This window comes from Pseudomonadota bacterium, from assembly GCA_016711215.1.
Classification (GTDB): Bacteria; Myxococcota_A; Polyangia.
Window position 1 is genome coordinate 487,672 of sequence record JADJTL010000001.1, and the last position, 115,343, is coordinate 603,014.

The following is a 115,343-nucleotide window of genomic DNA, read 5'->3' on the forward strand; positions in this document are numbered from 1 at the left end:
CTCCACGGGCAGGCGCTCGCTGCCGCTGAAGCGCGCGTCGACGAGGTCATAGCCTGCCACGGCCAGATCCTCGTAGCCGTCGAAGTAGCGCGCGTGGTCCCGGACGAAGCCGTAGAGGTCGGCGTAATGCTCCGCCCTGCCGTAATAGCGTGGCCCGCTGACGGTGAAGATATCCCACGGCACCTGGGTCAGCCCACCCGTCGCATAGGAGGTCGCGATCCCCTTGCGCGCCAGCGCTACCAGCTCCGGGCAGTCATCCCAGTCCGTCATGCCCGCCGCGGCGCAGCTCGCGCTCTGCGCCGCGCAGTGCGCGGCGCAGAGCGCCGACAGTCGATCTTTGCGCGGCAGGGGCAGCGTCAACAGCTGCCGTCGGCCCAGCGCCCGCGCGGCGGCGATGCGCTCGCGGTAGGTGTGCGGTCCGAGGTCGGCGGTCAGGGTCAGCTCTGCCATGCCGAAGTCGAAGGCCGACGCGTAGTGGAGACTCCAGTCGCTGAGGTTGCCAGAGAAGGGCACGAGGCGTCCGGCGAAGGCATTGACATGCGCCTTGAGCTCGACGAGGAGTCGGCGCGCGGCCTCGAGCTGGAAATTGCGGAACTCGCCGCGGAGCACCGCCGGGATCTTGGCCGGATCCGATCCCGCTGCGACCGCGCGCCTGCGATAGCTGAACCAAGAGGGGCCGAGCAGGTCGTCGCCGCCGTCGAAGTGCACCGCCGCCGGGGTCGCGGCGCCTTGCCAGTGCGCCAAGAACGTCGGCGCCCCGGCGGTCTCGCCGTTGGGCAGCACGGCGCCGGTTGGCACCACCCAGTCGGGCCCGACGCGCGCGGGCCAAAGCGGCACAGCGGCGCCCTCCGCCGCCGTGATCGAGTCCGCCCGCAGCCAGACGCGCAGGTGGTCCGCGGCGTCGGCGAGTTGATCCGGCGGGCGCGCGCTTGCCGAGGGCACCGGGATGCCGTAACGCGCGCCGAGGTAGGCCTCGATCGCGCCTCGCTCGCTCGCGTCGAGCTCGCGGTCGAAGATGATCAGCTCGGCCAGATCGCCAGCGGGGGGCGGCCCTACCGCAGGTTGCAGCGGAACCGACAGATGGCCGCCGTTGCCGAAGGCGCTGAGCACGGCCACGCCGGGCGCCGTGCGTAGGCCCACGCTGGCGCCGTTGAAGAAGGCGCCGATCGTGCCCGCGTCTTGGCCGGTCCCGCCGTTGGCGCGTCCGTCATGGGTGAAGGTGCTGACGCCCGCTTGCTCTGCTGCCTCCGCCGGCAGGCTCCAACTGAGCTTGTCCTCTACCGTGTCGTAGAAGAAGGCGGTGCGGGTCAGATAGAGCCGCGCGCTCGAGCTGCCCGCGCCGTTGCGTGCGTTGCCGCCGACGCCGAACCAGCCCGAGCGCGATCGGCTGACGTAGAACACGGTGAAGGCCGACCCGGCGAGAAAGACCTGGGCGAGCTCGTTGGTGAACGAGGCCGCCACGCTCGCCCGTGTCACCGCCGTCTGGCCGCTCTCCCAGAGATGGCGGTGGAACTTCCACTGGCATTCCTTGCAGAAGCAGCCGGCGTTGACGTTGTTGGGGTTGCCGTAGGCGGCGCCAGCGGCGGGCGTCCAGCTCAAAGCGCTGACGTTCAGCGCCGGATCGTCGAACTGCAAGCCGTCTGCACCGCGCGAAATCCAGACCTCTGCGGCGGCGAAGAGCCCGGCGCGAAACTCCGGACGATTGGCGCAGCCCCAGGCTGCCGTCGGCGTCCAGGTCATCCACGGAGCGGTGATCGGGGCGCCGTTCAGGTCGAGCATCCGCCCCTGCGTTCCCGTGGTGCTGTTGACGCTGCCACCGACAAAGAGACCGGCGGCCTGCGCGCCCGCGAGATAGTCTGGGGCGTTCTTGTAGATCCACTCCAGGCGGGTGGCGTGGAAGGCCTGAGCCTGGGCCAGCGCCTCGGCGGGCCGGCCGAGCGTGCGAAGGCTGACGTCGCTGGCGTTGGGGCTCCCCGCGACCAGGGGTAAAGGCGCGGGCTGCTGCCAAAGCATCGGCGCGTCGCAGAGGGAGGCGCCTTGGTCGAGCGCGACGGCGCCCCCGTCCGCGCAGGCCCCGCAACCTCCGTCGCAGGCCTTCGAAGCGCAGGCGCTGGCGTCGCAGCGCGGCAGGCAGCGTCGCCCCCCGTCGTCGGTGGCGGGCGCCATCGCCTCCTGGCACGCCGGCAGCGGGCATGCCAGCAGCAACACGAGCGCGGGGATCAAGGTGGCCGGCGTCGTCAGCATCAGCTCAGCGCCTTTCGGTGGCGTAGAAGAAGCGCTCGAGCTGCAAGGCCAGAGGGGGCAGGGTCGCGCCGTAGAGGATTGCGCGCCGCAGCCGGTAGGGGTGCTCGTAGGGCCCATTGGCGCCGAAGACGGTGGTGCAGGCCGAGCGATAGCCGGCGGAGGCGACCGCGCTGATGACCGCGGCGTTGAAGTCGCCTGTCCGCCCATTGGGGTAGGCGAAGAGGTCCACGGGGCGGCCGAGCTGCTCTTCGAGCTCGGTCTTGCTGCCGCGCAGCTCTTGCTGCAGCTCCGCCTCCGTGCAGCGCGAAAGGATCGGATGCGAGACCGTGTGCGCGCCGGCGTGGAAGCCTGCGGCATCCATCTCGCGCAGCTGGTCCCAGGTCACCATCTCGTCGTGCAGCCCACTGAAGTCGGTCACCTCGAGGGTGCTGGCGAGGTCGTGCAGCCACGCCTCCCGCTCGTCTCCGCCGAGCAGCTTGAGCCGCTCGCTGAGGTCGCAGTAGGTGGCGATCCGCTCGGGCGTCGAGCTCAACCGCAGCGCGACGCCGCGCAGGGGCGCGACCGCCTCGTGCGGGGTCTGCGCCAAGATCGCGGCGAGCCGTGAAAACCAGAGCGGTTGGTGCTTGCCAATGGCGCCCGTGGTGATGAAGACGGTGGCGGGTAGGCCATGTCGGCGCAAGACGGGCAGCGCCAAGCCGTAGCTGTCCGCATAGCCGTCGTCGAAGGTCAGGGCGACCATCCGGGCTGGCAGGCGACCGCGGGCCACCGTGCTCACCAGCTCACCCAGGGGCACGACCTCGTAGTGCCGCCGGAGGTGCGCGCAGAGCTGGTCGAAGAGCGCGACCGGCATGCAGTGCTGGAACGAGTCCACGTCGTCCGTGATGCGGTGGAAGAGCAGAATCAACGCGCCGCGCTGCAGCCGACGCAGCAGTCGCAGCTGCTTTAGCGCGCTATCTGCCGGCGCGGCGGCGCGGCGCCAAAGACCGAGCATCCCCGTGGCATGGGGCGCGCCGAGCAGTCGTTGCTTATCGACCCAACGTAGGCGCATCCCCGTCGTCACCCCTCAACGTCCCTCAACGGCGCGCTCCGCCGCCCAACGCCGCCGACCCAGCGAGCAGCGCGAAGAGTCGATGCCGCGTCCCCTCGAGCGCCTCCCATGATTGTGCGCAGGCGCCGGCATTGGGGAAGAGGCCGCGGGCCAGCTCGAGCGCCTGTTTTCGATCGCGGCGGGCGAGGAGCACCAGATACTCATGGTCCTCGATGCCCTCGCGGAGCATCTTCGCACGAATGGACGCCACCGGGATGTGGGTCCGCCCGCCAATGCGCGCGGGCGTCCCCGGATAGAAGAGGGTGCCGTCGCCGTTGCCCGAGAACTTGCAGAGCCCCTCAGGCTGCCACGCGCTGGAGAGCTGCTCCGTCGCGCTGAAATAGAGCTCACCGCTCAGGCCCTCGATGAAGGCGAGCCAGGCAAAGGCGCGGTTCTGTACCGCCGAGCTGTCGATCACGCGCGTCGGCCAGCCGCTGTCGGCGAGCTCGGGCGAGGGTTCGCCGCACTCGCCGCAGCCATGCGACATGCAGGATTGGTAGCTCCATAGCTCGCGGCCCGGTTGCGCCGCGAGCCAGGCGCGGTAGTCGGCGCGGTGCGCCGCGTCGCCGCTCCCGGGACGCGGGTCGAGGTAGTTGATGACAGGAACAAAGATGTCGACGAGCTCGGCCACACCATGCCTCCGCGCGGCGCCAAGTGCCGCGGTCAGCGCGAGGCGCGCGCGGGGAGCGAAGCGGCGCAGAGGCAGCGCGGCCTGGCGAAACGCGACCCAGTCCTGCTGCGTTTCGGCATCCGGCTCGTCGACGGGGAAGTAGAACAACCGGTCGAGGAAGCCCTGCGCGCGCGCGAGCGCGATCCAGGGCCCGAGCCGCTGCGGCTCGGCGTCGAGGCGAATGGCGGTCAGTCGCGCGCCCGCCAGCCGCGTCGGCCCCCGCCCGTCGATCAGCGGCTGCAGCCAGCGCTGGAAGGGGCCCGCGCTGCTGCCGAAGGGGGGCTGGAAGGCGACGTCCGAGATGCTGAAGCGGTGGTCGAGCGCCGCCGTCAGGTAGCGCGCCCGCAGCTCGCAGGCCGGCGTCTCATTCCACTCGACCGAACACGAGGGCGTGCCCGTATGCGCCATGCACGGCTCCGCGAAGTCCATGCCGAAGGCCGTGCGCAGCGTCGCCGTCGACGGAAGCGTGAAGGCCCCGACCGAGAGCTCGAGCGCAAGGGGGTCGCTCGCGCCAGCGGTGGTCGGGCCGCCGCCCAGGTGCCGCAGCAGCAAGCTGCCGCGGTAGCGGCCAGGCGGCGTGTTCGGTGGCACGAAGACGTCGACCCAGATCGCCCGTGACTCGTGCGCGGGCACCTCGAAGGGAAAGGCGTTGCGCCGTTCGCCCGTGTAGGCGTCGACATCGGGGATCAGCGCGTCGGGCCACCGCCCCGTGGCTCCCTCACGATTCGAGGGCGTTTGGACGTCGTAGTAGGCGACGCGAAAGAAGGTGAGGTGTCGCCGATCGATGATGTGGCCGCGCGGGCCCTTCAGCGCGGCGCCATGCGTCAGCGCGACCGCGCGCAGGGGCTGGTCCCCGGCGATGACGACGATCTGGAACGGCTCGAACTCGTTGCGCCCCGCCTCGAGCCTCGCGCCCGGCTGGAGCGCCGGACGATCGTGGGGGCGTACCTTCAGCGTCGCCGAGACGACGCCGTAGCTGTGGCCTCCTCGGCTCGGGGGCAGGCCCTGCGCGGCGGCGGCGCGCGCCCTCGCTCTCGCCGGCGCCGCGCCTTGGGTCGTCCGCTTCGTCAGCGATGGTGCGAGCGCGGCGCTCGTGTCGGAGCTGGCCGTGCGCGCCGCGCGGCTGGTGGCGCGCGGCATGCCGCCTGGTGGCACGCAGCCGCCCGCAGCGATCAGCGCGCCGACGAGCGCGCGGAAGGCCGCGCAGGCCGAGATGCGGCCGAGGGCCAGGGGAGGAACGTAGGCCTGCCGGCGGGCAGCGTCGTTGCGTTGGGCCACCTCAGCGCTGCCCGCGTCGCGTGGCGTGGGCGCGACGCCGCCGAACCCGGCGCGTCCACAGGAGCAGCAAGCCGAGCAGCAAGGACGGAGCGCTGCCCCCACCGCCGACGGCGCAGGCGCTGCGCGCGCTGAGCCCATCGTCAGCGTCGCCGCTCGGATCCTCGCCCGCGCTTCCCCCGTCGCGCCCGTTGGGGACCGTCACCGAGGCGCCGCCGCTGCCGCCGCTGCCGCCACTCGCCGGAGGCGCCATGCCGGCGATCAGCGCGTAGAGCTGCGCCCTGGCCGCTTCGAGCCGCGCCGGGGGCTGCGCCGTCTCGTAGGGGTGCGGGAAGAGCGTGCGCGCCACCTTGAGGGCCTCGAGGCGATTCAGCCGCCCCGCGAGCACCAGGTATTCGTAGTCCTCCATCCCTTCCCGCAGCAGCTTCAGGCGAATCGATTCGACTGGGATGTCGGTCTTGCCGCCGATGCGCGCCGGGGTGCCCGGATAGAAGAGCGTGCCGTCGCCCGACCCAGAGTACTTGCATTGGCCGTTGCGCGCCCAGGCCGTGCCGAGCTGCTCGACGGTCTCGAAGTAGAGCTCGGCGCCAAGCTCGTGCGTGAAGGCGATCCAGGCGAAGGCGCGATTCTGGATCGCCGAGCCGTCGATCACCCGCAGCGGCCAGCCGCGCTCGCCCTCGTTCGGCGAGGGTGTCCCGCACTCCCCGCAGCCATGCGACTGACACGACTGGTAGGACCAGAGCTCATGCTTCGGATCGGCGACGAGCCAGGCCGCGTAGCTCGCGCGCTGGTTGCCGTCATAGGGCGTGCCGGCGTTCGGTCGCTCCTCGAGGAAGTTGATCACCGGGACGAAGATGTCGACATGCTGGGCGACCCCGTTGGCGGTGGCCTCGCGCAGCGTCGCGGTGAGAATGGTCCTGGCGGCCGGGTCTGCGGCATGGAGGGCGCGAGCGCGCGCGGCGAAGCGGCTCCACTCGCCTTTCCCGTGGGGCTCGTCGACCGGATAGTAGAACAGGCGATCGGCGAAGCCCTTGCGGCGGGCGTAGCCGAGCCAGGTCGCGAAGTCGTCGCCGCCGAGGCGGATCGTCGTCAGGCGGGCGCCGCGCAGCCGGGTCCGCCCGGTGCCCAGCACCAGGGGCAGCATCAGCTCGTCGAAGGGGGCGATGCTGCCGCCGGTGGGTGGCTGAAAGAAGGGATCGTGGATCGTGAAGCGATGGTCGAGCGCGCAGCGGACGTAGCGCTCGCGCAGCTCGAGGGCCTTGCGCTCGTTCCAGCGCGAATCGCACGACTCGGTGCCGGTGTGCGCCATGCACGGCTGATCGAAGTCCATCGCGAAGGCGGAGCGCAGCGAGGCCGTCGAGGGGAGGGTGAACTCCCCCACCTGCAGGGCGATCGGCAGCGTGCCGACCGCCGCGCCCTTCACCGTCACCGTCAGCTCGCCGGTGTAGCGTCCAGCCGCGGCGGTGGCGGGGACGAAGACGTCGACCCAGACGCTGCGGCTCTCGCCCGCGGGCAGGCGAAACGGAAAGGCGTTGCGGCGCTCGCCGACCAAGGGGTCGAGGTCGGGAATCAACGGATCTGGCCAGCGTCCAGCGCCGCCCTCGGTGTTGGACGCGGTCCCGACCTCGTAGTAGTCGGCGCGGTAGAGCGTGACGCTATCGCTGGGTAGCGTGGCCCCGCCGGGGCCGGTGAGCGGGCTCGAGATCCGCGCGCCGAGGCCATCGACGCTGCCGCCGCGGGCGGTGAAGACCACCTGGAAGGCTTCGAATTCATTGCGCCCGGCGAAGAGCTGCGCACCGCTTTGCACCGCCGGACGCTCGGTCGGGCGCACCTTGAGGTTGGGGGTGACGACGCCGAAGTTCAGCTCGGCCGCGCCAGCGGTCGACGCCAGCCCCGCGAGCAGGCCGAGCACGGGCAGCGCGAGCGCGGCGACGCTGGAGCCCGGCCTGAACATCCTCCACCTCCGTGGTCCCGCGATCGGCGGCGCGGCGGCCGCTCAGGTGTAGCACATGCGAGGAGCTGCGGACTTCAGCGCTCATCAGCGCTCGTCGGCGCTCATCAGCGCTAGTTCGAGGCCATCCACATCCGCGTGATCACGAAGAGGCCACCGGTGAGCCCGAGGGTCAGGCCGCCGATGGCGAGCCAGTCGCGCGCGCCCAGCGGCATGCGCCAGGTTGGATCATGCGCCTTGATCGCCCGATAGAGGCTGCCGCAGAGGGCGATGAAGGTCCACGGCATGTATCGGTAGGTCAGCGAGAGAAAGAACGCGCCGACCATCGTCGAGCCGAAGGCGGCCAAGGTCGCGAGCGCCCAGGCGCGCACCTCGGGCTGATCCGGATAGCGCAGATAAGCGACGATCGGGATCTTGCAGGAAACATAGAGCAGCCCGACCCAGAGGAGCATGCCGACGATGCCCAGCTCGGCGACCGTCAATACGAAGGAATTGTGCGCGGTCAGGTAGTGGTGCTCGGTGAACTGGTCGAAGCCGACGCCGAAGAAGGGGTGGTAGCGGAACATGTTCATGCCCTCCCACCAGCACTCCATGCGCTCGATCGAGGACGCGTCGGCGTCCGCGCGGTTGCTGAGCACCAGGTACATCAGCGGGATGGTCAGCAGGCCCAGCGCCGCCACGCCCTTCAGGCGAAAGCGGCGAATGACGTAGACGCTGAGCGCGGCTCCGACGCCCATCAGGCCGCCGCGCGAGCGGGTTAAAACCACGCAGAGCAGGATCAGCGCGCCCCCGATCAGGCCGCCGAGCCAGCGGCCGGCGCTCGGTCGCACGGTGATCAGCGCGATGATCAGCGGCAGCACGGAGGCGATCACGCTCGCCAGCTCGTTGGGATCCTGCAGCGTGCCGCGGTAGCGCACGCGATCGGAGATCGTCGTCGTGCCGAGCAGCCCGACGTGCTCGCAGACGTACTCCTTGCCCGGATCGGCGCCCTGCCGGAGGCAGTCGGAGGCAGTGCGGCAGCTCCGACCGTCAGGTGCGCCGCTGACGATCGCCAGGTTGACGTCGGGCTCCGCAGCGACGCAGCCGAGGGGTGCGAAGTGCTGATGCACGCCAACCGCGGCCAGGAACACGGCCAGTCCGACGAGGAGACGTGCCATCGCATCGAAGGCGCGCAGCGACTGCAGTCCATGCGAGATCAAAAAGTACCAGGTGAAGAGGATCGCCAGGTCGAGCAGCGCCACCGGCGGGTCGGGGTGGCGGAGGGCAGCGCTCAGGGCTGCCCAGGCGAAGAAGAGCAGGGCCCAGGCGAGCTGCGGCGTCGGTTCGGGTCGCACCAGGCGCAGGCGGAGGTCGATGACCATGCCGAAGACGGCCAGCGCCGTGAAGATATAGAGCAGGGGAAGCTGCTGCAGCAGCTCGAAGACCTCGTGCGGTCGCACGAAGAAAAAGAAGACCAGCGAGACAATGCCAGGGAAGGAGAACATCGGCGCGGGCTGCTGGGGTCCGTGGCGCGAGCGGGACCTGGCTCGCGGCGCCGCCCCGATCCTCGGCGCTAGGGCTTCTTCAACGCTAGGGCCTCTTCAAGAGGTCGCGGATCTCGGTCAGCAATTGCTGGTCTGCGGTCAGCGGCGGAGGACCCGCGGGGGCGCTTTTCTCCTCCTGCTTGGTACGCATCGCCCAGCCAAGGAACTTGACGATGAAGAGGTAGAGCGCGAAGGCCACGATGATGAAGTTCACGATCTCGCCGAGGAAGAGCCCGTAGGGCACCTCCTTCGCGCCAATCACGAGCTTCCAGCCGAGGTAGCCCTGCTCGCCGGGCATCACCAGGCCCACCAAGGGCATGATGATGTGCTTGACGAGCGAGCTGACGATGGCGCCGAACGCGCCGCCGATGATCACCCCGACGGCCAGGTCGATGACGTTGCCCTTGAGGGCGAACTTCTTGAACTCCTGCAGCAGGGACGACACCGATTGAGCGGCGGCAGCGGCTGAGGGCTTGTCGTTTGCGGCCATCGTGGAACCTCCGACGTCGGGGCGCGTGAATGCGTGCACCTAAGCTGAGCCAACCTATACCCTGATCGCGCTCCGCTGACCAGCCGCTGACCAGCCGCTGAGCGTCGCTGCGGCGACGTTGCCGGCGGGCCGCCCCCTCCAGCCCCCAGAGCAGGGCGGTCGGCGCGGCGGCTTGCCCAAGCGCGCTGATGGCGGCATAACGAGGCACCATGCGGGGCCTGCACACGGTCGCGGCGTACATCCGCTCCAAGCATCCCGAGCGCTGGCTGGCAGCCTACCTGCGGCAACGCCTCTGCGCCTGGCGCGAGCGCCTTCCCGCGCACGGTGAGCGGCACCTGCTGGTGGCGGTCTGCGACCACTTCGAGCCGCTATGGGCCGCCGACGACGCCTGGGCCGCCGTGCCCGACGAGGTCGGGGCGGCGCGCGTGAAGGCGTGGCATGAGGGGTTGCCTCGCCTCGCCGCGGGCTATCGCGACAGCGAGGGCCGGGCCCCGCGGCATACCTTCTTCTTCCCCGCGGAGCAGTATCGGCCGCAGTTCCTCCAGAGCCTGGCCGACCTCGCCCGCGCGGGACTAGGCGAGGTGGAGCTGCACCTGCATCACGACGGTGATACGGCGGCGGGCCTGCGGCGCGTGATCGCCGCGGCCTTGAAGCGCTTCGCGACGCATGGGCACCTGGCGCGCGCGCCCGACGGTCGCCCGCGCTACGCCTTCATCCACGGCGATTGGGCGCTGGCGAACGCCCGCGAGGACGGCCGGCGCTGCGGCGTCGACGACGAGCTCGCGGTGCTGGCTGAGACCGGCTGCTATGCGGACTTCACCTTTCCGGCGGCACCCGATGAGTGCCAGCCGCCGATCTGCAATCAGATCTACTGGCCCACCGGCGACCTGACACGGCGTCGCGCGCATCACTTCGGCGAGCGCGCGCGCGTTGGGCGCTGGCACGAGGATCGGCCGCTCTTGATTCAGGGGCCGCTGGCGCTCGCGCTGCGGGCCAGGCGCATGCCCCTGCAGCTCGACAACGCGGACTTGACGCATGCCTTTGTCGCGACACCGGCGCGCGTCCGCACCTGGGTCGCGCAGCACGTCCACGTCGCGGGCCGGCCCGAGTGGGTCTTCGTCAAGCTCCACACCCACGGTGCACCCGAGGATACGTCGGCGTCCCTGCTCGGCGAGGGCGGCCATGCGCTGCACCGGGCGCTGTCCGCGGCGGGGCAGGGTAGGGGCGCCTGGCGCCTGCACTACGTCACCGCCCGCGAGATGTTCAACCTCGCGCGCGCGGCGATGGAGGGCTGCAGAGGCAATCCAGCGCGCTACCGTGACCACGTGCTCGCGCCGCCACCCGTGGTCGCCAGAACGGGCTGCTAAGCCGGCATCGCGCTCTCTCGCTCCGATGCTCGCGGTAGAATCGTGCAAAACCTGGACGTCCCGCAGGAGACGCCTGAGGTGTCCGCCAAACGACCACAGGAGGCTCTAACTCGCTTCGCCGGGAGCGCGCGCGGAGCAGAGCGGCTCGCCCTCAAGCGAAAGTCCCGGAGACCCGGTGGGCGCGGGAGCGTCGCGGCTCGCGAAGCGCGTGCGTCAACGGCCGAGCACGGCCAGCAGAACGCCGGCGGCGATTGCCGAACCGAGCACGCCGGCCACATTGGGTCCCATGGCGTGCATCAAGAGGTAGTTCTGCGGGTTGGATTCCTGGCCGACATTGTGCGCGACGCGGGCGGCCATCGGCACCGCGGAGACGCCGGCGGCGCCGATCAACGGATTGACGCGGCCCCCGGTCAGCCAGCAGAGCAGCTTGCCGAAGAGCATCCCGCCCGCCGTCGCCACCCCGAAGGCGATAATGCCCAGCGCGAGGATCTTGAGGGTATCCCAGCGCAGAAAGACCTCAGCGCCCATCGTCATGCCGACGCAGGTGCCGAGGAAGAAGGTCACGATATTGATCAACTCGTTCTGCGCCATGTTGGTCAGCCGATCGACCACGGCGCTCTCGCGCAGCAGGTTACCGCCCATCAGCATCGCGATCAGCGGTGCGGCCGGTGGCACGATCAGCACGCCAATGAGCGTCACCAGCAGCGGGAAGACGATGCGCAGGGTGCGCGAGACGGGCTCCCCTGGCGGCATGACGATCGCGCGTTCGCGCGCGTTCGTGAGGGCGCGCATGATCGGCGGCTGGATCATCGGGACGAGGGCCATATACGAGTAGGCCGAGACGGCGATCGGTCCGAGGAGATGGGGCGCCAACTTCAGCGCCAGGTAGATGGCGGTCGGCCCATCCGCCCCGCCGATGATGCCGATCGCGCCGGCTTCGCGCAGATCGAAGCCGAGGGCGGTCGCCGCCGTCAGAGCGGTGAAGACCCCGAGCTGGGCGGCGGCGCCGAGCAGGAAGGTCTTGGGGTTGGAGAGCAGCGGCCCGAAGTCCGTCATGGCCCCGATGCCGAGAAAGATCAGTGGCGGGAAGAGCTCGAGCTCGATGCCCTGGGAGAGGTAATAGAACAGGCCCCCGGGCGTCGAGCCCTCCGGCGGCGTCAGCAGACCGCTTCCGGGAAGATTGGCGAGAAAGGCACCCAGCCCGATTGGCAGCAGCAGCAGAGGCTCGAAGCCCCTGCGAATCGCCAGGTAGATCAAGAGCGAGGCGATGGCCAGCATCGCCACATGGCCGCCGGTCAGCGACCAGAACCCCATGGCACCGAGAAATCTCTCGAGGTGGGTGGACACAGCCCTACTCCTACTCGAAGCGCAGCAGGACCTGGCCGGTTTCGACGCGGTCGCCGACCTTGACCTCGATCGCCGCGACGACCCCTGCGCTTGGCGCCGCGATATTGGTTCGCATCTTCATCGCCTCGACGATCGCGAGCACGTCGTTTTCCTGAACTGGCTGCCCGACGCGCACGGGGATCTCGAGGAGGATGCCGTTGATCGGCGCCGTGACGGTCCTGTCTTGTGGCGTGTTGACGCGCGGCCGCGTCGGCAAAGGGGTGGTGACCGGGCTGACATAACTATCGATCGTGTGTCGACTCGCGGGCCCGATCGCCCCGAATGATGGTGGGGCCGCCGCCTCGTCGTCCTCGACGACCTCCACCTCCACCTCGTAGCGTCGGCCGTTGACCGTGATGTGCAGCCTTTTCACGTCTACCCCTTCCTTCTGTTGATGGCGCGCGAGGCCATGATCGTCAGTCGGCCCGCGCTCGCCCAGGGATTGCTGGCGCTGGGGCCGAGCAATTGCACGGCGCGGACGGTCACCCGCCGCTGCAGCGCGACGCTTGCCGCGGCAGCCAGCACCACGATGAGCGCCTCTTCTTCTTCGTCTTCGGGCTGCTCGCGATCGCCTAAGTGCGCCGCAGGGTTCGCTGCGGCGGCGAGCTCGGCGGCGCGGCGCGTGCGCCAGCGCGTCAGCCGTCGGTCGAGGGCGCTGAGCGCGGCGAAGACGGTGGCCAGCAGCAGCAGCGCGGCGAAGACCCCGCCCATGCCCACGAGCAAGAGCCAAAACGACTCAATCAAGGCGTCTGTGCGATCTGTCAGCATGACTCTGCAGCGCTCCCGGCGCGATCGGCCAATGTACCTTCCCGTGTACCTTGCGGCCCGGGCGTGCGCCCACTGCGCGGTGACGCCAGCGCAGGCGTGACGGATCGCGCGACTACCTCTCGCATAGTCCACGCACGATATTCAACCCTGGCGTTGTCCGGGGCGAGTCCTTGACGGGCGCCTTCGCGATCAGCCCCGCCTCCTGGCGTCAGGCCGGGGGAAGGCTGGCGAGGTCGATCACGAAGCGGTAGCGGACGTCACCGCGCAGCATGCGCTCATAGGCCTCGTTGATCTGCTGGATGGGAATCACCTCGACCTCCGAGACGAGGTGGTGCTCAGCGCAGAAGTCGAGCATGCGTTGGGTCTCGGCGACGCCGCCGATCAGCGAGCCCGCCAGGCGTCGATTGCCGCCGATCAGCGAAAAGGCGCGCACGGGAGCCGGTTCGGGCGGCACGCCGACGAGGACCATCGTCCCGTGCGGGCGCAGCAGGCCGAGATAGGGGTTGAGGTCATGCGGCGCCGAAACCGTATCGAGCAGCAGGTCGAGCGTGCTGGCGAGCCGCTGGAAAGTGGTCGCGTCCTGGGTCGACTCGAAGGCGTGGGCGCCCAGGCGCCGCGCGTCGGCGGCCTTGCTCCGCGAGGTGCTCAGCACCGTGACCTCGGCGCCCATCGCCGCCGCGAGCTTGAGCGCCATGTGACCGAGCCCGCCCATGCCGACCACGCCGACGCGGTCGCCGGGCTTGCAGTTCCATTGCCGCAGGGGCGAGTAGGTGGTGATCCCGGCGCAGAGCAGCGGCGCAGCACCCGCCGGGTCGAGACCGGCGGGGATCTTCAGCACGAAGCGCTCGTCGACGACGACCGAGCGCGAATAGCCGCCGTAGGTGGGCGTGCGGCGATCCATCTCCGTGCTGTTGTAGGTGAAGGCGGGGCCTTGCTGGCAGAACTGCTCGAGGTCGTGGCTGCACGGCTCGCAGCTCCGGCACGAATCGACCATGCAGCCGACGCCCGCCAGGTCGCCCGCGGCGAAGTCCTTGACCTCCGCGCCGACCTGCCGGACGCGTCCGATGATCTCGTGGCCCGGCACCATCGGGAAGCGGGCGCCGCTCCATTCGTCGCGGGCCTGATGGATGTCGGAGTGGCAGACGCCGCAGAAGAGGACGTCGATCAGCACATCGTGCGCCCGTGGCTCACGACGCTCGACAGTGAAGGGCGCGAGGGGGCTGCGGGCCAGGTGGGCCGCATAGGCGGGCGTCTTGAACATCGTTTCTCCTCTTGCTGCGGTCTCCCGCAGGTCTCGGCCTTCCCCTGCGTTGGCGACCGCGCCACCTCGGTGCGGCCGTGGCACCCGCAGGCCTGCGGCGCCTACTGGCGGCGGTCCAGCGGGTCAGCGGCACCGCCCTCGGGAGGTGGGGTCGGACGCTCGCCCGGGAGCACGCTCTGCCACGGCGCTGGGTCGCTCGGATTGAGCCGCTCGCGCGGCTGCAGCGTCGGCGTTCGCTCGGCTGGGTAGCGGAAGGTGGCGGAGACCAACGCGAGGTGTCGGCTGATCGCCGGCAACGCCAACGCTCCGCCCAGCGGGCTCTGGTAGCTGAACTGATAGCGCAGCGACCACTCCATCCAGGTGTCCATGCGCCAGAGCAGCGCTGCGTCGGCGAGCAGCAGCTCGACGCGGGTCGAGCCGATCGTCCCCCGCGCCAGATCGACGACCTGACCGTGCTCGTAGCCGACGCTCGCCTCGAGCAGCCAACGCGGGGCCTCGGTGCTCGAGGCGGCCAGCGGTATCCGGCCGCGGAGGCGCGCATCCTCGATCAGAAAGGTGTCGGCGAGGAACAGGTTCTGCCGCACGGTGTGGCCGACGCTCAGCTCGGCCTCGCTCTCGTTGGTGGCGTAGCGCAGCGCGGCAAACGCCGCGGGATGAAAGAGCTGAGCGCTCGCGTCGTCGGCCGCGGCCGCCCGCAAGACGCCGAGGCGTAGCTCACCTCGCCAGTCGGGGTCGAACTCGTAGGCGCCGGTGGCGAAGAGGAGCGTGACCATCAGGTGCGTCGCCGGGATCTGCGGCGGGGTTTCCTCAGCCGGCTGATCGGGATCGGCTGGCGCCGGGTCGTAGGCCAAGGTGGCCGTGTACTCCTGCGCCAACCTGGCGCCGAGCTGGACCCTGTCCCAGCTACGGGTCAGGGCGAGTCCTGCCTCGGCCGTCAGGGTCGCGGGCTGGGTCGGGGTGTCCTGCGGCAGAAAGGCGTTCGCGCGCAGGCTCTGCTCCAGCGTCCAGGGCGCGGCAAAATCGACGAACCAGGCCTGCGCGGCCTCGAAGCTCAAGAACTGATCACGGCCCGACCGATAGGCCGCGGGGACGCCGGCCGAGGCGGCGCTGAGCAGCGTCAGCGTGTTCTGCCGCCCGTAGGAGACATTGGCATTGAGCAGCAGGCGCTGACGCTCGCCGAGCTCGAAGAACGAGAGCCAATCGGCGCGGTGCGCATAGGCGTTTACGACGCTCTCGTTGAAAAAGAGCATGGCCAGGAAGTGGTAGCCGAGCTGGTGCGCCATGCGAGCGTCGCCGAGCGCCAGCAGCAGCCCCGGCTCGACCTCGGCAAATCCGTCACCCTGGGCGGTGCGCGCTCCCGGATCGTCGCTCGAACGCGGGCTGAGGTCGACGTTATCGGTCATCCCGATGCCGACACGCCCGGTCGAGAGCAGGCGCGCTCGCGCGTCCACGGCCGGCGCGCGGCCCAGCGCCATCGCCCCGAGGAGCAGCGAGAGTAGCAGTGATCCCGCCCGGTTCACGCGGGCACGATAGCATAGTCGCTGCGGTCGCGTGACCCAGCCCCGGTTCGCCGCGTCAGCTTCCACTGTCGACGCCCGCAGCAAGATCGCGGCGGCTGCAGCGCGCTGCCGAATCGCTGATACGATGGCGCCATGGCCCTGCCCGGACTGTTTGAGAGGCTCTTATCGCTCGGCTCGCTGGCGTTGCCGATCGACGCGGAACCCGAGGTTGCCGCAGCCTGCCTCAGCATCGCACGCCGGTTGAAGCGCAGCGGCAGGCACGCGATCGGCCTCTGGCCCTGTGACGGAACCGTGGCCGTGCCGCCCTTGGCGCTGCGCTTGGGTGCGGCGCTGGTGCACCTGACGCGGGCCAACGTCGCGGTGATCGACGCCAACGTTCGCTATCCCGCCTTCGCTGCCGAGGGCGCCGGGGGACCGGCTGCCCCTTCCGAGCCGGACGACGCGGGGGAGGCCCAGCGCGCTATCTTTGTCGAGCGCTGGATCGGGCCGTCGCTGGCGCTCTTGATACCGCCGCATGCGGGCGAACCGGGCGCCGGGGTGCGGCAGCTTCAGCTTTTGCTCAACGCGCAGTGGCGCAGCTTCACCTATCTGCTGGTTGACCTCAGCGGCTTCGATCGCTTCGGTGATCACCTGAATGCGGCCGCGTTGCTCGACGGCGTGGCGCTGGTGGCGCGGGCCGGCCGCTCCAGCGAGGCCGAGCTGATCCGGATGCGCGACGAGCTGCCGCCGCACCTCAACCTCGGCGTCGTGCTGACCGGCTGAGGCGCTAGCGCCCCAGCAACACGCTGCCTAGCACCTTCGCACCGGCGAGCTGCTCGAGGGCGCGCCCGAGGGCCCGCGCGTTCGAGCGGCGCGCGAGCAGCGTGAAGAGCACCCCGTCGGCAAGCTCCTGCAGGAGGTTCACGTCGGCGGTCCCGAGCACCGGTGGGGCATCGAGCACCAGATAGTCGTAGCCGACTTGCTTCAGCTCGCCGATCGCCTGCGCCAGGGCGGGCTCGTCGATGGTCCTCGGCTGCGTGAAGTTCGTGTGGTCGACGGCCAGCACGTGGAGCCAGGGGGAGGTCACCTCCGCCACTTGCCAGGGCTCCCCGTAGGGATGCTGCTGGTGGTCGCTGATCTGCTGTGCGACGCAGCGCGGCGGCGTGATGCCGAGCCTGCGAGCCAGTCCAGGTCGTCGGAGGTTCGCCTCCAGCAGCAACACCCGCGCCCGACCGCATTCGGCGAGCGAGAGCGCCAGGTTGATCGCGCAGGTGGTCTTGCCCTCGCGCGCCTCGGCGCTGGTGACCACGATCACCCGCGGGTCGCCCCGCTCCGCTAGGCGATAGCGAAGGACGCGGAAGCTCGCCGCCTGCGGCGACTCAGGGTCGGTCGCCACGCAGAGCAAGGGGTCGCGGCGCCGCAGCTCGGTCGGGGTCGCGACGATCGAGGTGACGAGCGCGCGGCCGACGGCGCTCGCTTCGCCTCTTCGCTCGGGGGTGCCGCGCGCGGCGGCCATCAGCGTGCGCCTGAAGTGCTCGGGCTCGGTGGGCGTGAAGGGCGCGATGGCCTGGGCGGTGGTGCTCGGCGCTGCCACGACGGGTGCGAGCGCGGCATGCGCGGGCGACGTCAGGGCCGCGGCGCTCGCTGGCGGCAGCGCGCTGCCCACGGCTGGCGTCGGCCGACCGCCTGGGGGGCGGCCAAAGGGATCCGGCGCGCGGGCGCCGGAGGCCTGGGCGGGGAGAATCATGCTCTCGAAGTCGAAGGGAGCGCTGGTCAAGGGGGCCCCTGGTGGCCGCGGCGTCGGGCGCGCGCCGGTCGGCGCCGCGACGCGCTCGGTTGGCCGCGTGGGCAGCGGCCGCCTGCCCCCAGCGCCGACGGCGCCCTTATTCAATGGGTCATCCACAGTGTCTACTCTTCGCGCAGCGCGCGGCCCGAGAACCGCGGAACCTCGACCAACACCGCCAGTGCCCCGCCGCGCTCGACGTCCGTCCGATCGTAGATGCGCTCGTCGATCGAGCCGAGCGCCAACATCAGCAGGAGGCCCAGCAGCAGCGCCACCGCCGCGCCACCCGCGAGCACGGCCGATCTCCCGACGCCGGATGGGTTGGCCGGCAGGAAGGGCGGGTCGATGATGCGAAGCTGCGAGGCCTGCCCGGTCAGCTCGGAGGTCGCCTCGATCGAGGCCCGAAACTGCTGCCCCTCGAGGCGCAGGTAGCGCTCGCGCGCGTCGCGCACCTGGCGATTGAGGCCGTTCCACTCGGTCTCCAGCGCGACGATGCGATCGGCCTTGCTCTCGCCGCTGTGGGCCGCACCCAGATCAGCGGCGGAGGGGGCGCCGCGCGCCGCTCTGCCTGCCGATTGGCGCTCGATGCTCGCCAACTCCGTCCTCAGCGTCTCGCGATCGACGGAGGTGGTGGGCCTGCGCACGGCGGCTGAGGCTGCCAGCGTTCGGCGCACGCGGTCGACGCGCCCTTCGGCGGCGCGAAGCCGCTGTTTGGCCGCGACGACATCGGGATGGCGCTCGGTGAACTCGGACTGCGCGCGGGCCAGGTTGCTGCGCGCCTCGCGGAGCTCTTCGTCAGCGCCGTCCTTGGCGGCGAGCAGCTCGGGGTCGGGCGGCAGGCGGACGACCTTGCTGCCGAGGTCGAGCTGACTGCGCAGGCGATCGGCCTGGCGCCTGAGGGCGAGCACCGAGGCGTCACCGCGGCGCGCCGCGGCCTGCTGCCGCACCTGGGCGGCCCGGACAGACGCGCCGGGATCAAGCGCTGTCCTGCCCGAGACTTGCTCCTGCGCGAACTCGGGATGGTCCGCCAAAAACTGCGCGAGCGAGTGCTCGCGCTCTTGGAGCTCGCGCTGAAGTCGGTTGGTCTCGACCTCGAGGAAGCTCTGGGTCGCGTTGACCTGCTCGCTGCGCAGCCGCAGCTCCTCCTCGATCAGCGACTCGGCCAGGTCGCGCGTGACGCGCTGAGTGAGCGCCGCGCTCGGTCCCTTAAAGGCGATGTGAAAGGTGTCGCCGCCGCCGACGCGATACTCGATCGCCCTCCGGAACCGGTCGACAGCCTCGACGTAGCCGCGGCGCTGCACGACCGTCGGGTAGAGCCCATGGCGCTTGATTAGGCGCTCGAGCCGCGGCCGGGCAATCAGCAGCTCGCGCATGCGCAGGCCGACGTCGTTTGACGGCCCATCGACCGTGGCCTCGGGCCCACCGAGGTAGCTGGCCCGAATGATCTGGCGGTAGAGGATGACCGTCTCGGAGACGTAGATGCGGGGTTTGAGCAACGCGATCGCCGCCGCAACGCCGATCCCGACCAGGCTCAGCACTAAGCCCTTCCCGAGGTGCCGGCTGCTGCGGCGCAGCAGCAACGCCAGCTGGTAGAGCTGATCGCCGGCACCATGGATGCGATCCTGATCGGCTTGGCTCATCCTTCCCTCAACCTGCGCCGGTGATGCTACTGTCCTTGCGGTGGCCATGCAACTGGCCGCCGGGCCCGCTGAACGGCGAGATTTGAATGCTCAGGAGTGTGAGGATCGTCAAGCGTGTGCTCGACGTCGTCGGGGCGGGCGCCGGCCTGCTGCTCACGGCGCCGCTCTTCCCGCTCCTGGCCCTGGCGATCCGCCTCGACAGTCCGGGTCCCGTGTTTTACCGCCAGCGTCGCGCCGGGCGCCTGCGGGACGACCTTGACGCTTCGCGCCCGCCTGGCTCGGACCCAAGCTTCGAAGAATTCGACATGTTCAAGTTCCGCAGCATGGTCGTGGATGCTGAGCGGAAGACGGGGGCGATCCTCGCCACTGCCGATGATGCGCGCATCACGCGCGTTGGTCGCCTGCTCCGCCGCTATCGCCTCGACGAGCTACCGCAGTTCTGGAACGTCCTGCGCGGTGAGATGAGCCTGGTGGGACCGCGTCCGGAGAGACCCGAGCTCGTCGTCAACCTCGCGCTCGCCATTCCTTTCTTCGAGGAGCGGATGCGTGACATCAAGCCGGGGATCACGGGCTATGCACAGGTGTCGCTCGGCTACAGCGGCCGACCGCTGCGCGACAGCGCCCTGCTCGGGCAGCTCCAGCAGCTCGTCAATCCCTACGGTCTCGATTACGGCGGCGACGAGGTCGAGGTCGAGGCCGACGACATGCGCGTCAAGCTGCTCTACGACCTGCCCTATGTCGCCGCCATGGAGCGCTTCAGCAGCTGGGCGGCGCTGGAGCTGCTGATTCTCCTGCGCACGCCGCTGGTGATGCTGCGGGGCGTGGGTCGCTGAGTCTGCACGCCCCACGCCGGCCTCGACCCTCGCCCGCGGTCCAGCGCGCGCGGAGCAATTTCCGTGGCAAGCGCCGGGCGAATGCCATAGGGTCACCGCTCCCAGTCCGAACGCTGGTGCCAATTGTCGGCGGCTCCCTGGCCGCCCGAGGAGGCTGCCGTGTTGCAGACCCGTTGCTCACTGACCTTGGGGAGGCGACTGCTTGGAGGCGGGGCGCTGCTCGCGCTGGCTTCGCTCTCCGTCGCGGGCTGCTCGGATAGCAGCGACAGCAGCCAGGACGGCGGCCGGCGGCGCGACGGGGGCATGGACGCGGCGCGGGGGCGCGACAGCGCCGTGGTCGCGCGCGACAGCCGGGCGGCAGACGCGCAGGTGGTGCGACGGGACGCCGGCGGCGATGCCGCTCCGGTCGTCGTGGCCTGCGCGCTCGATCCGCGCCGGCAGGGCGTTCGCTGCGGCGAGAGCTGCGTCGACAGCGCTGGCGATCCCAGCCACTGCGGTGGGTGTGGCCGGCCCTGCGCGGGCGGCAAGGCCTGTGTCGGCGGCCTTTGCCAGGACCGCTGCCCGCCCGAGCTGAGCTTCTGCGGCGGGCGTTGCCTCGACCTAGCCAACGATCCCAAGAACTGCGGCGCTTGCGGCGCGGTCTGCGCGGCGACGCAGGCCTGCCTGGTGGGAACCTCGGGATCCGCCTGTGGCTGTCCTGAGGGCACGACCAATTGCGGCAGCGGTGAGAGCCCGCTCTGCGTCGACCTGAGCCGCAATCCCGCGCACTGCGGCGCGTGCAATACGGCTTGCCAGGGCGGCACGCCGCTGTGCACGCCTGCCGAGGCCGGCGCCTCGGTCTGCTCGAACCAATGCGCCGCAGGGCTGCAGAGCTGCAGCGGGAGCTGCGTCGAGCTGGCCAGCGATCGCAACAACTGCGGCGCCTGCGCGAACAAGTGCGCGGCCGACCAGGTCTGCACGACGGGGCAATGCGCCTGTCCCGCTGAGGCGCCCAATACCTGCAACGGGCGCTGTGTCTCGCGCGCCGAGGACGAGGCCAACTGTGGCCAGTGTGGCCGTGTCTGTATCGGCGGCAAGGTCTGTAGCAACAGCAACTGCGTGTGTCCGGCGGGCCTCGACGCCAACCCCGACGGGAGCTGCGTCGACCGCAGCGCCGACGACGCCAACTGCGGCGAGCCCGGCGCTGTCTGCCCCAACAACACGCAATGCCTCGGGGCACCTGTCGTTGCCCTTCAGGCCTCGAGGCCTGCGACGGGCGCTGCATCGACATCAATAGCGATGGGGCGCATTGCGGGCGCTGCGGCGCACCCTGCGCGCCCGGCTCGGTCTGTGTCGGCGGAAGCTGCCTGCTGGGTGGTGGGGCGCTCTGCGTCGATGGCCCGCAGTTTTGTCCGGGCACCTGCGATACGTCGCCGTGTCCGGGGGGCTGCGTCCAGCTGCAGACGAACCCGACCAATTGCGGAACCTGCGGCACGCGCTGCGCGCCGCGGGAGGTCTGCCAGGGGGGCCAGTGCAGCTGTGCCGAAGGCAAGGCGCGCTGCGCGGGTGCGGCCGGCTGCCTGGACCTGCAGAGCGATGCGCAGCACTGCGGTGCCTGCAGCACGGCCTGCCAGGCCGGGCAGGTTTGCGTCGACGGCCAGTGCCGGGCGGACTGCGGGTCGGGCGGGCGGATGTGCGGCGGGCGCTGCGTCGACCCGCAGGCGGACGCGCGGCATTGCGGCGCCTGCGGCACGACCTGTGGCCCCGATGAGCGCTGCCTCGGGGGAGAGTGCGTGCTGCGTTGTGAGGAGACCCGCAACAGCTTCTTCTGCCTCGATGCCTGCTACGACGGTGATACGAGCCCGCTGCATTGCGGTCCGAGCTGCGGTGAGACCACGCAGTGCACGGCCAAGCAGGCGTGCGTGGCTAGCCTCTGTGTCTGCGGCGAGGGGCTCAGCGAGTGCCCGGCCGACTCCGGCCGCTGCGTCAACGTCAACAGCGACCCGCGCTTCTGCGGCGACTGCGACACGCCCTGCGACACGGGCCAGGCCTGCACGAATGGCGAGTGCGTCAACCCCTGATGCAGCACCCGCTGAGGTACGTCACCCGCTGACGCGCCGCGCCTCCTCCTGAGCTAGCGGATCGCAAGGGCTACGCCCCTCGCCTCCTGAAGCCGCCCCTAATCCGGGAGCCCGAACGACGGCCTTGGCCGGCACGCCCGCTGACCAGCGCGGAACGAACCACCTCCGAGCCGGTTCGCGGCAACTGCGATCCTGTCGTGGCAGAGGAGCTTCATTGGGCCGCGGCCAGCGGTCGGCGGGGCGCCGCGGCAGAGGCACGTGTTGGTAAAACATCTTGGCGCAGCGGGCGAGCGGCGACCGCGGAACAACCAGCGAGGTGGCACCGTCAGGGCCGCCCCAGCGGACCGATCAGGTCGCGTGCTGGGAGTGGTTTGAGGGTGGCGATCGGCGAAGCAGGTCGGCCACGCGCGGGCGGTGCCGCGGCCCTCGAAGGGGGCAGCGAGCAGCCCGTGCCTTTCGCGGTGCTCGCGCCTCATTTCTGGGGGACGGTGTGCTCAGCCCGACCTTGTGGTGGGTGACGGCGAGCGGACCGCCGGCTCGTCGGCGCTGCGCTCCACGGTTCCCGGGCGCCCAGCTCGCGGCCCCCAGGGCCGCCCCTCTGATTTTCAACACACCGGCGAGGAGGCGGACGAGGCACCCCTGCACGCTGCGCTAACTGCCCTGCGCTACGGCCTGGCTCAAGAGCTGGAGCCAAGCCCCAGCACGATGGGTCGAGCCTCCGCTCGGCCGCGTCGACCGCGTCCAAGACCATCGCGCGCGCTATTGCCGTGCCCGGGAAAACGACCTGCGACCTTCGTCGGTGGCCGCCGTCGTCGGTCTTCAGATCACCGACCTGCAGGGCCAATGACAGGCAAGAAGGACCCGCTTGATCTATCCGCTCGGTTCTCTATTGCGGGGCCGACGCTCGGGTCTCCGCGTGGCTGGCGGGCGACCGATTCGCCGGGGAAGGGGCCAACTGCGGTTCCTGGAGTGCCAGCCGCATCAGCAGCAGAGGACTCTCGGGATCGATGGGGAAGGGGGCCGGGGTACTTGTGGCTTGGTCCGCGTGCGCGCTAGCGGGCGCGAATTGCCCGAAGCCAAGCTTGCGATACAGTCCAAGTGCGGCCTCATTCGTGCCCCGGACATGGAGGTAGAGGCTCTCAGCTCCGAGCTTCTGAGCCTCGCGTATTCCGCTTTCGACCAGCAGCTCGCCGAGGCCTCTACGCTGCAGCGCTGGGTGGACGGAAACAGAGGCCAGGTAGGAGAAGGGCGGAACGGTGCCGCGCGCTAACGTGTGCAGCAGGAGCATCTCACCGATGATCTGCTCGACTCGGATCCCTCGAGCTGGGTGGCCCGCCAGATGCCGAAGCACACGCGCGCTTGAGGTGTCAGCTTCGACGCGTGCGCCCCACTCGGGTTGGCCCTTGAAGAGCGACTGATGGAGGCTGTGGACTGCTTCCACGTCGGCAGCGCTCGACGGACGTCCAAGGCGGTAGAGGCCGCGGCCCCTTGCAGGGCGGACGATGCGGCTCCGTGGGAGGACCTTTCCACCCCAACGGGTCGCCTCCCCGCCCGTGGCGGCCGTCAGCAGCGGATGTGCGGTCGACGTGCCGCGCGTCGACAGCAGGACGACGGTGGTGCACAGCACGAGCTTGGTGAAGTATCGAAGCACTAGGTAGCGTCTCCAGTCGGTTTCGGCGCGGCTGCTACCGGCTTTTGCAGCCCATGGTCCCCGCCAGCTGTCTCAGTGAAGTCCGTCAAGGTGCCTTCGGCCAGGAGGTGCCAGGAGGGTGGGCCTTGCTTTCGTCGCGCCGCTGCGCGCTCCGAGACCTCCCACCGCGCCGGCCCGAGGCCCGCGACGTAATACCAGAGAATGCGCAGGGTCGGCGCCTTGTCTCTGCGTTCTGCGGGCAATTCCCGGTTGCCATTGAGTCCACCACGAGACCGCGGCGGGCAAGTGGCCACACAGCGCCTCAGCTCCTCGACGACGATCGCAGGTGCCGTCGGCGGGGCTCCCTGCCGCCCGCGATTCCTGCCCGCGCGCAACGCACTTGCCGGGATTGCGACCGGCTGCCGGTGCTTGGTGACGCGACACTCCGAGAGGAGGCTGAGCCTGGCAGGATCGGCGGGATCCGGTACCTCGAAGCTCCAACTGGCTGTCCGCGACAGCCTGCGCGGAAGGGTCACCGGGCCGAGCTCGGCGCTGCAGTCAACCGCATCTTGGTGGATTCCGGCGGCCGAAATCGGAGTGAGCGTGATGTGTGGAGGAACCGTCTCGAGCTGTTGGAGAATTCGGTTCGCTCGAGGCCGGAGCGACTGCGCCGACTGCAACACTGAGGCAACCATGGTCCCGCTCTTCGCGCCTGGGATGAGCTGCTCGACCCGGAGGAGAACCTCCCGCGCTTCGGCCGGCTGCTCGGAGCCGTCACGCCCGAAGCGTCGAACCGTGTACCTGAGTTCTCTGCCGGGGAGGAGCGGGTAATAGGGGTGTTGGTCGGCGCCTGTGCTCACGGCCGGCAGGTGCGCCCGGTCGGCAGCCGTCGCGGACGGTGGTGGGCAGCAGACGACGAGGAGCATCCCGACAGCGATGCCCATGGGGCGCACCGGGCGCCAACGGGCGCTCATCGATGGGTCGCGCGCGTCCCCTGGGCCATGGCGGCCAAGGCTGACGTCGATTGTCTCATCAGCGATCAAGGGCGACTCGAGGGTTCTTCACGGGCGACCGAAGGACGCGGCCAGCGTGACCACGCAGCCGCGCATCTGGCAAGACCCGCACCAATATATGGATGTCCTGCGAGTGTGTTCTTCTTCACATATGCGCGGAAAATCATTGCCGCCCGTCAATGGGTCGTCAAGCGCTCCGCGAGCAGCGTCTCGACCTCGACCAGCGCGCGGGTGAAGCTCTCTATTCCCTCGGCGAGCTTGGTCGTGGCCATCCGATCGGCCTCGTGCATCTTGTTGAACATCCCGTGATCCATGGGAATCTTCTCGACAGGCGTGCTGCGAGCCTGGGCCGGATCGAGCTTGCGGGGCAGCTCACCGCTGCGGCTCGCCAGCTCCTTCAGCAGGCTGGGCGCGATCGTCAGCAGGTCGCAGCCGGCGAGCTCGCAGATCTCGCCGCTGTTACGAAAGCTCGCGCCCATAATCTCGGTTTCGTACTCGAAGTGCTTGAGGTATCCGAAAATGCGAGAGACCGAGAGCACGCCGGGATCTTCCTCGGGCGGGTAGCTCTCGCGTCCGGTCTCCTGCTTATGCCAGTCGAGAATCCGGCCGACAAAGGGCGAGATCAGGGTCACCCCCGCCTCGGCGCAGGCGATCGCCTGGTGCAGCCCGAAGAGCAGCGTCAGGTTGCAGTGGATGCCCTCGCGCTCGAGCGCTTCGGCGGCGCGAATGCCCTCCCAGGTCGCCGCGATCTTGATCAGCACCCGCTCGCGGCCGATGCCCGCGGCCTCGTATTGGGCGATCAACCCGCGGGCTCGGTGCGCTGTTGCCGCGGCGTCGAACGAGAGGCGCGCGTCGACCTCGGTCGAGACGCGACCGGGTATCAACCCGAGAATCCGCACGCCGAACTCTACCGCCAGGCGATCGATCGCCCACGCGACGAGGGCCGTGGCTGGGGCGGCTGCCCCGCCTCACGGCGCGCCCAGCGTAGCGCCTCATCGACGACCTCGGCGTAGGCGGGCATGCGCGCGGCCTGTCCGATCAACGTCGGGTTGGTGGTCGCATCGCGTGGCTGATGCTGCTCGATCGCGCGGAGGTCGCCGGTGTCGGCGACGACGACCGAGAGCTGACGGAGTTGCTCGAGGAGCGTCGGAGCCATCACCATCACCTCCCTGTCGTCGCAGCGCCGTCGGCCGCCCCATTCTCTGCGGCCGCGCGAAGCTGCCGAAGGTGGTCGATCAATGCGCGGGTCGAGCCATCGTGCGCGCTCGCTGCCGCCGCTCCCTGCAGCTCGGGTAGAATCGCGCTCGCGAGCTGCTTGCCCAGCTCGACCCCCCACTGGTCGAAGCTGAAGACGTTCCAGATCACCCCCTGCGCGAAGATCTTGTGCTCGTAGAGGGCGATCAGCCGCCCAAGTGTCCGTGGCGTCAGGCGGGGGAAGATCAGCGTGCTGGTCGGCCGGTTGCCGGCGAAGACCTTATGCGGCAGCAGCCGCGCGATTTCCGCCTCGTCGAGGCCCGAGCTGGTCAGCTCCCTGCGCGCCTCCTCCGCCGTCTTGCCCCGCATCAGCGCCTCGGCCTGCGCCAGGCCGTTGGCGAGCAGCATGGCGTGGTGCTCGCCGAGCGGATGCTGTGATAGCGCGGGCATGATGAAGTCGGCCGGGACGAGGCGCGTGCCCTGGTGCAGGAGCTGATAGAAGGCGTGCTGGCCGTTGGTCCCTGGCTCGCCCCAGATCACCGGGCCGCTCGTGTAGTCGTTGATCGGCAGGCCCTCACGGTCGACGCTCTTGCCGTTGCTCTCCATGTCGCCCTGCTGCAGGTAGGCCGGGAAGCGGTGCAGGGACTGGTCGTAGGGCAGGACGGCGTGCGTCTCCGCGCCGAAGAAGTTGTGGTACCAGACGCCCAGCAGGGCCATCAGCACCGGGAGGTTGTCGGCGAAGGGCGCGCCGCGGAAGTGCTCGTCGATGTCGTGGGCCCCGGCGAGCAGCGCTTCGAAGTGGTCCATCCCGACATAGACCGCGATCGACAGGCCAATCGCCGACCACAGCGAATAGCGCCCGCCGACCCAGTCCCAAAAGGTGAACATGTTGGCCGGATCGATGCCGAAGGCTGCGACCTCGCGGGCGTTGGTGGAGATCGCGACGAAATGCCGCGCCACGGCGGCCGCGCTGCCGAGCCGCTCGACCAGCCACGCGCGCGCGCTGCGGGCGTTGGCGAGCGTCTCCTGGGTCGTGAAGGTCTTCGAGGCGACGATGAAGAGGGTGGTCTGCGGGTCGAGGCGCCGCAGCGTCTCGGCGATGTGCGTGCCGTCGACGTTGGAGACGAAGTGTGCGCGCAGGCGCGGATGCCCGTAGGGGCGCAGCGCCTCGCAGACCATCAGCGGCCCGAGGTCGGAGCCGCCGATGCCGAGGTTGACGACGTCGGTGATCGCCTCGCCCCCGTGACCGCGCCAACTGCCGTCGCGCACCTGGTCGCTGAAGGCGCGCATCGCCGCCAGCACCGCGTTGACGCCAGGCATCACATCCTCGCCGTCGACCCGGATCGGCCGATTGCTGCGGTTGCGCAGCGCGACGTGCAGCACGGCGCGGTCCTCGGTGCGGTTGATCTTCGCGCCGGCGAACATCGCCTCGATCGCCGAAGCGAGCTCCGCCTGCTCCGCGAGCTGAACGAGCAGCTCCAGCGTCCGCGCCGTGATGCGGTGCTTCGAGAAGTCGAAGAGCAGGTCGTCGAGCTGGCGCGAAAAGCGTGCTGCCCGACCGGGGTCGTCGGAGAAGAGGGTGCGCAGATGCACGTCGCGCAGCTCGTCGTGGTGTGCTCGCAGGGCCTGCCAGGCGGGCAGAGCGGTCGGTCTAGGCACGGGACGCTACCTCACTTGCAAGGGAGGGGCAGCATAGTCATCCGCGCGCCGTCCGTCGAGAGGTCCGGCGACAGAGGTCTGCGCGATCGTGTGCGCGCGATCGTCGCGCGCGCCGGGATCATGGACAGCGTGCTGCCGGCTCGTTACGCTCCGTGGCCCAGCATGGCGCAAGGGGAGGCATCATCGTCGTGGACGCCGTGTTTGACGCCAAGAAGCTCGACGATGCGCAGCTCGCGGCCTTCGATCAGGACTACATGGACGCTGAGACCTGGGGCTACGTGCGGGTCAACGTCGATCGCGACTTCCCCGCCGGCGACTTCCGCTTCCTCGATGTCGGCGGCGGCAACGGCAAGTTCGCCGACCGACTGCTGGCCCAATACCCGCGCTGCAGCGGGACGGTGCTCGAGCCCTCGGAGCTGCTGCTCGGCAAGAATCAGGCGCACGAGCGCAAGCGCCTGGTCTGCGCCGCGGTCGAAGGCGCAGCCGGCCAGCTCGACGGCCCCTTCGACCTGATCTGCCTCAACCTGCTGCTGCACCACCTCGTGACGCGAACCTACCGCGGCACCCAGGCCAATATGCGGACGACGCTGCGCCTCTGCCGCGGCTGGCTCAGTCCGCGGGGACGGGTCTCGATCTTCGAGAACATCTATAACGGGCGCTGGATCGACAGCCTCCCCAGCCGCGCGATCTTCCTGCTCACGTCCTCGCGGCGCTTCGCCCCGCTGGCGGGCCGCTTGGGCGCCAACACCGCTGGGGTCGGGGTTTGCTTCCAGTCCTCGCGCCAGTGGAAGCATCTGCTGCGCGACGCTGGGCTGCGGGTGATCCAATACGCCGAGGACAGCCCCTGGGACCCGCCCTGGTATCAGCAGGCGCTGCTGCAGATCGACGAGATCCGCACGGGCCATCTCTGGTGCAAGGCGGTCTGAGCGTCGGGCTCGGCGCCGCGCTTCGCCGCGCTAGGCCGGCGGGAGACGATAGCGCTGCTCCAGCGCGCGGATCTTTTCCAGTCGCCGGTGGTAGCGTTCCTCGTCGATGTAGCGCGCGCCGATGAAGGCCTGCGCCAGCTCGCGCGCGAGGAGCTGGCCGATCACCAGACCGCCCAGCACGAGCATGTTCATGTCGTCGTGCTCGACGCCCTGGTGCGCCGAGTAGATGTCGTGGCAGAGCCCGGCGCGGATGCCCGCGATCTTGTTCGCCGCCACCGCCCCGCCCACGCCGCTGCCGCAGATCATCAGCCCGCGCTCGGCGGAGCCATCCTTGATCCGCGCGGCCACCAGCGCCGCGTAGTCGGGATAATCCACCGCTTCGGCGCCATGCGTGCCGACGTCGATCAGCGCGTGGCCCTGCTCGCGCAGGAAGCGCAAGAGATCGGTCTTCAGCGGATAGCCGGCGTGATCGGAGCCAATGACGAGGCGCACGCGCTACTCCCTTGAGCTGGTCGCAGGCGCCGCCTGGCGCAGCAGCTCCCACAGTGGATGTCCCTGGTAGCCCAACTCGGCCAGCTGCGCCAGCAGCGATCGCGCTGCGGCCGGGCGCCCCTCGCGGCGGGCGAGCTCGACCCGTAGCGCGAGGAGGTGGAGGTCGTCGCCGAAGAGCGTCCTGGCGACACCCAGCACCTCGCGCGTCGCGCGCTCCTCGCCGAGCCGAGCGTGGGTGGTGGCAAGATAGCTCAGCAGCGCCGCCGAGGCCGGCAGCCGGGGCAGGGCGCCTGCGAGCAGCGTCCGGGCGCGAAGGGTCGCGACGCGATCGATCGGCGCGAGCGGCCGCAGCAGCGGCGGTGGCCCGCCGTGCGCACGTAGCAGCAGGAAGCCCTCGAGGGCTCGCGCGAAGGCCGGCGCGTCCTGCCGCAGACGGGCGCGTGTGGCCAGGTCGGGGAGCGGGGCCTCGGGCGCCAGCAGGTCGTCGAAGTCGAGCGCGGCGGCGACACCCCGGAGCGCCTCGCGCTCGGCGAGCGGGGCCGTCCGCCCGGCGTCCCGCGCGTAGAGGGCGAAGCGCCCATCGAAGAAGACCGGAAGCCAGCCGCCGAGCCCGCGGAGGTGCCCTCCAAGCGGGCCGAAGCGGCCGTCGCCGAGATCGAGCAGGACCAGGTCGAAGGCGAGCCGCGCGGCCTCGGCCTCGAAGGCGTCGGGCCTGGGCAGCAAGCTGTAAAGGTAGCGGCGCAGCAGCGGCGCTCCAAGGTTGTTGCGCGGATCGATGTAGAGCTGCACGCGCGGCCCCACGGTCCAGAGCAGATACGCGCCGGCGTTGTAGGGGTTGAAGAGCCGCGCGCCTGTTGGCGCATGGGTGGCGAGGTAGCGCGCGGCCGCGCGCGGGGTGTCGCTGCGCGCGCGGATGGGCGGGGCCGGGTTGCGGCGGCGCTCCACTGTGGTTGGCAGGAGGATTCCAAGCGCCAGCGCCGCGAGGGCGAGGCTGACCCGGCGGAGCGCGCGCGACGGGTTCGCGGGCCAGCGCGCGCTGAAGGCGCGCTGCACGTTGGCAGCGAGGTCCGGGACGACGAGCAGACCGAGCAGCGCCACGAAGCGCTGTGAGGCGTGGGCCAGGGCCAGGCCGCAGCCGACGCGCAGCAGGCCCCCGAGCCCGCGGCGATTCGTGCGCGGCAAAAAGCTGAGAAGGGCGAGGAGCCCCAGCAGGTGCAGGGGCAGGAGGCGCAGTCCCGAGGCGACCTCAGCCGGTGGGCGCCACTCGAGCAGCGCGCCGCGGTAGATCGACGCGCCCGTCAGGTGCTCGAGGAGCTGGGCGTAGACGCGCGGGCCCTGGGGCCCGAGCAGCGCCAGCAGCGGCTGAGCGGCCAAGAGCCAGCCGAGGCGTTGGGCTGCGGGGCGATCGCGCTGCTCGCCCCACCTGGCCTCGAGCCAGGCGGCGCCGGTGAGCAGCCAGCCGAGAATGAAGGAGCTATGGAGATTGGCCCAGAGCAGCGCCAGGAGCCCCAGCGCGGCCAGTCGTCGGCGGCTGCGTCCGGCGCCTTGCAGCAAGAGCAGGGCGAGCGGAATCAGCCAGTGCGCATGGAGCGCATTGCGCGCGGTGAGCGTCTCGGCAGCCGCGGGCAGGGCGAGCAGCAGCAGCGTCGCCGCGAGCAGCGGGTGCGCGCCGCGCGCGACGGTCGCGAAGAGCGCGAGGGTCCAGCCGAGGCTGGCGAGCGTCAGCGCCAAGGCGACCACGGCGCGCTCGCCGCCGGCGCGCTCGGCCGCGTACCAGCCGAGATCGCCGAGCCACTCCGGGTTGCTCCAGGGATGCTGCGGGCGCGTGAAGGTGAAGGGATCGGTGGTGGGCACCTGGGCGGTCGTCGCGATCAGGCGGCCGATGGCGAGGCGGGCATAGGTGTCGCGATCGCTCAGATCCCATGGGGCACTGAGCACGACGGCCGCGATGACCAGCACGGCGGCAAGAGCAGTGGTGCGGGCGGAGCCAGGCGGCATCGGCCGCATGGTATCGTTGCCGGCCCCCGGCGCGAAGTGGCTGGACCAGGGAGCAGGCTCAGGCCTGCTCTCGAGGGCGGGGCGACGAAGGACAAGACGATGCGGTGTCGTTGCGCGAGGAGAGCTGTGCTGGGCCTCCTGGGTGTGCTTGCGGGGCTGCTGATCTTGGCCGCGGGGCTCTTCTATTGGGCCAGCGCGGGCACGCTGGCGGCCGGTGAAAGGGAGGGGGAGGTCGTCGACTTCGGCGGCCCCGGCGACGCGTCCACGCGGGCGGGCGAGGCGGCCGCGCGGGACGGAGCGCTGAGGGTGCTGACCTGGAACCTCGCCTGGGCCCGCGGCACCGACCCCGACCCGGGCCACAATCCGCCCGTCGCGCGCGCGACCTACGAGGACCACCTGCGGCGGATGGGGGCGCTGATTCGCGCCCGCGGCGCCGATATCGTGCTGCTGCAGGAGGTCGACTTCGGATCCGGACGCAGCCACGGCCTCGATGAGCTCGCCGCGCTGGCCCGGGCCAGCGGCCTGCGCTACGGGGCGCGCGCCCTGAGCTGGCGCGCGCGCTACGTCCCCTATCCCTACTGGCCCTTGCGTGAGCACTACGGCCGCATGCTCTCGGGCGGCGCTGTGCTCAGTCGCTTTCCGATCGTCACCAATCGCGTGCTGCTGCACGCCAAGCCCGCGGCTCAACCCTGGTGGTATCGACCCTTCTACCTCTCACGCTACACGCAGCTCGTGCAGCTGCGCGACGGCCAGCAGCGCCTGTGGGTGGTCAACAATCACCTCGAGGCCTTCGACCCCGCGAACCGTGGGGCGCAGGCACAGCTCGTCTTGCGGGTCGTCACCGAGCTGGCCGACCGCCTGCGCGACGTCGCCGACGAGCGACTGCTGCTGGTCGGCGGTGACCTCAACAGCGTGCCGCCCGAGGCCCGGCGGCGTGCGGGCTTCCCCGACGCCCCCGAAGACGACTACACGCGTGATGACACCCTCGTCACGCTGCGCCGGCTGCCGGGGCTCGTCGAGGTGGCACCCCCCGAAGCCTACGTCGCGGACGAGCCGCGCCACTTCACCTTTCCCACCCTCGCGCCCACGCGACGGCTCGACTACCTCTTCGTCGATCTCCGCCTGCCGATCGTCGACTACGAAATGGTCCACACGGGGGCCTTCTCCGACCACCTGCCCGTGGTCGCGACCTTGGGTTCCAGCCGGCCCTAGGGCGTTAGCGTTGCTCAGTGCGAGTCGCGCGCGGTCGCTGGCCGGCTAGGCGGAGAGCAACGCTAGCGCGAGGTCGTTGACGTTGGTCCCGGTGGCGCCGCCGCGCAGCAGCGCCCCGGCGGCGTCGAGCGCTCGGTAGCTGTCGTTATCATCGAGGCAGGCGGGGGCGTCGAGGCCGCGCGCGCTCAGCTCCGCTAGCGTCATGCCGTCGACGATCGCTCCAGCGGCGTCGGTCGGCCCATCGACGCCGTCACTCGCCGCTGCGGCGATCACCACCCCCTGCACGCCCGAGAGGCCCAGCGCCGCGGCGAGGGCCAGCTCCTGATTGCGCCCGCCACGTCCTCGGCCGCGCACCAGCACGATCGTCTCCCCGCCGGCGATCAGGGCCAAGGGCTGCCGCTCGGCCTTCCCCTCGCCCATGCGGGCGCGCGCAGTTGCCGCCCATGCGGCGCCCGCGCTGCGCGCCTCGCCGCCCAGCGTCGTGGTCAGCACCTCGGCCCGATAGCCGAGCCGCGCTGCAGCGCGCGCCGCCGCCTCGCAAAGCAGGCCGACGCTGCCGATCACCTGCAGCGCTACATGGTCGACTTGTTTGGGCGTCTCTGTCGCGAGCGCCTCGCGGGCAGAGGGCGAGAGCGCGATGCCGTAATGGGCGACGATCCGCTGCGCGTCGGCGCTGGTCGTGGCATCCGCGGCGAGCGGTCCGCCGCCGATCGTATCCAGCCGATCGCCGACCACGTCGGAGAGGATCAGCGCCAGCGCCGGCTGCGGGGCGAAGCATGCGGCGAGGCGGCCGCCCTTCAGCGCAGAGAGGTGCTTGCGCACGGTGTTGATCGCGACGATGTCCGCAGCGCAGTGCAAGAGGCGCCGTTGGATCTCTACCAGCTCGTCTAGCGAGACGCCTGGCAGGGGCCGCTCGAGCAACGCGGAGCTTCCGCCCGAGAGCAAGAAGAGCAGCAGCTCGTCGTCCGCGCGCTCGGCGAGCAGGCGTAGCAGGGCGTCGGCAGCAGCGAGGCTGCTGGCATCCGGCAGCGGATGGGCGGCCTCGTGGAGCCCGAGGGGCGGTAGCGCGCCGCGGGCATGGCCGGGCGGCGCAATCACGAGTCCGGCATGCAGGCGCGGGCCGAGCGCGGCGCGCGCCGCCGCGGCCATCGTCCAGGCCGCCTTGCCACAAGCGACCAGGCGCACCTTGCTCGCGCTCGGCAGCAGCGCCAGGGCGCGTTCGACCGCCGGGCCCGGAAGCGCAGCCTGGATCGCCTCGGCGATGATGCGCGCCGCGTCGTCTCGGAGTCGCTCGAGGGAGGCCGGTCGTGGCGTGCTGGCTGCGGCCGCCCAGGGGCCCCCTTCGTTCAAGGCCGGCGCGCCGCAGGCCGTGCGGCCGCGAAGACCTCTGAGAGGTTGAAGCGCAGGAGCCCCCGCGCGCTGCCGAAGCGGCCGAGCACGCGGTCGATGCCCGAGTACTCCAGCCGCGGGCGGTCGTCGGTGATCAGCGCGGCGCCGCGCGCGTAGCGGCGCACGCCCTCGGGGTCCAACACGATCGCGGCCCGCAAACGCTCGGCGCTCAGCCCCAGCTCGAGCAAGGCCTGGGGTGCGTGGGGCAGACGGGCGTCCAAGCGCGCCAGCTCGAGGGGCTGGCGCGCCCCGAGGGCGATGCCGGTCCAGTCTCCCGGCATGATGAAGAGGTAGGTCGCCGGGAAGACGGCCTGCAGGGTGGCGAGGATCTGCCGCCCATCCTGCGGTGCCAGCAGGTGCAGCGGCACCCACTGCGCGATCAGCCCCTTGGCGCTCAGGCGCCGTGCTGCTAGCTCGTAGTATTCGCGGCTGTAGAGATTCACGGCGCCGGCGAAGTGCGGCGGCATCGGCTCGAGGGTGATCACGTCGTAGCGCTGCCTGCTGCGCTGCAGAAAGGTGCGCCCGTCCGCGAGGTGCACCCGCGGCATCAGGGTCGCGTTGGCTGGGGTGAAATGCGGGCTGCAGGCCAGCACGTCGGGATTGATCTCCGCCACGTCGAGCGCGACGCCGCGCCAGCTCGCGGCCGCGCGCGCCGTCGCCCCCGTGCCGAGGCAGATCACCAGCGCCCGCCGCGGGCGCGGATGGAGCAGCAGCGGAAGGTGCCCCATCATTCGCATGTAGCCCGTGCCGGGACCATCAGCGGCGGTGCCGAAGCCGTCGAGCACCAGCGCGCGCTGCCTGGTCACGACATGCTGCAGCACCATGGTGGTGGCAGCCTCGCCCTCGCGGTAGCAGAGCACCCGTTGCTGTTGCTCCCGCCCCACAAGATGCGACGGCACCGGCGTGCCGACGCCGAGCTGGGCTCCGACGCGCGGCGGCCAGGCGAGCACGACGCCGACCAGCGTGATGCCGAGGGCGACCGCGGCGACTGGCCAACGCCGCTCGCGCGCGACGAGCCAGGCGCCGACGAGGCCCTGGACCGCGGCGACGGCCAGCAACGCCCCGCGCGCGCCGACCAGCGGCAAGAGCAGAAAGCCTGTGACCAGCGATCCGCCCAGCCCGCCGAGGGTGTTGATCCAGTAGGCGCCGCCGAAGGTCGCGGCAGCGCGACCCGAGCAAACGAGGCTGCGCGCCGCCAGCGGAAACACCATGCCCCAGACCACGGCCGGTGCGCCCAGAAGCGCGCTCGCGAGGCCGCTGAAGGTCAGGAGGCGCATGCCGAAGCGAACGTCGCGCCCGCGGATCAGCTCGACCAGCTCTGGGGTCAGCACGACAAGCGGCACCAGCACCATCGCGAGCAGGGCCGAGAGCGCGGTTGCGACGCCGAGCGGGGTGGTGGTGGCCGAAGCCGTCTTCGGCGTCAGGGCGGCGCCGAGCGCGAGACCGGCCAGAAACGCGGCGAGGATGATCGTGAACGCGAACGCGGTGCCGAGAAAGCCCTGCAGCAGTAGCCGCGTGAAGACGATCTCGTAGCTCAACGTGGCGAAGCCCGAGACGAAGAGCGCCAGCGCGGCCGGCGCGGCGGGCCAAGCGCGGGCCTCGCGCGGCAGCGCGGCGACGGGACGGTCGAGCGCGATCGCTGTGAGCCCGACCAGCAGCTCGAGGGCCGCAGCGACGCAGGCGCTGGCCCAGAAGCCGAGCGCCCCGATCAGCAGAAACCCGGCGGCCAGAGCCCCGAGGACGGCCCCGAGCGTATTGGCCGCATAGAGTGGGCTGACGGCCTGGCGCGTGCGCTCGGGGTCGCGCTGGGCGCGATCGACATAGGCCAAGATCGTCGGCAGCGTGGCGCCCATCAACGCGGTGGGCAGCAAGAGCAGCAGCAGCGCAAGCGTGGCGACGGCGCCGTAGGGCAGCCGCTCGTGCAGGCGGGGCAGCCAGGGGGCCGCGGCCGTCACACCCAAGGCCGTCGCTGCCGCCCCGAGCTCGAGCCAGCCGAAGAGCCGCAGCGGCCGCGCCACGCGGTCTCCGATGCGCCCGATCAGCCAAGCACCCAACGCCAGCCCGAGCATGAAGGTGCCGAGGACGAGCGCGATCGCCCGCGACGTACTGCCGAGCACCAGCGTGAGCTGGCGCGACCAGACCACCTGATAGATCAACGACGCGGCGCCGGTCAGCGTCAGCAGCGGCGCGAGCAAACGCAGGCGGACCATCGCTCCTCCAAGGCTCGCGAGGCGCCGCGGGGCGGGCCCTCGAGGACCGGGCTGATAGCGGCTGTCGCTAGGCCTAAAATCGAAGCCTTGCACTGTTAGCACGCGCCTGGGTTGGGCCGCCATGCGCGCCCCGGAAGCGCGCCGCGTGCTATTGGGTCAGCGGCGCGAGGACCCTGCGGGTTTCGCCGTCCAAGAGCACCTGCAGCGAGTTTCCGCCGAGCTCCTGGAAGGCCTTGAGGGCCACCGAAACACCCCGCCCGATGGCGCTCACGCGAGGGTCGAGCAGGAGCGCGTCGGCGCTGCCGATGGCCATGAGCGCCTCCTTGATGGCGCTCGGGCGATCGAGCGGATGCGCGCGCAGGGTCGCGGCAAGGATCGGCTCGATTGCGCTCGCGAGCTCGCAGTGGGTGCCCTCGCCGCGAAGGATCGTCCCCTCGGCGGCGACGCCACCGACAAAGGGCGCCAGCGCCCTGGCCGCCGCTCGCGCGGCGTCGTTGAGGCTGAGGCCAAACATCGCTCGTGAGAACTGGGCGAAGTCCTCGCGCTCCTGGCTCGAGAGCGTGACCGCGAGGCCATGGTCCAGGACCTGAATCGGGAGGTCGGCGCCGGGGCTGAGCTCGCCGAGGAGGTTGGAGGGATGCAGGTCGCAATGAATCGACGAGTCGCCGCTGGCGCTGGCGTGGCCCCAGGGCGCAAAGAAGACCTGAAGGAGGCGCGAGGCCGTCGCGGAGCGCCGTGCCACGGGAAGGTCCGTCAGATGCACGCCGGGCGCCCAGCTCATCAGCTGCCCGCCGTCCCAGGACGCAAAGAGCTCGGGCACCTTCGCCCACGGGAGCTTCGCCGCCGCATAGGCCTCGCGCGCGAGCTGCATGGCGCGCTGGTCCTCGCTTCCCCGCGCCTCGCCCTCGAGGAAGCCGATGCTCTGCTCGATCACCCAGCGCGTCTTCGCCGACGAGCCGAGGGTGTGCATCGCCACCGCGAAGTCGGCGCGATCGCGCGCGATCAGGCGTGCCATCTCGGCGTGCCGCAGCTTCAGCGCGAGCGGTGGTCCCTCAGCTGGCGTGATCTTGTAGACCGTGGCGATCGAGGCCGTGGCGTGGCGTTCAACTGCTGCGGAGCTGTCGACGCCGTGCTCGGCGAGCAGGGCCCGAAGCTCGCCGAGGTTGTGCGGGCGCCCGAGGGCCGGGGCGTTATGGCGGTAGTCGCGGAGCAGCGTTCGGAGCAGCGGATCCGTACCGCGGCGCCTTTCGGCCGCTGCCTGGAGCACCTTGGCCAGCACCGGCGACTGGAGCCCGGCGACCAACGCACGCAGGGGCAGGTCCAGCCCCGCGCCGCGCGTCGCCTCGGCAGCGACGCGGTCGATCGCGTCGCCGTCGAAGGCGCGCACCCGTCGCAGGCAAAACTCGATCACGACATCGCGGGTCTCCAGCGCGGCCCGCCCTCGACCGGCGAACGCTCGCGGCGGGAAGACCTGGTCGAGCACCTGCCGGGCGGCAAGCACGTGGGGTGGCTCGGTGCCGGTGAGCGCGGCCACGAGGCCCAGCGCCTGCAGCCCGGTCTTTACGGCTCTTGAGGGGAGTGGAAAGAAGGGAGCCGCGCGGGCCTCAGAGACCAGCACAAGACAAGCCACGGCTAGCCCAAGGGCCGCGCAGCCCCCGCCGAGAGGGCGGCGGCGCCCGCCGCCACGAAGCAGCGACCGATAATTCATCCGCCAGCGAAGCTCCAGCCCCCGCCCCGCCACACCCGCTCCTACTGAACCGGCAGCTGTCTCGCTAGCGCTTGCTGCAAGACCAGCGCCGCCACCCGCTGACGGCCGCTGGGCTTCTTCGCCTCATGCGCCCATGCTGCCTGGAGGGTCGCAGCATGGGCATGGTCGCCCTCGCCTCGAAGTTGATGGACCAGGCGGGAAAGCTGGCTTTCGTCGCGCCGGCGGCGGGGGAACTTCCCGCCCGAGCGCTTGGCAGCTTCGCCATGCCCTTTGCGGTGCGCTGAGCGTGGCCGAGGGGCAGCGCGGCGAGGCCCGTCTTTAGGCGCATGGCGCGGCCGAAGGGCCGCCGATGCCTCACCGTTAGAGGGCGGCTGGAGAGCGATCGATTGCGCTGCTGCAGGCACGCGCGGGGGGCCTGATCTCGCCCGCGCTGCGCTGCCCGAGGCGACCGTCGCATTTCGGGCGTTGCGGTCAGCAGGCGAATGGGCCGCACTGCCTCGTCGCGCAGCCGCCGTCCGAGCCACGGGCAGCACGACGATAGTGGCGACGCCGACCAAGGTCGTCGCCGAGATGAAGGCTTTCAGCCGCGAAGGGCGCCGGGACTTGTGCACGGAGTCTGAGGTCATCGGGGGGCTTCGTTCAGCTTTGTGTCTGCCATCGCTATCTTGCTCTGCGTGCAAACAAGTTCAGGGCCGACGGCCGGGAGGTCCCCCCTCGTTTCCGCCGTTGGAGGCGTGTGGGCTGCTGAGGATACAATCGAAGCAGGGCTACAGCGCCGGGCGTGGGCCGGGCGATTTCCACGCCCGTTTCAACCATGCGGAATAACTCACGGAGGGCGCCGGTGGCCGGGCTGACGGGTTTTTCGCTGGTGGCAGCCAGGTGGAATCCCTCAGCCCCTGCGCACCAGAGAGCCGCGAGGTCGGGGGGCGGCGCTGGCTCAGACCGTCGGCCGGCAGAAGCTACGCGCCGCTCATACTGCAAGTGGACGACGCGCGCTGGCGAAACGGACGGCCGGTCACTTCCGATGCCTTTGAGGGGGTCTTCGAGGGGGTACTCATGCACGATGAGGTTCGGGCCGTACGCGAACAGAGCGAGGACACGATGCTCAGTCCCGTCGGATTTTGGATGCTCAGTCCCCTCGGATTTTGGGTCGAAAAGCACACGCTTGAGGATTCCCGCGACCTCTGGGTTCCTCAAGAACACGTCCAGGGTTGCCAGCCGCGTCCGCGCTGTTGTCGAAGCCGGCGCTTCCTGCGAACCCAGGGTTCTCGCGAGAGCATCGGTGGCATCGGCAGTGAGATCGGCCGAATCCGTCCGCTGGCGCACCGCATCCCCGACGACCGTCGGCGCTTGGAGGAGATCGAACTGGGCGGCCGAGGCCTGCTGGCTACCGGCAAGCGCGGTGGTGGCGAGCAGCGAGGCAATCAATCCCGTCTTGCACCTGAACATCATGAAAGCACTCCTTGAACCGGACCGCTGGACATCTACTGCCCGCAGCCATTCATCTTCCCGCAGCCCCTTTGGCCAAGCGTTCCGCGCCACCCAGGCGGCGGAGGTTGGTTCGCGAAGTGGCATGTACAAGCAATTCAAGTGCCGGAGTCGCAGGCCCCTTAAGTGATTGATTCCACGACCAGGTTAAGGACACATCAGGGAACTCAGGGTGGCTGGAAAGGGAGCGCTCTTCGATTCTCGAAGACGGCTGGATCTGGATGACCCACGCCGCGGGGGTGACTGACAGCCAGAGCCGGGCGTCGCCGCCAAGGCCTTTGCGCTGAGCGTGCGGGATCACGTGACGGAGTCGCCCCTTGGTCGCTAGGGCGAAGGATCTAGAGGCGCTGGGGCCGGGTCCGTCGCGCCGTGGGTCTCTAGCAGCGCGTGGCCCTTGCCTGCCTGCTTGACGCGATACATGAGGGAATCCGCCGCATGCAGGGCGAGCTCTAGCGTGGCAGGGGCCGCCAGGAAGGCGATCGCGCCGATGCTCGCCGTGATCGGCCACTGGTGCTCCTTCATCGCCTCGCTGAGCAGCGCCTCGATTTGCCCGAGCACGGGTCGCGCGGCCTCCAAGGTCCGCAACCAGCAGCGCGATGAGGCCGAAGGAGAGGGACTGGGTGAGTGAGTTGAAGAGGAAGAGGTCGGGCCCCCCAGCCCGCTCCGGAGAGCGACATCGCCGCCGCCCACAGCACGGTGCTGAGCCCCGCGAGGACCAGACCGGCCGCGCGCGACACCTTCAACGCGCCGAGGGCGATCGGAAGGTAGTAGAGCGGAAAGACCCGCGCTTCGAAGCCGGTCGCATAGTCGATGGCGCCGACCAGGACGACGAGGAGGCTGCAGACGACCGCCGTGCCGATGGCGCGCGTCGGCGTTGCCGCCTCGTCCTTGCCCCTCGGCGGTCTAGCCTTTGGATTCTCCCAGGTCGCAGCCAGCCGCGCGTCGTCGCCCATCAGGGTCCAGTGACGGGAGTCAAACGATCTCACCGAAGGGAGACCAACCGGCGCCAGATCGGCGCCAGATCGGCGCCAGCCACGGCACGCCGAGCGGCGCGCAACCGCGGGGCGCGCGCGTGTGCTCAGTACACCGTCAGGTCGTTCGTCGCGCGGATACAGCGACTGAACGCCGGGGCGTCGCTCCAGGCGCAGGAGCCGCCCTCGCCGAAGGGGCCGCACTCGGCCAGTCGCCTGCAGCGGGTGTCCGGCATCCACTCGCAGGTGCTGACGAGGTCGGGTCGGTCGGAGCAGAGCTGCCCGCCGCAGCCGCCGACATAGCACTTCGTTGGGGGCGGGGGCGCGCACTCGCCAATGCTGGCGATGCGAACGTCGGCGCTCCCTGCCTCGCAGGCGTTGCCGTAGGTCTTGCCGTCGCTGCCACAGACCGGCTGCCAGACCGCCGGGCAGAGGTCGGGCTGGCGCCGGACGCAGCGCGGCTCGCCGCAGGGCATCGGCGGGCAGGGCGCGCGGATACACATGACCTCGCAGAGCGGCGCTGGGCTCAGCTCACAGGCCGGATCGAGCGCGCAGGCCCGCGCATCGCGCGTCTCGCAGCGCGGGGCGGGTCTGGGCGTCGGCCCCGGTACGGGCACTGGAGCTGGGTCAGGCACTGGAATTGGGCCGGGCGCGGGGCGTGGCGCCGGCTCACGGTTGGCGCAGGTGATCGTACACTGGCCACCGAGTCGCGCCGAGAGCTCGGCGAGTCGGTCGCGGCTCGCCATGGCGGCGATCAGCTCCCGCTGCTCCGGTTGCTCCCGCAGAGCGAGCGCCATATTGGCGAAGGGCGTGGCCCCTTCCCTTCCGGCGGTGACCACGCAGGCCACCTCGAGCTGGCACGCGCCATCCATCACGCAGTCGATGGGGCCATGATCGTCGCAGCGGGCCTGCTGCTGGCAAGCTGGGATCGGGCGACCCTCGCTATCGCGGCCGCGATCGGCATCCTCGTGGGCTGCGATTCGGCGCAGAGGGGAGGTCTCGGGCGGCGAGATTTCCTGGTTGAAGACCTCCGGGTCCCTGCCGTCGGCGGGGTCGCCGCAGGCGGCGATGGAGAGTAGGGCCACGGCGCCGAGCGCCGACAGCGTCGATGGGCAGACCCAGCGAAGCCTCATCATGCTAGTCCTCCTTGGTCTGTGAGTGCGTAGGACCCCCGTCGGGGTCGTTGTGTAGCGGTCGTTGCCGTCGAGGTTGTTACTGGCGACCCCACGGGCTGCTTCGACGGAGGCGCTGCATGGATCGGGCCGTCCCGATGGGCGCCGCCTCGGGGGATCAGAGACGGTCCTTCCGGGCTGGGATCGCTCGCCGCGCTCGCCTCTCAAGTGCCTGAAATGGCGTTATACGACTGTGTCCCTTGGGGCGCAGCGCTGCGCCAGACGCGCCAGACGGCAAGCCGCGCGAGCAGTCTCCCATCGCCCGCGGGCGGAGCGCTCCTCGGGTCGACGGTCACCAGCAGGAGGTGGAGGTGCCGGGACAAGAGCCCCCAGGCAGCGCCTGGCTGGAGCGGCACCCGGCGCGATCAGGGGGCCGTCGACGACCCCCTCGCGTTCACGCCTCGCTTGGCGGAGGTACCGGCAGCTCTGCCACCGCCGTGGTCTGCCACTTCTGTCCCTCTTCGACGAGCATGATCGGGATCCCGTCGCAGATGGGATACTTCATCCCCGAGTCGGCGCAGACCAGCCAGCAGCCGTGGACCAGCTCGAGCCGGCCGGGGTCGTCACCCTTGTCGGTGTAGTGCACGGCGACCGGGCAGCGCAGGATCTCGAGCAAGGCGGCGTCAACCGGGGCATCGGTGCTCTGTTCAGCCATGGGACTCCTCTCGTCGCGCTCAAGCGGTGAGCGTGGTCGTGGCGGCCTTGGTCACGCTGAAACAGACCCGCTCGCCGCCCGCCTCGATCGCGGCCTCGATCGCGGCGCCCGCGGCCGCCGGCTCGGCGGCACCCTCGGTGAGCAGCGGATCGTGCTGCAGGCTGAGGCATAGTAGCTCGGCGGCGAGAAAGCCGCTCCACTCCCTCAACACGGCCGTCAGCTCGGGCCCGCTCGCGTTCCAGCGCAGGTGGATCCGGTCCTCGATCTCGAGGCCGCTCTCCTTGCGCAGCAGCTGGAGGCGTCGCAGCAGGTCACGCATCAGGCCCTCGCGTCGCAGCGCCTCGCTGATCGTCGTCTCGAAGGCGACCCAGCTGCCGTGCTCCTCGAGCACGCTCAGCTCCGGCGGGGCCTCGGTCTGCAGCTCGACCTCGGCGCGAGCCAGCTCGACGCGCTCGCCACCGACCACGAGCTCGAGGCTCTCGCTCCCAGCGCGCCAGGCGGCGATCAGGCGCTCCGCGTCGGCCGCGATCGCCGCCGCCACCGCCTTCATCTTCGGGCCGAGCCGGCTGCCCAGCAGCTTGAAGTTCGGCTTGATGCGGTAGAGCAGGGGGCTCGGACTGCCGGGCGCCAGGATCTCGACCCGCTTGACGTTGAGATCGTCGCGCAGCATCGCCGCGAAGCGTTCGGCGGCCTGCTGCTCACCCGCGTCCTTGGGGCCGATGCGCAGCAGCGCCAGGGGCTGCCGCACCTTGAGCTTCTTCGCCTCGCGCGCGGCCAGCGCCAGGCTGTTGAGGCGCTTGATCGCCCGCATCGCGTCGGTCAGCGGCTGGTCCACGCGGGTCGCATCGGCTGTCGGGTAGGCGGTGTGGTGGATGCTGGCGGGGGCGTCCTCGTCGATGGCGCGCACGAGGTTCTGGTAGATCGCCTCGCTCAGGAAGGGCAGCAGCGGGGCCACCAGGCCGGTGACGCCGCGCAGGCACTCGCCGAGCGTCTGCAGCGCCGCGCGCAGGTCCGCCCGGTCGTCCGACTTCCAGAAGCGGCGGCGGTTGTGGCGAATGTACCAGCCCGAGAGGTCGTCGACGAAGGCGGCGATCGCGCGCGCCGCAGTGCGATGATCGTAGGCCTCGAGGGCCAGGCGGCAGCTCGTGATCGTCGTTTGCAGCTCGCTCAAGATCCAGCGATCGAAATCCGGCAGCGCAGCGAAGGCGATCGCCTCGACGGTGGCCGGTTCGGCCTCGAGGCGCGCGTAGTTGACGTAGAAGCCGTAGGTGTTCCACAGCGTGTTGAGGAAGCCGCCGCGCACCTCGCGCAAGGCGCCGTAGCCGAAGTTGAGGTTGGCCGTCGGCTCGTGCTGGGCGAAGAGCCAGCGCATCGCCTCGGCGCCAGCCTGGTCGGCCGCCTCGTCGAACCAGATCGCGTTGCCCTTCGACTTATGCATCTCCTCGCCGTGCTCGTCGCGCATCAGCGCGTGGCCGAGCAGGGTGCGGAAGGGGGCCACGCCCTCGATCATCGCGCTCATCGCCAGCATCGCGTAGAACCAGTTGCGAAACTGGCCCGGGAACGACTCGAGGACCAGGTCGGCAGGAAACCACTCGCGCCAGTAGTCGCGGTCGCGGTCGTAGCCCAGGGTCGAGTAGGGCACGATCCCGGCGTCGAGCCAGGGGTTGCCGACGTCCGCCACGCGCTGCGCCGTGCCCCCGCAATGCGGGCAGGCGATCTTGACGCCGTCGATCCAGGGCCGGTGCGGCGTGTGACCCTCGAACGCGTCCCAGCCGGCGATGGCGCGCTGCTTCAACTCCTCACGCCCGCCGATCACCTCGAAGCGCTGGCACTGCTCGCAGACCCAGATCGGCAGCGCGAGGCCCCAGAAGCGCTTCTTCGAGATCATCCAGTCGCGCATGTTCGAGAGCCACTCGAGCTCCCGCTCGCGGCCCCAACTCGGCACCCACTTCACCTGCTCGACGACGGCCTTGATCTCGTCGCGCCAGCCCATGTCGATGTACCACTCGTCGACGAGGCGAAAGACCAGCTCATCACCCGTGCGCCAGCAATGCGGATAGACATGGGGGTAGCGCTCCGTGGCGAGCAACAGGCCCTTGCGCCGCAGGTCCTCGACGATCCACTCGACCGTCTCGGCCGCCGTCGCATGCTTGCCGGTGAGCCAGCCGAAGCCCTCGAGGAAGCAGGCGGCCTCGTCGAGCGGCGCCAACATCGGCAGGCACAGCTGCTTGCCCAGCGCGTGGTCGACGTCACCGCAACCCGGCGCGGTGTGGACGATCCCCGTGCCCTCGCCGGCGACGACGACCGGCTGGCCGTGCGAGTCCCGACCGCCGTCGATCACGCGATGCGCCTCGCGCGCGCTCTGCGTCACGCCCCGGGCGGCGAAGGGGAAGCCCCCCGCCAGGCTCTGCGCCGGCAGCTCGTCGAAGGGGCCGTCGTAGGCCAGGCCGACCAGCTCGGCCCCCTTTACCGTGCCCTCGAGCGTGTAGCCGCCGCGCTCGTTGAAGAGCTGCGCGAGGGTCTTCAGCTTGGGGACGCCGGCGACCCACTCCTTCTGCTCGCGGAACTGCCGGTCGAGGCGGGCGAAGGTCAGGTTCTCGGCGGCGCAGTAGTAGAGCTCGCCGCTACGCTGATCGCGCAGCTTGGCGTAGTCCAGCTCGGCGTTGACCGCGGCGGCGACGTTGCAGGTCAGCGTCCAGGGCGTCGTGGTCCAGATCAGCAGGTTCTCGCCCGGGCGGTCGCGCAGCGGAAAGCGGACGAAGAGCGCCGTATGCGCCACGAGCTTGCGCCCCTCGATCACCTCCATCTGCGAGTAGGCCGAACCCGAGCGACCCGACCACGGCATCACGTCGCTGCCGCGATAGATCTTGCCGCGGGCGTGGCAGCGCTTGAGAAACGACCAGATCGCGAAGTTGTTGTCCTCCGACATCGTGAAGTAGGACTGCTCCCAGTCCATCCACATGCCGAGGCGAATCGACTGCTCGGTCTGGACCGCCGAGTACTTGCGCACGCGGGCCTGGCAGGCCTCGACGAAGCGCGCGACGCCGAAGGCCTCGACGTCATGCTTCGAGCTCAGGCCATGCTCCTTCTCGACCTCGATCTCGACCCAGAGGCCCTGGCAGTCGAAGCCGTTCTGGTAGCGCAGGCGACGCCCGTTCATCGCCCAGTAGCGCTGGTAGACGTCCTTCAGCGTGCGGCCCCAGGCGTGGTGCACGCCCATCGGGTTATTCGCGGTGATCGGGCCGTCGAGGAAGGAGTAGGGCGGTCGGCCGCGCTGCTGCACGACGAGCTGACCAAAGGCGTCGGACTCGCGCCAGAGCGTCAAGACCTCGCGCTCGAGCGCGGGCAGATCGAACCAGGCCTCGACCTTGCGGTGGCCGGAGCCGGGCGCGATGCGTACGGCTGGGGTCGGCGGCTGCGCGCTGGCGCCGGGGGTCGGTTCTGTCGGGGGGCTGTCGTCTCGGGTCATCGCTATCGTCCCGCGCCTGCGCTCAAGCGGGCGGCTGCCAGGCGCGCAGCTGGTCGTCGAGGAAGGCTGGCAGCTGATCCTGGGCGACCCTCTGCTGCCGCATCGAGTCGCGCTCGCGAACCGTGACCGTGCCGTCGGTCAGGGTCTGCCCGTCGACCGTCAAGCAGAAGGGCGTGCCGACCTCGTCCATGCGGCGGTAGCGGCGACCGATCGCGCCCTTGTCGTCATAGGAGCAGTGGTAGCGCTCGCGCAGCGCCTGGTTGATGCGCTGGGCGATCTCGGGCATGCCCTCCTTCTTGACGAGCGGGAAGATCCCGACCGTGAGGGGCGCCAGCCGCGGGCTGAGGGCGAGCACCACGCGCTCTTCGCCCTCGACCTGCTCCTCGCGATAGGCCTCGCAGAGCAGCATCAGGATCGTGCGGTCGAGGCCGGCGGAGGTCTCGACGACATAGGGGATGTAGCTCTCCTTGGTCTCGGGGTCGAAGTACTCGAGCTTCTTGCCCGAGTACTTCGCGTGATTGCGCAGGTCGAAGTCGGTCCGCGAGTGGATGCCTTCGATCTCCTGCCATCCCATGGGGAACTCGTATTGGACGTCGACCGCGGCGTCCGCGTAATGCGCGAGCTTCTCGTGGACGTGGAAGCGCAGCCGCTGCGGGCGGACGCCGTTGTCGATATGCCACTGCCGCCGCTCGTCGCGCCAGCGCTCGTAGGCCGCCATATGCGTCCCGGGCTTGAGGAAGTACTGCAGCTCCATCTGCTCGAACTCGCGCATGCGAAAGACGAACTGACGGGCGACGATCTCGTTGCGGAAGGCCTTGCCGACCTGCGCGATACCGAAGGGGATGCTCTGGCGCGCGACCTCGCGCACGTAGTTGAAGTTGACGAAGATGCCCTGCGCCGTCTCCGGGCGCAGGAAGATCTCGGTGGCGTCGGCGCCGACGGCGCCCACCCGCGTCGAGAACATCAGATTGAACTGACGGACCTCGGTCCAGTCACAGCTGCCGGAGGACGGTGAGCGGATCTGCTCGTCGAGGATCAACCGGTGCAGCGCGGCGCAGGGCTCCGCGTCGTGCAAGGCGGCGACGAAGCGCTGATGCACGGCCTCGGCGCGCTCGCTCTGCCCCTTGTGGCGCAGCGCCGCGATGTACTCCTCGATCAGCTGGTCGGCGCGGTAACGCGCCTTGGAGACCTTGTCGTCGATCAGCGGATCGTTGAAGGCGTCGACGTGCCCCGACGCCTTCCAGACCGTCGGGTGCATCAGGATCGCCGCGTCGAGCCCCTCGATGTTGTCGTGGCCGCGCGTCATCGCCTGCCACCAGCGCTCGCGCACATTGCGCTTCAGTTCGACACCCAGCGGCCCGTAGTCGTAGACGGCGCCCAGCCCGCCGTAGATCTCCGAGGACTGGACAATGAAGCCCCGCCGCTTGCAGAGCGAGATGATGGTGTCTAAGGGGGCGCTGCTCATCGTTGCGGTCCTCGGTAGCCGGGCGGTCGGTGGCTGTGTGGCGCCGCTGGTGCGCCGCGCGATGGGCATGCCAGAAATCGCGCGACGGAGCAAGCCTCGGGCGGCCTGCTGCACCCCGGTCGGTCGGCGTGGTAGCGTCCAGGCCGCCTGGCAGTAAGGGCGCACAGAGCGCACCTGGGAGTAGGAGCTGGCATGTACGTGATCCAGGTCGCCGCCGAGATCGCCCCGGTGGCCAAGGTGGGGGGGCTCGCCGACGTCGTCTTCGGCCTGACGCGGGAGCTCGAGGCCAGGGGCCACGACGTCGAGGTCATCCTGCCGAAGTACGACTGCATGTGGTACGACCAGATCTGGGGCTTGCACCGCGTCTTCGACGATTTATGGGTGCCCTGGTACGGCGGCGCGATCCACGCGTCGGTGTATTTTGGCTGGGTCCACGGTCGCAAGTGCTTCTTCATCGAGCCCCACTCGGCGGATAACTTCTTCAACCGCGGGACCTTCTACGGCTGCAAGGACGACCTGCTGCGCTTTGTCTTCTTCAGCCGGGCCGCCCTCGAGTTCCTCTACAAGTCCGGCAAGCGGCCCGACGTGATCCATTGCCACGACTGGCAGACGGGCCTCGTGCCGGTGCTGCTCTTCGAGATCTACCAGTCGATCGGCATGCCGAATCAGCGCGTCTGCTACACGATGCATAACCTCCGCCACCAGGGCGTGGGTGGCGGCGAGCTGTTGTGGGCCACGCGCCTCGGTCGTCCAGAGTACTACTTCCACCACGACCGCCTGCGCGATAATACGCACGTCAATGCGCTCAATCTGATGAAGGGCGGCCTGGTCTACGCCAACTTCGCGACCACGGTCTCACCGCATCACGCCTGGGAGGTGCGCCATACGGAGCAGGGCTACGGTCTGCAGGCGAGCCTCAATGTCCATCAGGCCAAGTTCGGCGGGGTGCTCAACGGCTGCGACTACGACGTCTGGAATCCGGAGAAGGACTGGCACCTCGCGCGGCACTACGGCGCGGCCTCGATCGAGGATAAGTATCTCAACAAGGAGGCGCTGCGTGAGCGGCTCTGGTTGCGCAAGGGCTGGCGGCCGATCGTCGCCTACGTCGGGCGGCTGGACGCGCAGAAGGGCGTGGCGCTGATTCGCCACGGCATCCACTTCGCGCTGCAGCTCGGCGCGCAGTTCGTGCTGCTCGGCTCGAGTCCCGACGCGGCGATCAATCGCGAGTTCTGGGAGCTCAAGCGCCAGCTCGACAGCAACCCCGACGTGCATCTCGAGTTGGCCTACAGCGATCAGCTGGCCCATATGATCTACGCTGGCGCCGACCTGGTGCTCGTGCCGAGCATCTACGAGCCCTGTGGACTGACGCAGATGATGGCCCTGCGCTACGGGGCCGTGCCGATCGTGCGCGCGGTGGGCGGGCTGGCCGACACGGTCTTCGACCGCGACTTCGGCAGGAAGCCGCCCGGGGAGCGCAACGGCTACGTCTTCGACCATCCCGACGCCGCGGGGCTCGAGTCGGCGATGCGGCGCGCGATCGGGCTCTGGTTCGACTACCCGGCCGACTTCCGGCAGTTGATGGTCCAGGGCATGTGCTACGACTACTCCTGGAACTACCCTGGCCAGCACTACGTCAACATCTACGAGCATATTCGCGCCAAGTAGCGTCGCTTCTTTCGCGCCCACTGCACTGGAGATCGAGCGTCATGACCGACCTGCCCGAATACGTCGACGGACTGCCAAACCTCTGTGGAGCCGAGTCGGAGGTGCAGCGCATCATCGACGAGCACGCCGGGCGACCCGTCTTCCTGCCTGAGAGCGGGATCGACTTCCGGCAGGTGCGAAGCGCCTTCGCGGTCGCGCTGCACATGCACCAGCCCTTGGTCCCCGCGGGCGGTGCTGAGCTGCGAAGCGCGGCGATGATTGGCAACCTGCAGTACATGCGCGACCACCCACAGCTCGGCGACAACCACAACGAGGGCGTCTTCGCCTGGTGCTACCGTCGCATGGGCGAGTTCGTGCCGCAGCTGGTGCACGAGGGTCAGCAGCCGCGAGTGATGCTGGAGTATTCGGGGGAGCTGCTGCATGGCCTGCGGCAGATGGGTCGCCACGACATCCTCGACGCGCTCAAGACGATCACCTGCAACCCACGCTATCGCCGCTGCGTCGAGTGGCTCGGTGCGCCCTGGGGGCATGCGGTCGCGCCGTCGACGCCGGTGCAGGACTTCCGCCTGCACGTGCAGGCGTGGCAGCAGCACTTCCTCGCGCTCTTCGGCGCTGAGGCGCTCGGGCGGCTGCGGGGCTTCTCGCCCTCCGAAATGGCGCTCCCCAACCATCCGGACACGGCCTACGCCTTCGTCCGGACCCTGCTCGACCATGGCTACCAGTGGGTGCTGGTGCATGAGCACGCGATCGAGCGGCCCGAGCAGGGGGGGATGCCCGAGGATCGACACCTGCCCCACCGGCTCGTCTGTCGCAATTCCGCCGGTGAGACGGCAGAGATCATCGCCATCATCAAGACGCAGGGCAGCGACACCAAGCTGATCGGCCAGATGCAGCCCTACTACGAGGCCAAGGGGCTGGGCCGCCGGCCGCTCGGCGCGGCCCACGTTCCGCCGCTGGTGACGCAGATCGCCGACGGCGAGAACGGCGGCGTGATGATGAATGAGTTCCCAGGTAAGTATTTCGAGGTGATGCGCGAGTGCTCGGCCTCCGAGGTGCCGGCCCTCAACGTGACGGAGTACCTCGAGTACCTCTTCTCGCTCGGCCTGACGGCTGCCGACTTTCCGCCGGTACAGCCAGTGCGCCAGGCGCGCATCTGGGAGCGCTTCACCGCGGGGGGTGGTCCGGAGCGCCTGGCGCTGGCCCTCGACGACCTGCGCCGCGAGGACGCGCATTTTCATGTGGACGGCGGGAGCTGGACCAACGACCGCTCCTGGGTGCGCGGCTATGAGAACGTGCTCGGTCCGATGGAGCAGCTCAGCGCGGCCTTCAGCGAGAAGGTCTTGGCCAAGCGCGTGCCGACGGACGAGTACCGCTACCGCAACGCGCTCTTTCATCTGCTGATCTCGCAGACGAGCTGCTATCGCTATTGGGGCCAGGGGATCTGGACCGACTACGCGCGCGAGATCTGCCGGCGCGGCAGCGAGATCCTGCAGTACGACTTCTGAGCGGCAGGCAGGGCCGCTGACCGCGCCGAGCGAGCGTCTCGGCGCGGCCTCAGGCGCTTACTTCTCCTCGAACTCCGCGTCGATGACGCCGCTCTCCTTCGCCGCATGAGGTCCGGCGTCGGCCGAGGCTCCGTTGCCGGCGCTTGGCGGGGCGCCGCCGGCGCCACCGGCCGCGCTGGCGGCCTGGTACATCGCCTCGGCCATCTTATGGGACGCCTGCTCGAGCTCGGCCAGCGCCGCCTTCATCGCCTCGGCATCGTCTCCCGCCAGCGCCTTGCGGCCGCGCTCGATGGCGCCCTCGACCGTGCTGCGCTGCTCGGCCGGGATCTTCTCGCGGCTCTCGCTGATCAGCTTCTCGGTGCTGTAGACCATGCTATCGAGCCTGTTGCGCGTCTCGATCGTCTCCTTCTTGCGGCGATCCTCCGACTCGTGCGACTCGGCCTCATTGACCATCCGCTTGATTTCGTCCTCGTTGAGCCCGCTCGACGCCTCGATGCGGATCTGGTTCTTCTTGCCGGTAGCCTTGTCCGCCGCGGAGACATGCAGAATCCCGTTGGCATCGATGTCGAACGCGACCTCGATCTGCGGGGTACCGCGCGGTGCCGGCGGGAGCCCGTCGAGGTGGAAGCGACCGAGCGACTTGTTGTCGCGGCTCATCGGTCGTTCACCCTGGGTGACGTGCACCTCGACCGAGGGTTGGCTGTCGGCGGCCGTGGAGAAGACCTCGCTCTTCTTGGTCGGGATCGTCGTGTTACGCGGGATCAGCACCGTATGGACGCCGCCCAGCGTCTCGATACCGAGACTGAGCGGGGTCACGTCGAGCAGCAGGATGTCCTTGACGTCCCCGGCCAGCACACCAGCCTGAACGGCTGCGCCGAGGGCAACCACCTCGTCGGGATTGACGCCCTTATGCGGCTCCTTGCCGAAGAACTCGCGGACGCGCTGCTGCACCAGCGGGATGCGCGTCGAGCCGCCGACGAGCACGACCTCGTCGATATCCTTCGGGGTCTTGTTGGCGTCGGCGAGCGCCTTGCGCGAGGGTTCGATCGTGCGATCGACGATCGCGGCGATCATGCGCTCGAATTGCGCGCGTGAGAGCTTCTTCAGCAGATGCTTCGGCCCGGTGGCGTCGGCGGTGAGGAAGGGCAGGTTGATCTCCGTCTCCTGAACGGAGCTGAGCTCGATCTTGGCCTTCTCCGCCGCCTCCTTCAGCCGCTGCAGGACCATCTTATCCTTCGAGAGGTCGATGCCCTGCTCCTTGCGGAACTCGTCGATCAGCCACTCCATCACCAGGCTGTCGATGTCGTCGCCGCCAAGGTGCGTGTCGCCGTTGGTGCTGACCACCTGCACGACGTTCTCGCCGACCTCGAGCACCGAGATGTCGAAGGTGCCACCGCCGAAGTCGTAGACGGCGATCAGCTCATCCTTCTTCTTGTCGAGGCCGTAGGCCAGCGCCGCCGCCGTCGGCTCATTGACGATGCGCTTGACCTCGAGCCCGGCGATTCGTCCGGCGTCCTTGGTGGCCTGCCGCTGGGAGTCGTTGAAGTAGGCCGGGACCGTGATCACGGCCTCCGTGACCTCGTGCCCGAGGTAGTCCTCGGCCGCGCGCTTCAGCTTCTGGAGCACCTTGGCCGAGACCTCCGGCGGCGAGAGGTGCTTGCCCTTGATCTCGACCTGGGGGTCACCATTGCTGGCGCGCACGACCTGGTAGGGGACGCGCTTGATCTCGTTCTCCATCTCGGTGAAGCGCATGCCCATGAAGCGCTTGATCGACGAGACGGTGTTCTCTGGGTTGGTGATCGCCTGGCGGCGGGCGATCTGCCCGACCAGGACGTCGCCCTTGTCGTCCCAGGCGACGACCGAGGGGGTCAGTCGGCCGCCCTCTTCGTTGGTGATGACCTTGGGCTCGTTGCCTTCCATCACGGCCACCACTGAGTTGGTGGTGCCGAGGTCGATTCCGATCATTCTTCCCATGACGTCAGCCTCCCGCGAGCAGTGAGAACGGAGTTCCGGAGAACTACAAAGCGTGGTTATCCCAGACGCAGGCGGCAACTTAAGCCGCGAGGCGAGGCTGTCAAGGTGTGGTATTCCGGCGCGGGTCGCAAGAAAGCGACGGAGGCTCAGGTCGTGCTGGGCGGGGTGCTCGCTGGCGGCGCCGGCTCGGCCTCGGCCTCACGTCCGCCGCTGCCCTCGCCGCGTCGGCGCGTGCTGCTGCCCCCGGCCTTCTTGGCGCCGCCGCCCTGCAGCAGCGGCAGGATCTCGTCGACCCGCTTGATCAGCCGGATGTCGAGCTCCTTCAGCGCCTGCTCCGGTACGTCGGCGAGGTCCTTCTCGTTACGCTCGGGCAGGTAGACCGTCTTGATGCCGGCGCGGTGGGCGGCGAGGATCTTCTCTTTGATGCCGCCGACGGGCAGCACGGTGCCGCGCAGGGTGATCTCGCCGGTCAGCGCGACGTCCGGCGGGGCGCCGACGCCCTTCAGCAGCGACGCCAGGGCGAGGAAGAGCGTCACGCCCGCGGAGGGACCATCCTTGGGAATCGCGCCTGCCGGGATGTGGACGTGAATGTCGTGCTTCTCGAAGAAGTTCTCGTCGACGCCGAGCTCCTTGGTCCGCGAGCGGATGTAGCTCAGCGCCGCCTGGGCTGACTCCTTCATCACCTCCCCGAGCTGACCGGTCAGCACGAGGTTGCCCTTGCCGGGCATCCGGGTCGCCTCGACGAAGATGATGTCGCCCCCGACAGGGGTCCAGGCCAGTCCGGTGGAGACGCCCGGGTCGGCCGTGCGCATCGCCACTTCGCTGATGAACTTTTGCGGGCCGAGATACTCGGGGAGCCCCTCCGGCGTGATCGCCGGCAGGACCCCCTCGACTTTGCCTTCCGCGACCTTGACGGCGCAGCCGCGCACGACGTTAGCGATCTCGCGCTCGAGGTTACGGACGCCCGCCTCGCGCGTGTAGGAGTCGATGATGTCGCCCACGGCCTCGGGTGTCAGCTTGAGCTGCGCGTCGCTCAGACCATGCTCCTCGAGCTGCTTGGGCACGAGGAAGCTGCGCGCGATCGCCAGCTTGTCCGCGCGCGTATAGCCGGGCAGCTCGAGGATCTCGAGTCGGTCGCGCAGCGCCGGCGGTACGGGATCGAGGATGTTGGCGGTGGCGATGAACATCACGCGCGAGAGGTCGAAGTGGACCTCGAGGTAGTGGTCCGAGAAGGCGTTATTCTGCTCGGGGTCGAGGACCTCGAGCAGCGCAGCCGCGGGATCGCCGCGGAAGTCGTGACCGAGCTTGTCGATCTCGTCGAGCATGAAGACGGGGTTGTTGGTGCTCGCCTTCTTCATGCTCTGAATCACGCGGCCCGGCAGCGAGCCGACGTAGGTGCGGCGGTGACCGCGAATCTCGGCCTCGTCACGCACGCCGCCCAGTGATACCCGGACGAACTTGCGGCCCATCGCGCGCGCGATGCTCCGCCCGAGGCTCGTCTTGCCGACGCCGGGTGGGCCGACGAGGCAGAGGATCGGGCCCTTCTTGTCGGGCTTCAGCTTGCGGACTGCGATGTACTCGACGATGCGCTTCTTGACCTTATCGAGGTCGTAGTGGTCCTCGTCGAGCACGCGGCGCACATTGATGATGTCGAGGTTGTCCTCGGTCGCGCGGTTCCACGGCAGCTCGACGAGCCACTCGAGGTAGGTCCTCGTCACCGTGTACTCGGCCGACGAGGGCTGCATCACCTTGAGCCGATCGAGCTGCTTCAGGGCGACCTTCGCGACCTCCTCGGGCATCTCCGCCTTGGCGACCTTGTCCTTGAAGTCGTCGATGTCGCCCGACGAATCGTCGAGCTCGCCGAGCTCCTCCTTGATCGCCTTGAGCTGTTGCCGCAGGACGTACTCGCGCTGGTTGCGCCCCATCTCCTCCTGGACCTGCGTATTGATCTTCTCGCGGACCTTGAGCACCTCGAGCTGGCGCGAGAGAAAGGCGAGCACCTTGCGCAGGCGCGCCTTGACGTCGAAGGTCTCCAGCACCTCCTGCTTCTCCTCGACCGAGAGGTCGAGGTTGGCGGTCGTGAGGTCGGCGAGCATGCCCGCGTCGGTCACGCCGTCGATATGCGCGGCGGCCTCTTTGGGCAGCTCGGGCATCAGCTTGATCACGCGCTTGGCCATGTCCTTGAGGTTGAGCACCAGCGCGTCGAGCTCGACATCGGCTCGGCTCTGGTCCGGCAGCGGCTGGACCCGGGCGAGGATGAAGGGGTCGCGCTGCGCGAAGCTCAGCACCTGCACGCGGCTAACGCCCTGAAGGATGACGCTGAAGTTGTCCTTGGCCAGCTTGATGACCTTGAGGATGCGCGCGGCGCAGCCGACCGCGAAGAGGTCACCGTCCGAGGGATCCTCGGTGCGCGCGTCGCGCTGGGTGAGGATGCCGATGATCGGGCGCTCCTTGCTGATCGCATCCTCGATCAGGCGGACGGATTTCCGTCGGCCCACGTCGATCGGGATGATGCTGCCGGGAAAAAGCACCGAGTTGCGCAGCGGTAGAATGGCGAGCTGGTCGGGGAGGTCCACCGGCCCGTCGTTGGCCGGTGAGCCCTTGTTGGTGGTCATAGCAAGCTCCTGGCTCTCAGGTCAGGACCCTCGGGGGCCGCGCGATCACAGGGTTAAGCACGCCGGCCAGGACAGCGGGCCGTCCCAGCACGATAGAATGCGCCAAGCGGCAGCGCAAAGAGAAAGGCTCGTTGCAGCGGCGGACGGGCGCCTGCGGGCGCGCTGCGCGACCCCGCCGGGGGGGAAAGGGGGGCGAGACCCCGCGCCTGGCGGGGAGGCCGCGACGGGAAGGGGAGGGAGGCCTAGTCGTCGACGCGATCAAAGAGGATGCCGTCCTCGTCGCCGCGGCCGCCATCGTCATCGAGCTCGGCGAGCACGAGCTCGTCGACCATGTCGTCGACCGAGCCGTAGAGGCTGTCGAGCTTACGCAACTCGTTGCGCTCGAAGTCTTCGAACGACCGATAGACGCGCGGGAACGTGCTCTGCATGCTGCCCTCCCTCTCTCTTTTTCCTCGCCGGGGTCGCTAAGGGCCCAGGCTTGCATTTGATTCCGCTCGGCACCTGATTCCGCACGGCACCGCCGCCGCGGCGGCAGGAAAGTCAGCACCCCACGCGCTCGTGGAGGGATGGATAAAGGCTACATAAAGGTGATTATCCGACATGTAGGAAGAACGCAAAAAAGCCGCTCGCGGGCGCTGCCACAGCCGCTGTCTGGGCCGCGCAGGTCATTTCGTGCTATGCGCGGACCTCAGCCGTCGCCGGGGAAGCTGTCGCCCGGAAGATGCCGTCGCGCCAGCGGGCGTGGCGCGCGCAGGAGTGGTGAGCATGGGGCAGATCATTGCCGTGGCGAATCAGAAGGGCGGGGTCGGCAAGACCACGACCGCGATCAACCTCGGCGCCTCACTCGCGGCGGCGGAACAGCGCGTGCTGCTCGTCGATTTGGATCCTCAGGGCAACCTGAGCTCGGGGCTCGGCTACCCGCGGGCGCGCGTCCAGCAGCACGTCTATCAGGTGCTGAGCGGCGAGCGCACCATCGACGAGGTGATGGTCGACACCGACCTCGAGTACCTCAAGCTCGTGCCGACCCATACGGAGCTGATCGGGGCCGAGATCGAGCTGGTCGGCGACGAGGCGCGGCACGGGCGCCTGGCCGCCGCGCTCGAGCAGGTCACGCCGCGCTTCAACTACGTCTTGATCGACTGCCCGCCCTCGCTCGGCCTGCTGACGCTGAACGCGCTGGTGGCGGCCGACTCGGTGCTGGTGCCGCTGCAGTGCGAGTACTTTGCGCTCGAGGGCTTGAGTCACCTGCTGGCGACGATCGAGCGTGTGCGCGCGATTTACAAGCCGGCGCTCGCGCTCGAGGGCGTGCTGCTCTGCATGTACGATCGGCGGATGAACCTGACCCAGCAGGTGGCAAACGAGGTGCGGGGGCACTTTGCCGCCCAGGTCTTCGACACCGTCATTCCGCGCAACGTGCGGCTCGGCGAGTCGACCTCCTTCGGCAAGCCGGTGCTGCTCTACGACGTCGAATCCGCCGGCGCGCGCGCGTATCTTCAGCTCGCGCAGGAGTTGATTCGGCGGCGGGCGATGCAGGTGGCGCCGCAGCCGCCGCGCCCGGCCGCACCACGGGTGGTGGCGGCGCGGCGCGCCCTCGCCGCGAGTGACGGGACCGAATGACGCGCGCCAGACGGGACTCGATCAGCCGTCGGTTAGCGGGCGCTGACGGCCGGCGGCTCGGGCCGCGGGTGTGTAGGACGCGACGATGACGGGAAAACGGCGCGCGCTGGGGCGGGGACTCTCGGCGCTGATTCCGGACCCGGCGGCGGCGGCCGCGCCGAGGCGCGGACCGGAGTTCTTCGTGTGCCCGATCGAGCGCGTGCGGCCGCTCAAGGGGCAGCCGCGCCGCTTCTTCGACGAGGCGCGGCTGGTCGAGCTGGCGGCGTCGATCAAGCTGCAGGGCCTGGTTCAGCCCCTGCTCGTGCGCCCTGACGCCGACGGCATGTTCACGTTGATCGCTGGCGAGCGGCGCTGGCGGGCCGCGCAGCGGGCAGGGCTCCACGAGGTGCCCGTGGTGGTGCGGCAGGCTGACGACCTGGTGGCCTTCGAGCTGGCCTTGGTCGAGAACCTGCAACGGGAGGACCTCAATCCGATTGAGGAGGCAGAGGCCTTCGCGCGCCTGCTTGGCGAGCACGACTACACCCAGGAGCAGTTGGCCGAGCGGGTTGGAAAGATCGCTCGACGGTGGCCAACAGTCTGCGCCTGCTCAGGCTGCCCGAGAGCGTGCGGCGCGCCGTGATCTCGGGGGCCCTGAGCGGCGGTCACGCGCGCGCCCTGCTCAGTCTCGAAGGGCGCGCGGGCGGGACGCCGCCGGTGGAGGTCGGCGCCGGCGAGCGGCTGCGGCGCTACGAGCAGGCGCTGCGCGAGGTCGTCGCCAAGGGCTTGTCCGTGCGACAGACCGAGCTGCTGGTGCGGCGCGTCGTCGCGGAGGGGGGCGCTGGCGCCGCCGCGACCTCGGCGCGAGCGACGCCCGTCGCCCTATCGCCCAACGCTCGCGACCTGCAGGACCGTATGGCGCGCGCGCTGGGCACGCGGGTGGCGCTCCATCCGGCGGCGGGCGGGCGCGGGCGGATCGAGATCGAGTACGGATCCCTCGACGAGCTCGAGCGGTTGATCGAGGTCCTGCTGCGGTGAGCGCCAACGGTCAACCCGAGGACGAGCTGCGCCGCCATCTCCGCGCCCCCGTGACGCTGGAGGTCCGCTACCGCACGACCGGATCCTTCCTCGTCAGCTACTCGCTGAACCTCTCGGTTGGCGGCTTGCTCCTCGAGACAAACGAGGCGGCGCCGCCGGTCGGTACGGCGCTGCTGGTGCGCTTTACGGTGCCAGGGGCGGTCGAAGCGATTGAGACCCAGGCGCGGGTCGTCTGGGTCAGGGAGCCGACCGACGTCGGTGCGCGGCGCAGTTTGGGCCTGCAGTTCGAGGGGCTCGAGCAGCAGATGGGCGTGTTGATCGATGGCCTGGTCAGGCGCTTCGAGGGGTTGACCTTGGTCGCCGTCGCCGCACGGGGCGCCCCGCTGGAGCGCTTGAGCCGCTATCTGCGCAGCGCACTGGCCTGCACCGTCGTGCAGGTGGCTAGCGATGCGCTCGGTGAGATCGATGCGACGGTCGGCGCTCAGTCGATCGACCTCTTGGCCGTCGACCTCGACTCGACGGGACCGGCGGGTGTGGGCGCCCTGAGTTGGGCGCGATCGATGACGCCGAAGATCCCTGCTGTCGTCGTCGCCGACCATCCGGAGGCTGTCGCAGCAGCGGAGCTCGATGACGCGGCGACCGTGATTCGTGGGCCCTTGAGCTTCGAAAAGGTCCGACGCTGCGTGCTCGACGTGCTCGCACGGCCCTTGCCGGGCGTGAGTTGAAGGCGCCGCTCGCTCGTCGAAGCGACCCGCGGTCCAGCGCGCGTCGAGGCCCGCTGCGCTGAGGCCCCCTGCCCTGCAAACCCGCTGGTGCAAGGCCCCGCCGCCGGAGTCGCCGCCGCCCGGGCTGCCGACTGCCCGCTAATCCGCTAATAGCTACGGCTGCCCGGGAGGCCGTAGGCGCCTGGGCTGTAGGGGCTGCTGTAGGGGCTGCTGTAGGGGCTCGTGTGGGTGTAGCCGGGCAGCTCTTGTTTCAGGTTCTGGTCGCGGCTCGGGTGCTTGGTGGGCGCCGCGGGTTCGCCTGCGGCGTCGCCCGCCGCTGCGACGCTCGAGCTCGGTTGCCCACCCGCGCGCGTGCCCTCGAGGTCGGGCGCGGCCCAGGGCGCGATCGCGCTCGCGTTGCTCACTCGGCCGGTGCTGGGCCCGCCGGCTGCGGTCCACGGGCGCTCTTGGTGGCTAGTCCTGCCGGCCGGCCTCGCCTGTGCACGCCGGTCGGTCCGCGCGCGATCCGCCGGGCCCCTGCCGGGGAAAATGCTGGGGGACAAGCTTTCGTGATCTGCGCCGCGCGGCAGCGAGAACTCCCAGCGCCGGTCCTGCTCCAAGCGCGGCCTTGCCAAGGGCGATGAGGCCTCTCGATTGGGCACGTCGAAGCGCTTCGTGCTGGGCGCGGGGCGTGGGGCCAGGGCGCGGGCTTCAACGCCCACGGGCGTGCTGGGTTCGACGAGATCGGCCGAAGCGCCGTTGACCGCTGTGGTGAGAATGATGGCGAGAAAGGCCGCCATTTAGGGGCTCCGACGGACGAAAGCCGCCAAAGAGCGCGGATTGTAGGTGAACGTCCGACAGATGTCAAGGCTTGAGCGCCTCAGAAGACGGGGAAGAACTGCGGCAGCAGGTCGTGCAGCAAGAGCAATTCGAGCGCGGCCAGGCTCAGGAAGGGTCCAAAGGGCAAGCGAGCCGCGCCGAGCCGCGTCTCTTCGGCTGCGTCGTCGTCGCCGGGACTCGAGGTCGGCGCCGCGTCGGGGTCGGGCGGCACCGCGTCCGTCGCCGCGCTCAGCGGGCCGGTGGCGAGAGGCTTCGCAGCGGCGAGGTCGCGGCGCCGGCGCGCGCTGCGGCGCAGCCAGAGCAGGGCGGTCACGCCGATCAGCGTGCCCTGCAGCGAGGCGAGAAATAGCGTGGGCAGCAGGGCCTGCCAGCCGAGCAGGCCCGCGATCATCGCGAGCTGCTTCCCATCACCGTAGCCCATGCCCTGCCGGCCGGTCAGCAGCTCCCAGCCGTCGGCGATCAGGCGCACGAGCAGATAGCCTCCCGCCGCACCGATCACGCCGTCCCAAAGGTGCGGCAGGGACATCCAGGGCGACAGGGCCACGGCGAGCGGGATGCCGGGGTAGGTGATCGCGTTGGGGATGCGCATCGTCGCCAGATCGATCAGCGCCACGGCGACCATCGCGACGGCGAACAAGGAGGTGATGGCGAATTGCGCGGTGCGCAGCCCCGGCGGCCCGGACGCGTCGACGAAATAGACGCGGTGCAGCGCGATCGACAGCCCCGCCAGGCCGAGCTCGACGAGCGCATAGCGCGGCGAGAAGCCGGCGTCGCAGTGCCGGCAGCGCCCGCGCAGCAAGAGGTAGCTCAGCACCGGCAGGTTGTCGTACCAAGCCACCGCGCGATGGCAGCTGCGACAATGCGAGGGTGGGCGGACGACAGATTCGCCCCGCGGTAGGCGGACCACCACGACATTGCAGAAGCTGCCCCAGATCGCGCCCCAGAGGGCTGCGATGGCGGTGCCCCAGGGTCCGCCGAGGACCTGCTCCCAAAGCGCATATGAGTTCATCGTCGGCCTTTCAGCGGGTCGCGTCGATTGTTGACAATTCGCGCCGAGACGGCAAACTTCCCTGCTCAACGGCCCATGCCGGCCTGACTGCTGACGGGCGATGTTCAATCCCACGCAATTCGGTCAATACCTGCTTAGTGAGCGCATTGGCGTGGGCGGGATGGCTGAGATCTTCAAGGGCAAGCTGCTCGGCCTCGGCGGCTTCGAGCGGCCGATGGCCGTCAAGCAAATCCTGCCGCAGTACGCCTCCGACCCTGACTTCATCGAGATGTTCATCGATGAGGCGAAGATCGCGGTCAACCTGCAGCACGGCAACATCGTCGGCGTGCATGAGCTCGGGCGCATCGGTGAGATCTACTTCATCGCGATGGAGTACGTGCACGGCCACAATCTGACCGAGATCATCAGCGCCGCGAGCAGGCGGGCGCTGCCGCTCTCGGTGGATCACGCCGTGCTGATCGGCATCGAGATCTGCAAAGGGCTCGACTACGCTCATCGCCGCTCCGATCAGCAGGGCCGCCCGCTCGGCGTGGTGCACCGCGACCTGAGTCCCGGCAACGTGATGGTCTCCTTCGACGGTGCCGTCAAGATCACAGACTTCGGCATCGCCAAGGCGCGGCATAAGCTCGGCAAGACAGCGGTTGGCGCGGTCAAGGGAACCTACGGCTACATGTCGCCCGAGCAGCTCGCGGGCTACCCGGTCGACAACCGCACGGACATCTTCAGCACGGGCATCCTGCTCTTCGAGCTGCTGACCGGGCAGCAGCTCTTTCCGGGAAGTACGGACCTCGAGGCGGTCGAGCGCGCGCGCCAGGCGCGGGTCACCCCGCCCTCGCTGGTCTCCGATCGCGTTCCGCCGGGGCTCGACATGATCGTGCTGCGCGCGCTCGAGCGCGAGATGGACGATCGTTATCCCGACGCCAACGCGATGCAGCTCGCGCTCTCGCGCTTCCTCTTCACCAGCGGGCGCGGTGCCAGCTCGACGACGCTCGGCGCCTACATGCGGGAGCTCTTTCCCGCGGAGGACGAGCATGAGACGCGGGCGGCAGCGACCTCAGTGGAGGCTCCTGAACGGAGTCCGGCGCAGGCCGCTGCGCCGCCCGACGGGCGCGCTGGCGGCCGCGGGCTGAGCCCGACGGGCACGCAGTCCTACGCGCTTCGCGCCGAGCTCGTGCAGGCGTCGGCGGCGGCGGGCGAGAGCCCCGGGGCGCATGGAACGGTGCGCGCGGTGGTGGCGGTGAAGGGCGCTCGAGCGGAGGAGACCCTGGCGCTTCCCTCGCTGGCCGACGCCCGCGTTGGGGCTCTCGGCGTCGCGCCGACGGCCGCGCAGCTCGCCCCAGCGGCGGCCTTCGCCGCGGCGCTGGTCAGCGCCGAGCGCGAGGCTGCCGGCGGCGGCCCTGGCGCGCCCGCGGTGGGCGGCATCGCGCCGGCGGTGGGCGGCGTCGCGTCGTGGCCAGAGCGCGAGCCTGCCGAGGGCGGCGAGGCGTCTCGGCGGCGGCGGACGGCGTCATTCACCCCCTCCGAGCTGCCTGCCGCACAGGGTGGCCGTCGGCTCGGCGCCGCGCCGGGACGTGGCGAGTGGGCCGGGCCCGAGGGGGGAGCCGCGCCAGCCGGCACCGATGCCCATCCGCTGCCCACCGCCGCGCCGCGCAGCGAGGGGCCGCGCCCGCCGCGCAGCGACGCCTCCGTGATGGCGCTGCTGATGCAGCCGGTCGCCACCTCGAAGCCCGCGGTAGCGGCGCCGGCCTCCGTGACCTTCGCGTCGTCGGAGTTCAGCGCGGACTCGCCCTCAGCGTCCTGGAACTCGCTGCCCTTTCCCCCGCCAGAGGCCACGGCGGAGCCGGCGGCCGCCTTCGCGCCGTTGGGGGGAGGCGGCCACGCGGGCGAGAGCCCGCTCGCTCGGCGCAATCTGCTTTCGGCGACCATGCAGCTCTTCGTGCGGGACTTCGGCGAGATCGACTCGGACGCCGTCGGGCGCGCGCAGGCGGCTCGCGCCTCGCACGTGGTCAAGCTGACGCTGCTGAGCTGGGTCCTGATCGGCCTGATCGTCGCGACGGCGGTGTCCTTTCTCGTCTATCGCAAGACGCGCCTGACTCAGAGCGACCTGGACGACGGGACCGCCTTGCTCTCGCCCGACGACCTACGGGGCAGCGGGGCAGCGGGGCGGCCGGCCCCGACGGCGCCGCGGCGCGGGACGATCGCGGTCAGCGTCGACCCGGCCGATGCCGTGGTGTTGCTCCATGTCGGCGACACGCCCGCGACGGTCGGAAACCTCGACCTGGGTCGGCCGCACCTGCTGCGCCTCGAGCGCGAGGGTTATGCTGCCGTCGAGCGCACCCTCTCGCCGGCGGAGCTCGCCGCGGCGCAACGCGTCGAGGTCGCGTTGCAGCCGACCGGCGCGGGTGCGGAGCAGGCGACGACGGTGGGTGCCTTTCCCGAGGGCGCGAGCGTGGGTCGTCGCGCCACCGTGACGGTGAGCTCGGATCCGCCCGGCGCGACGGTTTGGCTGGCCGTGGGTCGCGGAGGGGCTGAGCTCTCCGACGTGCCCGTGGCGCGCTACTACTTCAAGGTGATGCGCAGCGGCTATGAGGTCGCTTTCGTCAGCCTCTCCGAGGCGCAGTTCGACGAGACCAGCGGTGTCGCGCGCGAGGCGGTGAGCTTGGCGCGCCTTGAGGCCCCCGTTGCGCCGGCGACGCCGCCCGCGGCACCCACGCCGATCCCCACGCCGGTGGTGCGCAAGCCGAGCCGGCGCAGCCAACCTCCAGCGCGTGCGCGGGCTGCGACCCGCCGGCCGCCGCGCGCGCGCCGGGAGCCAGCCCCACAAGATCACTTTGCCCAGTTGGGCCGATTGAATCCCGTCACCGGCGACCGCGAGACCTGAGCCGCTTGACTGCGAGCGAGTCTCCTCAGCGCCATGAGCGCGTCAATGGCCGCTGGACGGTCCGCGAGCTGCTGAGCTGGACGGCGGAGCGCTTCGCCGCGCTCAGCGCGTCAGCTCGGCTCGAGGCGGAGCTGTTGTTGGCGCATGGTCTCGGCGTCGATCGACTCCAGCTCTATCTCGATTTCGACAAGCCACTGACGGCAGCGGAGCTGCGCATCTATCGCGAGCTGGTTCGGCGCCGCCTGGCGCGCGAGCCGGTGGCGTATATCCTCGGCGCGCGCGAGTTCTGGTCCCGGCGCTTCGCGGTCTCTCCCGCGGTGCTCGTCCCTCGGCCCGAGACCGAGCTGCTGGTCGAGGAGGCGCTCGACTGGCTGCGCGCGCGGCTGGCCACCACAGCGCAGCCCTGCGTGATCGACGTCGGCACGGGTTCCGGCGCGATCGCCGTGGCCGTCGCGCTCGAGCTTCCCGCGGCGCGCGTTTGGGCGGTCGATCGAGCGCGTGCTGCAGTGACCGTGGCGCGGGGCAACGCGCTGGCGCATGGCGCGCCCGTGCGCTGGTGTTGCGCTGATCTCCTGAGCGTGTTTGCGCCGCGACCGACCTTCGATCTCGTCCTGGCGAATTTGCCCTATATCCCAAGCGATGAACTGGCGCGCTTGGCCCCCGAGGTTCGGGACTGGGAGCCGCGATCCGCGCTGGACGGTGGTGGCGACGGCCTCGACGCGATCCGCGCGCTCGTCTGCCAGCTCGGATCACGCCTGCGGGCGGGCGGGCAGGTGCTCCTCGAGGTCGGTGCTGGCCAGGCGCGGGAGGTCGCGGGGCTCCTGGAGGCCTCGGGCTGCGAGCAGGTGTCCGTCCGGCGCGACCTGGGCGGAATCGATCGGATCGTCGGTGGGTCGTGGAGCGGCCGCTGAGGCTTCCGGGGCCGGGCTGCTCTAAGCTGGTCGGGGTTTCAGGCGCCCATCTGGGGCACGCGAGCGCGGGGGTGCAGTGATGGTTGGACGGCGGGTTTCGATCGGGCTGCTGGTTGGCGCGCTGGCGGCGGGAAATGGCTGCTCGCCTTACCTGGTGCGCAGCCTCGCCAATGCTGCGGTGCTTACCGCAGTGATCGTCGGTACGGCCCATGTGATGGCCCACCACGACGCGCACATGCACTTCCACGACTGCGGCCACCACCGGCGCTGGCACCGCGGGCATTGGGTCTACTACTACGATGGCCATTGGGAGTACTATGAGCCGCGCCGCCGCAGCTGGCACTACTACGCCGAGCCCGACGCTGAGGACGAATCCGACTACGGCGAGGACTGATTCGTCGCGCGCCGCGCAGGGCGATCGAGCGCCGGATAGCCATAGGTCGTGGGATCGAAGAAGGCCGGCACGAGGTCTTCAAAGCCGTCGAGGACCAGCCGCTCGCGGAAGGTCGGCAGCACGCCGGTCGGCGTCAGTTGCCCAACCACACGGTCGCTGCGAGCCCCGCGCCGCTGCTGGAACGCGAAGAGGTCCTGAACGCGGTAATCACCGCGGTCGTCGAGCGGCAGCACCTCACTGATCGCGGTAACGCGCCGCGAGCCGTCGCGCAGTCGCGCCACGCAGACCACCAGATCGACCGCCGACGCGACCTGGGCGCGGAGGGCGCGCAGCGGCAGTCCGACCTCCGCCAGCAGCGCCAGGCTTTCGAGGCGGGTCAGCGTCTCCAGCGAGCTGTTCGCGTGGCAGGTGCTGATCGTTCCGCCGTGGCCGGTGTTCATCGCCTGCAGCAGATCGAAGCATTCGCCGCCGCGGACCTCGCCGATGACGATGCGGTCTGGGCGCAGCCGCAACGCCGAGTTCAGCAGGTCGCGGAGCGAAATCGCCCCGCGCCCCTGAGCGTCGGGGGGGCGACTCTCGAGCGAGACGAGGTGGCGCGAGCCGAGCTGGAGCTCGGCGGAGTCCTCGATCGTGACCACACGCTCGTGGGCTGGAATGAAGGCCGCCAGCGCGTTGAGCAAGGTCGTCTTCCCGCTGCCGGTGCCACCGGCCAGCAGCAGGTTCTTCTGCGCGAGGATGCAGACCTCGAGCCAGCGCGCGGCCTCGCCGGATAAGGCGTCGAGGCGGACGAGGTCCTCGATTCGCAGCCCGCCAGGGTGAAACTTGCGGATGGCGACCACCGGACCGCCGCGGGCTAAGGGTGGCAGCACGACGTGAATGCGCGAGCCGTCGGGGAGGCGCGCGTCGAGCCGCGGCTGCTGCTCGTTGAGGGTTCGGCCGACGAACTGCGCCATGTTGCGTGCGGCGGCGAGGAGGCCATCGGCCGTGAAGCGACGGCCGGTAGGCTCGAGCCTACCGGCGCGCTCGACCCAGATCGCGTCGGGGCCGTTGATCAAGATCTCCGTGACCTGCGGGTCGTCGATGAAGTCGGCGATCGGCGCGAGGAAGGCGCGGAGGGAGGTCGAGAAGAGCGACCCGAGCGTCGGTCTCGTCGGCGGGGAGGTCATGGTCAGAGCAGCGTGCCGCGGAGGAGGACGTTGGCCAGCGAGAAATAGAGCACCAGTCCGGTGACGTCGACGAGCGTGGCGACGAGAGGGGCGGAGGCGCTCGCGGGATCGAAGCCGAGGCGGCGCAGCAGGAAGGGCAGCATCGAGCCGGAGAGCGTGCCAAAGGTGACGATGCCGATCAAACTGCCGCTCACGGTGGCCGCCAGCAGCAGGTAGTGCCTTCCGTAGCTCTGGAAGAGGAGCTGCCAAAGGATGATGCGCAGCAGGCCGAAGAGCGCGAGCACGCTGCCGAGCGTGAAGCCCGCCGTCAACTCGCGGCGCATGATCCGCCACCAGTCACGCAGCTTGACCTCGCCGAGGGCCATCGCTCGAATGACCAGCGTCGCTGCCTGCGAACCGGAGTTGCCTCCGCTCGAGATGATCAGCGGCACGAAGAGCGCGAGCACCACCGCGCGCGCGACCGCCTGCTCGAAGTGCGCCATCGCGCTGGCGGTCAGCATCTCGCCGACGAAGAGCACGCTGAGCCAGACCGCCCGCGCGCGAATCATCGTCCAAAGGCTGGTTTGCATGTAGGGCTGATCGAGCGCGGCGAGGCCGCCGAACTTGTGGACGTCCTCGGTGGCCTCCTCCTGGACGACGTCGACGATGTCGTCGATGGTCACGATGCCGCGCATCCGCCGCTCGCCGTCGAGGACCGGGACGGCCACCAGGTCCTGCTGCGCGATGATGCGGGCGACCTGCTCCTGGTCCATATCCTCCGGGACGGTGACGACCGCCGTCTCCATCACGTCGCGCACCAGCGCTGACGGGGCGGCGGTGAAGAGATCGCGAAACGACACGACGCCGAGCAGGTGTTGCTCCGAGTCGAGGACATAGGCGTAGTAGAGCGTCTCGAGCCGCGTCCGCGCCTGTCGCCGCAGGTAGCTGATCGCCTCGTCGGCCGTCATTTCGGGCCGCATCCGGGCAAAGCGCGGACTCATCAGGCCGCCCGCCGCGTCCTCGGCGTAGGCCAGCAGGGCCGTGACCTCGCGCCGCGTCGGATCGTCGAGCAGCTCCATCAGCGTGTGGCGATCCTCCGGCGGAACCTCCTGCAGCACGTCGGCGCTGTCGTCGGGGGCGAGCATACGCATCCAGAGCCGGCGCTCGCCAGGAGGGAGCCCCATCAGGATGGCCGCCTGATCGAGCGGCGCGAGCGCCAGGAAGAAGTCGTCCGCGCCTTCCGAGTCGAGCATGCGAAAGCCGAGCACGCGATCCGTCGGGGCGAGGATCGGCCAGATCTCGCGTAGATCGTCCAGCGCCAGGCGCTCATTCAAGGGAGGAGAAACCATCGGTCCACCTCGGCAGCGTTCGGTATATCCCTTCGCGATCGCGCGGTCACGTTTGTCCTGCAGGCGGTGACGCCGCGGCCGGGCGCGGCGCGGCGACTGGACCCGGGAGCGGGCGGGGCGTGTCAGTTTGTCAGGGCGAATTGGGGCGTGTCATGATGCCCGCGCGCGACCATGACACCACCGACTATCCTTGTCGTCGACGATGAGCCGAGCAATCGTGAGTCGCTCGAGCGCATCTTCCGGCGCGAGGGACTCGCCGTCGAGACCGCGGCCGATGCAGGCGCTGCGCTCGAGCTGCTGCGACAGCGACCGATCAACGTGATTCTCACCGACCTCGTGATGCCGCAGCTGAGCGGCGTCGATCTGCTCAAGGCGGTGCGAGCGCTCGCCTCCGAGACCGAGGTGGTGCTGATGACCGCCTACGGCACGGTCGAGAACGCCGTCGAGGCGATGAAGCAGGGTGCCTACGACTTCGTGACCAAACCGCTGAAGCGGGCGCAGATCGTCGCGGTCGTGCGACGCGCGCTGGAGAAGCAGTCCCTGGTCGCCGAGAACCGGACGCTGCGTGCTCAGCTCGAGGCGACCCAGCGGCGGGCGATCGTCGGCCATGGCTTAATCTGGCGCCGCACGATGGAGCTCGTGGCCCAGGCCGCCCCGAGCTCGGCGACCGTGCTGCTCTTGGGCGAGAGCGGTACCGGCAAGGAGCTCTTGGCAAGAGCGATCCACGACGGCAGCCCGCGGCGAGGCAGCCCCTTTATCGCGGTCAATTGCGCGGCCTTGCCCGATTCGATCCTCGAGGCCGAGCTCTTCGGCTACGAGCGGGGCGCGTTTACCGGCGCCGTGGCGCGCAAGGACGGGCGCTTCAGCCTGGCCCATGGCGGCACGCTCTTCTTGGACGAGATCTGCGAGGTCAGCCCGCAGGTGCAGGTCAAGCTGCTGCGGGTGCTGCAAGAGGGCGAGATCGACCGCCTCGGTGGGCGGACGGAGAAGGTCGACATCCGCCTCGTCGTGGCGACGAACCGCGATCTAGCGGCGGAGGTGCGGGTCGGGCGCTTCCGCGAGGACCTCTTCTACCGGCTCAACGTCATCGCCGTGCACCTGCCACCGCTGCGCGAGCGGCGCGAGGACATCGCGCTGCTCGCCGATTTCTTCCTGCGCCGCTACGCGGATAAGAACGGTAAGCAGCTCCATGGCATCGCCAGCGCCGCCAGCGAGCGCCTGGCGGGGCACGACTGGCCCGGCAACGTGCGCGAGCTGGAGAACGCGATCGAGCGCGCCGTGGTGCTCTGCAAGGGCGACGTGATCGGGCCGGAGGATCTTCCCGCCGATGTCCGCGGGGGGCTCGGCGGGGGTGCGGCCGGCTGCATCACGATTCCGATCGGGACCCCGATCGATGAGGTCGAGCGTCGCCTGATCATCGAGACCCTCGGCCACACCAAGGGGGACAAGCGGCTGGCCGCCCAGCTGCTCGGCATCGCGACCCGCACAATCTACCGGCGTCTCGAAAGCGCGCGGACGCCGAGCCCCGAGGGCGCTGACGCGGAGCCACCCGACCCCTCGGAGGCGTGACAACCTGGCGGGCTGCGCTCCGGGGCTGTGCCAAATTGGCGGAGCCTCCGGCGGGGCGCCTCGCCTGCCGGAAAAAACCATCCTGGTTATCATCGCTTGAATCGGAGAGGCCGTGGCACTCCGCTTGCTACTGCGGAGCGTGGGTGGATGATGCCGGCAGCGCGCCGGAGGCTCAATCCGGGCGGGGCCGATGGAAGCTATTCTGCGCAAGCACTTCTGGGTCGTCTACCTGGCGCTGATCGCGCTGGGCGCCTATTTCGCCGCTCGCACGCTCTCCCAGGTGATCGCGGCGCAGATTGCCGTGCCTCGGTCGCGCCCCACCCAGCTCGTGGGTCAGGCCGCCGCACCCCAGCTCCCGCGCGCCGTCGACTGGGACGCCGTCGCGGCGCGCAATGTCTTCTGCTCGGCCTGTGCGCCGCCGGTCATCGAGGCGTCGACGGGCCATGAGGCCGGCGATGGCGCGGGCGGAGGGGTGGCGCCAAGCGAGCCCACCAAGAGCGCGCTCAACCTCCAGCTCCTGGCGACGCTCGTCAGCAACCGCGATCCGGCCTGGTCGCTGGCCGCGCTCTACGATCCAACGGCGGGGCGCACCCGCGTTGCTGGCGTCGGCTCTGCGCTCGAGGGCCTGACCGTCACCGAGATTCGCACGCGGCGAATCGTCCTGTTAGAGGGAAGTCGGCACGAGTACATCGAGCTCGAGCAGACTGGCGGCTCGGGGGGCCCGACGCCGGTCGCGTCGTCGATGCCTCCCCCGGCGATGGCGGGGGGCGGGACGGATGAGCTCGGCTCGCAGATCGCTTCGGGCGTGCGGGCGACGGGGGGCACGAGCTGGGAGATCCAGCGCAGCGCGCTCAACCGCGTGCTGACCAACACGACCTTGCTGGCCCGCTCAGCCCGCATCATCCCGAGCATTCGCAATGGAAAGCCCGATGGCTTCCGCATCGTCGGTATTCGCCCGGGCAGCCTCTATGCCCTGATCGGGATTCAGAACGGCGACCTGATCCAGGCGATCAACGGCCTGCCGATGACGACCCCCGAGGCCGCGCTCGAGGTCTACACCAAGGTGCGCAGCGCCTCGCACCTTTCGATCAGCTTCAACCGCCTGGGCAAGCCACTGACCCATGACTACGTGATTCGGTGATTCCATGACGATTCGGACGACCTTCCCTCCCTCGCGCCTCGGGGGGCTAACCCTCTCCGCGCTGCTCGTCGTGCTGGCGCTCGGGCCGCGCAGCTTGGCGCAGCCCGTCCCGCCGCCGGGCCCGGATAATGCGGCACCCAAGGTGCTCGACCGCGTCGCACGCCGCGAGCGGCGCTTGGCGGCCGACGCTGACCAGGCGCGGCGGCGCCAGGCGCGCGCCCTGCGCCGCGCCGAGCGTGGGCTCACCACCGCCGGAGGCGCGCAGGACCGCGCCGCCGCGCCCCCGCAGCCCCCGGCCAGCACTGCGCCTGCCGCCAGCGCGCTGCCGCCCGCGGCCGCGAACGACGCTGCCACCGCGCCGGGCGAGCGCGAGTTCAACGAGTGTTTGCGTGTACCGGCGGGGCGTCGGATCAAGGTCACGCTCAAGCCGGAGTCTGATCTGGCTGACCTGGTCGGCTGGATCAGCGCGATGACCTGCAAGCAGTTCATCGTCGCCGCGGCACTTCGTGGCCAGAAGGTGACGCTGGTCTCACCCCTGCCAGTCACCGCCGGCACCGCCTATCATGCGTTCATCAGCGCGCTGGAGGTGATGGGTCTGACGGTGGTGCCGTCTGGGCGCTATCTCAAGGTCGTGCAGAGCAATTGGGCGCTGCAGTCGCCGATCGCCACCTACACCGACGGCGACACTCGGCGGCCGCCCAACAGCGACGAGATCGTGACCCAGATCGTGCGAGCGCAACACGTCGACGTCAACGAGCTGCTCGTGGTGCTGAGCAAGCTGAAGTCGCGCAACGGCGATGTGACGGCCTACAAGGCGACCAACTCGCTGATCATCACCGACAGCGGCAACAACATCCTGCGGATGCTGAAGGTGCTGAAGGAGCTCGATGTCGAGGTCGGCGGCGAAAAGATCTGGGTCGTGCCGATGCGCACCGCCGACGCGAGCGAGGTGCTCAAGATCCTGCAGCAGGTCTTCACCGGCGGGGGGGGCCAGGCGCCGCCGCCCGCCATGCGGGTCAAGCGTCCGCGCGAGCAGCAGCCGCGGCCCTCGCCCGTCGAAGGTGCCGAGGTCGACGAGCTGAGCGCGGTCAGTGTCTCGAAGATGGTCGCGGACCCGTTGACGAACTCGCTGATCATCGTCGCCGCGCCGGGCTCCTATCTGCAGATCGCCGCGCTGATCAAGCGGCTCGACGTGGAGAGCGAAGGCGTCAATCAACGCATCCACGTCTACTACCTGGAGAACGCCGCGGCCGAGGAGGTCGCGACGACGCTCTCGAGCCTGACGGCGGGTGGCGCCGCGCGGCCGAGCGGCGCGAAGGCTGGTGCGGCCACCCTCTTCGAGGGAGAGGTCAAGGTCACCGCCGACAAAGCGACCAATTCGCTGGTCATCGTCGCCTCGACCAAGGATTACCTCAGCACGCGACGCGTGATTCAGCAGCTCGACGTGCCGCGCCGCCAGGTCTTCGTCGAGGCGGTGATCATGGAGGTCTCGCTGAATAAGGATCGCAAGCTCGGTCTTGGGTTCCATGGCGGCAAGCTGATTGGCTCGACCGACAAGACCCTGCTCTTTGGCGGCCTGCTGACCCAAGAGCTCAATTCGGTCCTGCTCAGCCCCGCTGCCCTCAGCGGCCTCGCGGCCGGGGCGCGCGGCCCGGAGATCGAGGGCTCCAGCAAGCTGCTGGGGCTATCGGCGAATATCCCCGCCTTCGGGCTGGTGCTCCAGGCGCTGCAGACCAACGGCAACGTCAATGTGCTTTCCTCGCCACACCTGCTGACCACTGACAACCAGCAGGCCGAGATCGTCGTCGGCCAGAACCTTCCCTTCCCCGGCGGGGTGCTCGGGGGCTTGGGTCAGCTCGCCGGACAGGCCGCGGGCGCCGCCGGCTTGGCCAGCTCACTGCTTCCGTCGATTTCGGTGCAGCGGCAGGACGTCGCGCTCAAGCTCCGGCTCACGCCGCACGTCAACGAGAGCGACGTCGTGCGGATGGAGATCGAACAGGAGGTCTCGGACGTCATCAGCGCAAACTACAACCAGCTCGGCCCCGCGACCTCGAAGCGCGAGGTCAAGACGACGGTCGTGGTGCGTGATCAGCAGACGGTCGTAATCGGCGGATTGATGGCGGATACAGTGCGCGAGACCGAGAGCAAGGTGCCGATCCTGGGTGACATTCCGGTCATCGGCGCGCTCTTTCGTCAGACCCAGCGCTCAGTGCAGAAGACCAACCTGATCATCGTGCTAACGCCTTACGTGATTCGCGACCAGAACGACCTGCGACGGATCTTCACCCAGAAGATGGAGGAACGGCGCGAGTTCATCGAGCGCTTCACCAGCTTCAGCGCGCCGGAGGTCACGCATGCCGTCGACTACCGTCATAAGCACGGGCTGCTGGCGGAGATGCATCGCGTCGGGCTGCAGGCCGAGGAGGACGCGGCCTTGCTCGAACAGGCACGGAAGGCCACCGATCAGCAGGTGGAGCCGGTGGACCTGCCCGCTGGCGTGAGTTCGGCGGAGAGCGATGCGGAGGGCGCGACCAGCTCAGAGCCGGCTGCTCAGGCGGGCGAGGCGCCGGCACCGCCCGAGGATCCGCGCTTCCGGGCACCCCCTCCCCCTGATGGGCCCAGCCCCGATGGTCTGCCGCCGCCACCGGTGCCTGGCCCATGACGCAGGAGCAGGCCTTTGCCGCGATCCTGCTGCGCGACAGCCCGCTGACGCGCGAGCAGCTCGAGCAGGCGATGGAGGCCCAGCGGCTGGAGGGTGGGACGCTCGCCGAGACCTTGCTGCGACTGCGCATCTTGCCGGAGGAACAGGTGCTGCGGGCGCTGGCGCAGCACCTGGCGCTCGAGTTCACCAGCCAGCTCGACCCCGAGGTGGTCGACGCCGGGTTGCTCGTCGACCTGCCGATCAACTTCGCCAAGACGCACTTGGTGCTGCCCCTGCATCGGGAGGATGGTCGCGTTCGCGTCGCGCTCGCCAACCCACATGCGGTCTTCGCCGGGGACGACCTGCGCACGCTGCTCGGCGCCGAGATCGTTCCGGTGCTGGCGACCAGCGAGCGCGTGCTCGACCTGATCAACCGCGTCTACGCCAAGCGCACGGGCACGGTCGAGCTCGAGCAGAGCGAGGAGTTCCAAGGCAACGCCGAGGAGCTGGTCGACATCATCGACGTCACGGATGAGGCGCCGATCATCCGTTGGGTCAATTCGCTGATCTTCCAGGCCATCAAGGAGCGAGCCTCGGACATCCATATCGAGCCGGGTGAGCGTGAGGTGGTGGTGCGCTACCGCATCGATGGCGTGCTCTACGAGGTGCGGCGCGCCAACCGCAACTACCTGCCGAGCATCGTCGCGCGGGTGAAGATCATGGCAGGGCTGAATATCGCCGAGAAGCGCCTGCCGCAGGACGGTCGCATCCGACGACGCATCGCCGGCAAGGACATCGACATGCGCGTGGCGACGGCGCCAACGGCGCGCGGCGAACGGGTCACGATCCGTCTGCTCGACAAGTCGACCGTCGTCTTGAATCTGGCGGAGATCGGACTCGACCCGGCGCATCTGGCGCAGCTCGGCGAGTTGATTCGGCGCCCCAACGGCATCTTGTTGGTGACCGGCCCGACCGGTAGCGGCAAGACGACGACGCTCTACGCCGCGCTCTCGGCGATCAATACCCCGGACAAGAACATCCTGACGATCGAGGATCCCGTCGAGTACCAGCTCGAGGGCATCAGCCAGACGCAGGTCAACCCGAAGATCGACCTGACCTTCGCCAACGGCCTGCGCTCGTTCTTGCGGCACGACCCCGACGTGATCATGGTCGGTGAGATCCGTGATCTCGCCACCGCCGAGATCGCGATCCAGGCCTCGCTGACCGGTCACCTCGTCTTCTCGACGCTGCACACCAATGACGCGCCGAGCGCGATCACGCGCCTGGTCGACATGGACGTCGAGCCCTTCCTCGTCGCTTCGTCGGTGATCGGGCTGGTCGCCCAGCGCCTGGTGCGCAAGGTCTGCCCGGAGTGCAAGCGCTTGCGCGCCGCGACGGCCGACGAGATCGCGGGGCTTGGATTGAGCGCCGACCAGTTCCATGCCGAGGCCGTGGCCGATCACGCGTTCAAGGACGCGAAGCGCCCGGCGCCGCCAGCGGGGATGGTCTATCAGGCGGTCGGCTGCCCGGCCTGCCTCGACACCGGCTACGCGGGTCGCGTCGGCATCTACGAGTTGATGCTCCTCGGCGAGGAGGTGCGCGCGCTGGTCTTGAAGCAGGCCGACGCCAACGCGATCAAGCGGGTGGCGGTCGGTCAGGGCATGCGGACCTTGCGGATGGACGGGGCGCGCAAGGTGATCTGCGGGCTGACGACGATCGAAGAGGTGATGCGGGTCACGCAGGAAGACTCGGTCTGACGCGATGCCGGCCTATGCCTACAAGGCGCTCGATGCGCGCGGGAGGAGCTGCAGCGGCACGCGCGACGCGGAGAGCCCGCGCGGGCTGCGCGCGCTGCTGCGCAAGGAGAGCATCTTCGTCACCGAGCTACACGAGACACATCTCGAGCCGGTGGCGAGCGGCAGCGCGCTCAAGCGCGAGGTGGACTGGAAGCGCTTCTTCGATCGCGTGCAGCCGCGCGACGTGGCGGTGCTGACGCGCCAGCTGGCGACGCTGCTACGTGCGGGCATACCGCTGGCGGAGGCGCTACAGGCGCTGCTCGAGCAGAACACCTCGGCCTTGTTGGGACGCGTGCTGGCCGTCGTGCGGACGCGCGTCAACGAGGGCACGTCGCTGGCGGAGGCGCTCTCGGTGCACGGCGAGGTCTTCCCCGAACTCTACGTCAGCATGGTGCGGGCGGGCGAGGCCGCGGGGAATCTCGAGCAGGTGCTGCTGCGCCTGGCTGATTTCATGGACGCGCAGGTGCGCCTGCGCGGCAAGGTCGCCGGCGCCCTGACCTACCCCGCGGTGCTGCTGGGCGTCGCGTCGATGGCGATCTTCATGCTGATGAAGGTCGTGGTTCCGAAGGTGACGGCGATCTTCGCCGATGTCGGGCAGGCGCTCCCTTGGTACACGCGCTTGCTGGTGGCGAGCAGCAACCTGATCAGCGGCTACTGGTGGTTGCTCGCGGCGCTCGGGGTGGTCGCCTGGCGGCTCTTTGCGCGCTGGCGCCGTACGCCCAAGGGTCGCGCGCGCTGGGACCGCTGGGTGCTCGGCTTCTGGCTGGTCGGGCCCTTGGCGCGGATGGTGGCGATCAGCCGCTTCTCGCGCACGCTCGGCACGATGCTCGGCGCGGGCGTGCCCTTGCTGCAATCCCTGGAGATCGTCAAGGCGATCCTCGGCAATCGCGTGTTGATGGACGTCGTGGACCAGGCGCGGGAGGCGATTCGCGAGGGCGAGAGCATCGCCGAGCCGCTGGCCCGCAGTCGAGAGTTCCCACCGGTGGTGACGCGGATGATCGCGGTCGGCGAGCGATCCGGACAGCTCGAGAGCATGCTCGCAACCGTCGCCGATGCCTATGAGACCGAGATCGACCTCAAGCTTGGCCGCCTGACCACGGTCCTTGGACCGCTGATGATCGTGGTGATGGGCGCAGTGATCGGCTTCATCGTTTTCGCGATCTTCATGCCGATCTTCCAGATGAATGACCTGATTGGCGGGGAGTAGGCGTCAGGCGCGCCGTGGAGGAGCTCATGGAACGGACACTGCACGTGTTGGGGATCGGTGGTGGGTGGCGCCGGGCGCAGCTTTGGCGCGCGGCACGGGCGCAGCGCGTGCGGGGCGCCGCCAGCGAGGGGTTCACCCTGATCGAGATCATGGTGGTGGTGATGATCATCGGATTGATCGTCGGTTCAGTCGGTTTCGTCGCCTTCAACCGCTTCAAGACCGCCCAGATCAAGAGCGCCCAGGCGATCGTCAAGACCGTCGAGGGCGCGATCGAGATGTACATGATGGACCACAACGGCGAGTGCCCGAAGAACGTCGGGGAGCTCCGGTCGCAGCGCATCCTCAGCAAAGAGCCCAAGGATCCGTGGAATGAAGTGATCATCTTTCGTTGTCCAGGCGAGAAGAACAGCGATGGCGCCGACGTCTTCTCGAAGGGGCCCGACAAGAAGGAGGGGACGGAGGACGACCTGAAGAACTGGGAAGAGTAGGCGCAGCGCATGTCTGCCCAGCGGAGATCGCCGGTGCCCGGCGCGCGCGGGGTCGCGTCGCCGGGCGCGCCTGGCGCGGCCGCCCAAGGCTCTGCGCGCGCAGACCTTGCGCCGGCGCGGCGACCCGTCGCGGCCGCTGGGTTCACGCTGATCGAGCTGATGGTCGTGCTCGCGGTCGTGGCGTTGGTGACGGGGGCGGCGACCGTGTCGTTGCGCTCGGTGCTGCAGAGCGAGCTGCGCAGCGCGGCCGCGCGGACGGCCGGCGCGCTGGCGGCGGCCTTCGACCGCGCGGCGATGAGTGGACGGACGGTGCGCGTGGCGATCGATCTGGACCAGGGGAGGCTATGGCTGGAGACGGCCGGCCGCGGGGTGGCTCTCGGGGCGTCGCCGGGCGCTGCCGGCGGGCGTGAGGCGTCCGCGGAAGCCTCCACGGACCCAGCGGAGGCGGAGGCGGAGGCGGAGGCGGAGGCGGAGGCGGAAGCCGACGCTGAGCAGGAGCAGGCGGAAGGCGGGGCGAGCGCCGGTGCCGCAAAGCTGCCCCTCGGGCTCGGCGGGGCAGCAGAGGACGAGGCCCCGGCTGGGATCGACCCCGCAGCGCTGTTGGCGGCCCATGAGCGCGACCTCGAGCCCCTGCGGCGGCCGAAGCCCCGGTTTCGCGCGGTCAAGGGTGCCGCTGGTGCTCGGCAACCGCTCGGCCGCGGTGTGCGGATCGAGGCCGTGCTGACCCCCCGCATGGTGGAGCCGCAGACCAAGGGGATCGCGTACATCCATTGCTTCGCTCAGGGGCTGGCGGAGCCAGCGGTGATCGTGCTGCGCAGCGGCGAGGACAGCTTCTATTCGGTGACGCTTCACCCGCTCAGCGGTCGTGCTCGGGTCCATGCCTGCCGCGTGCCGCTGCCCCACGATTTTGGGGATGAGGAAGCTGCTGCGCTGCTCGACGGACAGCAGCCCTGTGAGGGGAGTTGATGTCACGTCCCGAGCGGCAGTCGCGCCGATCGCGCGGAGCGCGGGCCACGTCGGCCGAAAGCTCGGGCTTCACCTTGGTCGAGGTGATGGTCGCGCTGGCGATCCTGGCGCTCGCGCTGACGGTAGTCGCTGAGGCGCAGCAGGCGGGCATGCGGCGCACGCTGCGCGCCCAATTCGTCACCACCGCGACGATGCTGGCGCGCGAGAAGATGATCGACGTCGAGGAGCGACTCTACGAGAAGGGCTTCTCCCAGTTCGAAGAGGAGCAAGAGGGTGACTTCGAGGGCGAAGGACTGGAGCGCTTTCGCTATCGCGTCACGATCGACAAGGTCGAGCTGCCGAGCGGCCTCGATGCGCAGGCATTGGCGGGGGCCCTCGGCGGGAGGGAGGGCAGCGAGGGCTCGGCCGGCGGCGCTGGCGGGGCGACGGCGATCGGAGGCCAGCTTCTCGGAGGCCAGCTCGAGCTCTTCCGTACGGTGCTGGAGCAGTCGATCCGGCGCGTCTCCCTGCAGGTGCTGTGGCGCGAGGGGCGCAGTGAGCAGCAGGTGCAGGTCGACGCCTACTTCACAGATCCGTCGCTCGTCGGCGGAGGCGCGATGGGGGGCCTCGCGGCGCCTGCGGACAGCGCGGCGCGTGGGCCTGGGGTAGCGCGATGAAGCTGGGCGATGCGCAGCAGCGGCGCCCGAGACGCCTCGCGGGCACGGCCGCGGCGCGGACGAGGTCCGCGGAGGGCTTCACGCTGATCGAGGTGCTGCTGAGCATGGCGATCATGGCGATGATGGCGGCGCTGGCCTGGGGATCGTTCTCGGCGACGGCGCGCAGCAAGACGCTGGCTGAGCGCTCGATCGGGCGCTATCAGCAGGTGCGCACGGCGCTCAACCGGATCGCGCGCGAGCTGGCGATGGCCTATCTCTCGAAGAATGACCAGAGTGGAGCGCTGCACCCGCGGACCCGCTTCGTTGGCAAGCGCGGCAGCAAGGTCGACGAGCTGACCTTCTCGACGCTGGCGCACGTGCGACTGCGTGAGAACGCGCGCGAATGCGACCAGAGCGTGATCCGTTACACGGTGGCGCCGGGCCCCGCGGGGCGCGCGGGTCGCCAGCGCTTGTTGCGGCGGGAGAGCCCGCGGCTGGGCAGCGAACGCGAGCCCGAGGAGGATGGCGCGGCCTATGTCGTGCTCGAGGACGTCCGCACGCTGCGCTTCGAGTACTACGATGCGCAGGCCAAGGAGTGGCGCGAGGAGTGGAGCACCATGGCGGCCGACGGTCAGCCCGACCGGCTGCCCGAGATCGTCCGCGTCGTGCTCACCGTGGTCGATGAGCGCGAACGCGAGCGGACCTTTCGCACCGCAGCACGAACGTTCTTGAGGGATCCGCTGTGGGTATCATCCGCCGTCGATTGAGCAAGCACGATCAGGGCGTCGCGCTGGTGGCGGTGGTCGTGATGGTCGCCGTGATCGGCGCGCTGAGCGCCGACTTCGCCTTCGGCGTGCGCGTCGATTACGCGGCGGCGGCGAACGCCCGTGACGAGCTGCGCGCCCATTATCTCAACCGATCGGCGATCAACCTGGGGCGGCTGCTCTTGCGGGTCCAGACGCAGATGATCGAGCCCAATCGACAATTGCTCGGTGGCTTCGACCTGCAGCTCCCCGACTACGCGTCGACGCTGCTGGCGGCCTTTCAGGGGCGCGAGGGCGCTGAGCTGCTCGGGGGGCTCTTCGGGGTCGCGCCGGGGGACATCCGCGGCCTCGGGCTTGGCGCCGGGAGCTTCGATTTGCAGATGCAGAGCCTCGATGGCCGCCTCAACCTCAACTGCGCGGGGGGGCCGAATCCGGGTGCGCCTGCGGTCCTGCGCCTGGCGGCGGGCGTGGCCGCGCTCTTGGCCCCGCGGCGTTACGATCGCCTCTTCGAGCGCATGGACGATCGCGGCCAGTACAACGACCGCTTGACCGTGCTGCGCGCGATCATCGATTGGGCCGACCAGGATCAGCAGCTCTTCGGTAGCAGCGCGGCCGAGGACTACCGCTATGAGGAGGGCAAGGACGGCTATCGGACGAAGAACCAGTACTTCGACACCCTCGAGGAGCTGCGGCTGGTCCGGGGCGTCGACGAGGATTTCATGGCGGCGTTCGCCGATCAGCTGACCGTATATGGTGGGTGCCGGCCCAATATCGCGCTGATGGGCATGCCGACGATCATGGCGCTGATCACGCAGTTCGCGGCTGTTCCGACCGATCCCGGGCTCGAGTACCGCAACCTGGCCTTGCTCGCGCGCTACGTCTACGAGATCGGTCAGCTCCGCGGCTTCAGCAAGGTCAAAGACCTGATCGATGCGGTCGAGGATCCGATGGGGCAGCTCAGTCTGGGCAGCGCGATAGCCGGCCTGCTCGGGCAGGGGAAGTCGGAGCCGCCGGAGGGACTGCCGCCCGTGACTGGCGTCAAGCTCTCACCGAAGGTCGAGGAAGCTGTGGTGGCCGGCCAGCCGCGCCGAGTCTGGCGTATGGTGGCGGAGTCCACCGTTGGCCGCGTGCAGAAGCGGCTGACGGCGGTCTGGGATCAGGGCCTGATTTCGATGCAGGCGAGCCGGGCCAACAGCGGACCGGGCGGGTTCGTCTATTGGCGAGAGGATTAGGGCGATGAGTCAGCGCGTGTTCGGCATCGATCTCGGTGCACACAGCGTCAAGGTTGCGGAGCTGGAGGTGGGCTTTCGCACGGTGCACCTGGCGCGCTTGCAGACGCTGGAGCTGCCTCCCGGCGCAGGCAGCGCGCTGACGCGCGGGCTGCAGGTGCTTGGGGACGCGGTCAGCGTCGGTCCCGGCGACCTGCTGAGCGTGGGCCTGCCGGGGGATCGTGTGCTGATGCGCCTGCTCGATGTGCCCTTCACCGATGCGCGCCGGGTGCATGCGTTGGTGGGCAGCGAGCTGGCGGACGATCTGCCCTGGGAGCTGGACGAGCTGGTCTTCGACCAGCGTGTCGTGCGAGCGGGCGGCAAGGGCCTGGCCGGGCAGGCGCTCGTCGGCGCGGCGCGACGAGATGAGCTGAGCGAGTTGGTGGCTCAGCTCGCTCAAGCCGGCCTCGCGCCGCAGGGCCTGATCGTTGCGGCGTCGAGCTACGGCAGCCTCTTGCGCCGCCTCGGCGAAGATCAAACCGTGCTGATCGTCGACCTCGGGCATCTCCACACCAACCTCGCCTTGCTCGTCGCCGGCCAGACGATGCTCGCTCGCTCGATCTCGCGCGGTGGCCACCAGATCACGGAGGCGCTGCGCAGCACCTTCCAGCTCGACTACCACGAGGCCGAGCAGTTCAAGCATGCGCATGCGCGCGTGGTCGATGATCCCCAACCGCTCGGCGCCAGTGAGCGGCGGGTGGCGCAGATGACGGCGCAGGCCATCGCCCCCGTGGTGGGCGAGGTGCGCCGGACGCTCGAGCTGGCGGCGAGTCGACTCGGGCTGCAGCCCGATCGCGTGCTGCTCTGCGGGGGTACGGCGCAGCTCCAGGGCTTGAGCCGGTACCTGGCGATCGAGCTCGAGCGCCCGGTGGAGCTGCTGAGCCTGGCCGCCGACCCGGACCTGGGTCGCGCCGACCTGACGCCGGAGGCGCAGCTCGTCGGGGCGCTTCCGCTGGCGTTGGCGCTCGAGCACGGGCGCCGGCAGGCGCTCGATCTGCGCCGCGACGAGCTGGCCTTTCAGACCAGTCGCTCGCTCGCCCGTGAGAAGGCGCTGCCACTCGGCATCGGGCTGGGGGTGGTGCTATTGCTCGCGGCGCTGAGCGTGGGTGCCTCGCTCAACGCCGTGCGCACCGAACACGCGGCGCTGAGCGCCGAGCTGCAGCGGAGCACGCGTCGGGTCTTGGGCGAGGCAGTCCGGGATCCGGAGCTGGCGACGCGCCGGGTGCGCGTGGGCGCGCGCCCGAACAAGCAGGCGATCCGCATGACCACTGCAGCCGAGGTCTACGGGCTGATCGCCGACCGTCTACCCGCGCGTGGTCAGGTGCAGCTCGATGTCACGCGGCTCGAGATCAAACCAGGGAAGACAGTCCTGCGGGGCACGGCCGAGACGCGCAAGGCAGTCGGCGAGGTGGTCGAGGCGTTGCAGCAGGAGCCGTGCTTCGCCGAGGTCAGTTCGGGGCGAATCTCAGAGGTGGCGGAAGGCAAGAAGCAGTTTGCGTTGACCTTGACGACGAGCTGCTTCTGACGCGGCGGGCGCAGGAGAGGATCATGGCCATGCGGGGAATGGGTTGGGTCGAGGCGCTCTTCGACGATGCACGCGGGGCCTTTCAGCGGCTCGCGGCGCGCGATCGGCTGCTCGTGTTGGCGCTGGCCGCGACCTTCTGTCTGCTCGTGGTCGGCGGCGGCGCCTACCTGCTCTTCGCGGAGATCTCCGAGCTCGGCGAGGAGAGTCGCGCGATGCGAAAGGCGCTGATCGAGCTCGAGCACTATCGTGAGCCCTATCGGCAGGCGCAGCAGCAGCAGCTCGCGCTCGCCCAGCGCGTGCCACCCGTGGCGCTCGAGCTCAACGAGTTCCTCGAGGGCGCCGCTTCGGCCGCGGGCGTGAAGATCGACGAGTCGAACGAGACCGCCTCGGCCGCTGTCGGGCCCTACCTGCGCAGCGGGCTCGAGGTCAAGGTGCGGAAGGTGAAGGTCGGGGAGCTCGGCAAGCTCCTGGGGCGCATCGCCGCGACGACGCAGCATCTGGTCCAGGTGCGGGAGCTGAGCGTCAGCACGCGCTGGGGTCGGCCTGACGAGCTCGATGTCGAGCTGGTCATCGCCACCTACAGTCGGCAGCCGCTGAAGGCTGCCGGCCGTGAACCACGCGAGGGAGGGTAGAGCGGATGCGACTCGGCCAGCGGACGCATAGGGCGCTCAAACTGACCGGCTACGTCAGCTGGGCGCTCTTGCTCTTCGTCCTCTTCCTCTACCAGACCCTGCCGCTGCACCGCGTGCAGGCGTTGGTCGAGGGTCAGACCTTCGTGCTCGGCGAGTGGAGCGTCGAGGTGGCCGCGATCGGCGGCATGAGCGCTCGGCCGCCCTTCGCGTTGCGGGTCGAGGGGCTGAAGCTGCGGGTGCACCAGCTCCCAGGCCGCGCGCGGCGCGCGGGCTACGGCGGTGCCACCAACGCCTTGCTCGCACCGGCGGCGCCAACGGCCGCTGCCGGGCCGCGGACGCAGCTCGTGGTGATCGACGAGCTGGGGGTCGCGCTCGGCTTGTCGACGGTGCGTGCCGTGCTGCAGCGGAGCACGGTGGCGGGGCTCCTGGCCCAGGCCGACGTCGACGTGACGCTGCGCGGGCTCGGAGGCAGCGCCGAGCTGAGCTACCGCGCGACGCCGCGGGAGGGCGCGCGCCTGCGGCTCGAGGCCGAGGGGATCGACGCGAGCCAGGTGCCTCAGCTCCAGTCGCTCGGTCCGCCCGTCAGCGGACGGCTGGGCGCGGCGATCGACCTCCGCGCGCCCGGCGGGCGCTGGGCGGAGGCCGCCGGATCGATTGACCTGCAGTGCAACGGCCTGGCGATGGGCGACGGCAAGGCGAAGCTCATCGTCCCGAGCAATCCGCTCTTGGCGCTCGGTCTGACCTTCCCGCGCCTGCGGCTGGGTCGGCTCAGCGGGCGCGTGCGCGTCGAGAAGGGGCTGGTGCAGCTCGGTTCGCTCTCACTGCGCAGCCCGGACCTCGAGCTGCGGGTCGATGGCACGATTCAGCTGCGCGATCCGCTGCTCTTCTCGGTCGTCGAGGCCTTTGCGCAGTTTCGCATCGGCGCGGATCTGATGCGCCGCGAGTCCACGCTCTTTGCCCCGCTCGACCTGGCGCTGGGCGCGGCGCGGCGGCCCGACGGCTTCTTCGGCCTGCGGATCTCTGGGGCGCTGCGCGCGCCGCTCGTGATTCCGAGCCAGCAGCCCGCCCGCGGCGCCTGAGGGGCGATCAGCCGCGGCGGGCGGCGCGAGGCGATGGCCTCGGTGAGCGCGCGCTGGCGGCGAAGCCGCCGGGAAGGACGGAAGGGGGCCACTGATGGCAGGCGAGCACGAGATCGGCTGGGAGGATGTGGGAGCCGTCGAGGTGCTCGCGCAGGCGGCCGTTCAGCAGGTCAGCGTCGGCCACGTGCGCCTCGCCCTGACCCACAGGGACGGGGTCTTTGGGGCCATCCAGGGGAGCTGCAACCATGCGGGCGGCCCGCTCGGCAACGGCACGCTCGAGGGGGAGTTCGTCGTTTGCCCCTGGCATCAATGGCGCTTCCATCGGATCGAGGGTCACGGCGAGCCCGGCTTCGAGGAGGACGCCGTGCCGGCCTATCGCACGCGCGTGCGGGACGGGCGCGTCGAGGTCAGCCGCGCGCCGCATACCAAGCGCGCCAAGAAGCCCCACGCGCCACATCCGCTCGCGCGGCCCGTGCGGCGCGAGCCGGGCAAGCCGCGCGTCGTCGGGATCTCGACCACGGTGATGCAGCCGGACTACCCGCGCTATTCGACCTCCGAGGCCTTGCTCGAGACGGCGCTGGCGCATGCGGCCGGCCAGGGCCATCCGACGCGCCTCGTCCGCCTGAGGCAACTGAGCTTTCGCAGCTGCGAGGGCTTCTACTCCAAGGCGGCGCGCGCCTGCACCTGGCCGTGCTCGATCACGCAGATGGATCCGGCGGATCAGCTCGATCAGGTCTACGAGGCGCTGGTCCACTGGGGCGATGTCTTCCTCGTCGCCACGCCGATCCGCTGGGGCGCGCCGAGCAGCCTCTACTTCAAGATGGTAGAGCGCATGAACTGCATCCAGAATCAGGTCACGATCGCGCGCAAGGTGCTGCTGCAGAACAAGGTCGTCGCCGCGATCATCACGGGCGGCCAGGATAACGTGCAAGCCGTCGCCGGTCAGATGCTTGGCTTCTTCGCCGAGCTCGGCTGCCAGTTCCCTCAGTTCCCCTACATCGCCCATTCGCGCGGCTGGACCGCCGAGGACATGGAGCGCAACGTCGCGGCCGTCCAGGGGAGCGCCCAGCTCAAGGCGGCGGCCTGCGAGCTCGTCGACCGCGGGATCGAGCTCGCAGGGCGGCTGCTGATGACCGCCCCGCGCCGCGTCGCGGCTGGCGCCGGTCGCAAGGGCTGCGCCATCCCGATCGACTGAGGGGCGAGGGAGGGAAGCCTGTAGGCTCGCTGCCGCGGGTCCTGGCCAAGCGGCGTGGCGCAGCCTCGCCAGCATTGGCGCGGTGGAGGTGGCGAACGCTCGGCTCGGGCTCTGGCAACCATCAATGCGTCGCGCCGATAACGCAGCGCCGCCGGGGGCCTGCTGCCAACCGCCTGGTGGCCGGGAGGATCGGTCATGCCGCTGGCGTCGGAGCGAGGGAGGGCGCGCACGAGCTGTGGTGCTGTGCGCGAGCCGGGTGAAGGCTGCCGTGCGTTGGTCGGAAACGACCCGGCGCTGCAGCGCGTGCGCGAGCGTATCGCGCGCTTTGGGCCGACGCAGCTTCCGGTCGTGATCGTCGGCGAGACGGGCACCGGCAAGGAGCTCGTCGCCCGAGCCCTCCACGACGCGAGCGCGCGACGCGAGGGTCCCTTCGAGGCCGTCAACTGCGCTGCGATTCCGCACGAGCTGGCGGAGAGCGAGCTCTTCGGCCACGCGCGCGGGGCCTTCACCGGGGCCCTCGGGAGCTACGCAGGGGCGCTGCGCCGCGCCGACGGGGGCACGCTCTTCCTCGACGAAATCGGCGAGATGCCGCGAGCGATGCAGCCGAAGCTGCTGCGCGCCCTGGAGGAGGGCAGGGTTCGCCCGGTGGGCGCCGAGCTGTCGCAGCCGATCGACGTGCGGGTCGTGGCGGCGACCAACCGCGCGCTAGATCGCGACGCCGACCAGGGGCGTTTTCGCCTCGACCTCTATCATCGCCTGGCGGTCGCCGTGATTCCCTTGCCGGCGCTCCGTGAACGCGCGCAGGACATTCCCCTGCTCGTCGAGCACTTCCTCGCCCGGGCCAGCGCACGTGAGCAGCGTCCGCCGCCAGCGCTGGCGCCCGACGTGCTGGGCTACCTGCAGCGCCGCGAGTGGAAGGGCAACGTGCGCGCGCTGCGCAACGCGATCGATCGCGCGCTGATCAGCGGCGGGCGGGTGTTGCAGCGGCAGGACTTCGAGGTGACCGCGGTGCATCCGGCCATGGCGCAGACCGCACGCGAAGGGCACGTGCGCTACGAGGGTCGCAGCTTCGCCGCCGTGCGGCGCGAAATCTACATGCGAGTGCTGCGCCAACACGGCGGCAAGCGCGCGGCGGCCGCCGCGGCGCTCGGCATCGCTCGGTCCACCTTCTCAGACCAGCTCCGGGCGATGGACATCGAGTGAGCGCTGCGGCTGTCTTTCGCACCGGATCGTCGGCCGTTGGGGCGTCCGCTCCGGTCGTCTTAGCAGCCCGTTGATCGATCGCTCCCGTCGCGAGGCAATAAATGAACGGACGGTTAGCGGTTGGCCTTGGCCGCGCGGGTATCGGCCCAGCGCTTGATGTCTTTGATGCGCTCCGCCATCGTCGTGGCCAGCGGCACCATCCGGCCAATCGAGCGGTAGAGGTCCTTCATCGACAGCTCGCGCTGCTCGTCGAAGGCCGTGAAGAGCGCCGAGAGCACCACCTGCTCGAGCTCGGCGCCGTTGAAGTTGACGGTCGACTTGGCCAGGCTGATCAGGTCGAACTCGGCGGGCTGCTTGCCGCGCTTGGTCAGGTGCACGCCGAGGATCTCGATTCGCTCCGGCTCACCGGGTAAGTCGACGAAGAAGATCTCGTCGAAGCGACCCTTGCGCAGCAGCTCGGGCGGCAGCTTGTCGATCTCGTTGGCGGTCGCGGCGACGAAGACCATCTGCTCTTTCTCCTGCATCCAGGTCAGGAAGGAGGAGAAGATGCGCGTGCTGAGGTTTCCCCCCTCGGTGCCGTGGGTGCCGACGAGCGCGGTCTCGATCTCGTCGATCCACAGCACGCAGGGCGCGATGGCCTCGGCGGTGCGGATGGCGCGCTCGAGCGTGCGCTCGGGCGTGCCAGCGACCGCGCCGTAGATCCGGTTCATGTCGAGCCGCACCAGCGGCATACGCCAGAAGCTGCTGACTGCCTGGACCGCCATCGACTTGCCGCAGCCGCTGATGCCGGTGACGAGCAGGCCCTTGGGCGCCTCGAGGCCGAAGGCGGCCGCCTCCCGGGTGAAGAAGCGCTGACGCTGCTGGAGCCACTCCTTCAGCGCCCGGAGGCCGCCGATGTCCTCGAGCCGGACGCGTGGCGGGACGTAGTCGAGGATCCCCTCCTTGCGCACCAGCTCGCGCTTCTCTTGATAGAGTTGCTCGATGATCTCCGCGCCGGCGCTGCGGCGACCGATCAAGAGCTTGGTGAAGGCCGCGCGCGCCTCGTCCTCCGTCAGGCCCAACGCACCGCGCAGCAGCGCGTCGCGCTGGTCGCCGAGGTCGATCGTGGTCTGCTTGGACTGCTCGCAGACCTCCTTGAAGATCTCGTCGAGCTCAGCGAGCGCCGGCAGCGGAAGCTCGACGACGGCGATCTCCTTGCGCAGCTCGGGGGGCACCGTGAGGTCCGGGCTGCAGAGAAAGACCGTCTTGTAGTTGCTGCGCAGCGCTCGGTAGGTGTCACGCAGTCGCCGCACGACCACCGGTTGGTCGTAGAAGCGGTGCAGATCACGGAAGAGAAAGAGCGCAGGTCGCGGGTGGGCGATGACCGTCTGCAGCGCCACCGTGGGGTCGCTGGTGCCGGGGATAGGATCCTCGCCGGCGGCGACCAGACCCTCGGTGACGGACCAGGTGAAGAAGCCGATCGGCTGGGAGAAGGCACTACCGGCCAGCGCGGCGAGCAGGCGCTCGAGGCGGGTCTCCTCCCAGGTCTCGACGGCCACCAGGGCGTAGCGCGCGGCGAGCAGGCGCCGGACCTGGTCGTCGAAGGCGGGGCGTGCGCTGTCGGAGGACCCCATCGATCAAACGCAGAAGAGCGCGGGCAGGTTGCGTCGCTCCCAGGCACGGGCCAGCTCGTAGTGCGCGAAACGGCGCTCGTCGTCGGCGAAGGCCGGGCCGTGAAAGCAGCGCCGTCCGTTGCTGGTCGTCACCGGGTGCTGGGTGTGAAGCATCTCGTGGAAGACGACCCAGCGCAGATAGAAGTCCGGCACCCAGGACTGGTCCAGCCCAGGGTGAATGCGGATCAGGTTATCCTCGTGCGTATAGGAGCCCAGGCGGATGCTGCGGCGGGCACGCGCGCGCGCTGCGTCACGGCCCCAGGTGATCGTGCAGCTCAACGCCGCGTCGAAGTACTCGCGGTTGAGGTCAGCGAAGATCAACGCCAGGTCATGGACGGCGCCGGAGGTCCGCGGGGCAGAGCGCCGCTCGCCCCGGCGCCGGGGTAGGCGGTGTTCGTTCTCCTCGATGAAGCGGCTGAGGGCACGCGAGGCGCTGCGGTCGTTGTCGGTGACGTAGGCGGCCAGCGCATGGATCGTCGTTGTCGGCGCGTCGGTGAAGATGTGGTGCGCGCGCAGGCTGTAGCGGCGGTGGCGCGGATCGCGCTTGACCGAGAGCATGACGCGGCGGTTGTCGGTGACCAGCACGTCGACCTGCCCCGCCAAGTGCACCGAGAGCCGCTGGCGCAGCTCGACGGCCTGTTGGGCACGCACGGCCGGGCTGAGCGGCAGGCGCGAGACGGGGGCGACCGGTGGATCCGTGCGCGGATCCCAGGTGGTGACCACCGCCGTGTTGGGGCGCGCGGGGCGTAAGGAAGCGAGGGCGGCCGAAAGCGGATTGCTCGGAGCCATGGCCCATCCGATAGCGCGCCTGAGTCCCCAAGCGCCTGAGAACGTGAGGTAAAGCCGGATCGCAAGGATCCAGCGAGCGATCAGGAGTATACGCGGCGGGATCGGGGCCGATCAACTTTCCGCGGAGGAGGGCGCCGATCCAGGTGGGATCATTGACGGGTCGCCGGATCGGGCCGCGCCGTGCTCAGCCGATTCGTGCGGGATCGTCAGCCCCGCCGCGGCGATCCCTGAGGCTGGATCCAGGGCCGATCGGAGGCCGGCCTCCGATCGCGCGCGGAGCGCCCAGGCTGCTGCCTCGCGCGGCAGCGCAGCGCCCTCGCCTTGGCAGAGCGCCGTCAGCGCGGCATCGACGCCCGCGCTCCTTGTCGGATGATTCCCGGCGTTGAGGGCGGCATTGCGCTGGAGGCTGCGGCGTGGGGCCCGCGCGAGCGCGCGCCCGGCGACGAGGCGGCGATAACCGCTGCTGGTGAGCGCCAGGGTCGCGGCGAGATCGAGGGTAGCCAAGGGAGCCACGGGCGCGAGGTCAGGATCGGCCGTCCGCGCGCGGCTGCGCGCCGTCGGGCGGTTATAGGGGCAGACCTCCTGGCAGATGTCGCAGCCAAAGGCCCAGGTGCCGAGCGCGCGCCGCAGTGCCGGATCGATCGGCTCGCGCTGCTCGATCGTCAGGTGGGCGATGCAGCGGCGAGCGTCGAGCTGGAAGGGCGCGACGAGCGCGGCCGTCGGGCAGGCGCGCAGGCAGAGCGTGCAGCGGCCGCAGCGCGGGGTGCCGGGCGCGTCCGGCACGAGCTCCAGTGAGGTCAGTAGCACGCCGAGGACCGTGAACGATCCGACGCCCGGCGCGATCAGCAGCGTGTTCTTGCCGATGAAGCCGAGGCCGGCCGCCATCGCCAGCTCGCGTTCGAGCAGCGGGGCCGTGTCCACCGCCGCGCGCAGCTCGGCGCTCGCGTCGACGTGCGCGTGCACCCAAGCGGCGAGGCGCGCGAGGCGTCGCCTCAGGACTCGGTGGTAGTCCTCGCCGTGGGCGAAGCGGGCGACGGCCCCCTGGGGCCGGCCCTCGCTTAGCCGTGGCGGGTCGGCGCGGCTGTAGCTCGCCGCGACCACGATCGCCGAGCGCGCAGCGGGCAGCAGCGCGCGTGGCTCGGCCCGCTGCGCCCGCGTGCGCTGGAGGTAGAGCATCGAGCCCGCCATCCCGGCGTCGAGCCAGCGTTGAAACTCGGCATCGTGGGGCAGACGGTCGACACCGGTGAAGCCACAGGCGCTGAAGCCGAGGCCCAGGGCCTGCGCGCGGAGGCGCTCTTCGATCGTGCTGGCAGCGCTGGTTTCGGGCTTCATCGCTCGCGGGACCCCGCCGGAAGAGCGCCTCGCGGACGCCTCGGACCGCGCCGCACAGGGCCCCGCTGTCGACCGCGAGCGCGACGCCGACCCTGGCCCCGAGCGCGAGCGCGACCGCGGCCCCGACCGCGCGAAAAAGGGCGTCGTCCGGCGTGGCCGCAGGCCGCCTTGTTCATGTGCCGCCACATGGTACTTGCGTGCGCTCGCGATGTGAAGCAGGGTCCCCTCGACGGAGACGGGAGAGCAGGCCATAGTTCGGTCTGCATCGTGCAATTTAAGCCACCGGGTGGGGGCTGATCCACCGCGCGGTGCGCAGCGCCAGGAGTCGGGGAGATGGAGATCGCGAAGTCGACGTTTCGCACCAAGGTGGGTCTCGCCGAGATGCTCAAGGGCGGCGTGATCATGGATGTCGTCAACGCCGAGCAGGCCCGTCTGGCGGAGGACGCTGGCGCCGCTGCGGTGATGGCGCTCGAGCGGGTGCCGGCGCAGATCCGTAAGGATGGTGGCGTGGCGCGCGCGAGCGATCCGGCGATGATCAAGGCGATTCAGGAGGCCGTGAGCATTCCCGTGATGGCCAAATGCCGCATTGGCCACTTCATGGAGGCACGCATCCTCGAGGCGCTCGAGGTCGACTTCATCGACGAGAGCGAGGTCCTGACGCCCGCGGACGAGCAGTATCACATCGACAAACAGGAGTTTAAGGTCCCCTTCGTCTGCGGCTGCCGCGACCTGGGCGAGGCGCTGCGTCGCATCGGCGAGGGCGCGGCGATGATCCGCACGAAGGGCGAGGCCGGCACGGGCAATATCGTCGAGGCCGTGCGGCACCTGCGATCCGTGCGCGATCAGGTCCGTGAGCTGACGATCCTCGGCCCCGAACAGCTGATGGATCGCGCCAAGCAGCTCGGAGCGCCCTACGATCTCGTGCGCTTCGTCGCCAGCGAGGGTCGCCTGCCGGTGCCCAATTTCGCGGCGGGCGGGGTGGCCACGCCGGCCGACGCGGCGCTCTGCATGGCCCTCGGGGCCGAGGCGGTCTTCGTCGGCAGCGGGATCTTCCTCAGCGAAGATCCCGCTCGGCGGGCGCGGGCCGTGGTCGAGGCAGTGACGCATTGGGAGGACGCCGGGAGGCTGGCCGAGATCAGCGCGGGATTGGGCAGCGCGATGCCGGGGATCGAGCTCGAGACGCTGGGCGCGGAGCAGCGTCTGGCGCGGCGAGGCTGGTAAGCCGATGGCAAGGATCGGCGTGCTCGCGCTGCAGGGTGGTTTCGCGGCGCATGCGCCTAGCCTGGCGGCGCTTGGGCACGTCTGTGTCGAGGTCCGGCGGCCGGCGCAGCTCGCGCGCCTCGAGGGCCTGATCCTTCCGGGCGGCGAGAGCACCACGCAGCTCAAGTTGATCGCGAGCTCCGGGCTGCTTCCCGGGTTATGCGAGCTGGTCAGCGCGGGCGCTCCGGTCCTCGCGACCTGCGCGGGCCTCATCCTCGCCGCGCGCGAGGTTCAGGCGCCGCAGCAGGAGAGCTTCGGTTGGCTCGATCTCACCCTTCGGCGCAACGCGCACGGTCGACAGCTCGACAGCTTCGAGGGTCGCTCCGATCGGGGGCTGCCGCTGATGTTCATTCGCGCGCCGCGCATCGTCGCGTACGGAGCGGCGGTCGAGGTGCTGGATACCCTCGAGGGCGACGCGATCCTCGTGCGCCAGGGACGGATCATCGGCGCATGCTTCCACCCGGAGCTGACCGCCTCCGTCGCCGTGCACGAGCTTGCCTTTGGCGCGGCTGCGGGTGTCGGGGCCAGTGACGGGGTCGTTGGGCTGCGCCTGGTGGCCGAGGCGGGTTGAGCATGGCTGCTGTACAGCTGGTCCTGGTCGGGTTCGCGCTCTGCTCGGGCGCTGGGCTGGGTTTTGCGCTCGTGCGGCGGCGCGCCTGGGCGCGTCTCGCCGAGACCGAGGCCCGCGGGCGCGCCATCGTCGAGGAGGCGCAGCGCGCGGCGGCCTTGTCCGCCCGCGAGAGCGCGGCGACCGTACGGGAGAGCACGCTCGAGCTCGAGCGCAGCGCGCTCGCTGAGGCGGCGACCTACCGTCAGGACTGCGAGCTGATCGACGATCGGTTGCACAAGCGGGAGCTGCGAACAGAGCGGCGCCGGGACGCGCTTCGGCTCCAGCAGGACGCGCTGCGGGCCCGCGACGCGGCGGTGGCCGCGCGCGACGCGGAGCTGCGGCGCTGCCGAGCCCAGGCGCGTGAGCTCGAGGCCAGCCAGGCAGGCGTCCTCGAGCGCCAGGCGGGTGAGACCCGGGCTTTCCTGCGCGGAAAGATCGTCGACGCTCTGGCCGAGGAGGCCCGTTCGCGCTGCGCGGACCGACTGCGCAATCTCGACGCTGGCCAAAGCGCCGAGCTGACGCGCCAGGCCCAGCGGTTGATGGGCATCGTCACCCAACGCTACGTCGGCTATTACCCGCGCGAGCGCGGCTCGGCGACGATCGCGCTGGCGGAGGGGGAAGCCGTCAAGCTCGGTGGCGCGGACGGCGCCGCGCTGCAGGCGCTGCGCGCCGTCGCGGGCATCGAGCTCTTGATGTCCGACAGCGCTGACGCGCTGCGCATGGATACCGGCGACGGCTTCGTGCGAGAGCTATGCCGGCGGTCGGTCGCGCGCCTGCTCGCGGAAGACACGGTGCGCGATCCGCAGCGCTTGGTCGAAGCGATCAAGCGCGAGCTCGAGCGCGAGGTGGCGGAGTACGGAACGCAGGCCTTTCGTGCGCTCGGCCTGCGCCCGGCGGCCGCGGAGATCGTCGAGCTGGTCGGCAGGCTGCAGTGGCGCACGAGCTACACGCAGAACCAATACCGCCACTCGATCGAGGCCGCGCATCTCGCCGGCATGATCGCGGCGGAGCTGGGGTTGGACGTGGCGCTCGCACGACGGGCCACGCTGCTACACGACGTGGGTAAGTCGCTGACGCCGCTCATCGAGGGCTCGCACGCGCTGATCGGGGCCGCGATCGCGCGGCGCTGCGGTGAGCCGGAGGCGGTGGCGAACGCGATCGGCGCGCACCATGGTGAGGAGCCGATGGGCTCGCCCTATGCCTGGCTGGCGACGGCTGCCGACGCGATGAGCGGCGGGCGCCCGGGGGCGCGGCGCGAGGTGGTGGAGAGCTATGACGAGCGCATCGGTGATCTGGAGCAGATCGCCGCCAGCTTCAAAGGGGTGCAGTTCGTGCACGCCGTGCAGGCGGGGCGCGAGTTGCGCGTCCACGTCGAGGAGCAGCGCGTCGGCGACGCGGACCTGCCGAACCTCTGTCAGGCGATCGCGCAGAAGATCTCGGATGAGGTGGTCTTCCCCGGCCAGATTCGCGTCACGGTGATCCGCGAGTTCCGCGCGGTTGCCGAGGCTCGCTGACGAAGCGCGGGGACCTCGGTTGAGGCCGAGAGCGTGTGCGGGCCGCCGTCCGAGTGGCCCGGCGAGGCCGAGCTGCTATCGTAGGCGCGTGGCGCTGCCTTTTTGGTCTGGCGGCGCAGCGGAGGGATGAATCATGGCAATCCAGGTCTCCGAGGCCGCGCGGCAGCGGCTGCTCGAGCTCTTCGCCAAACATCCGGAGGCGAAGGCCCTGCGCATCGGCGTGCGTGGCGGCGGCTGTTCCGGCTTCTCCTATCAGTTCGAGCTCGAGAGCGCGGAGGCGCAGGAGCAGGACAAGGTCTTCGACTTCGGCGAAGTGCGCCTCTACGTCGACAACAAGTCTTATTTCTACCTCAACGGCTCCGAGCTCGACTTCGTCGATGAGCTGATGGGCCGCCGTTTCCAATTTAAGAATCCGAACGTCAAGTCGACCTGCGGCTGCGGCGACAGCATTTCGTTCTAGCTGCCTTCCTTCGCGCTTCTCGCGCCGGGCAACGGGCAGACCTTGGCCTCCGCGACGGCGGGTAGGATGGCGCTCCGTCAGCTCGGGCGCGTCAAGCCCAACACCTCGTTATTGCTGGCGTTCGCAGCCTCGGCTGGTGCAGATTTCGTCTTGACAGTGGAACGCGAGCGGAGCGAGGCTAGCCGCGCGCAAGGTAGCATCCGCGCGTTGATTCTCGGTGAGACGAAGCGGTGTCTCTGCGATGAGGCTGCTTCAGAGGGGACGACTCGGCCGCTGCTGAGCGGTGCCGAGGAGAGGAAGTCGGAGCGATGCAGCAGGGGACAGTCAAGTGGTTCAATAACGCCAAGGGCTTCGGTTTCATCCTGCCGGAGGGCAGCGATTCAGACGTCTTCGTGCATTACTCGGTAATCGAAGGTGAGGGCTTTCGTACGCTCAAGCAGGGCGAGAAGGTGATCTTCGACATCGAGGCTGGCCCCAAAGGAATGCACGCCCGTAGCGTCAAGAAGTCGTAGTCCAACGCTGGCGCGCGCCCTGCTCCGCGACGCGGCTCGCACGATCGGTGGTTCGTGGCGCTGGTTCGTGGCGCTGGGCGGAGCCGCCGCGCTCCTCTTACTGACCGTCAGCCCGCTCGCTCGGGGCGCGACGCACGCTGGCGTGGGCGTCGACGCGCCCTGGCCTGCCTGTCAGGCGGCCCGGCTGCCGCAGGCGCTGCCGGAGGCGGTCGGCGTGCTGCCGGAACTCGTCGCCGATCTCGACGCCGTGGTCGACGACGCCCGGGCGGGCGGAGCGGTCGACGCGGTGGCCTTGGTGGTGCTGCGCGCCGGCCGCGTGATCTACCGTCGCGCCTGGGGTCGTGCCCGACCCGAGGCGATCTTCGACCTCGCCTCGCTGACCAAGGTGGTGGCGACCCTGCCGCTGGTTCGGCAGCTCGTCGCGGCCGGTCGCCTGGGTTTCGACGATCGCCTTTCTCTGCACCTGCCGTGGCTTCGCGGGCGATCGCTCGGCGCCCTGACCGTCCGTGAGCTGGCCAGCCATCGCGGTGGCCTGCCCTCGGTGTTGCGCTTTCCACGGCGCGGGCCCGGCGAGGCTCCGCGCCTGCGCGACGAGCGCGCCACGCTCCGCGAGCGGCTGCAGAAGGCGTCTTGGTCGCCGCGCTGGCGCGGGCGCTTTCGCTACAGCGACCTGGGCTACGTCCTGCTCGGCATGCTGGTCGAGCAGCTTGGTGGTGGGCGCTCCTTGGCGCGCCTGGCCCACGATCGGATCTTCGCGCCGATTGGCCTCTGCGATACGGGCTTCGTTGTGGCGGGGGCGCGGCTGGCTCGCGTGATCAACCCCTGGCCCGATGGCTCCTATGCGGGCGTGGTCTATGACCCGATGGCCGTGCGCCTGCGCGGCGTCGCCGGGCACGCGGGCCTCTACAGCACGGCTGACGATCTCGCCCGCTTCGCCCAGGCGCAGCTCGAGGCCGCGGCGCAGGGTCGGATGGCGGCGCCAGCCTTCGAGCTCGGTTGGCGCGCAGGCCTGCCCTACGGCGGCGGTCGGCCAGGCGGTGCCGCGCCGGCCGGCGACCTCTCCGTCCACCAGTTCGGCTTCACCGGGACCTCGCTCTGGATCGACCCGATGACGCGCACGGCGGTCGTCCTGCTCTCCGACCGCACCCGCCGCGCGCCGCCCTCGTCGCTGGTGGAGCTGCGCCGGCGCGTCCATGGCGTGGTGAAGACGGCGCTCTTGCAGCGGCCGGCGCGGGCCGTGCGCACGGGGCTGGACCAGCTCGTGGACAGTGGCTTCGCGGCGTTGCGCGGTCTTCGCATCGGGCTGATCACCAACGACGCGGCGATCGATGCGCGGGGTCGCAGTGCGGTTCAGCTCTTGCTCGGCGCGAAGGGCGTGCGACTGGTCGCGATCTTCGCCGCCGAGCATGGTCTCGCGGTGAATCGCGAGGGACCGATCGCCGATGGCCATTACAGCGGTGCCGCCGGTAATCGCGTGCCCGTGCACAGTCTGTGGGGAGCGCGACGGCGCCTTCCCGCCGCCGTACTGAAGGGGCTCGATGCCCTGGTCTTCGATCTGCCGACGGTCGGCGTGCGCTACTACACCTATCTCACCACGCTCGCCGGGGCCCTCGAAGCGGCGGTGCGGCAGCGCTTGCGCGTCTTCGTGCTGGACCGCCCCAATCCGCTCGGTGGCGCAGCAATGGACGGTCCGGTGGCGGAGGAGGGAGCGCCTAGCGCGACGCACTATCTTCCCCTGCCGGTGCGTTACGCGCTCACGACCGGCGAGGTGGCGATGCTCTTCCGTGCTGAGGGACGGATCGAGGTGGAGCTGACGGTCGTGCCGGTGGTCGGCTGGTCGCGCGAGTGGCGTCACGATGCCTGGGGCGGGCCCTGGCGGGCGCCCTCGCCGAACTTGCCGAGCTGGCGCCACGCGCTGCTCTATGCCGCGACGGGTTTGCTCGAGGGCACGAATCTGTCGGTGGGGCGCGGTACGCAAAGCCCCTTTGCGCTCCTGGGTGCGCCCTGGATCGAGGCCGGCGCCTTGGCTCGCTGGCTCAATGCGCGTCGGCTCCCCGGTGTGGCTTTCGTTCCCAGGCAGTTCAGGCCCGCGGTCGGAGAGCATCGCGGGCGAGTGTGCCAGGGTGTGCGCCTGCTGTTGACCGACCTCGACGCCTTTCGGCCGACGCTGACGGCCGTGACCCTGATGGCGGGGCTCTACCGCGCCCACCGGGGGCAGTGGGATTCTACCCGGCTGTCGCGCATGGTTCGGGACGCGCCAACCCTCGCTGCCCTGCTGCGTGGGGATGATCCCGTGGCGATCGCTGCTGGCTGGCAGCCGGCGCTCGAGCGCTTCGCGCGACTGCGCCAGCGCTACTTGCTCTATCCCTGAGGGGTGCGGGCGGCCTCAGGCCTCGGGTCGGGCAGTCCGAAGGGGTGCCCCCGTTGGCCCACGTCGCTCGCCGCAGCGTCGGCGCTTGACCTCGCCTGCCACGAGAACAAGTCGAAAAGAGCATTGCATGCGAGTGGTTGCGACATCGACGCGACGCCTGTAACTTTATGCTTTGCAAAAGCTGCATTCTCGAATACTCTCGTTCTACGGCCTATAACGCAGGAGGTGCCTCATGTCAGCGCGTCACTTCGGCTCGGTAGGGAAAGGGCGTGGCCGGTTGGGGGTGGGGCGGGGGGGGGCTTTGGGGGCGTTGGGGGTGGTGGGGGCGTTGGTGGCGTTGGTGGGGCTGGCGGGGCTGGCGGGGTGCGAGACGCTGGCGGATGACAGCAGCCTGACGCCGCCGCCGGCGGTGCGGTCGCAGGCGGCGAGCAGCAACGCGATGAACGCGATGAACGCGATGAACGCGATGAACGCGATGAACGCGATGAACGCGATGAACGCGATGAACGCGATGAACGCGATGAACGCGATGAACGCGATGAACGCGATGAACGCGATGAACGCGATGAACGCGATGAACGCGATGAACGCGATGAACGCGATGAACGCGATGAACGCGATGAACGCGATGAACGCGATGAACGCGATGAACGCGCTCAACGTCGGCGACCTGCGCATCCCCTCGACGACGCTGACGGACCTCTCGAAGTACACCTTCAACCAGGCCGAGGTGCTCTGCCCGGCGACGCGGCTGGGGCCGCTGACGGTGGCGGGGCAGAGCGCCAACGTGGTGCTGCCGCGCTGGTTGGTGCTCAAGAGCCAGTTCGAGCGCGTGCGCGAGGCCTGCTGCGCGAGCCCGCCCTGCGGCACGAGCTGCGCGCCGCTGACGGTGGCGATCGACGAGGACCTGGACGCCAACGGCAGCTTCAACCCGGCGGGGGGCGTGGACCAGACGGTGACCTACGAGGTCTTCAGCGGCATCGCGCTGGCGTGCGCGGACAAGGCCTACCGGCCCTTCCTGCTCCATCCGATCAGCGGCCCCGAGGTGCAGGCGCTGGACGCGGCGGGCAAGATCCCGACCTTCACGACCTACTTCCGCTATATGTGCATCCAGAGCTGGGATGAGACGCAGCACAAGGCCGTCTACCGCTGCGGCAAGGGCCGGGTGGCCGATGGCATCAGCGGCTACGCGGTGAAGGCGGGCACCAACTCCCCGCGACCGGTCTACCTGTCGAGCCTGACCTGGGGCGGCAACGTCTGGGATAAGCACTTCCAGTTCCTCAACGCGCACCTGGCCTCGATCGTCGAGAGCAAGCAGGGCACGGTGCCGGTTTCGGGCTACGCGCTCGACTACGCCTGGAACCTCAACCCGCGCGATGTCCACGCGGGCACCTCGACCAAGAAGGAGGCCGACTACCTGGCCGCCGTGGCGCTGAAGACGGCGACGAGCCGCAGCGGCGTGGCCGTCAGCCCCTACAACCGCGCCAACCTGACGGGCGGCCAGAGCTTCAGCGCCAATGAGCTGAACCAGGGCGAGACGGGCTACCGGACCTATCCCGACCTGGCCTCGAAGGGCACCCTCAACGGCATCGCCATCGACCTCAAGGTCTCCCCCTGGTACACGCAGAACTGCAAATGGGCCTCGGACTGGGGCCTGCCCGAGCTGACGCCGCAGTCGGTCGCCGGCGCCTCGGTCTTCCCGATCGGCAGCGCCAGCAACCAGGCCCTGCTCGGCCTCAACATCGGCGACACCACCCCGCGCCGCTGCCCCAGCTTCGCCACCTGCGAGCCCGGCCAGAGCTGCTGCATCGGCAAGTTCGCAATGGGCTGGGCGCATTCCTGCGCGATCCGCACCGACGCTACCGTCTGGTGCTGGGGCGGCAACTCGAAGGGACAGCTAGGACCAGGCAGCGCGGCCGACGGTGTTCCGGTCGCGACCCCGGTCCTGGTCGGCCCGGGCGGAGCCTCGTTGAGTGGTGCGATCGACGTCGCTGTCGGCGTTGAGCATAGCTGCGCCCGCCGCAGTGACGGCAGCGTGTGGTGCTGGGGCTCGGGCGTGGGCGGCCAGCTTGGCCATGGCTCACTGAGCTCCAGCGCGAGCCCCGTGCGCGTCGTTGGCCTCGACGGATCCGCTGTGGAAGAGCTTGGCGTGGGCGACAGCCACAGCTGCGCCCGGCGCACGGACGGCAGCGTCTACTGTTGGGGCAGCAATCTCTACGGTCAGCTCGGGAACGGCTCGACCAGCAACTCGACGGTCGCCCAGCGCGTGCAAGCGCTGGGCACGGCGGCGGTCGAGCTGGTCGCAGGAGGTGGTCGTGCCTGCGCGCGGCTGGCCGACGGGACGCTTTGGTGCTGGGGTGAGAATTACTACGGCCAGCTCGGCGACGGGACGACCGTCTCGCGCTCGCTGCCGACGCAGATCACGGCCCACGGTACCGATGCTGCCGGGGTTGCCTTGGGGATGTATGGGACCTTCGTGCGGCGTAAGGACGGGACGCTCTGGGCGTCCGGGTCCCACTTCCTTGGCGCGCTGGGCATCGGCTCGGCCTCAGGGGGGCCCAACCCCGTGCTCGTCACCGCGCTCGGCACGAGCGTGACCGATGTTGTGGCTGGGATGTTTCATGGCTGCGCCCGGAAGAGCGATGGCACCGTCTGGTGCTGGGGCTACAATGCCCAGGGCCAGCTCGGCGATGGCACTTGGACGCAACGTACCCTTCCCAAGCAGGTCACTGCGCTGGGGACCACGACGGCGGCGCTCGCCGCGGGGTCGTCCTCGAGCTGTGCGCGCCGCAGTGACGGCAAGCTCTGGTGCTGGGGATCCAACGGTGCGGGCCAACTTGGGAACTACCTGAGCACGAGCACCCCGCGCCCCGCGCTCGGCCTTCAGTGCGAATGCGGCGATGGGGTCTGTAGTCGCAGCGAAACCAAGGCGACCTGCTCGGTGGACTGCCGGCAAGAGAGCTGCGGCGACGGTCAGTGCACGGGCGGCGAGACGCCCTCGGTCTGCTCGCGGGACTGTGCCGCGGCCCCCAGCTACACGGGACTGTCGGTGGGATTGATGCATACCTGCGCCAACCGCAATGATGGCAGCCTCTGGTGCTGGGGAAGCGGCTCCCTCGGTGGCACTGCGACGGAGGGGCGCGCCAGTCCCGTGCTGGTCACGAGCTTTGGTACGGGCGCCGTGGCGTTGCAGGAGGGTGGCAACCGGGGTTGTGCGCGGCGCGCGAATGGTACCCTCTGGTGCTGGGGGCGCGGCGCGTTGAGCGGCACTGGGGCGACACAGGTGGGCGATGGGACGTCGCTGGCCCGCACCATGCCGGTCGCCATCACGGCCCTCGGCACGACGGTGGCTGAGGTCGCCGTAGGAAACTACGGTTACTGTGCGCGCCGCACCGATAAGAGCCTCTGGTGCTGGGACGACAACGCACCGGAGGGGCCGGCGGCCAGCGGATGGAAAGTGAGTCAAGTGGCGGCGCTGGGTACGACTGTTGCCGAGGTTGCGGTTGGGGCGAGTCATACTTGCGCGCGGCGCGTGGACGGCAGCCTTTGGTGCTGGGGGACAAATGGCAATGGCGCGCTCGGCGATGGCACGCTGACCACGCGCTACGTGCCCATGCCGGTCACCGCGCTCGGGACCTCGGTGGCGGGGGTCGTCGCCGGCTTCGAGTACACCTGCGCTCGTCGCACGGACGGCACTGCCTGGTGCTGGGGGCAAAATGGCGTCGGGCAGCTTGGCGACGGCACAACGACCGGGCGCATCATTCCCACGCGCGTGACGGCGCTGGGCACCTCCGTGGCCCAGCTCGCGGCCGGCTATTGGCAAAGCGTCTGCGCGCGCCGTACCGACGGCAGTCTCTGGTGCTGGGGCTACAACCCCGGCGGTCTGCTCGGTGACGGCGCCACCAACTACTATAGCGCTACGCCGGTGCACCTCGCCGCGCTCGGCACCTCTGTGATCGACGTCGGCGTTGGCTGGTTCCACGCCTGTGCTCGCCGTGTGGACGGCAGCGTGTGGTGCTGGGGTGATAACGGCAACGCGCAGCTCGGCACCGACGCGACGTTTGCCCCCACGTCCTCCGCGCCGCTGCCCTTGGCGCGCTGCGGCGACGGCATCTGCTCGCTGCCCGAGCGGCAGAGCGGGGGCTGCGCCGCGGACTGCGCGGCGACCTGCGGCGATTGTGTGTGTGATGGCGTGCTCGAGGACGCCGATAGCTGCCCGGCCGACTGCGTGGCGGGCAATACCTGCACGCCCGGCACCTGCGGCAACGGCAAATGCGACGCGACCGAGAATTGCCAGCTCTGCGCCACCGACTGCGGCAGCTGCTACCCCTTTTAGGGTGCTGCTGGGTCGTCGAGTGGGTCGTCGAGTCGCCAAGGACCGCCGCTGCGATTAGAATCTGCGCCGTGGGGAACCCTCGGCGCAGACAGGTCCTGCTCGGCTCGCTGGTGCTCTTCGGCGCGCTCGCCGCTTGCGGTCACGGCGGCGGCGCTGACCGCAAGCCTGCAGCCCTGCCCAGTCCGCCGCCCGCGCTGCTGATCGAGAACCAGCGCCTCCCGAACGCGGTGATCATCCGTGACGGGAGTTTTCCCTCGGCTCAGCGGCTGGCCCAGGAGCGCGATCGACTGTGTGCGGGCGATGCCGCGCCGGTCGTCTTCCTCCAGGTCGTGCTCGGCGCCGAGTGGCATTACTACTTCCTCTGCAACCAGCGGGACGCCGTCCGGGCGATGAGCCGCGCGGGTGAGCAGCAGCTCAGCGCCTGGCTCGACGGGATCGAGCGGCGCGCGGGTCGCGAGCGCGGGGGCTGCCAGCCCGGGGCGCGCGGCGAGCTCTTCTCGACGACCCATCCGAGCGGCACGAGCGTGGTCGTCGATTGCGACGGCACGGTCGTGCTGCGCTTCGCGGACGGCGGTCGCAAGACGCTGCAGGTCGGGCAGCCGGGCGGGGCGCCGGGCGGTGGCCCCGCGACGCCTGCCGCGGCGGCGCAGCCGGCCGCACCGCCGGCGCCCACCGTGCCGCCGCGCGAGGCGCCAGCGCCGCGGTCGGCACGCTGCGCGCCGTGTCCCAGGTCGAGCTGCGAGCCGGACTTGGCCGCCTGCCCGCCGCCGCCGGCGTGCCCGGCCTGCCCTGCCTGTCCGGCCTGTCCGGCGTCGCCATCCCCGCAGCGGGGCGCGTCTGGCCGCGGCGCGGAGGGCTCCTCGGCCGCCCTGCGTGCTGCCCGCCTGGCTGCCGTGCTGCAGGGGCGCCGTCAGGCCTGCGACGCGCTCTGCCCGGCGCTCTTCAAGCGCTGTCGCAAGCAATCTCCGCGTGGTCAGTTTTGCTTCGAGCTTAGCGAGTTCTGCGCGACCCTGCCCGGCGTTTGCTTGCAGCGCTGAGCTAGGGCGCGGGCGCCTCCGGCCGCGCCGCCTCCACCCGGGGCAGGCCGTAGCGATGGGGGCAGCGGCCCTTGGTGGCGCCGAACCAGCGGCAGATCAGGTCGACGGCGGGTTTGCCCCGCGGCGTGTACTCGCGACTGCGCGGGCCGCCCCAGCCGAACCAGTTCCAAACATAGAGGCCGCGCAGGAAGGTGGCGTCGCGCCAGACCTGACCAAAGGCGGCGAAGGCCGCCGCTTGCGCGCCCAGATCGGCCTGGCCCTGGACGGCCTCCTCCCAGGGGCGCGCGGCGCAGGCCGTGCTGCTGTGATAGCCGAGCTCGGTGAAGATCAGCGGTTTGCGCATCCGGGTCCACCAGCGCTCGAGTCGGACGCGCTCCTCGCGCCAAGCGTGAACCAGGCGCTCGTGGTTCGGTGGGGGCTCGCTCTCGCCGACGAGCGGGAAGTAGGCCGAGATGCCCATCACATCGACCAGGGGCCAGAGGGCGACGCGGTCGTAGCCGAGCCAGTTGGCGGAATAGACGAGCTGCCCGCGATAGGCGCGCCGCAGGGCGGCCACCAGGGGGATCCAGGGTCGCGCGTCCTGATCGAGGGAGTGCAGCTCGCTGCCGATCGCCAGGCCGGCCACCCGCTGGCGCGCGGCGACTCGGGCCAGTCGCAGCAGTAGCCGCGTGTAGCTCTGCCACCAGCGCCGAGGGTCGCGGGGCGCCAGCGTTCCGCGCCATTCGTCGATCGTCGCCTGGTAGCTCAGGCGAAGGATCGGAAAGAGCAGCACGGCCAAGCCGTGCCGATGGGCCTGGGCGATCGAGCGCAGGATCGCCGCGTCGCTCGGCGTGAAGCGCGGGTGCGGCGCGATCGTCACGCTGTGCCAGTCATGCTGGTAGTAGGGCAGCACGATGGCGACGTGGGTCGCACCGGTCGCGGCGATCTCGGCGAGCAAGGGGCCGTAGTCGTAGTCCGGCTCCTCGGCGAAGAGGCCGAGGGCGATGCCGCGCTGCTGCCAATGCGGGATCTCGGGCGCCGGGGCGGCCGCGGGCGCTGGCCGAGGTGCTGAAGGGCGGGTCGCGCGTGTCGGCTCAGGTTGCGCCGCCGTGCTGGTCGGAGCGCTAAGCAGCCCGATCAGGCAGCACCGCAAGAGCAGCCGCCGGGAAGACCGATCGAGGAGGCGCCGGGGCACGGCCTGGAAGGCAGGGGCTCAGTGGCCGTCGTTGGCGGGAAGGGCGTCGGATGCACCCGCATCGCTGGCGACGGCGGCGTCGATCGGCTGCGCGTCGGCGCGGCCGCGATCAGCGACGCTGCCATCGGCGCGCCCCGCATCGCGCGTCGTTTCGGCGGCGCCGTCGACCCGCAGCCCGGCGCCCAGGTCGCTGCCGGCGTCGCGGACGGCGCCAGCGCCATCCGACACGCTGGCGTCGCGCGTCAGCTCGCAGCTCTCAGGACGGGTGCAGATGCCGCCGATGATCAGGCTCTCCGGGTCGTCGCGGCGGCAGCAGCGCAGCGCGTCGCCGCAGTCGTCGTCGACCTGGCAGCGATCGTTTTCGCCTTGCTTGCAGCCCAGGGACGCCAGGGCGCTCAGCGCGACGACCGCAAGCAGTGTTCCGCGCCGACGAGTTCCGTGCCGCATCGCCATAATGCCCATCCTTCGCTACTTGTGGTCGTTCTTGTGGTCGTTCTTGTGGTCGTTCTTGTGGTCGTTCTTGTGGTCGTTACTTGGGCTCGCTCGCGCCCTCGCTGGTCAGCGCGCTGAACGAGACATCGACGATTTCGTAGTCGCGCGGACCGCCGGGCGCCCGGACCGTGACCTCATCGCCGATGGTGTGGTTGATCAGCGCGCGAGCCAGGGGCGAGCTGATCGAGATCAGGCCCTGCTTGGCATCCGATTCGTCCTCGCCGACGATGGTGTAGACGGCCTGCTCGCCGCTCTCCGAGTCCTCGACCTTGACCGTGGCGCCGAAGACGACGCGTTCGCCCGAGAGCTTGGCCGGATCGATCACGTTCGAGAGCGCGAGCTTCGATTCGAGATCGCGGATGCGCCCTTCGAGGAACCCCTGGCGCTCCTTGGCGGCGTGGTACTCGGCGTTCTCCGAGAGATCGCCGAGCTCGCGCGCGACCAGGATGATCTCCGAGAGGCGCGGCCGCTCGGCCTTGCACTGGCGCAGGTCTTCCTTGAGGCGCGCGTAGCCGCGGGGGGTCATGGGCACCTTCATCGCGTCGGCTCCTTCTTCGGCCGAATGCGGCCCTTGCCGTCGATGACGTAGTCGTCGGGGAGCTGCTGCTCGATCGTGCCCCGATGACCCTTGACGGTCCACTCGGTAGCCACGAAGCCCTGGAGGATGCGGTTCTTCAGCCGACGGCTCTCCTCCTCGGGATCGATCAAGAGCGCGAGCAGGGGCTCGCGGGCGACCGCCTCGTTGCCGCGCGCGATCAGCCCCTCGACGGTGACGAAGCGAACGGTCTCGTCGTGATCTTGCAGGAAGGGGACGATCGCGGCAGGCACGCGGGGGTCGTCGAAGGCACCGAGACACGCGATCAGCTGAACCTTGCGCGAGGGATCACGCTCATAGCCGGGCTCGTAGCGCGCGAGCACCTCGGCCAGGACCTCCCACTTCTGCTGAGGCGAGCAGGCCTCGCCGAGCAGGCGCAGCCCCCAAGAGAGCGAGGGCGAGCTGCTCAGGTGGAGCCGCAGCGCGGGAAGCACGCGCTCGCCGAGCGAGAGCAGCCCCTCGAAGACGTAATCCTTTTCGTCCTCGTCGCTGACGAGGTTGGTGTCGTAGTTGAAACTGAAGCGGCGCAGCAGGCCCTCGATGGCCTGATCGCTGCCGTCATCGAAGAGCCGCTGCAGCGCCGGCTGACGATCGTCGGGCTTGATGCGTGGGTTGCCAGCCTTGGCGATCGCGCGCTGCAGCGAGCGCGCCCGTCGTTCGTCGCGATTGAAGAGGGATTTCAGCACGGTGTCATTGCTCGCGTCGGGCGAAAGGGCGCCTCTACCGGTCTCGGTCGGCGGCAGTGTGCCCCCGGAGGCGCAAAGCGGTCAATAGCGCGGCGCGAGCGCGGCGCGCCGTGCGGCGACGGCAGCGACCCAGGGGGCGTAGAGGCGGGCGGCCGCGTCCTGCAGCGTGGCCACGCGACGGGGCAGGTCGATCGTCATCGCTTCGGGCGTCTGCACCGTGCTGGTCGCGCTCGCGGGGGCGTCGCTCCCCGCGGCCCACTGCTCGACCATCGCGGTCGTCATCTCGACATGGCATTGCAGTCCGAGAGTCGTGCTGCCGATCGCGAAGCCCTGATGGGTGCAGTGGGCGCCGCGCAGCAGCAGCGCCGCGCCTACCGGCAGGGAAAAGGTCTCGCCATGCCAATGAAACGCGACGAAGCGCGCGGGCACCGTGTCGCGCCAGGCGCTGGTCTCGGCGCTGTCGACGCGCTCGACCTCGAACCAGCCGATCTCGGGCGCGTCGTGACGCGTGACGCGACCGCCGAGCGCGAGGCTGATCAGTTGTCCCCCGAGGCAGTGACCGAGCACGGGTACCCCGGCGCCGACGGCCTCGCGGATCAGCCGCAGCTCGGCCGCGATCCAGGGCAGTCGATCGTTGGCGCTCATCGGGCCGCCCATGAAGACCAGGCCGGCGACGTCGTCCCAGCGGGCGGGGACCTCCGCGCCTGCATCGACGCAGATCAGCTCGAGGGGGAGGCCTTGGGCTGCCAGCACCTCGGCGAGGAAGCCCGGACCCTCGTTGGGATGATGGCGGAACACGCGGACGGGTAGCATCGGTGACTCCTGGCGCGCGGCTGAGGGCGAAGGTCGGAAGGCGCGGTCTAGTCTGTTGCGGTCTGGTGTCGCGCTCGCGCCCGCGGATCAGTATACTCCGCGGCGCGCGTGCCGCCGAGCCAACCGTTGGCGCGTGATGATGACCATGGCGAAGCTACAGCACGTGCGCAACATCGGTGTCGTCGCCCACATTGACGCGGGCAAGACGACGGTTACCGAGCGGTTCCTCTACTACTCGGGTCGGATCCATAAGATCGGCGAGGTGCACGACGGCGCGGCCCAGATGGACTGGATGCCGCAAGAGCAAGAGCGCGGGATCACGATCACGGCCGCGGCGACGGTGCTGCAGTGGCAGGGGCACGAGCTGCACCTGATCGACACGCCGGGGCATGTCGACTTCACGATCGAGGTCGAGCGTAGCCTCCGCGTGCTCGACGGCGTGGTCGTCGTGTTCTGCGCCGTCGGTGGCGTCGAGCCGCAGTCGGAGACGGTCTGGATGCAGGCCGAGAAGTTCCACGTTCCGCGCATCGCCTTCATCAATAAGCTGGATCGCGTGGGGGCCGACTTCGAGGCGGTGCTGCGCGAGATGCGTGAGCGCTTGGGGGCGCGCCCGGTGCCCCTGCAGCTGCCGATCGGCGCCGAGGACAGCTTCACGGGCGTCGTCGATCTGATCAGCGAGAAGGCGCTGTTGTGGCGGGCGCGCACGGAGGATCAAGAGCCCGAGGAGGCGCCGGTGCCGGCCGAGCTGCTGCCGGCGGTGGCCGAGGCGCGTGAGCTGCTGATTGAGGCGGCGGCGGACTTCGATGAGGTGCTGGCCGAGAGCTACGTCGAGGGTCTGCCGATCGCCGCTGATCGGCTGCGCGAGGCGTTGCGTCGCGGTTGCCTCGCCAACGCCCTGGTGCCGGTGCTCTATGGGGCGGCGCTGCGCAACCGCGGCATCCAGCCGCTGCTCGACGCGGTCGTGCACTACTTGCCCTCGCCGCTCGACCGGCCCGCGGCGCTCGGGGTGCGCCCCGGCGCTGAGGAGGTCATCGAGCGCCCCGCCGAACGCAAGGCGCCCTTCGCCGCGCTGGCCTTCAAGGTGCAGATGGAGCAGGGCCGCAAGTCGGTCTATCTGCGCGTCTACTCGGGCGTGCTGCGCGCCGGTGACGACGTGCTCAACGCGCGCCTGGGTAAGAAGGAGAAGGTCGCGCGCTTGTTTCAGCTGCACGCCAACCGGCGTGAGCGCATCGACGAGGCCGGGCCCGGCAGCATCGTCGCGGCGATGGGGCTCAAGCTGACCGGCACGGGCGACACGCTCTGTGATCCGCAGCAGCCGATCCTGCTCGAGCGCATCGACACCTACGAGCCCGTGATCTCGCGCGCGATCGAGGCGCGCACGCTCGCGGAGAAGGAGCGGCTCGACTTCGCCTTGACCAAGCTCGCGGACGAGGATCCGACCTTCAACGCGGCGGAGGACCCCGAAACCGGCCAGACCTTGATCAGCGGCATGGGCGAGCTGCACCTCGACATCATCATCGACCGCCTGGTGCGCGAGTACAACGTCGAGGCGCGGCTCGGCAAACCGCAGGTCGTGTATCGGGAGACCGTGCAGCGCGCGGCCGAGGCCGAGCATGCGTTCGAGCGCCGCGTCGACGATGCGCCCGTCTTTGGCCACGCGCGCGTGCGCGTCGAGCCGCAGCCGCGGGGTGCCGGCGTCTCCTTCGCCAACGAGCTGCCGCCGCGCGACCCACCGCTGCCCGCTGCCCTCGTGGCCGCGGCGATGGACGGCTTGCGCGACGCGTCGGTGGCGGGGGTGGGCGGTGGTTACCCGCTCGTCGATCTCCGTGTCAGCCTGCTGGGGGCCCAAACGCGTGAGGGTAGCCCGCACGAGATGGCCTATCGCGTGGCGGCAGCGGAGGCCTTTCGCCGTGCCTGCCACGAGGCCTCGCCCCTGCTGCTCGAGCCGGTGATGGCCGTCGAGGTCGTGGTCCCCGAGGACTTCATGGGCGAGGTCATCGGGGACCTGAACGGTCGCGGTGGCCAGATCGAGGACGTCGGCTTTCGCGGCGGCAAGCGCCTGGTACGGGCGCAGGTGCCGATGCGACGGATGTTCGGATATTCCACGGATGTGCGATCGCTGACGCAGGGTCGGGCCAGCTTCAACATGCGCTTCGCGCGCTTCGACGCGGCCCGCGGCGCGGCTGCACCCTGAACGACGCGCGAGGCGCGCGCTAGCGTAGGGTCAGCAGCAGGCTCCCCGTCGCGGCAGCGGCGACGCCCGTGCCGAGCAGGGTCCAGCCCAGCGTCGCGGTGCGGCGTTCGCCGCGGCAGACCTCGCCGAAGGTGCGACCCGCGCTGCAGTCCACCGCGTTGCCGTCGACCAGCAGCAGGGCCACCCCACCGACGATGGCGGCGACGCCGGTGACGACGGCGCTCCAGCCGCTGGTGCGTCTCCAAGGCGGCAGGACACCGGGGGCGGCGTCGGCCGCGTCGGCGCTGCTGGCGGCGGCCGAGGGCAAGAGGACCAGCGAGAGCGCGAGGCGCTCGCCGGCGGTGCTCGTGATCGTGCGCCGCTCCGAGAGATGGCCCGCGGCCCGCGCCTCGAGGCGATGCGGGCCCGCCGCGAGCGAGAGCGTCTGTGGCGCGCGCCCGACCGGGCGATCGTCGACGACGAGCTCGGCTGCAGCCGGCTGGGTCGTGATGACCAGGGTCGCCGGCGCCTCACGCTCGACACGTTGGCGGGCGACGAGCTCAGAGGCTGCCAAGTCCATCGTCTCGGCGGCGGCGCTGATGCCGCAGACGTCGCAGCGACGCTCCAGCTCACTGACCGTGCGCCCGGTCCGGCCGTCGGCCAGCCAGAGGCTGATCTGATAGTCGTCGTAGCGCACCGCCACGCGCCCGCCGGCGACGAAGCGGGCGCTGAGCTGGCTCGCCAGCCCCTGGCGGCAGGCGGGGCCGCAGCCCCCGGAAGAGGGCAAAGGCATCTTCGCCAGGCTGCCGCCGACGACCGTCATGCCCGCGGCGGTGACGCCCAACGAGAGGCGCTGGTCGAGCACCTGCAGCGCGCGGGAGGCAAGCTGTCCATTGACGTCGAGCGGCAGGACGGCCACGCGTGGCTGCCCCAGCGCGGTCTGCGGGGCGGCGCCGACGAGCGCGAGAGTCAGCGCGATGGCGAGCAGCGGCGCGGCTGAGCAGCAGCGCGACGGGGACAGCTCGAAGGCAAGCGGGCGCGACACGGCCGCAGTCTAACCGCAACGCGGTTGCTGGCGCTACTCCGCTCCCGCGCGGTTGGGCTCGGCCCGCGCGAGCCGCTGGGAGGCCACGCGGTTGCCCGGATCGAGCCGCTGAGCCTGACGCCAGGCGGCGATGGCTTCGTTGCGGCGCTGGAGCTGGAGGTAGGCGTCGCCGAGCAGCAGGTGCGCGCGGACCAGCCGCGGGTCTACCGCCAGCGCCTGGCGCGCGGCGCGCACCGCGTCGACGTACCTCCCGTGCTGAAAGGCGACGGCGGCCAGGCCCGCGTAGGCCGGCGCCGTCAGCGCGTCGGCGGCGATGGCGTTGCGAAAGGCCTCGTCGGCGGCGCGGAGCTGAAGCTGCGCCAGCAGCACCTCGCCGCGCGCGACGAGGTCCGCGGCCCGGGCAGCCAGCGCAGGTTGGCCCGAGGCCGAGAGGTCGGCGGGCGCCGGTGCCGGGCGCGGCCGCGTCGCGACCCGCGGCGTAGCGCTGGTGGTGGAATCCCCGAGCGCCGCTGCCGCCCCGCCCGCGCCTGCTCGGGCGGGCGCCTCTGCGGGCGGCGCGGGCGCTGCTACGCCGGGCGCGGCCGCGCTCGCCGGCGGGGTTGCGCTCGGGGAGGGCAGCCCGGTGGTCGTCAGCGTGGTCGCGGCGCGGACGCGCGCTTGCTCGCGCGGTGCGCGGCGGGCCGGCGAGCCGAAATAGCCCAGCGCGAGCCCCGCCAGCACCGTCAGGGCGGTGGCAGCGAAGGCGAGCATCGCCCGCCGCCGCCCGCGCAGCAGGGGGACGCGGTCGACCGGTGTCGAGGGACGGCGGTCGCGGACGTGCTCCGGCAGCGGGAGGTCGTCCCATGGCGAGGCGATCCCCGCCTGGCGTTGCGCACGGACGAGGTCGGCTTCGAAGTCCGCTGCCGAGGGGTGGCGGGCCGCCGGATCCCGCTCGAGGGCGCGATGCACCACGCGCTCGAGGGGCGGTGGTAGGTCGCGCCCGCCCTTGCGACTGCGCAGCGCCGGCGCCGGCGATCCGCGCAGCTGAGCCTGGTAGGTCTCGACGGTTTCGCCGGCATAGGGCAGCTCGCCGCAGAGCGTCTCGTAGAGCGTGGCGCCGAGCGCCCAGATGTCGATCGCGGTGCTCGGTTTGGCGCGCACGAGCTGCTCTGGCGCCATGTAGCCTGGCGTGCCCACGCGCTCGCCGCGCTCGTCCTCGGCGAAGGCCATCACGCCGAAGTCGAGCACCTTGACGAAATCTGCGCGGCCGTCCTTCTCGATCAGCATCACGTTCTCGGGCTTGAGGTCACGGTGGATGATGCCGTGCTCATGCGCGGCCTGCACCGCGCGCGTGATCTGTCTGAAGATGCCGATCGCCTCACCGGCGGGCAGCCGGCTCAGCCGGTCCAGGCGCGCCGCGAGCGTTTCGCCGCGCAGGAGCTCCATCGCAAAGAAGAAGCGGCCATCGTCGAGCTCGCCGAAGTCGATGACGTCGACGATGTTGGGGTGCCCGATGCGCCCACAGGTACGCGCCTCGAGCCGGAACTGCGCGATCGCGTCGGACTGCAGGGCCAGCTCGGGCGCCAGGATCTTCAGCGCCGCCTGGCGGTCGAGGTCGATGTGCTGTGCGGCGATGACCTCGGCGCCGCCGCCGTGCCCCAGCGCGCGTACCATGCGGTAGCGGGTGCCAGGAATACGCGCGCCGGGCTTCAGCGGCTTGATGGGACCGCGCGGGCGATCCGCCAGTCCGCTCCGGCCGAGGCTGAGGGTCCGGTGGGCCACCGGGTTCGCCCGCACCGTCAGCGCGCGCCGCATCAAGGTCTCGGCGAGTTGATGCGTCTGGCCGATCAGCTTGGGGTAGCGGCGCAGCAGCAGGCCAGCGACGGCGCCCGTGCCGAAGTCGGGGGCGAGGCGGCGCAGGCTCGCGACGAGGCGCGCGCGCGCCTGCTCGAGCGTGCCCGGGCGCGCCTCGCGATCGATCAGCAGCATCTGGGCGACGAGACGGATGATGTCGCTGGGGACGTCGGGGCGCGTCAGCAGCGGCGCATGCCAACTGCCGTCGAGGACGCCGCGGATGTAGCCCTCGGCGTCGGCGGTCAGCAGGCGCTGACCGGCAAAGAGCTCCCACAACACGAGGCCGACGCTGAAGACCTCGGCGCGCCCGTCGAGGGGCTGCTGCAGCACGCGCTCGGGCGCCGCGTAGCCGGGTGCCGCGAGCACGTCGGCGAGCCGCTGCTGCGCGATACGCAGGGCGCCACAGGAGCCGAGGGCGATCACCTTGACCACGCCGTCGAAGGAGAGCATGGCCTCGAGCGGCCAGGCGCGGTCGGGGGCCAGCTCGGCGCTTTGAAACTGCTCCCGGCGCCGAAGCTGGAGGTAGCCGATGGCCTCGCAGAGCTCGATTCCGACGTGCAACGCCAGCTCACAGGGCAGCGAGCCGCGGTGCGCGACGTCGTCGATGAGCCTTCCGAGGTGGATGCCGTCGACCAACTCCATCGCGACGAAGGGCTGGCCCTCGACGCTGCCGACCTCGAGGACCTGCACCAGGCCACCGTGAATCAGCCGCAGGAGCAGCGGCGCATCATCGCGAAAGCGATCGTTGAACTCGGGCAGCGTGGCCAGCTCGGGACGGATGCGCTTGATCGCGCAGGGGCGGGGGAAATCCCCCGTCGTTTGCGCAGCGAGGACGTCCGCCACCTCGCTGTGGGCGAGCGGCTGGTGTAAGAGATAGCCACCGAAGAGTTCGGGAAGGGCCATAGTGTCGACCGAAACGGCGGCCAGTGTAGCGCAAGTCGCGCGGGCTGGCCCGAAACCTCATCGCCTGCAGGGTCAGCGCAGCTCCCGCGGCCGCCCGCGGGGTGGAGGACTCCGATGGTCGCGAAGGGAATGCCGGCGCCCGACTTCACGCTGCCCGACAGCGCGGGGCGGCTGCGATCGCTCGCGGAGCTGCTGGCCGCGGGGCCGCTCCTGCTCTACTTCTATCCGGCTGACTTCACACCTGGTTGCACCCGCGAGGCGTGCTCTTTTCGAGATCGCTATGGGGACCTCCAGGGCGTCGGCCTCGGCCTGGCGGGCGTCAGTCCGCAGGCTCCCGGGAGTCACGAACGGTTCCGCGCGCGCCACGGCCTGCCTTTTGTCTTGCTCGCCGACGAGGACAAGCGCGTCATCCGGCGCTACGGGGTGGACGGCCCGCTGGGCTGGGGGGTCCGGCGGGCGAGCTTCCTCATCGATCAGGCGGGCCTCGTGATCGACAGTGTGCGCGCCGACCTGCGAATTGAGCGCCACGTCGCCTTCGTGCAGGCCGCGGTCGACTGGGCCGGCAGCACGCCTTCGCCAGCCGGCGCTGGCCGGCGGGACCCGGGGCACCGGTGATCGAGCGCAGGGTCTCCTGTTGCTAGCGCAGGGTCTCCTTGCCAAGCGGGCCGCTAGCTCCTAGACTCCCGCCGATGCGTTCGGCCGGAACCCTCCTCCTTAGCGCGCTGCTGATGGCCTTCGCGCCGGCGCGCCCGGCGACCGCCTACACCTACGACCATGAGGTTTTTCCGGGCGAGACGCTCGGGACGATCGCGCGCGCCTATCGCACGACGGCGTTGAAGATTCAGCGCCACAACCGCCTGCGCAGCACGCGCGTGCGGGCCGGGCAGAAGCTCAAGATCGTCACCCCCGCCGCGGTTCCTCAGCGGCGACGAGGGGTCTATGTCGTGCGGGCGGGCGACACGCCAGCCACCGTGGCCCGGCGTCATAAGATGGCCCTGAGGCTCTTCGCCCGGCTCAATCCCGGGCCTCGCGGACGCCGGCTGCGCGTTGGGCAGTCGGTGGCGGTCGTCGTGCTGAAGGGCCGGCCCGAGGGGCGGGTGAGCGGACTCGTCCAGGTCGGCAGCGGGCCCGGCTTCGAGGTTCGCTCAACGGCGCGAGCCTGGGGCACGACGCTGACGGCGACGCGGCTTGGCGAGGTCTTCGGTGCCTTCGCCGAGAGCTTCCCCGACACGCCGCCCGTGCGGGTGCATGACATCAGTTTGCCGCGCGGAGGCTGGCTGCCACCCCATGCCTCGCACCAGAAGGGACGCGACGTCGACATCTGCTATCCGCTGCGCGCGCGCTATGCGGGCGTGTCGCGGCCAACGCCGGCGATGCTCGACCTCGAGCGTACGTGGTTCCTGGTCAAGCGCTTCATCGACACGGGCGACGTCATCTACGTCTTCATGGATCGTCGGCTCCAGCGCGTGCTCTACCAGTACGCGCTGGAAAACGGGGAGTCGCCGGAGTCGCTGCGGGTCCTCTTCGAGTACCCGCGCCGCCGCGCCAGTGCGATCATTCGCCATGATCCTGGCCACCAAACGCACTTCCACGTGCGCTTCCGAAAGGCTTCGGAGCCGACGCCACCGCAGGCCTGAGTCCCTGCCGGTCTGAGGCCTTCCGGGCTTTCTTCCGGGCTTTGCGTGGGGCCCCCCCGCGGGGCGCGGCCCGCCACGGCTCACCCGCAGCGCTCCCGTCGCCTTCGGGCGATCAGCTCGAGCTGGCGGCGGGATGCGCGGCGATCGTCTCGACGATTTCGTCGATGGCGCCGGCGGGAAGCTCGGGAAAGATCGGCAAGGCGAGGTTGGTGGCGGCCGCATGCTCGGCGTGCGGGAAATCACCGGGGCGGTGGCCGAGCTCGGCCAAGGCCGGCTGCAGATGCAGCGGACGCGGATAGTACACGCCGGTGCCGATGCCGCGGGCTGCCAGGTGGTCGCGTAACCCGTCCCGGTCGCGCGCGACTCGAATCACGAACTGATTGTGGACATCGCGGGTCCCGGGGGTCGTGGGCGCCGGAAGCAGGACCTGCGGGGCGCTCGCGGCGAAGCGCTCGCGGTAGCGCGCCGCGTTCGCACTGCGGCGCGCCGTCCACTGATCGAGATGGCGCAGCTTGACGCGCAGCACGGCAGCCTGCAGCGCGTCGAGCCGGAAGTTGCCGCCGATCAGCGTGTGCTCGTGACGGTGCCCCTCGGCCTGGCCATGGACCCGCAGCGCGCGGAGCTTCCCCGCCAGCGCGGCGTCCGCTGTGGTGACGAGGCCGCCGTCGCCGAAGCAGCCGAGGTTCTTGCTGGGGAAGAACGAGAAGCACCCGAGCGCGCCGAGCGCACCAGCGCGCGCGCCCTCGACCTCGGCGCCGATGGCCTGGGCGGCGTCCTCGACCACCGGCAGGTCCGGGGCCGCCGCGCGCAAGGGCTGAACAGGACAGCAGCGACCGAAAAGATGCACGACACAGAAGGCGCGGGTCTGCGGCCCGACGCGGGCGATGGCCTGGTCGAGGTCCATCTGCATCGTCAAGGGGTCGATGTCGACGAAGACGGGACGTGCGCCGCAGCGAACGATCGCCTCCGCTGTCGCGAAGAACGAGTAGGCGGGGGTCACGACCTCGTCGCCCGCGCCGATGCCGAGCGCGGTGAAGGCCAGGATCAGCGCATCAGTGCCGTTGGAGACGCCGACCGCGTGCGGTGTACCGAGGTAGGCGGCGATCTCGCGCTCGAAGGCGGCGACCTCCGGTCCGAGGATCAAGTCCTGGCTGGCCAGCACGGCATGCACGGCGGCGTCGAGCTCAGGCTGGAGGCTGCGGTACTGGGCCGTCAGATCGAGCAGTGGAATGCGCATGGGACCTCGCTTGCGGGTGGTGCTGGGAGCACTCGGTCACGACGCCCCCGACGGACCGCGCCGCTCCCAGGAAGATCGACCCGTGGCGCCTGCTGCGCCACGCTACTCATGCTCGAGCGGTCGGGTCGCCACGGTCGCTGGCCCGTAGCGGAGGTTGAAGGAGGCCATGTCGTATTCGAAGAAGGCCATCATTCGCGTCGCCCTAACCTGCCGCCAAAGCGCGCGCGCGGGCTCGAGCTGGCCCGCGGCGAGCAAGCGCTCGGCCTGGTAGAAGAGCAGCTCGGCCAGGCGCCCGCGGGTATCGGCCTCGCCCCGCAACGCCGCGAAGTCTGCACGACCGAGCACGAGTTGCGCCAGGCGGTGGTACCACTCGTTGCCCCTCAACTTGCCCAGGTAGGCCAGCGCAAGGGGGTCGGGTTCGACGCCAGCGCGTCGGGCCATCCCGATCACCCAGAAGCTGCAATAGGCTTTGAGGTACTCCGTGACCTCCGGGCGACCGAGCGCGCGATGATACGCGTCCAGCGCCTCGGGGAGCTGGCCGTAGGTGCTGAGCAGGGCCAGCGCGTCAGCGTAGCTCTCCTTGCGCTCGGGCGCGGCGTCGACGGCGCGCTCGAGGTTCTCGGTGGCCTCGAGACGCCGGCCGAGGGCGAAGGCGCTGCTCGCGCGATGAATCAGCGCCTCTGCCGCGATCTCCGGCTGCAGGCGCAGGTTCAGACACTGATCCCAGGCCCGCAGGGCGCGTTCGTGGGCGGCGCGGCTCGCCCTGTCGTTCCGATCGATGGCCCAGGCCTTGCCCTCCAGGCCGGCCGCTCGCGCGCGCCAATAGAGGCTCGAGGCTGCCGAGGGGGGCGCTAGGGCGAGGGCGCGCACAAGGATGCCCCGCGCCTCCGCGCCGCGCTGCTCCTTGAGGGCGAGCTGCGCCAGCTGCACCAGGACCTCCGGGCGGGGATCCTGGGCCAGCGCCTGCTCGAACGCGGCCCTGGCCTTCTCGACCGCGCCCGCGTTGAAGTGCCCGATACCGAGCGCGAAGGCGACGCGCGCGAGGTTAGGCTGCAAGGGTCTGCCGAAGCGCAGCGCGGCGCGCCGATAGAACGCGGCGATCCGTGGCAGGCTCCCTTCGGCGGCCGGAAGCTGGTCGCTCTCGATCGCGCGGAAGAGCTGGAGCTGGTACTGGGCGGCCAGCCGCTCGGCGTAGTCGCGCGAGCTGGGCGTCAACGCCAGCGCAGCCTCGAGCGCCGCGATCGAGAGCAGGATATTCTCGTTGGCCGCCGCCAGCCGCCCGACGCAGGCCAGCACCTGCGCGTCGGCCGGAAAGCGCCGGGCGCCGTCGCGGCAGAGCCGCAGGGCGAGGGCAGGGTCGGCATCCTCGAAGGCAGCAGCCAGCTCGATCGCGTTGGCGCCGCTCGCGTTTGCCGCCTCGGCCGCGCGTAGCAGCTCGATCAGCGCCCGGTCGGTCGCGGTGCTGGCCAGCGCGCGCAGGCGCCGCATCGCCTCGTCCGGTCGACCGACGAGCAGCATGATACGCGCGACGCTGTAGCCCGTGGGCCGCAGCAGCGCCCAGCCCAGGTCCGCATGTTGTCGCAGCAGCGCAAGCGGGGCCAGGCGCTGCAGCTCGGGCGCGCGCTCGACGTAGAGCCGGTAGAGCTGCTCGACGACCTGACGCGACGGCCAGACGCGGGAGACTTGCTCCAGGAGCTGCAGCAGGCGCAATCCACGCAGCGCCGGGCCATAGCTCGCCGCGCCGGCCCCTTCCGCCCAGGCTGTGACGTCGCGCAAGGCCTGCTGGGCGCGGCCGTCCTCCGGCCGCAGCCCCGTCTGGATCGCGAGCGCGGTGAGGACGCGCTCGATGTCGCCGCTCGGCGCGAAGGCGCGCTCCAAGCGGCGCGCGAGGGCGAAGAGCGCCGGATCGCGCGGTGCCCCGGCGTAGACCTCGGCCGGGTCGTGCAGCGTGGCGGTTTCGACGAAGGCCTCGAACGCGCTGGCTGGCTGCGACGCGGCGAGGTGCGCCCGGGCGCGCCCGATCAGGTAGGTCGCAAGGCGCGCGCGCGCCGCGATCCGCGCGGGTTCGTCCAGCCGCAGGGCTTCGTAGGTCTCGCGGGCGGCGCGATAGCTGGCGCTGTCGGTCGGTGGTGCGACCGGCGGCGGCGGAAGTCGCGCCTCGAGTGCCGAACGCGTCGGCGCTCGCAGCCCGGCGCAGGCGCCCAGCGCGAGGAGGAGCGCGAGGAGCAGGGCGATGGGCGGGCAGCGGCGCATGGGGCGCGAGTGTAGCCAGGGCCCCGCATGGCGTCCACGATCAAGGAATAGCCGAGGGATCGGCAGACGACCCCGGTGCATCACCCGCGCGGGCGCTGCGCCAGGACGAGCGCGCCGCGCTTCAGCCACCGGCGCCGCGCCGGCGGCGCCCTGCGCGACGATCGGGCGCCGCCGCGCGCGTCAATGCCAAGCGAAGCTGAGCCCGAGGTCGAAGCGGTGGCCGATCCGCTGGTAGCGGCCCGCGCTCGTCGCCACGCCGCGTCCTTCGCCTGTCGCCTGGCACTCGGGACGTTCGATGTCGAGACCGCTATCAGCGCAGGCGGTCTGCAGCCCTGGGTCGAAGCTCGAGGAGGCGGTGGTGATCGGGGGCATCCACAGCAGTCCATAGCCCAGGCGCAGCTTGAGGCCC

General features: G+C 70.2%; 84 protein-coding genes and 4 pseudogenes (2 of these 88 only partly in view). 42 read left to right on the forward strand and 46 right to left on the reverse strand.

What is annotated here, in order from left to right; translation table 11 throughout:
* The 6 genes from IPL40_01940 to mscL form a co-directional block, all read right to left on the reverse strand.
* Positions 1-2,244, reverse strand: the 5' portion of a protein-coding gene (locus tag IPL40_01940; protein MBK8479927.1) for a hypothetical protein. 309 nt of this gene lie to the left of the window's left edge; the window shows 2,244 of its 2,553 coding nt (coding positions 1-2,244); the start codon lies at positions 2,242-2,244; its stop codon lies beyond the left edge, outside the window.
* Between the two features lie 4 nt (positions 2,245-2,248).
* On the reverse strand, positions 2,249-3,292 hold the full coding sequence (locus IPL40_01945) for a polysaccharide deacetylase family protein (protein MBK8479928.1): 1,044 nt from the start codon (positions 3,290-3,292) through the stop codon (positions 2,249-2,251).
* Between the two features lie 25 nt (positions 3,293-3,317).
* Positions 3,318-5,279: a DUF4091 domain-containing protein gene (locus IPL40_01950; GenBank protein MBK8479929.1), complete on the reverse strand. Its 1,962-nt coding sequence runs from the start codon at positions 5,277-5,279 to the stop codon at positions 3,318-3,320.
* Position 5,280: 1 nt separating this feature from the next.
* The gene (locus IPL40_01955) at positions 5,281-7,230 is read right to left on the reverse strand and encodes a DUF4091 domain-containing protein (protein MBK8479930.1); all 1,950 of its coding nucleotides are present in this window, start codon (positions 7,228-7,230) and stop codon (positions 5,281-5,283) included.
* Between the two features lie 110 nt (positions 7,231-7,340).
* On the reverse strand, positions 7,341-8,711 hold the full coding sequence (locus tag IPL40_01960; GenBank protein ID MBK8479931.1) for an O-antigen ligase family protein: 1,371 nt from the start codon (positions 8,709-8,711) through the stop codon (positions 7,341-7,343).
* A gap of 85 nt (positions 8,712-8,796) precedes the next feature.
* Positions 8,797-9,186: a large conductance mechanosensitive channel protein MscL gene (mscL, locus tag IPL40_01965; GenBank protein ID MBK8479932.1), complete on the reverse strand. Its 390-nt coding sequence runs from the start codon at positions 9,184-9,186 to the stop codon at positions 8,797-8,799.
* Between the two features lie 263 nt (positions 9,187-9,449).
* On the opposite strand from mscL, the gene IPL40_01970 reads away from it, so the two are divergent.
* On the forward strand, positions 9,450-10,607 hold the full coding sequence (locus IPL40_01970) for a hypothetical protein (protein MBK8479933.1): 1,158 nt from the start codon (positions 9,450-9,452) through the stop codon (positions 10,605-10,607).
* A 213-nt stretch (positions 10,608-10,820) separates the two neighbouring features.
* Here IPL40_01970 and IPL40_01975 read toward each other — a convergent pair whose 3' ends face one another.
* The 5 genes from IPL40_01975 to IPL40_01995 all read right to left on the reverse strand — a co-directional run bounded on the left by IPL40_01975 (position 10,821) and on the right by IPL40_01995 (position 15,542).
* Complete coding sequence (locus tag IPL40_01975; protein ID MBK8479934.1) at positions 10,821-11,885, reverse strand: sodium ion-translocating decarboxylase subunit beta; 1,065 nt, start codon at positions 11,883-11,885, stop codon at positions 10,821-10,823.
* Between the two features lie 79 nt (positions 11,886-11,964).
* Complete coding sequence (locus tag IPL40_01980) at positions 11,965-12,366, reverse strand: acetyl-CoA carboxylase biotin carboxyl carrier protein subunit (GenBank protein MBK8479935.1); 402 nt, start codon at positions 12,364-12,366, stop codon at positions 11,965-11,967.
* Positions 12,367-12,368: 2 nt separating this feature from the next.
* Positions 12,369-12,761 carry an OadG family protein gene (locus tag IPL40_01985; protein ID MBK8479936.1) on the reverse strand — a complete coding sequence of 131 codons (393 nt, stop codon included), beginning with the start codon at positions 12,759-12,761 and terminating at the stop codon, positions 12,369-12,371.
* 208 nt (positions 12,762-12,969) lie between these two features.
* Positions 12,970-14,022 (reverse strand): NAD(P)-dependent alcohol dehydrogenase, encoded by a 1,053-nt coding sequence (locus tag IPL40_01990; protein ID MBK8479937.1) that lies wholly within the window; start codon positions 14,020-14,022, stop codon positions 12,970-12,972.
* 101 nt (positions 14,023-14,123) lie between these two features.
* Positions 14,124-15,542: a hypothetical protein gene (locus tag IPL40_01995; GenBank protein MBK8479938.1), complete on the reverse strand. Its 1,419-nt coding sequence runs from the start codon at positions 15,540-15,542 to the stop codon at positions 14,124-14,126.
* Positions 15,543-15,674: 132 nt separating this feature from the next.
* On the opposite strand from IPL40_01995, the gene IPL40_02000 reads away from it, so the two are divergent.
* Complete coding sequence (locus IPL40_02000; GenBank protein ID MBK8479939.1) at positions 15,675-16,304, forward strand: hypothetical protein; 630 nt, start codon at positions 15,675-15,677, stop codon at positions 16,302-16,304.
* 4 nt (positions 16,305-16,308) lie between these two features.
* Here IPL40_02000 and IPL40_02005 read toward each other — a convergent pair whose 3' ends face one another.
* Both IPL40_02005 and IPL40_02010 read right to left on the reverse strand, forming a co-directional pair.
* A complete protein-coding gene (locus IPL40_02005; protein MBK8479940.1) occupies positions 16,309-17,412 on the reverse strand; it encodes a CpsD/CapB family tyrosine-protein kinase in 1,104 nt (367 codons plus the stop codon).
* A 17-nt stretch (positions 17,413-17,429) separates the two neighbouring features.
* Positions 17,430-18,944 (reverse strand): hypothetical protein, encoded by a 1,515-nt coding sequence (locus IPL40_02010; protein MBK8479941.1) that lies wholly within the window; start codon positions 18,942-18,944, stop codon positions 17,430-17,432.
* Positions 18,945-19,030: 86 nt separating this feature from the next.
* On the opposite strand from IPL40_02010, the gene IPL40_02015 reads away from it, so the two are divergent.
* The 3 genes and pseudogenes from IPL40_02015 (at position 19,031) to IPL40_02025 (ending at position 21,837) form a co-directional block, all read left to right on the forward strand.
* Positions 19,031-19,777, forward strand: coding sequence for a sugar transferase (locus tag IPL40_02015; protein ID MBK8479942.1), 747 nt, complete (start codon positions 19,031-19,033; stop codon positions 19,775-19,777).
* 570 nt (positions 19,778-20,347) lie between these two features.
* Positions 20,348-20,752, forward strand: a pseudogene (locus IPL40_02020) (hypothetical protein).
* A 230-nt stretch (positions 20,753-20,982) separates the two neighbouring features.
* Entirely contained in the window at positions 20,983-21,837 is an 855-nt protein-coding gene (locus IPL40_02025; GenBank protein MBK8479943.1) for a hypothetical protein, read from the forward strand.
* A gap of 886 nt (positions 21,838-22,723) precedes the next feature.
* On the opposite strand, the gene IPL40_02030 is transcribed toward IPL40_02025, so the two are convergent.
* From IPL40_02030 to pgi, 3 genes and pseudogenes are all read right to left on the reverse strand, one after another.
* Positions 22,724-23,488, reverse strand: a complete 765-nt coding sequence (locus IPL40_02030) for a GNAT family N-acetyltransferase (protein ID MBK8479944.1) — start codon at positions 23,486-23,488, stop codon at positions 22,724-22,726.
* 1,168 nt (positions 23,489-24,656) lie between these two features.
* Positions 24,657-25,636, reverse strand: a pseudogene (gene tal, locus IPL40_02035) (transaldolase).
* A 5-nt stretch (positions 25,637-25,641) separates the two neighbouring features.
* Entirely contained in the window at positions 25,642-27,333 is a 1,692-nt protein-coding gene (gene pgi / locus IPL40_02040) for a glucose-6-phosphate isomerase (protein MBK8479945.1), read from the reverse strand.
* Positions 27,334-27,521: 188 nt separating this feature from the next.
* Here pgi and IPL40_02045 point away from each other — a divergent pair, with 188 nt between their 5' ends.
* Complete coding sequence (locus IPL40_02045) at positions 27,522-28,259, forward strand: class I SAM-dependent methyltransferase (protein MBK8479946.1); 738 nt, start codon at positions 27,522-27,524, stop codon at positions 28,257-28,259.
* Positions 28,260-28,289: 30 nt separating this feature from the next.
* On the opposite strand, the gene rpiB is transcribed toward IPL40_02045, so the two are convergent.
* Positions 28,290-28,751 (reverse strand): ribose 5-phosphate isomerase B, encoded by a 462-nt coding sequence (gene rpiB / locus IPL40_02050; GenBank protein ID MBK8479947.1) that lies wholly within the window; start codon positions 28,749-28,751, stop codon positions 28,290-28,292.
* Between the two features lie 3 nt (positions 28,752-28,754).
* The gene (locus IPL40_02055) at positions 28,755-30,749 is read right to left on the reverse strand and encodes a hypothetical protein (protein MBK8479948.1); all 1,995 of its coding nucleotides are present in this window, start codon (positions 30,747-30,749) and stop codon (positions 28,755-28,757) included.
* Positions 30,750-30,875: 126 nt separating this feature from the next.
* On the opposite strand from IPL40_02055, the gene IPL40_02060 reads away from it, so the two are divergent.
* On the forward strand, positions 30,876-31,961 hold the full coding sequence (locus tag IPL40_02060) for an endonuclease/exonuclease/phosphatase family protein (protein MBK8479949.1): 1,086 nt from the start codon (positions 30,876-30,878) through the stop codon (positions 31,959-31,961).
* A 45-nt stretch (positions 31,962-32,006) separates the two neighbouring features.
* Here IPL40_02060 and IPL40_02065 read toward each other — a convergent pair whose 3' ends face one another.
* The 3 genes from IPL40_02065 to IPL40_02075 form a co-directional block, all read right to left on the reverse strand.
* Entirely contained in the window at positions 32,007-33,311 is a 1,305-nt protein-coding gene (locus tag IPL40_02065; protein ID MBK8479950.1) for a DUF4147 domain-containing protein, read from the reverse strand.
* Positions 33,308-35,560, reverse strand: a complete 2,253-nt coding sequence (locus IPL40_02070) for a fused MFS/spermidine synthase (GenBank protein ID MBK8479951.1) — start codon at positions 35,558-35,560, stop codon at positions 33,308-33,310. The genes IPL40_02065 and IPL40_02070 overlap by 4 nt, the downstream gene beginning before the upstream one ends.
* A 148-nt stretch (positions 35,561-35,708) precedes the next feature.
* Positions 35,709-37,094: a hypothetical protein gene (locus IPL40_02075; GenBank protein ID MBK8479952.1), complete on the reverse strand. Its 1,386-nt coding sequence runs from the start codon at positions 37,092-37,094 to the stop codon at positions 35,709-35,711.
* 1,275 nt (positions 37,095-38,369) lie between these two features.
* Here IPL40_02075 and IPL40_02080 point away from each other — a divergent pair.
* Complete coding sequence (locus tag IPL40_02080) at positions 38,370-38,735, forward strand: hypothetical protein (GenBank protein MBK8479953.1); 366 nt, start codon at positions 38,370-38,372, stop codon at positions 38,733-38,735.
* A 345-nt stretch (positions 38,736-39,080) separates the two neighbouring features.
* Here IPL40_02080 and IPL40_02085 read toward each other — a convergent pair whose 3' ends face one another.
* The 5 genes from IPL40_02085 to IPL40_02105 all read right to left on the reverse strand — a co-directional run bounded on the left by IPL40_02085 (position 39,081) and on the right by IPL40_02105 (position 46,488).
* Complete coding sequence (locus IPL40_02085) at positions 39,081-39,341, reverse strand: hypothetical protein (protein MBK8479954.1); 261 nt, start codon at positions 39,339-39,341, stop codon at positions 39,081-39,083.
* A gap of 493 nt (positions 39,342-39,834) precedes the next feature.
* Complete coding sequence (locus IPL40_02090) at positions 39,835-40,230, reverse strand: hypothetical protein (GenBank protein ID MBK8479955.1); 396 nt, start codon at positions 40,228-40,230, stop codon at positions 39,835-39,837.
* Positions 40,231-41,293: 1,063 nt separating this feature from the next.
* Entirely contained in the window at positions 41,294-41,554 is a 261-nt protein-coding gene (locus tag IPL40_02095; GenBank protein MBK8479956.1) for a Trm112 family protein, read from the reverse strand.
* A gap of 19 nt (positions 41,555-41,573) precedes the next feature.
* Positions 41,574-45,023, reverse strand: a complete 3,450-nt coding sequence (locus IPL40_02100; protein MBK8479957.1) for an isoleucine--tRNA ligase — start codon at positions 45,021-45,023, stop codon at positions 41,574-41,576.
* 22 nt (positions 45,024-45,045) lie between these two features.
* Positions 45,046-46,488 (reverse strand): glycine--tRNA ligase, encoded by a 1,443-nt coding sequence (locus IPL40_02105; protein MBK8479958.1) that lies wholly within the window; start codon positions 46,486-46,488, stop codon positions 45,046-45,048.
* Between the two features lie 192 nt (positions 46,489-46,680).
* Here IPL40_02105 and IPL40_02110 point away from each other — a divergent pair, with 192 nt between their 5' ends.
* Together IPL40_02110 and IPL40_02115 are read left to right on the forward strand one after the other, a co-directional pair.
* Positions 46,681-48,153 carry a glycogen synthase gene (locus tag IPL40_02110; protein ID MBK8479959.1) on the forward strand — a complete coding sequence of 491 codons (1,473 nt, stop codon included), beginning with the start codon at positions 46,681-46,683 and terminating at the stop codon, positions 48,151-48,153.
* A gap of 41 nt (positions 48,154-48,194) precedes the next feature.
* Complete coding sequence (locus tag IPL40_02115) at positions 48,195-49,658, forward strand: glycosyl hydrolase family 57 (GenBank protein MBK8479960.1); 1,464 nt, start codon at positions 48,195-48,197, stop codon at positions 49,656-49,658.
* A gap of 57 nt (positions 49,659-49,715) precedes the next feature.
* Here the strand turns inward: IPL40_02115 and dnaK are convergent, their stop codons facing one another.
* The 3 genes from dnaK to IPL40_02130 all read right to left on the reverse strand — a co-directional run bounded on the left by dnaK (position 49,716) and on the right by IPL40_02130 (position 54,675).
* Positions 49,716-51,632, reverse strand: a complete 1,917-nt coding sequence (gene dnaK / locus IPL40_02120) for a molecular chaperone DnaK (protein MBK8479961.1) — start codon at positions 51,630-51,632, stop codon at positions 49,716-49,718.
* 146 nt (positions 51,633-51,778) lie between these two features.
* Positions 51,779-54,247, reverse strand: coding sequence for an endopeptidase La (gene lon / locus IPL40_02125; protein MBK8479962.1), 2,469 nt, complete (start codon positions 54,245-54,247; stop codon positions 51,779-51,781).
* Positions 54,248-54,489: 242 nt separating this feature from the next.
* Complete coding sequence (locus IPL40_02130; GenBank protein ID MBK8479963.1) at positions 54,490-54,675, reverse strand: hypothetical protein; 186 nt, start codon at positions 54,673-54,675, stop codon at positions 54,490-54,492.
* A gap of 337 nt (positions 54,676-55,012) precedes the next feature.
* On the opposite strand from IPL40_02130, the gene IPL40_02135 reads away from it, so the two are divergent.
* From IPL40_02135 to IPL40_02145, 3 genes and pseudogenes are all read left to right on the forward strand, one after another.
* Positions 55,013-55,864: a ParA family protein gene (locus tag IPL40_02135; protein MBK8479964.1), complete on the forward strand. Its 852-nt coding sequence runs from the start codon at positions 55,013-55,015 to the stop codon at positions 55,862-55,864.
* A gap of 85 nt (positions 55,865-55,949) precedes the next feature.
* Positions 55,950-56,878: pseudogene (locus tag IPL40_02140) on the forward strand (ParB/RepB/Spo0J family partition protein).
* Positions 56,875-57,603, forward strand: coding sequence for a PilZ domain-containing protein (locus IPL40_02145; protein ID MBK8479965.1), 729 nt, complete (start codon positions 56,875-56,877; stop codon positions 57,601-57,603). Before IPL40_02140 ends, IPL40_02145 begins: the two are co-directional and overlap by 4 nt.
* Before the next feature lie 146 nt (positions 57,604-57,749).
* On the opposite strand, the gene IPL40_02150 is transcribed toward IPL40_02145, so the two are convergent.
* Positions 57,750-58,007 carry a hypothetical protein gene (locus IPL40_02150; protein ID MBK8479966.1) on the reverse strand — a complete coding sequence of 86 codons (258 nt, stop codon included), beginning with the start codon at positions 58,005-58,007 and terminating at the stop codon, positions 57,750-57,752.
* Positions 58,008-58,462: 455 nt separating this feature from the next.
* Positions 58,463-59,431, reverse strand: a complete 969-nt coding sequence (locus tag IPL40_02155; GenBank protein ID MBK8479967.1) for a prepilin peptidase — start codon at positions 59,429-59,431, stop codon at positions 58,463-58,465.
* A 160-nt stretch (positions 59,432-59,591) separates the two neighbouring features.
* Between IPL40_02155 and IPL40_02160 the strand changes: the two genes are divergently transcribed.
* The 3 genes from IPL40_02160 to IPL40_02170 all read left to right on the forward strand — a co-directional run bounded on the left by IPL40_02160 (position 59,592) and on the right by IPL40_02170 (position 63,617).
* Positions 59,592-62,312, forward strand: coding sequence for a protein kinase (locus IPL40_02160; protein MBK8479968.1), 2,721 nt, complete (start codon positions 59,592-59,594; stop codon positions 62,310-62,312).
* Between the two features lie 5 nt (positions 62,313-62,317).
* A complete protein-coding gene (gene prmC, locus IPL40_02165) occupies positions 62,318-63,223 on the forward strand; it encodes a peptide chain release factor N(5)-glutamine methyltransferase (protein ID MBK8479969.1) in 906 nt (301 codons plus the stop codon).
* Between the two features lie 79 nt (positions 63,224-63,302).
* The gene (locus IPL40_02170) at positions 63,303-63,617 is read left to right on the forward strand and encodes a hypothetical protein (protein MBK8479970.1); all 315 of its coding nucleotides are present in this window, start codon (positions 63,303-63,305) and stop codon (positions 63,615-63,617) included.
* Here IPL40_02170 and IPL40_02175 read toward each other — a convergent pair.
* Positions 63,602-64,783: a CpaF family protein gene (locus IPL40_02175; protein ID MBK8479971.1), complete on the reverse strand. Its 1,182-nt coding sequence runs from the start codon at positions 64,781-64,783 to the stop codon at positions 63,602-63,604. The two genes, IPL40_02170 and IPL40_02175, sit on opposite strands and share 16 nt — an antisense overlap.
* Before the next feature lie 2 nt (positions 64,784-64,785).
* Positions 64,786-66,111: a magnesium transporter gene (mgtE, locus tag IPL40_02180; GenBank protein MBK8479972.1), complete on the reverse strand. Its 1,326-nt coding sequence runs from the start codon at positions 66,109-66,111 to the stop codon at positions 64,786-64,788.
* A 171-nt stretch (positions 66,112-66,282) separates the two neighbouring features.
* Here mgtE and IPL40_02185 point away from each other — a divergent pair, with 171 nt between their 5' ends.
* The 15 genes and pseudogenes from IPL40_02185 (at position 66,283) to IPL40_02255 (ending at position 84,220) form a co-directional block, all read left to right on the forward strand.
* Positions 66,283-67,680: a sigma-54-dependent Fis family transcriptional regulator gene (locus tag IPL40_02185; GenBank protein MBK8479973.1), complete on the forward strand. Its 1,398-nt coding sequence runs from the start codon at positions 66,283-66,285 to the stop codon at positions 67,678-67,680.
* Positions 67,681-67,870: 190 nt separating this feature from the next.
* Entirely contained in the window at positions 67,871-68,821 is a 951-nt protein-coding gene (locus IPL40_02190; protein MBK8479974.1) for a hypothetical protein, read from the forward strand.
* Positions 68,822-68,825: 4 nt separating this feature from the next.
* Positions 68,826-71,483 (forward strand): type II secretion system secretin GspD, encoded by a 2,658-nt coding sequence (gene gspD / locus IPL40_02195; protein ID MBK8479975.1) that lies wholly within the window; start codon positions 68,826-68,828, stop codon positions 71,481-71,483.
* A complete protein-coding gene (gspE, locus tag IPL40_02200) occupies positions 71,480-73,219 on the forward strand; it encodes a type II secretion system ATPase GspE (protein ID MBK8479976.1) in 1,740 nt (579 codons plus the stop codon). Before gspD ends, gspE begins: the two co-directional genes overlap by 4 nt.
* Positions 73,220-73,223: 4 nt before the next feature.
* Entirely contained in the window at positions 73,224-74,465 is a 1,242-nt protein-coding gene (gspF, locus tag IPL40_02205; protein ID MBK8479977.1) for a type II secretion system inner membrane protein GspF, read from the forward strand.
* A gap of 26 nt (positions 74,466-74,491) precedes the next feature.
* Positions 74,492-74,953 (forward strand): type II secretion system protein GspG, encoded by a 462-nt coding sequence (locus tag IPL40_02210; GenBank protein MBK8479978.1) that lies wholly within the window; start codon positions 74,492-74,494, stop codon positions 74,951-74,953.
* A gap of 9 nt (positions 74,954-74,962) precedes the next feature.
* Positions 74,963-75,169: pseudogene (locus IPL40_02215) on the forward strand (prepilin-type N-terminal cleavage/methylation domain-containing protein).
* A gap of 749 nt (positions 75,170-75,918) precedes the next feature.
* Entirely contained in the window at positions 75,919-76,575 is a 657-nt protein-coding gene (locus tag IPL40_02220; GenBank protein MBK8479979.1) for a prepilin-type N-terminal cleavage/methylation domain-containing protein, read from the forward strand.
* A complete protein-coding gene (locus IPL40_02225; GenBank protein ID MBK8479980.1) occupies positions 76,572-77,321 on the forward strand; it encodes a prepilin-type N-terminal cleavage/methylation domain-containing protein in 750 nt (249 codons plus the stop codon). The genes IPL40_02220 and IPL40_02225 overlap by 4 nt, the downstream gene beginning before the upstream one ends.
* Positions 77,297-78,550, forward strand: a complete 1,254-nt coding sequence (locus IPL40_02230) for a general secretion pathway protein GspK (protein ID MBK8479981.1) — start codon at positions 77,297-77,299, stop codon at positions 78,548-78,550. Before IPL40_02225 ends, IPL40_02230 begins: the two co-directional genes overlap by 25 nt.
* Before the next feature lie 4 nt (positions 78,551-78,554).
* Positions 78,555-80,111 carry a pilus assembly protein PilM gene (gene pilM, locus IPL40_02235; protein MBK8479982.1) on the forward strand — a complete coding sequence of 519 codons (1,557 nt, stop codon included), beginning with the start codon at positions 78,555-78,557 and terminating at the stop codon, positions 80,109-80,111.
* 23 nt (positions 80,112-80,134) lie between these two features.
* The gene (locus IPL40_02240) at positions 80,135-80,743 is read left to right on the forward strand and encodes a hypothetical protein (GenBank protein MBK8479983.1); all 609 of its coding nucleotides are present in this window, start codon (positions 80,135-80,137) and stop codon (positions 80,741-80,743) included.
* A gap of 5 nt (positions 80,744-80,748) precedes the next feature.
* Complete coding sequence (gspN, locus tag IPL40_02245; GenBank protein ID MBK8479984.1) at positions 80,749-81,822, forward strand: type II secretion system protein GspN; 1,074 nt, start codon at positions 80,749-80,751, stop codon at positions 81,820-81,822.
* Between the two features lie 94 nt (positions 81,823-81,916).
* Positions 81,917-83,017, forward strand: a complete 1,101-nt coding sequence (locus IPL40_02250) for an NAD(P)H-dependent oxidoreductase (protein ID MBK8479985.1) — start codon at positions 81,917-81,919, stop codon at positions 83,015-83,017.
* Between the two features lie 195 nt (positions 83,018-83,212).
* Positions 83,213-84,220 (forward strand): sigma-54-dependent Fis family transcriptional regulator, encoded by a 1,008-nt coding sequence (locus IPL40_02255; GenBank protein MBK8479986.1) that lies wholly within the window; start codon positions 83,213-83,215, stop codon positions 84,218-84,220.
* A 113-nt stretch (positions 84,221-84,333) separates the two neighbouring features.
* Here IPL40_02255 and IPL40_02260 read toward each other — a convergent pair whose 3' ends face one another.
* The 3 genes from IPL40_02260 to queG form a co-directional block, all read right to left on the reverse strand.
* On the reverse strand, positions 84,334-85,833 hold the full coding sequence (locus tag IPL40_02260) for an AAA family ATPase (GenBank protein ID MBK8479987.1): 1,500 nt from the start codon (positions 85,831-85,833) through the stop codon (positions 84,334-84,336).
* 3 nt (positions 85,834-85,836) lie between these two features.
* Complete coding sequence (locus tag IPL40_02265; protein ID MBK8479988.1) at positions 85,837-86,661, reverse strand: hypothetical protein; 825 nt, start codon at positions 86,659-86,661, stop codon at positions 85,837-85,839.
* Positions 86,662-86,772: 111 nt separating this feature from the next.
* Positions 86,773-87,993, reverse strand: coding sequence for a tRNA epoxyqueuosine(34) reductase QueG (queG, locus tag IPL40_02270; GenBank protein ID MBK8479989.1), 1,221 nt, complete (start codon positions 87,991-87,993; stop codon positions 86,773-86,775).
* Positions 87,994-88,326: 333 nt separating this feature from the next.
* Here queG and pdxS point away from each other — a divergent pair, with 333 nt between their 5' ends.
* The 8 genes from pdxS to IPL40_02310 all read left to right on the forward strand — a co-directional run bounded on the left by pdxS (position 88,327) and on the right by IPL40_02310 (position 100,093).
* On the forward strand, positions 88,327-89,214 hold the full coding sequence (pdxS, locus tag IPL40_02275) for a pyridoxal 5'-phosphate synthase lyase subunit PdxS (GenBank protein ID MBK8479990.1): 888 nt from the start codon (positions 88,327-88,329) through the stop codon (positions 89,212-89,214).
* Positions 89,215-89,218: 4 nt separating this feature from the next.
* A complete protein-coding gene (pdxT, locus tag IPL40_02280; GenBank protein ID MBK8479991.1) occupies positions 89,219-89,824 on the forward strand; it encodes a pyridoxal 5'-phosphate synthase glutaminase subunit PdxT in 606 nt (201 codons plus the stop codon).
* A gap of 2 nt (positions 89,825-89,826) precedes the next feature.
* Entirely contained in the window at positions 89,827-91,377 is a 1,551-nt protein-coding gene (locus tag IPL40_02285) for a DUF3552 domain-containing protein (GenBank protein ID MBK8479992.1), read from the forward strand.
* Between the two features lie 133 nt (positions 91,378-91,510).
* Positions 91,511-91,837, forward strand: a complete 327-nt coding sequence (locus IPL40_02290) for an iron-sulfur cluster assembly accessory protein (protein ID MBK8479993.1) — start codon at positions 91,511-91,513, stop codon at positions 91,835-91,837.
* 308 nt (positions 91,838-92,145) lie between these two features.
* Positions 92,146-92,349: a cold-shock protein gene (locus IPL40_02295; protein MBK8479994.1), complete on the forward strand. Its 204-nt coding sequence runs from the start codon at positions 92,146-92,148 to the stop codon at positions 92,347-92,349.
* A gap of 67 nt (positions 92,350-92,416) precedes the next feature.
* A complete protein-coding gene (locus IPL40_02300; GenBank protein MBK8479995.1) occupies positions 92,417-94,720 on the forward strand; it encodes a DUF1343 domain-containing protein in 2,304 nt (767 codons plus the stop codon).
* Between the two features lie 232 nt (positions 94,721-94,952).
* Complete coding sequence (locus IPL40_02305) at positions 94,953-99,056, forward strand: hypothetical protein (protein MBK8479996.1); 4,104 nt, start codon at positions 94,953-94,955, stop codon at positions 99,054-99,056.
* 68 nt (positions 99,057-99,124) lie between these two features.
* Positions 99,125-100,093 carry a hypothetical protein gene (locus tag IPL40_02310; GenBank protein ID MBK8479997.1) on the forward strand — a complete coding sequence of 323 codons (969 nt, stop codon included), beginning with the start codon at positions 99,125-99,127 and terminating at the stop codon, positions 100,091-100,093.
* A gap of 1 nt (position 100,094) precedes the next feature.
* On the opposite strand, the gene IPL40_02315 is transcribed toward IPL40_02310, so the two are convergent.
* The 5 genes from IPL40_02315 to IPL40_02335 all read right to left on the reverse strand — a co-directional run bounded on the left by IPL40_02315 (position 100,095) and on the right by IPL40_02335 (position 103,853).
* A complete protein-coding gene (locus tag IPL40_02315; GenBank protein ID MBK8479998.1) occupies positions 100,095-101,267 on the reverse strand; it encodes a hypothetical protein in 1,173 nt (390 codons plus the stop codon).
* A gap of 18 nt (positions 101,268-101,285) precedes the next feature.
* Complete coding sequence (locus IPL40_02320; protein MBK8479999.1) at positions 101,286-101,720, reverse strand: hypothetical protein; 435 nt, start codon at positions 101,718-101,720, stop codon at positions 101,286-101,288.
* A gap of 76 nt (positions 101,721-101,796) precedes the next feature.
* Positions 101,797-102,285: a transcription elongation factor GreA gene (gene greA / locus IPL40_02325; protein ID MBK8480000.1), complete on the reverse strand. Its 489-nt coding sequence runs from the start codon at positions 102,283-102,285 to the stop codon at positions 101,797-101,799.
* Between the two features lie 8 nt (positions 102,286-102,293).
* Complete coding sequence (locus IPL40_02330; protein ID MBK8480001.1) at positions 102,294-103,040, reverse strand: HEAT repeat domain-containing protein; 747 nt, start codon at positions 103,038-103,040, stop codon at positions 102,294-102,296.
* 81 nt (positions 103,041-103,121) lie between these two features.
* A complete protein-coding gene (locus tag IPL40_02335; GenBank protein MBK8480002.1) occupies positions 103,122-103,853 on the reverse strand; it encodes a type 1 glutamine amidotransferase in 732 nt (243 codons plus the stop codon).
* A gap of 136 nt (positions 103,854-103,989) precedes the next feature.
* Between IPL40_02335 and fusA the strand changes: the two genes are divergently transcribed.
* Positions 103,990-106,047 carry an elongation factor G gene (fusA, locus tag IPL40_02340; protein MBK8480003.1) on the forward strand — a complete coding sequence of 686 codons (2,058 nt, stop codon included), beginning with the start codon at positions 103,990-103,992 and terminating at the stop codon, positions 106,045-106,047.
* 19 nt (positions 106,048-106,066) lie between these two features.
* Here fusA and IPL40_02345 read toward each other — a convergent pair whose 3' ends face one another.
* On the reverse strand, positions 106,067-107,071 hold the full coding sequence (locus IPL40_02345; GenBank protein ID MBK8480004.1) for a PEGA domain-containing protein: 1,005 nt from the start codon (positions 107,069-107,071) through the stop codon (positions 106,067-106,069).
* Between the two features lie 33 nt (positions 107,072-107,104).
* The gene (locus IPL40_02350) at positions 107,105-109,807 is read right to left on the reverse strand and encodes a protein kinase (GenBank protein ID MBK8480005.1); all 2,703 of its coding nucleotides are present in this window, start codon (positions 109,805-109,807) and stop codon (positions 107,105-107,107) included.
* A gap of 114 nt (positions 109,808-109,921) precedes the next feature.
* Here IPL40_02350 and IPL40_02355 point away from each other — a divergent pair, with 114 nt between their 5' ends.
* Both IPL40_02355 and IPL40_02360 read left to right on the forward strand, forming a co-directional pair.
* Positions 109,922-110,422, forward strand: coding sequence for a peroxiredoxin (locus tag IPL40_02355; protein ID MBK8480006.1), 501 nt, complete (start codon positions 109,922-109,924; stop codon positions 110,420-110,422).
* Positions 110,423-110,496: 74 nt separating this feature from the next.
* Positions 110,497-111,444: a penicillin-insensitive murein endopeptidase gene (locus tag IPL40_02360; protein ID MBK8480007.1), complete on the forward strand. Its 948-nt coding sequence runs from the start codon at positions 110,497-110,499 to the stop codon at positions 111,442-111,444.
* Positions 111,445-111,556: 112 nt separating this feature from the next.
* Here IPL40_02360 and IPL40_02365 read toward each other — a convergent pair whose 3' ends face one another.
* From IPL40_02365 to IPL40_02375, 3 genes are all read right to left on the reverse strand, one after another.
* Positions 111,557-112,681, reverse strand: coding sequence for a DegT/DnrJ/EryC1/StrS family aminotransferase (locus tag IPL40_02365; protein ID MBK8480008.1), 1,125 nt, complete (start codon positions 112,679-112,681; stop codon positions 111,557-111,559).
* Between the two features lie 102 nt (positions 112,682-112,783).
* A complete protein-coding gene (locus IPL40_02370; protein MBK8480009.1) occupies positions 112,784-114,934 on the reverse strand; it encodes a hypothetical protein in 2,151 nt (716 codons plus the stop codon).
* A gap of 180 nt (positions 114,935-115,114) precedes the next feature.
* Positions 115,115-115,343 carry the final stretch of an outer membrane protein transport protein gene (locus IPL40_02375; protein MBK8480010.1) on the reverse strand. Its footprint extends 1,382 nt past the window's final position, so 229 of the gene's 1,611 nt are visible here — the last part of the coding sequence; its start codon lies beyond the right edge, outside the window; its stop codon occupies positions 115,115-115,117.

Bases quoted from the DNA above. Each gene is read 5' to 3' on its own strand.
- IPL40_02355 (MBK8480006.1), top strand. From the start codon at position 109,922: ATGGTCGCGAAGGGAATGCCGGCGCCCGACTTCACGCTGCCCGACAGC.
- IPL40_01985 (MBK8479936.1), bottom strand. From the start codon at position 12,761: ATGCTGACAGATCGCACAGACGCCTTGATTGAGTCGTTTTGGCTCTTG.
- greA (MBK8480000.1), bottom strand. From the start codon at position 102,285: ATGACCCCCCGCGGCTACGCGCGCCTCAAGGAAGACCTGCGCCAGTGC.
- IPL40_01975 (MBK8479934.1), bottom strand. From the start codon at position 11,885: ATGCTGGCCATCGCCTCGCTCTTGATCTACCTGGCGATTCGCAGGGGC.
- IPL40_02305 (MBK8479996.1), top strand. From the start codon at position 94,953: ATGTCAGCGCGTCACTTCGGCTCGGTAGGGAAAGGGCGTGGCCGGTTG.
- IPL40_02070 (MBK8479951.1), bottom strand. From the start codon at position 35,560: ATGGTCCGCCTGCGTTTGCTCGCGCCGCTGCTGACGCTGACCGGCGCC.
- gspF (MBK8479977.1), top strand. From the start codon at position 73,224: ATGCCGGCCTATGCCTACAAGGCGCTCGATGCGCGCGGGAGGAGCTGC.
- IPL40_02250 (MBK8479985.1), top strand. From the start codon at position 81,917: ATGGCAGGCGAGCACGAGATCGGCTGGGAGGATGTGGGAGCCGTCGAG.
- queG (MBK8479989.1), bottom strand. From the start codon at position 87,993: ATGAAGCCCGAAACCAGCGCTGCCAGCACGATCGAAGAGCGCCTCCGC.
- IPL40_02090 (MBK8479955.1), bottom strand. From the start codon at position 40,230: ATGTGTATCCGCGCGCCCTGCCCGCCGATGCCCTGCGGCGAGCCGCGC.
- IPL40_02220 (MBK8479979.1), top strand. From the start codon at position 75,919: ATGTCACGTCCCGAGCGGCAGTCGCGCCGATCGCGCGGAGCGCGGGCC.
- IPL40_02255 (MBK8479986.1), top strand. From the start codon at position 83,213: ATGCCGCTGGCGTCGGAGCGAGGGAGGGCGCGCACGAGCTGTGGTGCT.
- gspD (MBK8479975.1), top strand. From the start codon at position 68,826: ATGACGATTCGGACGACCTTCCCTCCCTCGCGCCTCGGGGGGCTAACC.
- gspN (MBK8479984.1), top strand. From the start codon at position 80,749: ATGCGACTCGGCCAGCGGACGCATAGGGCGCTCAAACTGACCGGCTAC.
- IPL40_02320 (MBK8479999.1), bottom strand. From the start codon at position 101,720: ATGGCGATGCGGCACGGAACTCGTCGGCGCGGAACACTGCTTGCGGTC.
- pdxS (MBK8479990.1), top strand. From the start codon at position 88,327: ATGGAGATCGCGAAGTCGACGTTTCGCACCAAGGTGGGTCTCGCCGAG.
- IPL40_02240 (MBK8479983.1), top strand. From the start codon at position 80,135: ATGGCCATGCGGGGAATGGGTTGGGTCGAGGCGCTCTTCGACGATGCA.
- IPL40_02365 (MBK8480008.1), bottom strand. From the start codon at position 112,681: ATGCGCATTCCACTGCTCGATCTGACGGCCCAGTACCGCAGCCTCCAG.
- pdxT (MBK8479991.1), top strand. From the start codon at position 89,219: ATGGCAAGGATCGGCGTGCTCGCGCTGCAGGGTGGTTTCGCGGCGCAT.
- IPL40_02055 (MBK8479948.1), bottom strand. From the start codon at position 30,749: ATGCCGCCTGGCTCCGCCCGCACCACTGCTCTTGCCGCCGTGCTGGTC.
- IPL40_02160 (MBK8479968.1), top strand. From the start codon at position 59,592: ATGGCTGAGATCTTCAAGGGCAAGCTGCTCGGCCTCGGCGGCTTCGAG.
- fusA (MBK8480003.1), top strand. From the start codon at position 103,990: ATGATGACCATGGCGAAGCTACAGCACGTGCGCAACATCGGTGTCGTC.
- IPL40_02335 (MBK8480002.1), bottom strand. From the start codon at position 103,853: ATGCTACCCGTCCGCGTGTTCCGCCATCATCCCAACGAGGGTCCGGGC.
- IPL40_02285 (MBK8479992.1), top strand. From the start codon at position 89,827: ATGGCTGCTGTACAGCTGGTCCTGGTCGGGTTCGCGCTCTGCTCGGGC.
- IPL40_02025 (MBK8479943.1), top strand. From the start codon at position 20,983: ATGCCTCGGGGCACCTGTCGTTGCCCTTCAGGCCTCGAGGCCTGCGAC.
- IPL40_02015 (MBK8479942.1), top strand. From the start codon at position 19,031: ATGCTCAGGAGTGTGAGGATCGTCAAGCGTGTGCTCGACGTCGTCGGG.
- IPL40_02370 (MBK8480009.1), bottom strand. From the start codon at position 114,934: ATGCGCCGCTGCCCGCCCATCGCCCTGCTCCTCGCGCTCCTCCTCGCG.
- gspE (MBK8479976.1), top strand. From the start codon at position 71,480: ATGACGCAGGAGCAGGCCTTTGCCGCGATCCTGCTGCGCGACAGCCCG.
- IPL40_02295 (MBK8479994.1), top strand. From the start codon at position 92,146: ATGCAGCAGGGGACAGTCAAGTGGTTCAATAACGCCAAGGGCTTCGGT.
- IPL40_02155 (MBK8479967.1), bottom strand. From the start codon at position 59,431: ATGAACTCATATGCGCTTTGGGAGCAGGTCCTCGGCGGACCCTGGGGC.
- IPL40_02115 (MBK8479960.1), top strand. From the start codon at position 48,195: ATGACCGACCTGCCCGAATACGTCGACGGACTGCCAAACCTCTGTGGA.
- IPL40_02105 (MBK8479958.1), bottom strand. From the start codon at position 46,488: ATGAGCAGCGCCCCCTTAGACACCATCATCTCGCTCTGCAAGCGGCGG.
- IPL40_02095 (MBK8479956.1), bottom strand. From the start codon at position 41,554: ATGGCTGAACAGAGCACCGATGCCCCGGTTGACGCCGCCTTGCTCGAG.
- IPL40_02190 (MBK8479974.1), top strand. From the start codon at position 67,871: ATGGAAGCTATTCTGCGCAAGCACTTCTGGGTCGTCTACCTGGCGCTG.
- lon (MBK8479962.1), bottom strand. From the start codon at position 54,247: ATGACCACCAACAAGGGCTCACCGGCCAACGACGGGCCGGTGGACCTC.
- IPL40_02100 (MBK8479957.1), bottom strand. From the start codon at position 45,023: ATGACCCGAGACGACAGCCCCCCGACAGAACCGACCCCCGGCGCCAGC.
- IPL40_01960 (MBK8479931.1), bottom strand. From the start codon at position 8,711: ATGTTCTCCTTCCCTGGCATTGTCTCGCTGGTCTTCTTTTTCTTCGTG.
- IPL40_02360 (MBK8480007.1), top strand. From the start codon at position 110,497: ATGCGTTCGGCCGGAACCCTCCTCCTTAGCGCGCTGCTGATGGCCTTC.
- IPL40_02290 (MBK8479993.1), top strand. From the start codon at position 91,511: ATGGCAATCCAGGTCTCCGAGGCCGCGCGGCAGCGGCTGCTCGAGCTC.
- IPL40_02080 (MBK8479953.1), top strand. From the start codon at position 38,370: ATGCTCAGTCCCGTCGGATTTTGGATGCTCAGTCCCCTCGGATTTTGG.
- IPL40_02130 (MBK8479963.1), bottom strand. From the start codon at position 54,675: ATGCAGAGCACGTTCCCGCGCGTCTATCGGTCGTTCGAAGACTTCGAG.
- IPL40_01970 (MBK8479933.1), top strand. From the start codon at position 9,450: ATGCGGGGCCTGCACACGGTCGCGGCGTACATCCGCTCCAAGCATCCC.
- IPL40_01990 (MBK8479937.1), bottom strand. From the start codon at position 14,022: ATGTTCAAGACGCCCGCCTATGCGGCCCACCTGGCCCGCAGCCCCCTC.
- IPL40_01945 (MBK8479928.1), bottom strand. From the start codon at position 3,292: ATGCGCCTACGTTGGGTCGATAAGCAACGACTGCTCGGCGCGCCCCAT.
- IPL40_02225 (MBK8479980.1), top strand. From the start codon at position 76,572: ATGAAGCTGGGCGATGCGCAGCAGCGGCGCCCGAGACGCCTCGCGGGC.
- IPL40_02260 (MBK8479987.1), bottom strand. From the start codon at position 85,833: ATGGGGTCCTCCGACAGCGCACGCCCCGCCTTCGACGACCAGGTCCGG.
- IPL40_02175 (MBK8479971.1), bottom strand. From the start codon at position 64,783: ATGACCTCCCCGCCGACGAGACCGACGCTCGGGTCGCTCTTCTCGACC.
- IPL40_02265 (MBK8479988.1), bottom strand. From the start codon at position 86,661: ATGGCTCCGAGCAATCCGCTTTCGGCCGCCCTCGCTTCCTTACGCCCC.
- IPL40_02210 (MBK8479978.1), top strand. From the start codon at position 74,492: ATGGAACGGACACTGCACGTGTTGGGGATCGGTGGTGGGTGGCGCCGG.
- IPL40_02010 (MBK8479941.1), bottom strand. From the start codon at position 18,944: ATGAGCCAAGCCGATCAGGATCGCATCCATGGTGCCGGCGATCAGCTC.
- IPL40_01955 (MBK8479930.1), bottom strand. From the start codon at position 7,230: ATGTTCAGGCCGGGCTCCAGCGTCGCCGCGCTCGCGCTGCCCGTGCTC.
- pilM (MBK8479982.1), top strand. From the start codon at position 78,555: ATGAGTCAGCGCGTGTTCGGCATCGATCTCGGTGCACACAGCGTCAAG.
- IPL40_02185 (MBK8479973.1), top strand. From the start codon at position 66,283: ATGACACCACCGACTATCCTTGTCGTCGACGATGAGCCGAGCAATCGT.
- mgtE (MBK8479972.1), bottom strand. From the start codon at position 66,111: ATGGTTTCTCCTCCCTTGAATGAGCGCCTGGCGCTGGACGATCTACGC.
- IPL40_02350 (MBK8480005.1), bottom strand. From the start codon at position 109,807: ATGGCCCTTCCCGAACTCTTCGGTGGCTATCTCTTACACCAGCCGCTC.
- IPL40_02170 (MBK8479970.1), top strand. From the start codon at position 63,303: ATGGTTGGACGGCGGGTTTCGATCGGGCTGCTGGTTGGCGCGCTGGCG.
- IPL40_02000 (MBK8479939.1), top strand. From the start codon at position 15,675: ATGGCCCTGCCCGGACTGTTTGAGAGGCTCTTATCGCTCGGCTCGCTG.
- IPL40_02110 (MBK8479959.1), top strand. From the start codon at position 46,681: ATGTACGTGATCCAGGTCGCCGCCGAGATCGCCCCGGTGGCCAAGGTG.
- dnaK (MBK8479961.1), bottom strand. From the start codon at position 51,632: ATGGGAAGAATGATCGGAATCGACCTCGGCACCACCAACTCAGTGGTG.
- IPL40_02135 (MBK8479964.1), top strand. From the start codon at position 55,013: ATGGGGCAGATCATTGCCGTGGCGAATCAGAAGGGCGGGGTCGGCAAG.